The sequence below is a fragment of the Citrobacter sp. TBCS-15 genome (assembly GCF_005280815.1).
GTDB lineage: Bacteria > Pseudomonadota > Gammaproteobacteria > Enterobacterales > Enterobacteriaceae > Citrobacter > Citrobacter werkmanii.
This window is the reverse complement of record NZ_SZWK01000101.1, coordinates 287,429-402,278: the sequence shown is the minus strand read 5'-3', so window position 1 is coordinate 402,278 and position 114,850 is coordinate 287,429. Positions and strand designations below refer to the sequence as shown.

Below are 114,850 nucleotides of genomic sequence, written 5' to 3'. Positions count from 1 at the left end.
TATCGATGATATTTGTGAAGAGCCCCTTTGGACGATCGGCGACAATTTTTGCCGCGACGGATCCTTCAATCAGCGTTGCGGTCGAAATACCAATCGATCCGGTAATCGCCAGTGATTTATGGCATGTGTGCGGCATGAAATACCGTACCTGAATCGTTCCGCCGTTACGCGCCGGGCTGAGAAGAACCGGTTTCGGGATCACCTTGTTTGCTACATCCCCTAAGCCCATAGCTGCACCAGCCTGACGACGCAGACTCTCCAGCTTTTCTTTAAATGTCTTATCGCCATCTAATTCGGCAGGAGATTCCACTCCTGTTTTCCCCAGCGCTGAAGCGTCAATCAATACCATCGGCATCGCCATATCTATACAGGTGACTTCAATACCGTCGAAGACGTTTGTCGCACTGTCCGTCGGCAACAATTTCCCCGTTTTAGAACCCGCAGAGTTCAGGAAAGTTAAGCCAATGGGTGCGGCGGTCCCCGGGACACCATCAATTTGGGTATCGCCTTCATACACCACCCGATAATCAGGCGTTTGCACTTCTGCATCGACCAGCGTTCCGGTATTGAGATTGCGGATCCGCACCGTCGTTACCGGGCTTTGCGCCTTCACCAGCCCCTTTTCAATGGCAAAGGGACCAACCGCACAGAGCATGTTGCCGCAGTTAGGTGTGGTATCGACGCGACGTTCGTTCACCATCACCTGCGCGAACAGGTAATCCACATCCGCGTCAGGGCTTTCTGAAGTGCTGACTATCGCCACCTTACTGGTTTGCGGGCTTCCACCGCCAATACCGTCAATTTCGAGTTCATGGCCTGCCCCCATCAAACTGAGTAAAACTGCGTCGCGCGCTTCTGTTTCCACAGGCAGGTCGCTGGCCAGAATCACCGGCCCTTTTGACGTACCGCCACGCATTAATACGCAAGGGATCTTTAACATGTGTTTATCTCACTTCGCTTTTGTCTGGAACGCTATAAGGTTTTCACACTCCGGTTGATAACTCTAATGCCAAAAAAAGTAGGATTAATACGTTTTGCACATTAATAGCCCGTGCGTTATGGTGGTTATATAAAAGCGAGAATGGGATACAGCTATGCCGCATGAACTTCAGGGGATACAAGCGTTTGTAAAAATTGCAGAAATCGGCTGCTTTACAAAAGCATCTCAATTTTTTCACATTTCACAACCTGCTTTAACACGCAGAATTCAGAAACTTGAAGATAGCCTGGGAACCACGCTGTTTGAACGTTCTACGCGCAGCGTTAAGCTCACGGCAGTAGGAAGAGAATTTTTACCTAAAGCTAAGAATTTAATAGATTTTTATGAAAGTTCCATCCTCAGTATTAAAGAGATGGCGACACATCAGGCTGGTGTTATTACGGTTTCCTGTATCCCTACTGCCGCGTTCTATTTTCTGCCTTCAGTGATACGAGATTACAACAATGACTACCCAAACATCCGAATCCGCATACTGGAGCACAGCGCCAGCGATTGCCTGGAAGCAGTTTTAAATGGCGATGCAGATTTCGGTATAAATATGATAAACGTCACACATCCAAATATCGATTTTGCGCCGCTGGTGAACGAACCCTTCGTTCTGGCATGCCGACGCGACAATGAGCTGGCGAATAAATCGCTGGTAACATGGGACGATCTGGCAGGAATGAAGCTGATTGGGGTAAGACGCTCCAGCGGAAACCGATCGCTGATCGATCAGGCTTTCGAGAAAATGGCCTGGAAACCTAACTGGTTTTATGAAGTGCGTCATCTTTCAACGTCACTTGGGATGGTGGAAGCGGGTCTTGGTGTGTCTGTCGTTCCCAGTCTGGCGATGCCGGCCGATGAACATCACGTCCTTGTTAGTCGTCCACTGATAGAACCCGTCATACGCCGTACGCTTGGCCTTGTAAAACGCAGTGAAACAACCCTTAGTCCTGCGGCGGAAAAATTCCGCCAGCTGATATTACATCTGTGGTCGGGCGAAAATAGCAGCCCCTGGATCAACAAGTTTACTCAGTTGTGACTCACCGTTGGGCGACCAATGTATGACCGATGAGAACTCTCCCACAGCATCAGCAGAGGAAGTCAACGCATTGATTTTCGTTAAGAAAATGAATTGTCGAAGGTGGAAATCAGGCAGACCAAGTGGAAACATCAAGGGAAGTGACTTTGGAGCGGGCGAAGGGAATCGAACCCTCGTATAGAGCTTGGGAAGCTCTCGTTCTACCATTGAACTACGCCCGCATTGAAGTGCGTAAGGGATTATAAACCTTACGCTCTTCTTGGCAAGGGACTAGCCGACTGACTGGCGATTAATTCACCGTCAGCATTTTGGCTTACTGCCCTGCGGCGGTAAATAACGCAGCGGATCGATAGCCGTTGCGCGATAACGGATCTGGAAATGCAGACGCACCGTCGTCGCATCCGTGCTGCCCATCGTGGCGATCTTCTGCCCGGCTTTCACGTTTTGACCGTTGTTCACCAGCATGGTGTCATTATGCGCATAGGCAGTGATGTAGTCCTCACTGTGCTTAATCATGATGAGGTTGCCATAGCCCCGCAGTTGATTGCCGACATAGACCACCTTCCCCGCTCCGGCCGCATAAATCGGCGTACCGCGCGCAGCTGAGATATCAATGCCCTTGTTACCGCCGTCCGCCGTAGAATAAGGCAGAATCACCTTACCGCTGGCGGGCCACTGCCAGCAGCGTTGTCCTACCGGCGGCCAGGACGATTGCGGCACGGAAGAAGACGGTCTGACTGCCGCCGTTTTGGTAGAGGATTTCGAGCTTGTTTTACCAGAGGAAGAAGTGGATTTCGCACCGCCGCTGACCTTTAGCTTTTGCCCCACTTCAATGGTATAGGGTGGGGAAATGTTATTCAGGCGAGCGATCTCTTTCACGCTGGTGCCGGTGGCGCGTGAAATACGGTATAACGTATCTCCCCGCTTCACGGTATATACGGAGCCGGAATAACTTCCTGCGTCAGACGACTTACTCCCGGAACAGCCAGATAACAGCAGACCGACACACAGCAGCATCGCGACACTCAGGCCATTTTTCTTCAGGCGTCCTGCACTCAAAACAATACCTCGCAACATTTTCAGACGCTTTATCATAGCAGCCAGAAACCGGATGCCAAATCATATCGCGTAACGAACCCTCGGCGCTGGTATTTCACACCCACTGTTAATCAAACTGTCTTAATTAAGCATATAATGTGGGTGCTTAAGATTGATGGTGGACGCTATGCGACAGGAACATGTCATTTTATTAAATGAGCAGGGTCAGCCCTGCGGGACGCTGGAAAAGTATGCGGCGCATACCGCCACAACGCCTCTGCACGCTGCGTTTTCCTGCTGGATATTTAACGACCAGGGACAACTGCTGGTGACGCGCCGTTCACTGCACAAAAAAGCCTGGCCAGGCGTCTGGACCAACTCTGTCTGCGGTCATCCCCAATCGGGTGAATCCACCGAAGCCGCTATTGTCCGCCGCGCTCGGTTCGAACTGGGTACAGACATTGACTCGCTCAGCTCCGTATATGCTGATTTCCGTTATTGTGCCACGGACCCGAGCGGAATTATGGAAAACGAGGTGTGTCCGGTGTACGCCGCACATATCGTGAGTTCGCTCCAGCTAAACGCAGATGAAGTGATGGATTACCAGTGGAGCGATCTTGAGGATGTGTTGAGCGGGATTGACGCGACGCCGTGGGCGTTTAGCCCGTGGATGGTAATGCAGGTTTCAAACGATAAGGCGCGAGGATTACTGCGCAAGTTTGCCAACGGGAATTAATTGCCTGATGGCGCTATGCTTAGCTGGCCTACATAACGAATCGTAGGCCGGATAAGGCATCAGACGCCATCCGGCATTTCACATCTTACTTAACCGGGCGCATCGCCGGGAACAGGATCACGTCGCGGATGGTGTGGCTGTTGGTGAACAGCATAACCATACGGTCGATACCAATACCCAGACCCGCAGTCGGCGGCAGACCGTGTTCCAGAGCAGTAACGTAGTCTTCGTCGTAGAACATCGCTTCGTCATCACCTGCATCTTTGGCGTTAACCTGATCCTGGAAACGCTGCGCCTGATCTTCTGCATCGTTCAGCTCGCTGAAACCGTTACCGATTTCACGTCCGCCGATGAAGAATTCGAAGCGATCGGTGATTTCCGGGTTTACGTCATTACGGCGCGCCAGCGGAGAAACTTCTGCCGGGTACTCGGTAATGAAGGTCGGTTGAATCAGATGCGCTTCCGCGACTTCTTCGAAGATCTCGGTCACGATACGGCCCAGACCCCAGCTCTTCTCAACTTTGATGCCGATAGATTCAGCGATCGCTTTAGCAGAGTCGAAGTTATCCAGATCGGCCATGTTGGTTTCCGGACGATATTTCTGAATCGCTTCGCGCATGGTCAGTTTTTCGAACGGCTTACCGAAGTCGAAGACTTCTTCGCCGTAAGGCACTTCGGTGGTGCCCAGAACGTTCTGCGCCAGCGTACGGAACAGTGATTCGGTCAGTTCGATCAGATCTTTGTAGTCTGCATACGCCATGTAGAGTTCCATCATGGTGAACTCTGGGTTATGACGAACTGAGATGCCTTCGTTACGGAAGTTACGGTTAATTTCGAACACGCGTTCGAAGCCGCCAACCACCAGACGCTTGAGGTACAGTTCCGGCGCGATACGCAGGTACATATCCAGATCCAGCGCGTTATGATGGGTGATGAACGGACGCGCAGCGGCACCGCCAGGAATCACCTGCATCATCGGGGTTTCCACTTCCATAAAGCCGCGACCCACCATGAACTGACGGATGCCAGCCATAATTTGTGAACGCACTTTAAAGGTATTGCGGGATTCATCGTTAGAGATGAGATCCAGATAGCGCTGACGATAACGCGCTTCCTGGTCCTGCAGCCCGTGGAATTTATCCGGTAGCGGCCGCAGCGCTTTCGTCAGCAGACGCAGCTCGGTGCAATGAATGGACAGCTCACCGGTCTTGGTCTTGAACAACTTGCCTTTCGCGCCAAGGATATCGCCCAGATCCCATTTTTTGAACTGCTCGTTGTAAACGCCTTCCGGCAGATCGTCACGAGCAACGTACAGCTGAATACGGCCGCCAACATCTTGCAGCGTAACGAATGAGGCTTTACCCATAATACGGCGGGTCATCATACGACCAGCAACGGATACCTCAATGTTCAGCGCTTCCAGCTCTTCGTTTTCTTTCGCGTCGAAGTCAGCATGCAGTTGGTCTGAGGTGTGATCGCGACGGAAATCGTTCGGGAACGGGATCCCCTGCTCACGCAGGCTCGCCAGCTTCTCACGGCGCGTTTTCAGTTCATTGTTAAGGTCGGCTACCGCGTCAGCGCCCTGTACGTGTTGTTCAGACATGTTGGTTCCTCATAACCCTGCTTTCAAACTTGCTTCGATAAATTGATCCAGGCTGCCATCCAGCACCGCCTGCGTGTTACGGGTTTCAACCCCGGTACGCAGATCTTTAATGCGGGAGTCATCAAGGACATAAGAACGAATCTGGCTACCCCAGCCGATATCTGACTTATTGTCTTCCATCGCCTGTTTCTCGGCATTCTTCTTCTGCATTTCCAGTTCATAAAGCTTCGCTTTCATCTGCTTCATGGCCTGGTCTTTGTTCTTGTGCTGGGAACGGTCGTTCTGACACTGCGTCACAATCCCGGTCGGGATGTGGGTGATACGTACCGCCGATTCTGTACGGTTAACGTGCTGACCGCCCGCACCAGAGGCGCGATAAACGTCAATGCGCAGATCCGCCGGGTTGATGTCGATATCGATATCATCGTCAACTTCCGGATAGACAAACGCCGAGCTGAACGACGTATGGCGGCGACCGCCGGAGTCGAACGGGCTCTTACGTACCAGACGGTGTACGCCGGTTTCAGTCCGCAGCCAACCGTACGCATATTCGCCAGCAATTCTGATGGTCACGGATTTAATACCCGCCACTTCACCTTCAGATTCTTCAATAATTTCAGTCTTAAAGCCGCGTGCTTCAGCCCAACGCAGATACATACGCATCAGCATGCTTGCCCAGTCTTGCGCTTCCGTACCACCGGAGCCAGCCTGAATATCGAGATAGCAATCTGCGCTGTCATATTCGCCGGAGAACATACGACGGAATTCCAGCTGCGCCAGCTTATCTTCCAGGGTATCGAGTTCTGCTACGGCTTCGTTAAAGGTTTCTTCGTCGTCGGCTTCTACAGCCAGTTCCAACAGGCCGGAGACATCTTCCAGGCCCTGGCTCATTTGGTCGAGTGTATCGACGATAGCCTCGAGGGAGGAACGCTCTTTACCCAGCGCCTGCGCGCGTTCGGGTTCGTTCCATACGTCCGGCTGCTCCAGCTCGGCGTTTACTTCTTCCAGACGCTCTTTCTTGGCATCATAGTCAAAGATACCCCCTAAGAACGTCAGAGCGCTCCGTGAGGTCCTGAATGCGGTTATTTACCGGATTAATTTCAAACATTGTCTGATTTCTTTTATTGGACTAGTCAAAATGCGGTTATAAGAGCGGGATTGTAACTAATCCACGCCCTTTTTTATAGCGATTAGTGACGCTAAAGTGGCCAGATATTATCGATTATTAGCTGCAAACTGCGGTTGCCGCGAAACTCATTAATATCCAGTTTATAGGCCAACTGAACATCGCGCACGCCGTTGTCCGGCCAGCAACTGGTATCAACGTTGAACGCAATTCCGTCCAGCAGAGGTCCGCCGCCAACCGGCTCCACCATCACCTTCAGATGACGCTCCCCCACCAAACGCTGCTGAAGGAGACGGAAATGTCCATCAAACAGCGGTTCCGGGAACATTTGCCCCCACGGCCCGGCATCACGCAGCATTTGCGCGACCTCCATGGTCATCTCCGCGGCGCTTAGCGGGCCATCTGACACCACTTCGCCCTGCAGCAAGGCGGGATCCAGCCACTCAGTTACCAGTTCGCCGAAGCGCTGCTGGAAACGCTCAAACTGCGCCTCTTCCAGCGACAAGCCCGCCGCCATGGCGTGACCGCCAAACTTGAGGATCATGCCAGGATGAAGGGTGTCCAGGCGCTCCAGCGCATCACGCATGTGCAGCCCCTGAATCGAACGCCCGGAGCCTTTGAGCGTACCGTCGCCAGCAGGAGCAAACGCAATCACCGGACGATGAAAACGCTCTTTAATGCGCGATGCCAGAATGCCGACTACCCCCTGATGCCACTCAGGATGGTACATCGCAAGGCCGCCCGGTAGCGTCTCGCTGCTGCGCTCCAGCTTTTCACACAGGGTCAGCGCTTCCGCCTGCATGCCCTGCTCAATTTCTTTGCGTGTCTGATTGAGCGCGTCCAGTTCATTGGCCAGCACGCGTGCCTCGCCAATGTTGTCGCACAGCAACAGCGCCACACCGACGGACATATCATCCAGACGGCCAGCGGCATTCAGCCGTGGTCCCAGCGCAAAACCCAAATCGCTCGCCACCAGCTTAGCCGGTTCGCGGTTGGCGATTTCCAGAAGCGCCTTGATACCCGGACGGCAGACGCCCGCACGAATACGGGACAAGCCCTGCCAGGTCAGGATACGGTTGTTAGCATCCAGCGGAACAACGTCCGCCACGGTCCCCAGCGCGACCAGATCGAGATATTCCACAATCTTCGGTACCGCGATACCACGCGCGTCAAACCAGCCCTTACTCTTCAGATGATTACACAGCACCAGCATCAGGTAGAACGCCACCCCCACTCCCGCCAGCGATTTTGACGGGAAAGGACAGTCCGCAAGGTTTGGGTTCACAATGGCGTCGGCATTGGGCAGTATTTCCCCCGGCAGATGGTGATCGGTAACCAGAACGCGGATACCCAGCGCATGCGCATGATCGACCCCGGAGTGGGAGGAAATCCCATTATCCACCGTCATGATCATTTGTGCGCCGCGTGCATGGGCCTGATCGACCACTTCAGGACTTAAGCCGTAGCCGTCCTCAAAACGGTTGGGAACCAGGTATTCCACGGTATCACAGCCCATCGCCCGCAGCGAAAGAACGCTTAATGCGGTGCTGGTCGCGCCATCTGCATCAAAATCGCCGACCACCATAATGCGCAGGTTTTTCTCAAACGCGTCATGCAGCATCTCAACCGCTTTTTCCACACCCGTCAGCGTCTGCCAGTGCAGCATCCCTTTCAGGCTTCGCTCCAGATCGTTAGCCGTTCTCACGCCGCGGCTGGCGTATAAACGACGCAACAATGGCGGCAAGTCATCAGGCAGCTCGGTTGTCTCGTCGGCTTCACGCCGACGAAGTTGTATCTTTTGTTTCACGCGAATTATTTACCGCTGGTTTGTTTTGCATGTGCGTCGAGGAATTCTTTCATCTCTTTCGGGCCCTGATAGCCAGGCACAACATAGCCATTGCTCAGCACAATCGCCGGCGTGCCGGTAACGCCAAACTGCACGCCAAGCGCATAGTGGTTAGCGATATCCACATCACAGGTCGCTGGTTTCACGTCCTTGCCTGCCATCGCATCATCAAAGGCTTTGTTTTTATCTTTCGCACACCAGATCGACTTCATGTCCTGCTCAGCCTGGCTTTCCAGACCCTGACGTGGGAAGGCCAGATAACGAACGGTGATCCCCAACGCATTATAGTCTTTCATCTCTTCATGCAGCTTGTGGCAGTAGCCACAGGTGATATCGGTGAAAACGGTAATGACGTGTTTTTCCTGCGGCGCTTTGTAGACGATCATCTCTTTTTCCAGTGCGTTCAAATGCTTCATCAGCAGCTGGTTAGTGACATTCACCGGGCTTGCGCCGCTCACGTCATACATCGGTCCCTGAATAATATGTTTACCGTCTTCAGTTACGTACAGCACGCCGCTATTGGTCAGTACGGTTTTCATGCCCGCCACCGGAGCAGACTGAATCTCTGTGCTCTGGACGCCCAGCTTTGCCAATGACTGGCGAATCGCCGCATCGTCTGCATGTACCATGCCGGAAAACGCCGTTGCCAGCAGAGTGAACATCATAAAACGTTTTTTCATAACCTATCCTATCCTGTCAGCACTCACGCTCGCGGGTGATGCTGTTGATGTAGTTGACGCAAGCGCTCCGTTGCGACATGAGTATAAATTTGTGTTGTCGAGAGGTCGCTATGCCCCAGTAGCATCTGCACCACGCGCAGGTCAGCGCCATGATTGAGCAAATGCGTGGCAAAAGCATGCCGCAGGACGTGCGGTGACAGTTTTTCGCTGTCGATTCCCGCCAACACAGCATAGTGTTTAATACGATGCCAAAAGGTCTGACGGGTCATCTGTTGCGCCCGCTGGCTGGGAAACAGCACATCAATCGATACGCCGTTGAGCAACCATGGGCGGCCATGTTCCAGATACGTTTCCAGCCAGTACACCGCCTCTTCACCCAACGGCACCAGGCGCTCTTTATTACCTTTACCGATCACCCGAACCACGCCCTGACGCAGGCTGACGTCACTCATCGTCAGTCCCACCAGCTCAGACACGCGTAGGCCCGTTGCATACAATACTTCCAGCATGGCTTTGTCGCGTAGCTCCAGCGGTTGCTCAATAAGCGGCGCCTGCAACAACCGCTCTACCTGCGCTTCACTGAGATCCTTGGGCAGACGCTGCGGAAGCTTCGGTGATGCTAGCGAGGCGCTGGGATCGTCTTCGCGAAATTTTTCGCGGTACAGATGCTGAAAAAAGCGCCGCGTGGCACTGAGCAAGCGAGCGGAACTGGTGGCTTTATATCCCCCATCCATCCGCTCGGCCAGCAATGCCTGCAGATCATCGCTCTGCGCCGTCGCCAGTGAAACGCCGCGATGATGCAGCCATTCGACCAGCATGGTCAGATCGCGACGATACGCACTTAATGTGTTTTCCGCCAGATTTCGTTCCAGCCACAGGGCATCAAGAAACTGCTCGATGCGCGCCAGATCCTGTTCCACTCGCGCCCCTTATTCACTCTCATTTTTGATGCATTATGCCTCATTGTGCCGGGATTGCGGCGATTCTGTTACACTACCCGCAACGCTACAGCAGAATTGAGATGTTTACGTCATGAACATGGGTCTTTTTTACGGTTCCAGTACCTGCTACACCGAAATGGCAGCAGAAAAAATCCGCGATATCCTGGGTCCCGAACTGGTGACACTGCACAACCTCAAAGATGATTCCCCGACCTTAATGGAGCAGTATGATGTGCTCATTTTGGGCATCCCGACCTGGGATTTCGGTGAAATTCAGGAGGATTGGGAAGCGGTCTGGGAGCAACTGGACGACCTCAACCTGGAAGGCAAAATTGTCGCGCTTTACGGGATGGGCGATCAGTTAGGATATGGCGAATGGTTCCTGGATGCGCTGGGTATGCTGCACGATAAACTGGTCACCAAAGGCGTCAAGTTTGTCGGTTACTGGCCAACCGAAGGCTATGAATTTACCAGCGATAAACCCGTCATTGCCGATGGACAGCTGTTTGTTGGTTTGGCGCTGGATGAAACGAACCAGTACGATCTCAGCGATGAACGCATCCAGAACTGGTGCGAGCAAATTCTTGGGGAAATGGCCGAACACTGGTCCTGATAACCGTGTTGCCGGATGGCGCAGTGAACGCCTTATCCGGCTTACCTCACGCATCAAACCTAAGCCTTAAAGCTGCACGCCATCAGACATACGGTGGCATTACCCCTGCTTCGCCTGTTGCAGCATTAACCGCCGTAAGTCTCGCCACTCAGCCTCATCCATACTGTCTGCCGCCAGCCACAAATGCTGACGTTTCCCGGTATCTGAACGCAAACGCAGCATCATGCCTGTTTTGACCATCCAGGGCGCGCTCACGATAGTCCACTCCTGCCCTTGCCAGCGCAGACGACCATCCATCAACAGCCTAATCTCGCCCTGACAGGCGTTAATTCTACGTTGGCTGCGTACGCTATCGAACACCACCAGAGAGAGCAAAACCATCCATAAGGGGGTGTAGCTCAAAGGCCAGGGCATCAATAAAATAAATACCGCGACCAGCCCATGAACAAGCAACGAAAGCCACTGCGCGCGCCACGAAACGCGTAAATCAGATTGCCACTGGACCACGTTCCCGATTCCGTGTCTGGATAAGTCGCACCATCTGCTCCAACTGAGCATCAGCTGGTTTCCCATGATTCATCAACCAGTTAAATAAATCTGGATCGTCACATTCTAGCAGACGGATAAAGATACGTTTTTCTTCGTCACTTAAGCTGTCATATTCATGTTCGAAAAACGGCATGATAGAGATGTCCAGCTCACGCATACCGCGGCGGCATGCCCAATGAATACGTGCTTTGTTATTAATATCCATGTTCTTCTTCCTGTCTCGCGAAAACGAAGTATCCGGCTATTGTAACGTGTTTTTCACACGCTTTTGCGGGAATATCAGCTAATGGAAGCACGTTCGCTAAATAAAACCGCATTAAGTCAAAGGATTCATCATTTTTGGATGTCACCTCGCAAAGCTTACTATATGGCACAAATAGCCTGATTAAACCGCTTGCAATGGGCCATAGCTCTTTTACCATTAGTCATTATCACGGCGTTAAGCAAATCAGGACATTATTATGGCTTTTACATCTTTTCCTCCTCGCCAGCCTTTTGCGTCAACGCGTTTACCTCTGACGCTAATGACGCTCGATGACTGGGCGCTCGCCACCATTACCGGTGTCGACAGTGAGAAGTATATTCAGGGTCAGGTCACGGCTGATGTCAGCCAGATGACCGAGTATCAGCACGTGCTGGCAGCCCATTGTGATGCCAAAGGTAAAATGTGGAGCAATCTGCGCCTGTTCCGTAACAGTGACGGTTTTGCATGGCTTGAACGCCGCAGCTTGCGCGATGCGCAGCTTACAGAACTGAAGAAATATGCGGTCTTCTCGAAGGTAGTGATTGCGCCGGACGACGAGCGTGTTCTGTTGGGCGTAGCGGGATTCCAGGCACGAGCGGCGCTGGCCAATCTCTTTAGCGAATTACCGAACAGCGATAAACAGGTTATTACCGAAGGTGCTTCCACAATACTGTGGTTCGAACACCCTGCCGAGCGTTTCCTGCTGATCGTTGATGTTGCAACAGCGGAAAGCCTGGTTGAGAAACTGCGCGGCGAAGCGGAGTTAAATAACAGTCAACAGTGGCTGGCGCTGGATATCGAAGCGGGTATTCCGGTCATTGATACAGCCAACAGCGGACAGTTTATTCCCCAGGCGACCAATATGCAGGCTCTGGGCGGGATCAGCTTCAAAAAAGGCTGCTATACCGGCCAGGAAATGGTGGCGCGCGCCAAATTCCGCGGCGCCAACAAACGCGCCATGTGGACTCTGGCAGGTACGGCCAGCCGGGTGCCGGAAGCAGGCGAAGACCTGGAACTGAAAATGGGTGAGAACTGGCGTCGTACCGGTACCGTACTTGCCGCAGTACAGCTCGCTGATGGCCAGATACTGGTGCAGGTCGTGATGAATAACGACATGGAAGCCGACAGCGTGTTCCGTGTTCGCGATGACGCAAAAACGCTGCATATTGTGCCGCTGCCGTATTCGCTGGAAGAGTAAAAGCTTAACGCCGGATGGCGCTACGCTTATCCGGCCTACAGGCACATTTTGTAGGCCGGATAAGGCGTTAGCCGCCATCCGAAATCAAGGGTTACGCCTGTCCAACATACAAATAAATCGCCAGGAAGTGGCAAACGCTGCCGCCCAGTACAAAGCCGTGCCAGATCGCGTGGTTATATGGAATGCGCTTACAGACATAGAAAATAACGCCCAGCGAATAGACCACACCACCAACGGCCAGCAACGTCACGCCTCCCGCCGCCAGTTTAACCGCCAATTGATACACCACAATCAGCGATAGCCAGCCCATTGTCAGGTAGGTTACCAGCGACAGAACCTTAAAGCGGTGCGCAATGGTCAGTTTGAATAAAATACCGAGCAGCGCCAGGCTCCAGATAACAATCATCAGCCCACGAGCCAGCGGCGAATCAAGCCCCACCAGCAGAAATGGCGTATAGGTCCCGGCAATCAGCAGATAAATCGCGCAGTGGTCGAATTTTTTCAGCCAGACTTTCGCTCTCTGATGGGGGATCGCGTGATACAAAGTTGAGGCGAGGAACAGCAGGATCATGCTGCCGCCGTACAGGCTATAACTGGTAATCGCCATAGCGCTGGCGTTGGTATCCACTGCCTGAATCAGCAACAACACCAGCCCGACAATCCCAAACACCAACCCGATACCGTGACTGATGCTGTTGGCTATTTCCTCTGCCAGCGAATATCCCTGCGCGATTAATGGTTTCTGAACCATAGCTTACTCCCGAGAAACGAACACTTTCGTTATTGCCCCTCTAGCGTAACTGAGAATGGTTCCAGTGAACACATGTTAGCTGTAATATTTATCTTAAAATAAATAGTTCATAAAAATCATATAATTAATTTTACCTTTTCAGCTAACAAGCGTACACATAAAATCAAATACATTTAAAATCAATCACATAAAACTGCGTTTGATCCGGGTAAATCTCGGCGATCACATGTTTCAGTTCTTCAAGCGACATGTTTTCCTGCTGAGCATGTTTTTCAGTCAGCGTATCCAGCGTGACGGTTGAGGTGCCAACAACTTCAATCGTGCAGAAGTATCCCTCATCTTCAAAGCGCCCAACCCGTAGAATGTCACCGGTTTTGAAGTGTGATTCGGACTCGTCACGAATGGTGATGGTTTTGCGTCCGGCCAGTATGTCATCCTGGAAACGCTGAAAAAAAGTGATGTCATTTGGCTGCATGTTATTATTCCCTGTAGATGAAGTCTGATGAGTGAGTTTTGCTATTGTGAGTATGTTCTCCCACGCTGCCATCGCCAGTCTCAACAATCTTGAGATGCTGGTCTACAACTATGTCATCAAAAATCGTGACAAAGTCATGTACATGACCATTCGCGAACTGGCCGATGCCGTGGGCGTTTCCACTACCACCGTACTGCGCTTTTGCCGCAAGCTTAAGTGTGAAGGTTACTCAGAATTTCGCGTACGCTTCAAATTATATTTAGAGCAGAATGAACCGCAACAGGCTAATTTCGGCGCCAGCGAAATTATCAGCTTTTTTAAAAGCGTCAATAACGACGAATTCGATAAACTGCTCGATCAGGCTGTTGATATTATATTATCTTCCGAACGTATTATATTTGTTGGCGCAGGAACGTCAGGAGCGCTTGCGAAATACGGCGCGCGTTTTTTCTCCAACGTCGGTAAATTCAGTAATCATATTGACGACCCTTATTTTCCGGTAACCAATGACATGGCCAGAAACGCGCTGGCAATCGTGCTTTCCGTCTCCGGTGAAACTGAAGAGATCCTACGCTTTGCCAGCCAGTTCAGCCTGCACAACTGTAAAGTGCTGTCTGTAACCAGCCATGAACACTCGCGTCTGGCGAAACTCGCCGACTTTAATCTCTCCTGGCACGTTCCACAAACGCGCATTGCCGGGGTATACGATATAACCACGCAAATCCCCGTTATTTATATTCTGGAATCACTTGGCCGCAAACTGGCGAAAAGAATAGCGTAAAAAAACAATCTGTTTTTTTGATGTAACAAATCACATTAATGCTATTTTGTTATATCGTGACATTTAGGTTTCCTTTGTTAGACTCAAAATCAGATTGTATTAATTTGAGACTGAGCGCAGATGAAAAAACTTACCTTAGCAAAAGATTTTTTATGGGGCGGCGCGGTTGCGGCGCACCAGGTCGAAGGTGGCTGGAACAAAGGTGGCAAAGGCCCCAGCATTTGCGACGTACTGACCGGTGGGGCACACGGCGTTCCACGAGAAATCACTCAGGAAGTCGTGCCCGGTAAATACTACCCCAACCACGAAGCCGTCGATTTTTACGGTCATTACAAAGAAGACATTAAGCTGTTTGCCGAAATGGGCTTCAAATGTTTCCGTACCTCCATCGCATGGACCCGTATCTTCCCCAATGGGGACGAAACCCAGCCGAACGAAGAAGGTCTGAAGTTCTATGACGACATGTTCGATGAATTACTGAAATACAACATCGAACCGGTCATCACCCTTTCCCACTTCGAAATGCCGCTACATTTGGTTCAACAGTATGGGAGTTGGACCAATCGCAAAGTTGTTGATTTCTTTGTTCGATTTGCCGAAGTCGTCTTTGAGCGTTACAAACACAAAGTCAAATACTGGATGACCTTCAACGAGATCAATAACCAACGAAACTGGCGCGCACCGCTGTTTGGCTATTGCTGCTCCGGCGTGGTGTATACCGAGCATGAAAACCCGGAAGAGACCATGTACCAGGTGCTGCACCACCAGTTCGTGGCCAGCGCGCTCGCAGTGAAAGCCGCACGCCGCATCAATCCTGAAATGAAAGTGGGCTGCATGCTGGCAATGGTGCCGCTCTATCCGTTCTCCTGTAAGCCCGAAGATGTCATGTTCGCCCAGGAGTCAATGCGTGAGCGCTATGTCTTCACTGACGTCCAGCTACGCGGCTACTACCCAAGCTATGTGCTGAACGAGTGGGAACGTCGCGAATTTAACATCAGGATGGAAGACGGCGACAAGCAAATCCTGCATGAAGGCACCTGCGACTATCTCGGATTCAGCTACTACATGACCAACGCGGTGAAAGCGGAAGGTGGTAGCGGTGATGCTATTTCCGGTTTTGAGGGCAGCGTACCGAACCCGCACGTCAAAGCCTCCGACTGGGGCTGGCAGATTGACCCGGTTGGCCTGCGCTATGCTTTATGTGAGCTGTACGAGCGCTATCAGAAGCCGCTGTTTATCGTTGAAAACGGGTTTGGCGCCTACGATAAAGTGGAAACAGATGGCAGTATCAATGATGATTACCGCATCGATTATCTGCGCGCCCACATCGAAGAGATGATGAAGGCGGTCACCTATGATGGCGTAGATCTGATGGGCTACACGCCGTGGGGCTGCATCGACTGCGTTTCGTTCACCACCGGTCAGTACAGCAAGCGCTACGGCTTCATCTACGTGAATAAGCACGATGACGGCACGGGCGATATGTCACGTTCACGTAAGAAGAGTTTTGAGTGGTATAAAGCGGTAATCGCCAGCAACGGCGAGAATCTGTGATTTTAAGCCGGATGGCAGCGTAAACGCCTTATCCAGCCCACAGGTTATACACCCGTAGGCTGGATAAACGCAGCACTGTCCGGCAATTAAATCCCTACTTCCCGCCCGCCAGTTCAAGAAAACTGCCCGTGACGTAAGATGCTTTCTCGCTCAGTAGCCAGCAAATCGCCTGCGCAACTTCTTCCGGCTGCCCGCCACGCTGCATAGGCAACATGGATTTCACGCGATCAACTCTTCCCGGCTCTCCACCCGACGCATGCATCTCAGTGTAGATCAGGCCAGGACGTACGCAGTTTACGCGGATCCCCTGCGCCGCCACCTCCAGCGCCAGACCGGTGGTGAGCGTGTCCACCGCACCTTTTGAAGCGGCGTAATCGACATATTCGAATGGCGCACCGAGCCGTGATGCCGCCGAAGAGACATTCACAATCGCCCCACCCTGACCGCCGTGCTTAAACGACATGCGCTTAACCGCTTCCCGACAGCACAGAAAATAGCCGGTAACATTGGTTGCCAGTACGCGGTTAATTCGCTCTGCGGTTAAGCTTTCCACCGTGCTCTGTTCAAATAAAATCCCGGCATTATTCACCAGCGCAGTCAGCGATTCCCCTTCACGGTCGATCGATTCAAACATCGCCAGCACCTGACTTTCATCACTGATATCCGCACGCAGAGCAAATGCCTTACCATCTGCCGCGACGATGTTGTTCACCACCTCGGTGGCCGCACGAATATTGTGATGAAAATTAACCGCTACCGTGTACCCCTCCAGTGCCAGTTGCAGCGCGGTTGCTCGCCCGATACCACGACTGCCGCCAGTAACAAGTGCGATTCCCATGGATACCTCCAGATGTGAAAAAGCCGGGAGGCGCCATCGCCTTACCCGGCCTGGAAATTGTTTAACTACGCGGAAAAGTTACTGATATTCGCTCATCGGCACGCAGGAGCAGAACAGGTTACGGTCGCCGTAAACGTCATCAAGACGCTTCACGGTAGGCCAGTATTTGTTCGCCACGCCAGCCGGGAAGACTGCGATTTCGCGGCTATAACCGTGGTTCCACTCACTCACCAGCTCGTTCTGGGTGTGCGGCGAGTTTACCAACGGGTTATCTTCCAGTGACCACTCACCGGCTTTCACGCGCTCGATCTCAGCGCGGATTGCCAGCATCGCGTTAATAAAGCGATCCAGTTCCACTTTGCTTTCAGATTCGGTCGGTTCCACCATCAGCGTACCCGCTACCGGGAACGACATGGTTGGCGCATGGAAACCATAGTCGATCAGACGTTTGGCAATATCCAGTTCGCTGATGCCGGTCTCTTCTTTCAGTGGGCGAATGTCGAGAATACATTCATGCGCTACACGGCCATCGCGACCGGTATACAGCACCGGATAGGCATCTTTCAGACGGCTGGCAATGTAGTTAGCGTTAAGAATCGCGACCTGGCTTGCCTGCTTCAGACCTTCTGCGCCCATCATACGGATGTACATCCAGCTGATTGGCAGAATGGATGCGCTACCGAACGGTGCGGCAGACACCGCGCCCTGACGGGTCAGCATCCCTTCAATCTGAACGACGCTGTGGCCCGGTACGAACGGTGCCAGATGCGATTTAACGCCAATCGGTCCCATACCTGGGCCACCGCCGCCGTGCGGAATACAGAAGGTTTTATGCAGGTTGAGGTGCGAAACGTCCGCGCCGATAAAGCCCGGCGTGGTGATTCCAACCTGGGCGTTCATGTTCGCGCCGTCGAGGTACACCTGGCCGCCGAACTGATGCACAACTTCACACACTTCGCGGATCGTTTCTTCATATACGCCGTGGGTGGACGGATAGGTCACCATGATGCAAGAAAGGTTCGCGGCATGTTGTTCTGCTTTTGCCCGCAGATCGTCAAGGTCGATGTTGCCGTTCTTATCACAGGCGACTACCACCACCTGCATCCCCGCCATTTGTGCGGAAGCCGGGTTAGTACCGTGGGCGGACGCCGGGATCAGGCAGATATCGCGATGGCCTTCGTTACGGCTTTCGTGATAATGACGAATCGCCAGCAGACCCGCATACTCGCCCTGTGCGCCGGAGTTCGGCTGCATGCAGACTGCATCATAGCCGGTCAGTTTTACCAGCCACTCGGAAAGCTGACCAATCATCTGGTGATACCCTTCCGCCTGCTCTGGCGGGCAGAACGGATGCAGTTCAGCGAATTCCGGCCAGGTGATAGGAATCATCTCGGCGGCGGCGTTCAGCTTCATGGTGCAGGAACCCAGCGGGATCATCGCCTGGTTCAGCGCCAGATCTTTACGCTCCAGCGAGTGCATGTAGCGCATCATCTCGGTTTCGCTGTGGTAGCGGTTAAACACCGGGTGGCTGAGGATCGCGTCATCACGCAGCATGCTGCTCTGAATGGAACGGCTGTCGAGCGCCACGTCTTTATCCAGCGTGTCGATGTTCAGGCCGTGGCTGTCACCCAGCAGAACAGTGAACAACTGCACCACGTTTTCACGGGTGGTGGTTTCGTCGAGGGTAATACCTACCGCGTTATGAATATCGCTGCGCAGGTTGATCTCTGCCGCTTCCGCACGCGCCAGTACCGCAGCTTTATCAGCCACTTCAACACACAGCGTGTCAAAGTAATGCGCATGACGCAGCTTTAAGCCTTTTTGTTGCAGACCTGCCGCCAGAATATCGGTCAGGCGGTGGATTCGATTTGCGATGCGCTTCAGGCCGACCGGACCATGATAAACGGCATACAAACTGGCGATGTTAGCCAGCAGTACCTGCGAGGTACAAATGTTGGAGTTCGCTTTCTCACGACGGATATGCTGCTCGCGAGTCTGCATCGCCATGCGCAGTGCGGTATTGCCCGCCGCATCTTTTGATACGCCGATAATACGGCCTGGCATGGAGCGTTTGAATTCGTCTTTGGCGGCAAAGAATGCCGCGTGCGGGCCACCGTAACCCATTGGAACACCGAAGCGTTGCGCAGAGCCGAAAACGATATCCGCACCCTGTTTGCCAGGAGCCGTCAGCAGCACCAGCGCCATAAAGTCGGCAGCGACGCTGACCACAACTTTACGGGATTTCAGCTCAGCAATTAGTTTGCTGTAGTCGTGCACTTCACCAGTGGTACCAACCTGCTGCAACAGCACGCCGAACACATCCTGGTGATCCAGTGCTTTCGCTGCGTCATCCACAATGACATCAAAACCAAAGGTTTCGGCGCGAGTACGCACGACGTCCAGCGTTTGCGGATGAACATCAGCCGCCACAAAGAAACGGTTGGCATTTTTCAGTTTGCTGACGCGTTTGGCCATCGCCATGGCTTCGGCCGCCGCGGTGGCTTCATCCAGCAGAGAGGCGGAGGCCATGTCCAGCCCCGTCAGGTCCAGCGTGACCTGTTGGAAGTTCAGCAGCGCTTCCAGACGGCCCTGAGAGACTTCCGGCTGATACGGCGTATACGCGGTGTACCAACCCGGATTTTCCAGCATGTTACGCAGGATAACCGGTGGCAACTGCACGGCGGTGTAGCCCATGCCGATGTAGGACGTGAAGCGCTTGTTACGCCCGGCGATGGCTTTTAATTCGGCCAGCGCAGCGTATTCTGTCGCCGCCTCGCCTACCTGTGGCGGGGTTGCGAGCTGAATGTCTTTCGGCACAATCTGGCCGATCAGCGCGTTTAACGACTCGGCGCCAACCGCATTCAGCATCTCTTGCTGCTGCGCGGCGTCCGGTCCGATGTGGCGTTCAATGAAAGCGCCGCTGTTTTCAAGCTGGCTTAACGTCTGTGTCATGGGCGATGGTTCCTGAAACGTGCAGTGAATCGTGATTGTCTCTAACTCAATTGCCCGGTGGCGCTGACGCTTACCGGGCCTACGCGTGCGAAAACGAATACGCAAAATAATTCGCGTTGCAGTGAGTAGGCCGGATAAGCATTAGCGCCATCCGGCACAACATTATTCGTCTTCTAACAATGCTTCGTACGCAGTGGCATCCAGCAGCGATTCGATTTCGCTTTCATCGCTGGCTTTGATTTTGAAGATCCAGCCACCGGCATACGGTTCGCTGTTGACCAGTTCCGGGGAGTCGCTCAGCGCGTCGTTAACCGCAACAATCTCACCGCTTACCGGCGCATAAATATCAGAAGCCGCTTTTACGGATTCCGCAACGGCGCAGTCATCGCCCGCGCTGACGGTGGCACCAACTTCTGGCAGGTCTACGAAAACCATGTCACCCAACAGCTCCTGAGCATGTTCGGTGATACCAACGGTGTAAGAGCCGTCAGCTTCTTTGCGCAGCCATTCGTGTTCTTTGCTGTATTTCAGTTCTGCAGGTACGTTGCTCATCAATCAATCTCCAAAAAGGATGAATCACGCGACGGCTTTGCCGTTACGCACAAAAACAGGTTTAGTGACTTTTACTGGCATTTCGCGGTTACGGATCTGCACGATCGCGGTCTCACCAATACCCGCAGGGACACGCGCCAGCGCGATGCTGTAACCCAGGGTTGGGGAGAATGTTCCGCTGGTGATAATGCCTTCATGTTGGTTACCGGAAGCGTCAGTGAAACGGACTGGCAGTTCATTACGCAGCACGCCCTTCTCGGTCATCACCAGTCCGACCAGCTGTTCGTGGCCTTTTTCACGCTGCATTTCCAGCGCTTCACGACCAATAAAGTCGCGGTCGGCAGGTTCCCACGCAATGGTCCAGCCCATGTTGGCTTCCAGTGGAGAAATCCCTTCGTCCATCTCCTGACCGTACAGGTTCATACCTGCTTCCAGACGCAGCGTGTCACGCGCGCCCAGTCCGCAAGGTTTAACGCCTGCCTGTACCAGCGCACGCCAGAAATCAGCCGCTTTTTCATTCGGCATGGCAATTTCATAGCCTGCTTCGCCGGTATAACCGGTGGTTGCGATAAACAAATCACCCGCCTGAACGCCGAAGAACGGCTTCATACCTTCTACCGCATGGCGCTGTTCGTCAGTAAACAACGTTGCTGCTTTTTCCTGCGCGTTTGGCCCCTGCACCGCAATCAGCGACAGGTCGTCACGAACGGTGATGTCGATGGCGTAAGGTTCAGCGTGTTGGGTAATCCAGGAGAGGTCTTTTTCGCGGGTGGCGGAGTTTACAACGAGGCGGAAGAAATCTTCAGTGAAGTAATAGACAATCAGGTCATCTATCACACCGCCCGATGCGTTAAGCATACCGGAGTAGAGGGCTTTACCCGTCTTCGTTAGCTTCGCGACGTCGTTTGCCAGCAGATAACGCAAGAACTCCCGGGTGCGGCTGCCGCGCAGGTCGACGATGGTCATATGCGACACATCAAACATACCGGCATCGGTGCGAACAGCATGGTGTTCATCGAGCTGAGAACCGTAATGCAGTGGCATCATCCAGCCATGGAAATCTACCATGCGCGCGCCACATAGCGTGTGTTGTTCGTACAAAGGAGTCTGTTGAGCCATCTTTTCCTCGTTGAATAAGCGGGGCTACCAACTCTTTCGCGGTGAAATTTTCGCCACGAAACCCAGCACCGCAGCCGCTCCAGGGGCTACGACGCAAACGTTCTCTTTGTCCTGAACTTACCACCGAAACAGACGCTAAACCATAAGGCAAAATTAGCCATCACATTAGCTTATGGCAAAAAATGGCCAGATCGACGACAGAATAAAACCCCATAACCACACCAAAAAATCAGAATAATAAGCATAAATAAGGAAGATTAATCAGCAGCAAACAACATTAAATGTGGAAAAAATGTCAAAAATGGCGTTATGAAAAAAACGTGATATTAAAAAAACTAATGCGAAAAAAGGTGTGGAATTAGATTATTTCAAATGAGAGAAGCATCCCGGCGCGAGGGCCGGGAGAGGAAAATGTGACGGGTCTCAAACTCTTAAGATTGTCCTTACGGACGCTAACGTAGCCACTCGGGAAGATTGTTCAGTCCCATCGCCTGACGGATGAGCTGCGGTTTTACGCCCGGAAGGGTATCGGCCAGTTTCAGACCAATATCACGCAGCAGTTTCTTCGCCGGATTCTCACCGGCAAACAGTTCACGGAAGCCCTGCATACCGGCCAGCATCATTGCTGCGCTGTGCTTACGGCTGCGCTCATAGCGACGCAAATAGAGATACTGGCCAATATCTTTGCCCTGACGTTGTAGCCGCTTAAGCTCATCGATAAGCTCTGCCGCATCCATAAAGCCGAGGTTAACCCCCTGACCCGCCAGCGGATGGATAGTATGCGCCGCATCCCCCACCAGCGCCAGACGATGGGCGGCGAACTGACGCGCATAGCGTCCCGTCAGCGGAAACGTCTGCCGTTCGCTTTCAACGCTGCACAGTCCCAGACGGTTATCAAAAGCGATATTCAGCGCCTGATTAAACTCGTCAACGCTTGCCTGCTGCATGCGTTCGGCTTCCTGCGGAGAAAGTGACCAGACGATAGAGCACAGATGCGGGTCACTGAGCGGCAGGAATGCCAGGATACCCTCGCCGTGAAACGCCTGGCGCGCAACCGCGCCGTGGGCTTCCTGCGTACGGATCGTCGCCACCAGCGCATGATGACGGTAATCCCAGAAGGTGAGCGGAATGTCTGCTTTATTACGCAGCCAGGAGTTAGCGCCATCCGCGCCGATCACCAGGCGAGCCGTCAGCATTGCGCCCTCTTTCAGGGTCAGAAATGCCTCGTTCTCACCCCAGGCTACCTGCTGTATTTCAGCGGGTGCCAGCAGCGTAATATCCGGCGAACGCTGCGCCTTTTGCCACAGCGCGTAATGGATCTCTGAGTTTTCGACGATGTGGCCCAAATGGCTGTAGCCCATGCTCTGGTCGTCAAATTCAATGCGCCCGAAGCTGTCTTTGTCCCAGACTTCCATACCGTGATAGCAGCACGCGCGACGGGCAACGATATCTGACCAGACGCCTAAACGAGTAAGCAGTTTTTCACTGGCGGCATTGATTGCCGACACGCGAAGCTGAGGAGCTGCATCCGCCGCCAACGGCTGCGGAACATATTGTTCTAACACCGCAACGCGTAACCCGCTGCCCTGCAAGCCGCAGGCAACCGCCAGTCCCACCATGCCGCCACCGACAATTGCTACATCAACACTTTGCACTGTTTACTCCTGGAAACCGGAACAATCAAAACCGTAGACCGGATAAGGCGTTTACGCCGCCATCCGGCTTACAGGCCATATTTATCGCGCAACCCAACCCAGGGTCCGCTCCGCCAGCGCATCGCGCGCGGGTGTGAATAATTCCATCGCCATCAGCCCGACATTGCGGCCAACAACCAGCGGAGCCCAGCGATTGGCAAACAAATACACTAAATTATTGGTCACACCAATCGTCGTTTCGCGATCGCGCTCGCGGCGTTGCTGATAGCGTGCCAGCACTGCGTAATCACCAATATCTTCCGCGCAGTTTTGCGCCTGAGTTAACGTCTCAGCCAGGCTCATTACGTCGCGCAGACCAAGGTTGAAACCTTGTCCGGCAATGGGATGCAGCGTCTGGGCTGCATTCCCCACCAGCACGGTACGATGGGTCATCGCCTTCAGCGCAGTAGTTAATGACAACGGATAAGCGCTGCGTTTACCGGCCTGGGTAATACGCCCCAGCCGCCAGCCAAACGCAGTTTGCAATTCACGACAAAACCGTTCGTCGGACCAGGCCATGATCTCATCACGCTGCTCCAGCGGGTGGCACCATACCAGCGAGCAGCGACCATCAGACATCGGCAGCATTGCCAGCGGGCCATGCTGCGTGAAGCGTTCAAACGCTCGCCCATCGTGAGGAACGGAGGTCGTGACATTGGCGATTACCGCCAGTTGTTCATAAGGCTGCTGCTGCCAGTCCACGCCGCAGGCGGTAGCCAGCGCGGAACGCGTACCGTCAGCGGCGACCACCACGCGACCGGTAATAACCTCGCCATTTTCCAGCGTGACCTCAACATGTTCCTGCGCACGCGCCACGCTGGCTACGCGATCGGGACAATGTAGCGTGACGCCCGGCGCTTTACGCAGTAGCGCAAACAGACGCAGCCCAACATCGTGGAGTTCCACCACCTGACCCAGCGCCGGGAGACGATATTCCTGCGCATCCAGCGTAACAAATCCAGCATGGCCGCGATCGCTGACGTGGACCGTTTTGATTGCCGTTGCGCAATCGGCAATCGCCTGCCACACGCCAATTCGCGCCAGCTGCTGACAGGTTCCTGCCGCCAGCGCAATCGCCCGGGCGTCAAACCCAGGATGACGGTCAGTTTCAGGTTCGCTCGCTTCTATCAGATGAACTGGCAGCGTCCCATGACTGAGCTGGGAAATGGCCAGCGCCAGCGTCGCACCGACCATGCCACCACCGACGATAATTACGCTCATTGCAGTCGCGCCGCAGCCATTAAGGCTTCAATATCATCAGCTTTCTTCACCACGCTGGCGGTCAGGTTTTCGTTACCGTCTTCGGTGATGAGGATGTCATCTTCTATACGAATGCCAATGCCACGATAAGCAGCCGGTACATCGGCATCCGGTGCGATATATAACCCTGGCTCGACGGTAAGCACCATTCCTGGCTCAAGGATACGCGAACGATCCTGACCATAAACGCCAACGTCGTGCACATCCAGCCCCAGCCAATGGCTAAGACCATGCATAAAGTATGGGCGATGCGCATTCTCGGTAATTAACTGGTCGACGTCGCCGTGCAGGATGCCAAGCTTCACCAGACCGGTAATCATGATGCGCACAACTTCACCGGTGACGTCCTGAATGGAGGTTCCGGGGCGATACAGACGTAGGCTGGTCTCCAGGGATTCCAGTACGATATCGTAGATTTCACGCTGCGCGGGGGTAAATTTGCCATTAACCGGGAAGGTACGCGTAATGTCGCCCGCATAGCCTTTGTATTCACAGCCAGCGTCAATCAGCACCAGCTCGCCATCGCGCATTTCACTTTCATTTTCGGTGTAATGCAGGATACAGCCGTTTTCACCGCTTCCGACAATGGTGTTATAGGATGGATAACGCGCGCCGTGGCGGGTAAATTCGTGGTGAATCTCCCCTTCCAGTTGGTATTCAAACATCCCCGGACGGCATTTTTCCATCGCGCGGGTATGCGCCAGGGCGGTGATCTCTCCGGCACGGCGCATGATCGCAATCTCTTCCGGTGATTTGAACAGGCGCATCTCATGCACCATCGGACGCCAGTCGATGATCGCGGCGGGCGCGTGCAGATTTTGTCTGGAGCCTTTGCGTAGTTTATCCAGCGCCGTGCAGACAATTTCGTCGGCCCAGCCATATTCGCCCTGAGCGTGATACACCGCGTCCAGACCATTGAGCAGCAGATGCAACTGTTGATTGATTTCACTGAAGGCCAGCGCCCGATCAACGCCGAGTTTTGCCGGTGCGGCATCCTGGCCCAGACGGCGGCCAAACCAGATCTCAGCCGTCAGGTCGCGAACCCGGTTGAACAAAACGCTGTGGTTATGAGTGTCATCACTTTTAATCAGCACCAGCACGGCTTCAGGCTCGTTAAAGCCGGTGAAATACCAGAAATCACTGTTCTGGCGGTACGGGTATTCACTGTCCGCGCTGCGCGTCGCTTCCGGCGCGGCAAAAATCAGCGCGGCGCTGCCGGGCTGCATTTGTGCCAGCAAAGCCTGACGACGACGCTGGAATTCTTGCTGAGATATCTCACTCATAACACTCTCCTGGGCGTTGTTGTATTTAGTGCAGAGTCGGTTTGCGGACTTCCGGCGCCGTCGGCTGCTGACGCGTAAACGTGTCATGGCACAGCAAGGCGGCTACGCGCACGTATTCGATGATCTCTTCGAGCGACATTTCCAGCTCTTCCTGATCTTCGTCTTCGTCATATCCCAACTGAGCGATATTGCGCAGGTCGTCAATCGCTTCACCGGTTTCGCCGGTCACTTTGTCGAGCTTAGGCTGCGTAACGCCGAGACCCAGCAGAAAGTGGTTTACCCAGCCAGCCAGCGCATCGGCGCGATCGAACACGCTGACGTCATCACCTTCAGGCAGAAAAAGCTGAAAAAGGAAGCCGTCGTCCTCAAGGGCATCGCTGGTAGCAGAGTGCATTTTCAGCAGTGCCTGAGCCAGCTCGTGACCAAAGGCCAGACCTTCGTTCGTCAGGTCGTGCAACAGCGGCTGCCATGAGCTGTCGTTGTTGCCACCACAAATCATCCCGCTGATTAAGCCGTGCATTTCGGCCGGGGTTAATCCAGCCCCTTGTTGGTTCAAAAACTGGCTAACTTCGCTGTAGCCAGGCATTTCGTTCTGTATAGACATAAGCATTCGTCATCAAAGGGAGGAATATTCATGATATGCTACCACTTTGGACCCTGGTGGACCAGAAAAGGGCTTGTATCTTGATACCAGGGTAGCTATAGTGTCGCCCCTTCGCGGACCCAAGGTCTGGAGACGAAGGCAGCGCAGTCAATCAGCAGGAAGGTGGCATGTCTGCACAACCCGTCGATATCCAAATATTTGGCCGTTCACTGCGAGTGAATTGCCCGCCTGAACAAAGGGATGCGTTGAATCAGGCTGCGGACGATCTCAATCAGCGATTGCAAGATCTGAAAGTTCGCACTAGAGTCACAAATACTGAGCAGTTGGTTTTCATCGCCGCGTTGAACATCAGCTATGAATTAACTCAGGAAAAAGCTAAGACGCGTGAATACGCGGCGAGCATGGAACAACGTATTCGGATGCTGCAACAGACCATCGAACAAGCGTTGCTTGATCAGGGTCGCATAACCGAAAAAACGGGCCAAAACTTTGAATAACACTTTTCGGTTTACTGTGGTAGAGTGACCGTGAAGACAAAATTTCTCTGAGATGTTTGCAAGCGGGCCAGTCCCCTGAGCCGATATTTCATACCACAAGAATGTGGCGCTCCACGGTTGGTGAGCATGCTCGGCCCGTCCGAGAAGCCTTAAAACTGTGACGACGCATTCACCTTGAACCAAGGGTTCAAGGGTTACAGCCTGCGGCGGCATCTCGGAGATTCCCTTCTACCTGGCAACAGCCATGACACTACTTTCTGAACTCCCTTTATCCCGACAAGAAATACGCACACTGATTCGTCAGCGTCGCCGTGCGCTTACCAGCGATCAGCAACAACACTTTGGTCAGCAAGCCGCGACCAGAATGCTCAGTTTTCCCCCTGTTGTTCTTGCCCATACCGTAGCGGTGTTTCTCTCTTTCGATGGCGAACTCGACACCCAACCGCTGATCGAACAGCTGTGGCGAGCGGGTAAGCGCGTCTACCTTCCGGTTCTTCATCCCTTTAGCCCTGGCAACCTGCTGTTCCTGCACTATCATCCACAGAGTGCGCTGGTGACCAACCGCTTAAAGATCCAGGAGCCACGACTTGATGTCCGCGACGTATTGCCGTTGTCACAGCTGGATGTACTGGTTACGCCGTTAGTCGCGTTTGACGAGGATGGGCAGCGTCTGGGGATGGGCGGCGGATTTTATGACCGCACGTTGCAAAACTGGCAACAGCATAAGATCCAACCCGTGGGCTACGCGCATGATTGCCAGTTAGTGGAAAAGCTGCCTGTCGAAGAGTGGGATATCCCACTGCCTGCGGTGGTGACACCATCCAAAATTTGGCAGTGGTAGCCGTTTTTTGCCGATTGACAGCGCCGTTTTTTTGACCTAAATTCCTCGGTGAAGGGTGAGGGAGGCGAACCTCCCTCCTGCGTACTCTCTGTTAATATGCTGGCGTAGCGATGATTAACAGGATCAGCAGCATGATGACGTATCTCATCATCGTCCCTTTCCTTTTTAGAGCCCCTGCTTCGGTAGGGGCTTTCCCGTTTCAGCACTATACTGAGCCCCTATCGTAAATTTCTTTTAGTGCTGAACAACACGCAGCACTGCCTTTAGTTGCCAATTGCGGCAAGGCTCGAAAACAGAATGTATGCGTTACAGAAAGAAATTTTGAGGCCGGGAAATCAGAGGAAAGATGGGCAGGTCATCGCCTGCCCATATAGAGGAAATCAGTACAGCAGACGGGCGCGAATGGTTCCCGGAAGGGCTTTCATCGCCAGCAGCGCTTTTTCCGCCACATCTTCATCCGCTTCAATATCGATAACCACGTAACCTACCTGTGCGGAAGTCTGCAGGTACTGCGCGGCAATGTTGACGCCCTGCTCGGCAAAAATTTGGTTCAGCGCGGTCAGAACGCCAGGACGGTTTTCGTGAATGTGCATCAGACGACGACCACCGTGCAGCGGCAGCGAAACTTCCGGGAAGTTAACCGCAGACAGCGTGGAGCCGTTGTCGGAATACTTGATCAGTTTCCCCGCCACTTCCAGACCGATATTTTCCTGCGCTTCCAGCGTGGAACCACCAATATGCGGCGTCAGGATCACGTTGTCGAAATCACACAGCGGCGAAGTGAACGGATCGCTGTTCGTTGCCGGTTCGGTTGGGAAAACGTCAATTGCCGCCCCTGCCAGGTGCTTGGTCGCTAACGCGTCGCACAGGGCTGGAATATCAACCACCGTACCGCGCGCGGCGTTAATCAGCAGCGCGCCTGGTTTCATCAGCGAAATCTCACGCGCGCCCATCAGGTTTTTGGTGGAGGCATTTTCCGGCACGTGCAGGCTCACCACGTCGCTCATATTGAGCAGGTCGGAAAGATGCTGAACCTGCGTGGCGTTACCCAGCGGAAGTTTATTTTCAATATCATAAAAATAGACATGCATCCCCAGCGATTCCGCCAGAATGCCTAACTGAGTACCAATGTGCCCGTAGCCGATGATCCCCAGTTTTTTGCCGCGCGCTTCAAAAGAGCCAGTAGCCAGTTTATTCCACACGCCGCGGTGCGCTTTGGCGTTCGCTTCTGGTACGCCGCGTAACAGTAGCAGCAGTTCACCAATCACCAGTTCAGCAACGGAGCGAGTGTTAGAGAATGGCGCGTTAAACACCGGGATCCCGCGCTTTGCCGCAGCGCTAAGATCAACCTGGTTGGTGCCGATGCAGAAGCAACCAATCGCGACCAGTTTTTCTGCGGCGGCAATTACATCTTCAGTCAGATGGGTACGGGATCGCAGGCCAATGAAGTGGGCATCACGGATGGACTCTTTCAGTTGTTCGGTGTCCAGAGCGCCTTTGTGAAACTCGATGTTGGTATAACCTGCTGCACGAAGGCTTTCGAGTGCTTTTTGATGCACGCCTTCTACCAGCAGAAATTTAATCTTATCTTTCTCCAGTGATACCTTTGCCATTTCCCCGACCCTGTCTTTTTTGTTCAATCTGATGTGTTGTGTGTGGGATTTTCATCCGCCTCTTCAACATATCAAAAAATAATATTGCGGCAATATGAACGTTTGCGTCGTCATGCTGAGGAAATGTCATTCAGCGGGAAATGTCAGAGGAAAATACTGGCGATAACTTTTTCTTTGGAGAGATCGGCAGGGCAATATTGTAAACGTGACACAAGTCACCAAATTTGCCCTGCCAAATTTTTTTTAACGGGAGAAGACGCTCCCATCAGATCATTTTACGATAGTTTTCACGCCGTCTGGGGTACCGATCAGCGCGACATCCGCACCACGGTTAGCGAACAAACCTACGGTTACCACGCCCGGAATCGCATTGATGGCGTTTTCCAGCGCGATGGCGTCGAGGATTTCCAGACCGTGCACATCAAGGATCACGTTACCATTGTCAGTTACCACGCCCTGACGGTATTCAGGACGACCGCCCAGCTTCACCAACTGGCGAGCCACTGCGCTACGCGCCATTGGGATAACTTCTACCGGCAACGGGAAGTTACCGAGAATATCGACTTCTTTGGACGCGTCAGCGATGCAGATAAATTTCTTCGCCACGGAAGCAATGATTTTTTCACGGGTCAACGCTGCGCCACCGCCTTTAATCATCTGCATATGGCCGTTGATTTCATCTGCGCCGTCAACGTAGACGCCGAGGCTGTCCACTTCGTTAAGATCGAACACGTGGATGCCAAGGCTTTTGAGTTTTTCGGTCGAGGCGTCAGAACTGGACACCGCGCCTTCAATCTGACCTTTCATTGTGCCCAGCGCATCAATAAAGTGTGCGGCTGTTGAACCTGTACCTACGCCCACAATGGTACCGGGCTGTACATACTGAAGTGCCGCCCATCCTACTGCTTTTTTCAGTTCATCCTGCGTCATGATCGTTTCGCCTGTGGTGTGAATATGGTGGGAAAATTCACGCGCATTATAGAACATTGTGCAGAAAAATGTCCCCACACCCGCTACCAGGTGGCTGATTTCGTCTTTACCCAACCCAAATTTGTGTCATAGTGCAGAACAAGCAAAAATTTCAGGAGTGCGCCAAAGCAATGAAACGTCCGGACTACAGAACACTACAAGCACTGGATGCGGTTATTCGTGAACGAGGATTTGAGCGCGCGGCGCAAAAGCTGTGCATCACGCAATCCGCCGTTTCACAGCGCATAAAACAGCTTGAGAATATGTTCGGACAGCCGCTGCTGGTGCGTACCGTACCGCCTCGCCCTACTGAACAAGGGCAGAAACTCCTGGCGCTTTTACGCCAGGTTGAACTGCTGGAAGATGAGTGGCTGGGTGATGAGCAAACTGGCTCCACGCCGCTGCTGCTTTCGCTGGCGGTGAACGCCGACAGTCTGGCGACCTGGTTGCTTCCGGCGCTGGCCCCGGTACTGGCTAATTCGCCGATTCGCCTGAACCTGCAGGTTGAGGATGAAACGCGCACCCAGGAACGTCTGCGCCGTGGTGAAGTGGTCGGTGCGGTGAGTATTCAACATCAGGCGCTGCCAAGCTGTCTGGTGGATAAACTTGGCGCGCTGGATTACCTGTTTGTGGGTTCAAAAGCGTTCGCCGAGCGCTATTTCCCCAACGGCGTCACCCGCTCTGCACTACTGAAAGCTCCGGCGGTGGCGTTTGACCATCTTGATGATATGCATCAGGCGTTCCTGCAACAAAACTTCGATCTGCCGCCAGGCAGCGTGCCGTGCCATATCGTTAACTCATCAGAAGCCTTCGTCCAGTTGGCCCGTCAGGGCACGACCTGCTGCATGATCCCGCACTTACAGATAGAAAAAGAGCTGGAAAGCGGTGAGCTTATCGACTTGACGCCGGGCCTGTTCCAGCGTCGGATGTTGTACTGGCACCGTTTTGCGCCGGAAAGCCGCATGATGCGCAACGTTACCGACGCGCTGCTGGCTTACGGTCACAACGTACTGCGTCAGGATTAATTCCCCATATGAATGCCGGGTGGGCTTTGCCGATCCGGCATTTATGACTCTATCGCCTTTTCATGCTATTCCCGCCACGTCTTTGAAATACATCACAAAATAAAACATACCACGCGGCAAAAAACGACGCCCAGTTGGCTATTTTTTGCTGGCGACAAGCCAAATGAAAAAGCTCACCGTATCTCGTAAAGATTCAACTTATTGCGTAATACGGAGCAAAAAATGGCTAACGTGCAAGAGTGGCAAACACTTGCCAATAAAGAACTCAGTCGACGGGAAAAAACCGTTGAGTCGCTGGAAAGACAGACGGCGGAAGGGATTGTCATCAAGCCGCTGTACACCGAGGCTGACCTCGATAATCTGGAAGTCACAGGCACCCTGCCCGGCCTGCCACCTTACGTGCGCGGTCCACGCGCCACCATGTATACCGCGCAGCCGTGGACCATCCGCCAGTATGCCGGTTTCTCTACCGCCAAAGAATCCAACGCCTTTTACCGCCGCAACCTCGCCGCCGGACAAAAAGGGCTTTCCGTTGCCTTTGACCTTGCCACCCACCGCGGCTATGACTCTGACAACCCGCGCGTGGCGGGCGATGTCGGCAAAGCGGGCGTGGCGATCGATACCGTCGAAGATATGAAGGTGCTGTTTGATCAGATCCCGCTGGATAAGATGTCGGTGTCGATGACGATGAACGGCGCGGTGCTGCCGGTACTGGCGTTTTATATCGTCGCGGCTGAGGAACAAGGCGTAACGCCGGAACAGCTCACCGGGACCATTCAGAACGATATTCTGAAAGAGTACCTGTGCCGCAACACCTACATTTACCCACCAAAACCTTCGATGCGCATCATCGCCGACATCATCGCCTGGTGCTCCGCCAATATGCCACGCTATAACACCATCAGCATCAGCGGTTATCACATGGGGGAAGCCGGGGCGAACTGCGTCCAGCAGGTGGCGTTTACGCTGGCTGACGGCATTGAGTACATCAAAGCCGCACTGTCTGCCGGGCTGAAAATTGATGACTTCGCCCCGCGTCTGTCATTCTTCTTCGGTATCGGCATGGATCTGTTTATGAACGTCGCCATGCTGCGCGCGGCTCGCTATTTGTGGAGTGAAGCCGTCAGCGGTTTTGGCGCAACCAACCCGAAATCTCTCGCTCTGCGTACCCACTGCCAGACCTCCGGCTGGAGTCTGACCGAGCAGGATCCCTACAACAACGTGATCCGCACGACCATTGAAGCGCTCGGCGCCACGCTTGGCGGCACCCAGTCGCTGCATACCAACGCCTTTGATGAAGCGCTCGGGCTACCCACCGATTTCTCCGCCCGCATCGCGCGTAATACGCAGATCATCATTCAGGAAGAGTCAGAGATCTGCCGCACCGTCGATCCGCTGGCCGGATCGTACTACGTCGAGTCATTGACCGATCAAATCGTGAAGCAGGCGCGCACGATCATTAAACAAATTGATGAAGCGGGCGGCATGGCGAAGGCGATTGAAGCTGGACTCCCCAAACGGATGATCGAAGAAGCTTCGGCGCGCGAGCAGTCGCTGATCGACCAGGGCAAACGCGTCATCGTCGGCGTGAACAAGTACAAGCTGGATAAAGAAGACGAAACGTCGGTACTGGAAATCGACAACGTGAAGGTGCGCAACGAACAGATTGCCTCACTACAGCATATTCGCGCCACTCGCGACAATGATGCCGTCAACGCCGCGCTAACGGTGCTGACCCACGCCGCGCAGCATAATGAAAATCTGCTGGCCGCAGCCGTTAACGCCGCCCGCGTTCGCGCCACGCTCGGTGAGATCTCCGACGCGCTGGAAGCCGCTTTTGACCGCTATCTGGTGCCCAGCCAGTGCGTCACCGGCGTGATTGCGCAAAGCTATCACCAGTCCGACAAATCCGCCAATGAGTTCGACGCCATTGTTGCGCAAACCGAACAGTTCCTCGCGGAAAATGGTCGCCGACCTCGGATCCTGATCGCCAAGATGGGCCAGGATGGTCACGATCGCGGCGCGAAAGTGATCGCCAGCGCCTACTCCGATCTCGGCTTCGACGTCGATCTCAGTCCGATGTTCTCCACGCCAGAAGAGATCGCCCGTCTGGCGGTAGAAAACGATGTGCATGTCATAGGCGCATCGTCACTGGCTGCCGGGCATAAAACGTTGATCCCTGAACTGGTCACGGCGCTGAAAGGCTGGGGACGCGAAGATATCTGCGTGGTGGCAGGCGGTGTGATTCCCCCCCAGGACTACGCCTTCCTGTACGAGCATGGCGTGGCCGCCATTTATGGCCCCGGCACACCGATGCTCGACAGCGTCCGCGATGTGTTGACCCGGATCAGTCAGCATCATGATTAACGCCGCCACGCTTGACGATGCCGTCCGACGCTTGCGGCGCGGTGAACGGGCCACGCTTGCTCAGGCGATGACGCTGGTTGAGAGCAGCCACCCACGCCACCAGCCACTGAGTACTCAATTGCTGGACGCGATAATGCCGTTCACCGGTAACGCGCTGCGTCTGGGCATCACCGGCACGCCGGGCGCGGGCAAAAGCACCTTTCTGGAGGCGTTCGGTATGCTGTTGATCCGCCGGGGATTACGGGTGGCAGTGATCGCGGTCGATCCCAGTAGCCCCGTTAGCGGCGGCAGCATTCTTGGCGATAAAACCCGAATGACGGAACTGGCCCGTGCAGAATCGGCATTTATCCGCCCGGTGCCTTCCAGCGGTCATTTAGGCGGCGCCAGCCAGCGCGCCCGTGAATTAATGCTGTTGTGCGAGGCGGCGGGCTTTGACGTGGTGATTGTAGAAACCGTCGGCGTCGGGCAGTCAGAAACCGAAGTCGCCAGCATGGTGGATTGCTTTATCTCACTGCAAATTGCCGGCGGCGGTGACGATCTGCAGGGCATCAAAAAGGGCCTGATGGAGATGGCGGATCTGGTCATCATCAACAAGGACGACGGTGATAACCGTAACCAGGTTGCCATCGCCCGCCATATGTACGAATCCGCTCTGCATATTCTGCGCCGCAAATATGACGAGTGGCAGCCGCAGGTTCTGGCCTGTAGCGCCCTGGAAAAACGTGGCATTGAGGAGATTTGGCAGGCGATAACCGACTTTAAAACGTGCCTTACCGTCAGCGGTCGACTGGAAAAAGTCCGCCAGCAGCAAGCGGTGGACTGGTTACACAAGCAGGCTGAAGAAGAAGCTTTGCATCTGCTATTTACCCGGACTGATTTCGACCGTTATTTCCAGCAGACGCTGCAGGCCGTCAAAAATAACGACCTTTCGCCGCGTACCGGTCTGCGTCACATCAGTGAATTTATCCAGCATCATTACTTTGAATAAAGAGAACATTATGTCTTATCAATACGTCAACGTAGTCATCATCCAGAAAGTCGCGGTTATTGAGTTCAATTACACCCGCAAACTCAACGCGCTGAGCAAAGTGTTTATCGACGATCTGATGCGGGCGCTTAGCGATCTTAATCGTCCGGAAATTCGCTGTATCATTCTGCGCGCCCCGAGCGGGGCCAAAGTGTTCTCTGCCGGACATGATATTCATGAACTCCCCTCCGGACGTCGCGATCCGCTCTCCTATGACGATCCGCTGCGCCAGATCACCCGCATGATCCAAAAATATCCAAAACCGGTGATCTCCATGGTCGAAGGCAGCGTCTGGGGCGGCGCGTTTGAGATGATCATGAGTTCCGATCTGATCATCGCCGCTGAAACCTCTACCTTCTCGATGACGCCGGTCAACCTCGGGGTGCCATATAACCTGGTCGGCATCCACAACCTGACCCGCGATGCTGGGTTCCACATCGTGAAAGAGCTGATCTTTACCGCCTCGCCGATTACCGCTCAGCGAGCGATGGCCGTCGGGATCCTCAACCATGTGGTTCCTGTCGACGAACTGGAGGATTTCACTCTGCAAATGGCGCACCACATCTCGGAGAAAGCGCCGCTGGCCATCGCCGTCATCAAAGAAGAACTGCGCGTACTGGGCGAAGCGCACACCATGAACTCAGACGAATTTGAGCGTATTCAGGGCATGCGCCGCGCGGTGTACGACAGCGAGGATTATCAGGAAGGGATGAACGCGTTTATGGAAAAACGTAAACCCAATTTTGTCGGCCATTAATCACGCTCGAGGAAGGAGACGGCCATGAAACGGATGAGTGCCGAAGAAGCGGCAGAAATTATCCAGCACGACGATATGGTGGCATTCAGCGGCTTTACCCCTGCGGGTTCGCCAAAAGCATTACCTAACGCAATTGCTCAACTCGCTTGCGAGCGGCATCAGGTCGGGCAGCCTTTTCAAATCCGCCTGCTGACCGGGGCATCAATTGGCGCTGCCGCTGATGATGCGTTATCCGCGGCGGATGCTGTTTCCTGGCGGGCTCCCTATCAAACATCATCGGGCCTGCGCGAGAAAATTAATCAGGGTCAGGTGAGGTTTGTCGATCTCCATTTGAGCGAAGTGGCGCAAATGGTCAATTATGGCTTTTTTGGCGATATCGATGTTGCCGTCATTGAAGCCTCCGCCATTGCGCCAGATGGTCGGATTTGGCTTTCCAGCGGCATCGGCAACGCGCCGACCTGGCTGCTGCGGGCGAAAAAGGTGATTATCGAGCTGAATCATTACCATAACCCGCGCGTGGCGGAGTTTGCCGACATTGTGATACCCGGCGCACCGCCGCGGCGAAACAGCGTACCGATTTTTCACACCATGGATCGCGTGGGCAGCCAGTGTGTGCAGATAGACCCGAAAAAAATTATCGCGATCGTGGATACCGAACTTCCCGATGCCGGAAATGCCGCGGATAAAAGCAACCCGGTCAGCCAGCAAATTGCCGATAACGTGGTGACATTTCTGCTGGCGGAAATGGCGCACAAACGCATCCCAGCGGAATTCCTGCCCTTACAAAGCGGCGTGGGCAATATCAACAACGCGGTAATGGCGCGACTGGGCGAGAACCCGGATATTCCACCCTTTATGATGTATTCCGAGGTGTTGCAAGAATCTGTGGTGCATCTGCTGGAAACGGGCAAGATAACCGGCGCCAGTGCCTCCAGTCTGACTATTTCAGCCCCGTCGTTGCAGAAGATTTACGACAACATGGACTTCTTCGCCAGCCGGATTGTGCTGCGCCCGCAGGAGATTTCCAATAACCCGGAAATCATTCGTCGGCTGGGCGTCATTGCGCTCAATGTCGGTCTGGAGTTTGACATCTACGGTCATGCCAATTCCACACACGTAGCAGGTGTAAACCTGATGAACGGCATTGGCGGCAGCGGCGATTTCGAGCGCAACGCCTACCTGTCTATTTTTATGGCGCCGTCGATTGCCAAAGGCGGGAAAATCTCCACCATCGTGCCGATGTGTAGCCATGTCGATCACAGCGAACATAGCGTCAAAGTGATCGTCACCGAACAGGGGATTGCCGATCTGCGTGGGTTATCTCCGATGCAGCGGGCGCACACGATTATCGATAACTGTGCGCATCCCCTGTATCGGGACTACCTGCACCGCTATCTGGAGAAAGCGCCCGGCGGGCATATCCATCACGATCTCAGCCATGCGTTCGATCTGCATCGTAACCTGATCGAAACCGGATCGATGCTCGGTTAACTTGCCGTACCCTCACGATCTTCAGCAATATGCTGAAGCATCGTGGCGGTATAACGATGGTTTTTCAGCGAATAGAGAAACTCCTGCATATACATAGGACTGCCGGGCGCATCGAAATATTTCAACGTCGAGGGGTTAACCAGTCGCCAGGCAAAATGAGGGATCACCGTCAAAAACTGCCCGCGCTCCACCGCGCTAATCTTGGCCATAAAGCTGTACGGACGGTAGATAATCGTCGGATGAATTCCGCAGGGCCGCATGTAGGCATCGAGCATCGCCTCAAAGTTGGCGCGATTCTGGAAGCGCATTTGCAGCCAGGGCAACTCGCGCAGCAGCTCCTGCGGCTGTTTTTCCTCGTAGCGCCGGGAAACGAGAAACCCCAGACGCAGCGGAGACAGCTCGCTAATCGCCAGATTTTCCAGTTCCTGCACGCGAGGGGAAACGTGCTGCGGTGAGATAATAAAATCCAGTTTCCGGTCGAACAGGTTATCGATCACCCCATTCTCGCTGAATTCAACGGCCTGGGCCGTTACGCCATCGTACTTGTCGCCAAGGCTAATCAACTGGTCGAAAATAATCGTTGGATAGGTATTGTCGATGCCGATGACGATTTCTCGCGAGCGGCGAGAGGCGTTATGAATTTCGTTATCAATAGCGGAGAGACGCTGATAAACAGGGAACAGTTTCTGATACAACTCCTGCCCGGCTTTATTCAGACTGATGTTGTTATCTTTGCGGGTAAACAGCGTATAGCCGATTTGATCTTCCAGTGCGGCAATGCTTTTACCGAAAGGCGATGCGGTCATATGGATTTTTTCTGCCGCTCTGGCGATGTTATTGGTTTGCGCCAGCAGAATGAAATTACGCATCTTTTTCGAGATAAAAATATCCATAGCGTCCCCTTAAAAATCGCTATGGCCTATCCTCATTACGCCGAAAAAAAAGACTGGATGTAAGATCTCATTTTTACAGTTACACACAGAAAAAACCCGACTGGAAAGCCGGGTTTGAAAGATTACTGGGTTTTGGCAGGCGTTGCTGCCGGCTGCCCCGCCGTCGGTTCAATCTGGAAGACCACATCAACCTGATCGTCAAACTGAATAACCGGCTGTTCGTAGGTTTCCTGAGCGGATGCCGCAGGCGCTGCATCTGCTTTCATCATCCGTACCATCGGGCTCGGCTGATAATTGGACACGTGGTAGCGCACACTATAAACGGGTCCCAGTTTGCTGTTAAAGCCCGCCGCCAGCTGTTCAGCCTGATGAATTGCATCATCAATTGCCGCTTTACGCGCCTTATCTTTGTAGGCATCCGGTTGGGCGACGCCAAGCGATACCGAACGGATCTCATTCAGACCGGCCTTAAGTGCGCCATCAAGCAGAGCGTTGAGTTTGTCCAGCTGACGCAGCGTCACTTCAACGGTACGCACCGCACGATAGCCTTTGAGGATGCTTTTGCCGTTCTGGTAATCGTAGTCCGGCTGCGTGCGCAGGTTCGCCGCGCTAATGTCTTTCTTCGCTATCTGATTCTGCTCAAGGAAGGACAGATATTGCGCCACGCGCTCATCGGCCTGCTTCTTCGCTGAAGCCGCATCCTTTGCAGCAACGTTCACTTCAATCGCCAGGGTGGCGATATCAGGCGTCGCATCCACGCTTGCCGTTCCGGAAGTCACGATGTGCGGTCCATTTGGCAACTCATTTGCCTGTACCGATAGTGCGCTGAATCCGACTAATGCCGCCAGGGCCATTATTTTGAACTTCACGGTCGTTCCTCCATGTTTCATTAATTACCCCGAAACTCAGGGCACATGCAGGCAAGCTTAGCCGATCTCGCTGCATTGTCCATCAGACAACACTTAGTTGAACAGCGCATGAACATGCGTAACGCCTTCTTTTGCCAGTTGAAAAGCGATAAACCACATCACTAATCCGACTAACGTATTGATGATGCGCTGTGCTTTAGCCGTACGCAGACGCGGCGCCAGCCAGGCCGCCAGCAATGCCAGGCCAAAGAACCACAGGAACGAGGCGCTGACGGTACCCAGCGCAAACCAGCGCTTAGGCTCCACGTCCAGTTGACCCCCCAGACTCCCCAACACCACAAAGGTGTCCAGATAAACGTGTGGGTTGAGCCAGGTCACCGCCAGCATCGTGGCGATGATTTTCCAGCGTCCTTGCTTCATTACTTCAGCACTGGCCAGTTCCAGATTACTGCTCATGGCCGTTTTTAACGCGCCGAAACCGTACCAGAGTAAAAATGCGACCCCGCCCCAGGTGACCAGCGCCATCAGCCACGGCGACTGCATCAGCAAGGCGCTACCGCCGAAGATCCCCGCGCAAATCAGCACCAGATCGCTGATGGCGCAGAGTAATGCAATCATAATGTGATACTGGCGACGAATGCCCTGATTCATCACGAAGGCGTTTTGCGGACCAAGCGGAAGTATCATGGCCGCACCAAGTGCAAGCCCTTGAAAGTAATACGATAACACGTTTTTATCCCGTACTGTTTCTCTTAGGAGCAGACTATAGCGCGGGAGAATCATTAGCGGAAATGGATAATTTTAATCGCGTATTAGAGGAATTAATGAGAGGTTCTTTGCCGGATGTCAGCTAACGCCTTTCCGGCTTACAGTATAGAAATCTGACCAGGCCGGATAAGCGAAGCGCCATCCGGCACCGTGGTGCAGAAAAAGATTACTCTGCCACGTTCTCTTTCACACGCTTGAAGTTCACATCCATCTGCGGATACGGGAAGCTGATGCCGTTGGCGTCAAACTCGCGTTTAATACGCTCCAGTACGTCCCAGTAGACGCTTTGCAGATCGCTGCTGTTGCTCCAGACGCGTACAACAAAATTAATCGAAGAAGCACCCAGCTCATTCAGGCGCACCGTCATTTCACGATCTTTAAGGATGCGCTCGTCGGATTGGATGATATCGGTGAGGATTTTCTTTACCTGATCGATATCGGAATCGTAGGCCACGCCGATAATGAATTCGTTACGGCGAACCGGTTCGCGAGAGAAGTTAATGATGTTCCCGGCAATGATTTTACCGTTTGGGATCACCACAATCTTACCGTCTACGGTACGCATGGTGGTGGAGAAAATCTGCACGTTAAGTACGGTTCCCGCCACGCCGCCGAGGTCTACATACTCACCCGCCCGGAACGGACGGAACATTACCAACAGCACGCCTGCGGCAAGGTTGGACAGCGAACCTTGCAATGCCAGACCAACGGCTAAACCTGCGGCACCGAGAACGGCGATCACGGAGGCGGTTTGCACCCCAACGCGGCCCAGCGCGGCAATCAGCGTGAAAGCGATAATACCGTAGCGCACCAGTGCGGAGAGAAAATCGGCAACCGTTGCATCAATTTTCCGCGCCACCATCAGGCGGTTAACGGTATTTGATACGATACGCGCCACAATCATACCGATGATAACAATGGCGATGGCCGCAACGATGTTGACGGCATAGCTCAACAGCAGTTCCTGATTGCGGACCAGCCAGGTGCCCGCCCCGTTTATGCTGTCGACAACATTCAAATCTTCCATTTACTATTCCTTTTTTGCTTACCCAAATGGGAAAAATAAAGCCGCCCCGCCGGGACTGGCAATCTGACAAGAGTAAACAATAAACCTGATTTTTGCCAAACAGATCACAGAAATCTCTGCCAGCAGCCTGTTGAAATGGCAATAAAAAAGGCCCGCATTGGCGGGCCTCATGTCACATAGAACGGCGTAAATTACAGAACGTCAACCGCGTTCAGTTCTTTGAAAGCCTGTTCCAGACGGGTGATCATGCTTGTCTGACCAGCACGCAGCCAAACGCGCGGATCGTAGTATTTCTTGTTCGGCTGATCTTCGCCTTTCGGGTTACCCAACTGGCCCTGCAGGTAAGCTTCGTTTGCTTTGTAGTAGTTCAGAACACCTTCCCAGGTCGCCCATTGGGTATCGGTATCGATGTTCATTTTCACTACGCCGTAGCTTACGGAGTCTTTGATTTCCTGAGCAGTAGAACCGGAACCGCCGTGGAAGACGAAGTTCAGGCTGTTGTGCGGCAGGTTATGTTTCTTAGAAACATAGTCCTGAGAGTCGCGCAGGATGGTCGGGGTCAGAACCACGTTACCCGGCTTGTAAACGCCGTGTACGTTACCGAAGGAAGCTGCGATGGTGAAACGCGGGCTGATTTTGCTCAGCTCGGTGTATGCATAATCAACGTCTTCCGGCTGGGTGTACAGTGCAGAAGCGTCCATGTGGCTGTTGTCCACGCCGTCTTCTTCGCCACCGGTGCAACCCAGTTCGATTTCCAGAGTCATGCCCATTTTGGACATGCGCGCTAGGTATTTGGAGCAGATTTCGATGTTCTCTTCCAGAGACTCTTCAGACAGGTCGATCATGTGAGAAGAGAACAGCGGTTTGCCGGTTGCTGCGAAGTGTTTTTCACCCGCGTCCAGCAGACCGTCGATCCACGGCAGCAGTTTCTTCGCGCAGTGGTCAGTGTGCAGGATAACCGGAACACCGTAGTGTTCAGCCATCTGGTGAACGTGATGCGCGCCAGAGATAGCACCCAGGATTGCAGCGCCCTGAGGCACGTCGGACTTCACGCCTTTACCCGCGATGAAAGAAGCACCACCGTTGGAGAACTGTACGATTACCGGCGCTTTAACTTTTGCAGCGGTTTCCAGTACGGCGTTGATGGAGTCGGTACCAACGCAGTTAACAGCTGGCAGAGCAAAGTTGTTTTCTTTAGCTACCTGGAAAACTTTCTGTACGTCATCACCAGTGATTACGCCTGGTTTTACGAAATCAAAAATTTTAGACATGTTGCGAGTCCTGTATCTTCGGCCTTGGAAAGGGCGCGCGCTCTAAAGCGCGCTAATAATTGGGCAGGTTTCCCTGCCCATTAAATGCTTACTTTTTAGCGCGCTCTTCGAGCATCGCTACTGCTGGCAGAACTTTGCCTTCCACGAACTCGAGGAATGCGCCGCCGCCAGTGGAGATGTAGGAGATTTTGTCAGCAATGCCGAACAGGTCGATTGCTGCCAGGGTATCGCCGCCGCCCGCGATGGAGAACGCTTCGCTGTCTGCGATAGCGTTAGCAACGATTTCAGTACCTTTACGGAAGTTCGGGAATTCGAACACGCCAACCGGGCCGTTCCACAGAATGGTTTTCGCATTCTTCAGGATTTCAGCCAGCTGCTGTGCAGAAGCGTCGCCGATATCCAGGATCTGCTCGTCTTCTTTCACATCGCTAACGGATTTCAGTGTCGCCGGCGCAGTTTCAGAGAACTCAGTCGCTACGCGAACATCGGTCGGAACCGGGATGTCGCAAGTGGTCAGCAGACGTTTTGCTTCGTCAACCAGGTCAGCTTCATACAGGGATTTACCGACGTTGTGGCCTTGAGCGGCAACGAAGGTGTTCGCGATACCACCGCCAACGATCAGCTGGTCAGCAATTTTAGACAGGGAATCCAGAACGGTCAGTTTGGTAGAAACTTTAGAGCCACCAACGATAGCCACCATCGGACGAGCCGGTTCTTTCAGCGCTTTGCCCAGCGCGTCCAGCTCAGCAGCCAGCAGAGGACCTGCGCAAGCAACATCAGCGAATTTACCGATACCGTGGGTAGAAGCCTGTGCACGGTGAGCCGTACCGAAAGCGTCCATCACGAATACGTCGCACAGCGCCGCATATTTTTTGGACAGAGCTTCGTCATCTTTCTTCTCGCCTTTGTTGAAGCGAACGTTTTCCAGAACCACCAGCTCACCGGCAGCGACTTCAACGCCGTCCAGGTAATCTTTTACCAGGCGAACCGGAGCAGACAATTTGTCTTTCAGGTAGTTAACAACCGGCAGCAGAGAGAATTCTTCGTTGTACTCGCCTTCGGTAGGACGACCCAGGTGGGAAGTTACCATCACTTTAGCACCCTGCTTCAGGGCCAGTTCGATGGTCGGCAGGGAAGCACGGATACGCGCGTCGCTGGTTACTTTCCCTTCTTTAACTGGTACGTTCAGGTCGGCACGGATAAAAACGCGTTTACCAGCCAGATCCAGATCGGTCATCTTAATTACAGACATGGTGAATCCTCTCGTTGATACTTAAAGTTTTGTCGACGCTCAAGCGTCGAGCCTGAAACCAATAGCAGCCATCGCTAACGTTGTGTCGAGCATACGGTTAGCAAAGCCCCATTCATTATCACACCAGACCAGGGTCTTGATCAGGTGAGCACCACTCACACGCGTTTGCGTACCATCAACGATGGCGCTGTGCGGGTCATGGTTAAAATCTACAGAGACCAACGGTAATTCCGTATAGTCAACTATACCATGAAATGCACCTTGTGCTGCTTTTTGCAGCAACTGGTTGACTTCGCTGGCTTTTACCGGTTTTTTCACCGTCACGCTTAAGTCGATCGCCGTCACATTTATGGTCGGTACACGCACCGCGATCGCTTCAAAACGATCGTTAAATTGCGGAAAAATTCGCGTAATGCCCGCCGCCAGTTTGGTATCAACCGGAATAATTGACTGGCTGGCCGCTCGCGTACGACGCAGGTCAGGATGATAGGCATCAATCACCTGCTGATCGTGCATCGCAGAGTGGATCGTCGTGACGGTACCAGACTCAATGCCGTAAGCATCATCCAGCAATTTAATGACGGGAATTATACAATTCGTGGTGCAGGAGGCGTTGGATACAATTCGGTGCTCAGCGCGCAGCTGATCCTGATTAACGCCAAATACAACCGTTGCGTCGATGTCGGGACTACCAGGATGTGAAAAGAGCACTTTTTTTGCACCAGCGGCAATATGCGCCTCGCCGTGTTCGCGGTTACCGAAGACGCCCGTACAATCCAGCACAACGTCAACACCCAGTTCACGCCATGGCAGCGCGTCGAGCGTTCGCTCATGCAAAATGCGGATCGCGTCATCACCAACGATGAGTTGGTCACGTTCCTGACGAACATCCCAGGCAAAACGCCCATGGCTGGTGTCATATTTCAACAAATGCGCCATGCCTGCAGCATCCGCCAGTTCGTTGATTGCCACCACGGTGATTTCCGCCCGACGCCCGGATTCATACAAAGCACGAACCACGTTGCGTCCGATGCGACCGAAACCATTAATCGCTACGCGTACGGTCATAGGTCTCCTGCAAGGATTTCTCAGAAACGATGTGGCTGACAGAGTAATGCAGCAAATCGCTCAGGGAAACCTTACCTGTCGCAAACTGCGACTAATTGGTTAATTGTCGAACATTTAATCGACTGAAACGCTTCAGCTAGAATAAGCGAAACGCGGAATAAAAGGAATGATTGTCCAGCGACAGAACGCAGTTATCTGACTTACATCACACTTTAACGCCCTTCGTCGCTAAATTTATTCCATATTCCAGAATTGCGAATAACCGTAGCAAGATTATTTCGTTGCTATGTCACAAATCCTGATTTATATCAGAAAGCTCCCTAACCCGCGTCTATATTATCAGCGCTACGTCCGAGTCTCGGAGTCCCTCAACTATGGCTACATTCGCTCCCCAATCATCTGACGCGCGCTTTTTGGCGCTGCGATTATTACCCGGTCAGGAACTCTTTTCTGCGCTACACGCATTTGTCCAACAGCATCAGTTGCAGGCAGCCTGGATAGCGGGTTGCACTGGAAGCCTAACCAACGTTGCCCTGCGCTACGCAGGTCGTGAGGAAACCACATTACTCACCGGCACGTGGGAGATCATCTCTCTGAACGGCACGCTGGAGCTCACTGGTGAGCATCTCCATCTGGCGGTTGCCGACCCGCATGGCGCGATGCTGGGCGGCCACATGATGCCGGGCTGTACCGTGCGCACCACGCTGGAACTGGTGATTGGCGAGCTAACGTCGCTGGCATTTAGCCGACAACCCTGCGCCATCTCCGGTTATGACGAACTGGTTATTTCATCCCGCTAACGTTTCATTTGAATGAGGTCTTCTATGGCGCATCGCCAATTTTCCAGCCAGTCTCTGGTGCTGATTGTCATTGCTATCGCCATCAACATGGTCGGTGGACAGCTTATCAGCATGTTGAAATTACCTATTTTTCTCGACTCCATTGGCACCTTAATCAGCGCAGTGCTACTAGGTCCGGTGGTAGGAATGCTGACCGGATTGCTCACAAACCTGTTATGGGGATTATTGACCGATCCTATCGCCGCCGCCTTTGCTCCTGTGGCGATGGTCATCGGGCTGGTGGCCGGTTGGCTGGCGCGGGCGGGATGGTTTCGCACCTTACCCAAAGTCGTTGTCAGCGGCGTGATCATTACACTGGCCGTCACCCTCGTGGCCGTACCGATTCGTACCACCCTGTTTGGCGGCGTCACCGGCAGTGGTGCCGATCTTTTTGTCGCCTGGATGTACTCGGTCGGTCAGAACCTGGTGGAATCCGTTGCCATCACCGTCATTGGCGCGAATCTGGTCGATAAAATCCTCACGGCGATCATCGTCTGGGTACTGCTACGCCAGCTTCCGTTGCGTACCACGCGTCACTTCCCCACGATGTCTGCTGTGCGCTAAATGCATCCGTTTACCTCGTTAACCCTGTGGGCGCTCGCCGCCTGCTCCACGCTCCTGCTGCCAGTCGGAGCGCCGCTCAGCCTTTACAGCGCGGCGACGTTCATCGGTCTGTTGTGTATGAAGGCCACGCGCCCACGGGCAAAATACGTACTCTGGCTGATGATTCCTTTAGGTCTGGGGCTATGGCTGGTGCACGGCGGTTGGCTTACCGAATGGCTCAGCGGACAACCGCGCACGCCAGAACGTTGGGCCGATGCCGTCACGCTCTGGTCGCGGATCCTGGCCATTGTGTCGACATCACAGATGTGGATGCAGTACGTACCGGTTTCGCGCTTTATACGCGCGCTGTTTGCTTCACGCTTACCACCTGGCATTGCCTATCTGTTTGCAGGCCCGCTGCTGGTCGTCGAGCAGCTCAAACACCAGTTGGCGATTATTCATGAGGCCCAGCGGGCGCGCGGTGTACCGCTGGATGAGTCCTGGCATCAACGTTTACGCGCCATGCCTGCACTGATTGTGCCGCTCACCCATAATGCGCTCAACGATTTGGCCGTACGCGGCGCAGCGCTGGATATGCGCGGATTTCGCCTGCATCGCACTCGTACCACGCTGTGGGCGCCGCCGGACAGCACCTTACAGCGTCTGGCGCGCTACGGCATGGTGGTTCTGATAGTGATTGAGACTGGAGTCTGGATATGGTTACGTTAGAGCAGTTTCGCTATCACCCAACGCATGCTATGCGACCGCCAGCCTGTTTCGATTTCCACTATGCAAAGCCTGGCATGGTAGCCATTTTTGGCGATAACGGTAGTGGGAAAAGTACGCTGGCGCAGCTGATGGCAGGCTGGTACCCCGATTTCCTGCCCGGTGAAATTGAGGGTACAGGAACATTATTGGGTACCCCCATCGGACAGCTGTCGCTCGTCGAGCAATCAAGCACCATTCAGTTGGTGCAGCAATCACCTTACCTGCAGCTTTCCGGCTGTACTTTCAGCGTTGAGGAGGAAGTGGCGTTTGGTCCCGAGAATCTTTGCCTTACCGAGGCTGAAATTGTGCGCCGCATTGACACGGCGCTAACGCTAACGGAATGCCAGCCACTGCGTCATCGTCATCCAGGCACGCTTTCCGGCGGCGAAACCCAGCGGGTGGTGATTGCCAGCGCGCTCGCTATGCAGCCGAAAATATTGATTCTGGATGAAGCATTCAGCCGCCTCACCGCGCAGGCCACGACAATGCTGCTGGAGCGACTGCAACAATGGGCGCAGGAACAGCATGCTTTAGTGGTGCTTTTCGAACGCAATCATTCACCTTTTCTCAGCCACTGCCAGCAGGCGTGGCAACTGCGCGACGGAGTGCTGTCACCACTATGTTAACGCTAAACCAGGTAACCTGGCGCTGGCCAAATGCCGCCGATGACTGCTTGCGCAATATTTCACTTGAACTCCATGAAGGTGAATGGCTGGCGCTGACCGGCGATAATGGCGCCGGTAAATCCACGCTGCTGCGCATTATGGCCGGGCTGCTCTCCCCTTCTTCCGGCTCAGTAACGGTGCAAAACCGTGCGATTGCGCAACTGAAAAACCGGGAGCGCGCCAGGGCGATCGGCGTGCTGTTTCAGGAGGCGGAAAATCAGATCTTCCACAGTAAGGTACGAGATGAAGTGGCCTTTGGATTACGGTTACAAAAGCTTCCTGCAGTAGAAGTTGCGCAACGCACTGCGGCGGCACTGCAATTATGTCAGCTAGAAGAGGTTGCCGACGCACACCCACTGGATCTGCATACCGCGCAACGCCGAATGGTTGCCGTCGCCAGTCTGGAAGCCCTGGCACCTGCGATTCTGCTGCTGGATGAGCCCAGCCGGGATTTTGATGCGCACTGGCTGGGTGTTTTCGAGCACTGGCTGGCGGTGTGCCGTGCGCGTGGCGCAAGCGTTGTGGCGATCAGTCATGACGCTGCGTTTACGCAGCGCCATTTCTCGCGAGTGGTAAGGTTACACAACAAAAATCTCACGCAATCCGATATTCACCATCGACCGTCATCTCCAGCATAAAGTCGGCTGGTCGGCTCCCCTCCAGTACCCGACGAACATTCGGTCCGTCGGTACGCTCATAAAACGCTTCAGCGTCAGCTTGCGATAGTCCGCCAGCCAGTTTACGGCCTACCAGTCGTGTACGAAGCGCATTGGCGGGGGCGCGAATAAACAGCGAGTAATCACAAAATTCAGCTAAAGCCCGCCATCTTTGGTCATCGCGCAATAACCAGTTTCCTTCCACAATGACAATCGGTGCAGTCACTTGTATGGCTTCTTCGACCGGGTCGTGCTTTTGCCGGTCATACTGCGGCCAGGCACCTTCCCCGTCTCTTATTTGCTGCAAATTCCGTGCAAGCTTCTCCACATCAAAGGTTTCCGGCGCCCCTTTGTATGCCCGTAGATTATGGGTGTCCAGCCAGCTATTGTAGTGATGGAAGCCATCCATTGGCAGCGTCTGGATCTCCGGCAGACCGGGTTCCTGACGGGAAAGATATTCCCAGAAGGTGGTCAGCGTCGATTTTCCCGTTCCCGGCGGCGCGCTGAGAAAAACAATCGTTCGTCGCTGCGGATTCGTGGAATGTATTTTGGCCAGTTGCTGTAATATGGGTTTGTGAACGTTCTTTATCTCATCATCAAGGTAATGTGCTTCAACCTGTAGCCCATTCACCGTTAGTTCGATTTTCACGGCGTCAATTCCTTTAAAATCGCCGTCACTGCCAGCGTCATTGCCGTCTTGACCATTGCGCTAAAGCGCACTTCAGACCACGCAGCAAAGTCGGCAAATTTCATCGACTCCAGCGCACCATAGAGTGTCGCATTGCGGGTGATACTGTTCACGTTGCTGACAAAATCCCAGGTAATGTCATCGGCAAAACTGGGAATGTTATCCTGCTCGTTCAGATACTGATAAAACTGAGAAAAATGGGTAATGTCGGCATAAAGCCACTTATCCATTTTACCCAGCGCATAAATCAGACGTAACGCAACGTCGATATCGTCAAGCGGCCCACTCTGGGCGAGTAACGGCTTCACTGCATATTCCACGATCTCTTCATCGTTATTGACGAACAGCGACGGTAGAAAGCGCTTAATGCCCTGGAGCAAAATGTTATGTGCCGTCGTCATAAACGAGAGTAAATTATTTTGAGCATCCAGTTGCTCAAGCACATCGTCTTCTGTCAGCGTCGTCATTCGTTTCTCGATAAATCACCATGAATGCAGAGAGTCTATTATATTACACGTTCGATCCGCGCCGCCGATCAGTAAAGTTTGCGTGCGCACACCATTCGCAACCTGTTGGATCCCTTTAACAAGATCGCCGCCTGTGACCCCCGTCGCGCTGAAAAGGATCTTATTTCCCCCTACCAATTCGTCGAGCGCATAGATACGGTTGACCTCAACGCCCATCTCGGCACAGCGCTGACGTTCCTGTGTCGCAATCAGACGATTATCGGCGTTATCCCCTTTCGCTTCGCAGAAATCGATTAGCTCAGCCTGCATATCGCCCCCCAGCGCTTTAACCGCGCAGGCTGAAATAACGCCTTCAGGTGCCCCGCCGATGGTGTACATCAGGTCATAGGGATTCTCTTGCATACAGGCCAGCACGCTGGCGGCCACATCACCATCGGGCAGCGCAAAGACCTTGACGCCAAGTCGTGTCGCCTCGGCAATCGCCGGTTGAAGACGCGGTTTATCCAGCGTCACCATCCGCAGTCGTTCCAGCGGTTTGCCCAACGCCGCAGCCACATTACGCAGATTATCTGCCAACGGCAGCGCCAGATTAATCGCCCCTTTTGCAAACCGATTAACAACCAGTTTTTTCATATACATATCAGGAGCGTGTAACAAACTACCGCGGGGGGCAAACGCCATGACCGCCAGCGCATTGCTTTGCCCCATCGCCACCATTCGGGTTCCTTCAATGGGATCGACGGCAATATCCACCTCTGGTCCGGCGCCACTTCCCACTTCCTCACCAATCCACAGCATCGGGGCGCGATCAATTTCTCCTTCGCCAATAACGATTCGCCCACGAATGGCAACGCTGTTCAATGCTTCCCGCATTGCCGTCACGGCCAGACCATCAATCTTGTTTTTATCACCGCACCCGGTTTGCGGCCAGGCCGCCAGCGCGGCCTGCTCAGTAATACGAAACAGCGGCCATGCCAACGACATCATATTGCCGCCTCCCCAATATCCACGCCAAATTGCGCCAACAGGTATTTTTCCGCTTCTTCATTCCAGATACCGTGCGTTTTTTCCACCAGCCTTGCCAGCTCTTTGAAAAGTGGGTCCGTTTTCCCTTTCTCAGCAAAATCCGTTATGGCTGTAAGTGGCATCGTCACACCGTTATAAATCAGCTTTTTACCTCCAGGGATCGCAGGCAAATTCAATACCGTGTCCGGTACGGCATCCAGCCCCCCAATATGCGTTACCATAAACGAGGGCTGTAGTTGACCGGTTGCACTGAGCGCAATAGCCTCTTTCATATCATCCGTTGAACCACCGGACGTTCCGACAACGTGAGTGCTGTTATAGTGAACGTTATAAAAATTAAACGGCACTTTGAAGTTGCTGTCAGTCGGGCCGGCAAAGAAGTTCAGACAACCATCTTCCGCGAGGAGATCATCTGCCATTTCAATCACCGCTGGCACAGCCGCATACACAAAGACATCATCAAAACCTGCATCGTCAGTTAACGCGCGCAACATCGCTGTGGGGGAATCCATGCCGGTAGTGTTCACATAGATAAGCTCAATCCCCTTTTCTGCCGCTAACTCAACCGGCAACAGTTTTTTAGCCTGCGTCAGTCGCGCTTCGTCGATATCCACGACCACCACGCGTGACGGCTGAATATTGCCGTTAATGGCATAATCTATAGCGCCAATCCCCATCGGCCCGGCGCAGGCCAGCAACGCAATGCTGCCTCCCGGCTTAATCCCCATACGATGCTCATACACGTAAGGCGTGGTGTGATAGTTCGCGTTATAAGCGCCAATGATGCAACACATCGGCTCCGCCAGGGATGCTGCGGCAAAATAAGAACCGTGGTACGGTAAAACGCAGCCCAGATTAATTGCCACCTCAGGAATAATCATGTAGGTAGCATTGCCACCAAAATATTCATAGCTGTATCCCGCTGAATATCCGCTTGGCAAGCCCATCGCGGGTTGTAAAACAAAACGCTGGCCTTTTTTATATTTTTCCGTCAGGTTTTTCCCAACCTCAATGATGATACCTGCGCACTCATGGCCGGTAATAACCGGATGATTTTCCAGGTCATCCGGAACACGTTTATGATCGCTACCCAATGCAGCCGCTTTCCAGGTTGATAAACAAACGCTATCTGAGATTACACTTACTAGTAATTCATTATCTGTAATTGCAGGAAGTTCAAATTCACGGATACGAATATCCTGCTTGCCATATATGGCAGCGACTTTCGTTTTCATATTCACTCCAAAAAAAGAAGGTTAGTTCGCAGTCATGCGTTTAAATAAATCATCCAGTAGTGGGTCACCAATATAGTTCTTAATCAGCACTAATGGTTTTTCACTTACGCGTTTAACACGACCTTCAAGACTGGCATGGGTGACAATAATATCGGCATCTTGTGGAACGTTTTCGATGGCATAATGCGCCACATTAATATTCAATCCCGCTTTTTCCAGACGTTTACGGAATGTGGTGGCTCCCATAGCGCTGGAACCCATTCCAGCATCACAGACAAAAGCGACACGCTTTATATTTTTATAAGAGAATTTACCTTCCTGCTTCATTGCCTTGACGGTTCTGGCAGATTCAGCGAAGTCATCTTCATTTTCTGTTGCGACATTCTTTTCCATTTTCAGGATTAAAGAAGTGATAACAAAGGTGACAATCGTTCCCGCTGTGACGCCTGCAATAGTCGCGAGGAAAGAACCTTTTGGCGTTAATGCCAGGTAAGCGAATATTGATCCTGGGCTAGGTCCCGCAACCAACCCACCGTCCAGCAGATGGAATATCCACGTCCCGGTCATTCCCCCAGCGATCATGGCAATCAAGGTCAGGGGTTTCATCAGAACATAGGGGAAATACAGTTCATGAATACCCCCCAGGAAGTGGATAATCATGGCCCCTGGCGCAGATTTCTTACTCATCCCTTTACCAAAGATGGCAAAGCCAAGTAGCAAACCCAATCCCGGCCCTGGGTTGGAGGCCACCATGAAAAATATCGATTTTCCCGTTTCTGAAGCTTGTTGCATTCCGAGCGGATAATACACGCCCTGATCGATGGCATTGTTCAGAAAGAGGATTTTCGCAGGCTCGTTAATCACGGATAGCAGCGGCAAATACCCCGCATGAACCAACGCTTCAATACACTCCTTCACAAAATTGTTAGCCACGAGAACCGCCGGGCCAATGACTTCAAACCCCAGCAAGCATAAGAGCATTCCCGCAATACCAAGGGAGAAGTTATTGATAACCATCTCGAAACCTGCAGGAATGCGTTTTTCCAGCAGACGATCGATATGCTTAATCACCCAGCCGCCAAGCGGCCCCATCACCATAGCGCCAAGGAACATCGGGATATCCGCGCCCACAATCACGCCGATAGAACCAATCCCACCCATTACTGCGCCACGTTTCCCTCCCACCAAATGTCCCCCAGTGGAGCCAATCATGACGGGTAGTAAATAGGTAATCATCGGACCGACAATTTTGGCGAAATGCTCGTTCGGCATCCAACCGGTAGGAATAAACAATGCAGTTATAAAACCCCAGGCAATAAAAGCGCCGATGTTGGGAATGACCATCGCAGTCAAAAACCCACCAAAAGCCTGGACTTTGGCACGAGCAGACTTGTTTTCCATAATAATGTCCTGAAAGGAGGCTGTGGATTATGCGTGGGCGATAATATCCGCCAGTTGTTTTTCTGATTTAGCCGTTAATAAAGCGGTTAATGCTTCCTCTTCACATAATAATTCGCTTAAGGCCTGGATAGCGCCAATGTGTGAATCGGCATTCGCTGCCGATAACCCGATTAATAATTTTATACCGTCGTCATCATCGGCAAACTTTACTTCCTGTTTGAGAAGCGTTAACGACATCCCAGTTTTTAACGCCCCACATTCTGGTCGAGCGTGCGGCATCGCAACGCCAGGAGCCAAAATATAATAAGGGCCATTGCTGATTGTTGAATCCTTAATGGCCTGAACATAATCTGAATTAACATAATGGTTAGCCAGCAAGGATAACATAGAAAAATCTATTGCCTCCTGCCAGTTCCTTGCTGAATTTTTTATTGAGATAGATGACTCTGGAAAGTAATCAATTAGCCGCATACATTTTCCTTATTTTATTTTTAGGGTACGAGTTAGCGTTAAAAATAAAATACTCGTGCGGCAAAGCGAAATCAATCGAGGGAGAAAAGCCATGCAGTGCAAACCGCATTTTCATAAACCCTTTAAAAACAAAAAGTTATTTATAGATAAATAAAAAGCAATAGCAATTATGTGACCTGAATTGCATATCCACAACATCACTAAATGTCATCTTTGTGATAAAGATCTACAATTAATCATTGCGAATAAATAAACATATTATTGCTAAAAAAACGGGCCGCCTAAGCGACCCGTTTTCATCTGTAACCGTAATTACAGCAGTTCTTTTGCTTTCGCGACAACGTTGTCGACGGTGAAGCCGAACTCTTCGAACAGCAGCTCTGCCGGAGCAGATTCACCGAAGGTAGTCATACCAACGATAGCGCCGTTCAGACCCACGTATTTGAACCAGTAGTCAGCGATACCCGCTTCCACAGCAACACGTGCAGAGACAGCTTTTGGCAGTACGGACTCACGGTAAGCGGCATCCTGCTTGTCGAATGCGTCGGTGGACGGCATGGAAACCACGCGCGCCTTCACGCCTTCAGCAGTCAGTTTGTCCCACGCAGCCACAGCCAGCTCAACTTCAGAACCAGTCGCGATGAAGATCAGTTCTGGCTGACCAGCGCAATCTTTCAGCACGTAGCCGCCGCGAGCGATGTTCGCCAGCTGCTCTTCGGTACGTTCCTGCTGTGCCAGGTTCTGACGGGAGAGGATCAGGGCGGTCGGGCCATCCTGACGCTCAACACCGTATTTCCACGCCACGGCGGATTCAACCTGGTCACACGGACGCCATGTGCTCATGTTCGGCGTCACGCGCAAAGAAGCCACCTGCTCTACCGGCTGGTGAGTCGGGCCGTCTTCGCCCAGACCGATGGAGTCGTGGGTGTAGACCATCACCTGACGCTGTTTCATCAGCGCAGCCATACGCACCGCGTTACGGGCATATTCTACGAACATCAGGAAGGTAGAGGTGTACGGCAGGAAACCACCGTGCAGGGAGATACCGTTAGCGATAGCGGTCATACCGAATTCACGCACACCGTAATGGATGTAGTTACCAGCGGTATCTTCGTTGATCGCTTTAGAACCAGACCACAGAGTCAGGTTAGAAGGTGCCAGGTCAGCAGAGCCGCCAAGGAATTCCGGCAGCAGAGGACCGAATGCTTCAATCGCGTTCTGAGACGCTTTACGGCTGGCGATCTTGGATGGGTTCGCCTGCAGCTTAGCAATGAACTCGTTCGCTTTCGCGTCGAAATCAGCTGGCATGTCACCTTTCATACGACGGGTGAATTCAGCCGCTTCCTGCGGGAAGGCTTTCGCATATGCTGCGAACTTCTCGTTCCACGCAGCTTCTTTTGCCTGGCCTGCTTCTTTCGCATCCCACTGAGCATAGATTTCAGACGGGATTTCGAACGGCGCGTATTTCCAGCCCAGCTGTTCACGGGTCAGTGCGATTTCAGCATCGCCCAACGGCGCACCGTGAGAGTCGTGAGTACCCGCTTTGTTCGGAGAACCGAAACCGATAATAGTTTTGCACATCAGCAGAGACGGTTTGTCGGTCACTGCGCGCGCTTCTTCAACTGCGCGTTTAATGGCGTCAGCATCGTGACCATCAACGCCACGAACCACGTGCCAGCCGTAAGCTTCGAAACGCTTAGCGGTGTCATCGGTGAACCAGCCTTCAACGTGACCATCGATAGAGATGCCGTTGTCATCGTAGAACGCAACCAGTTTGCCCAGCTTCAGCGTACCGGCCAGAGAACATACCTCGTGAGAGATACCTTCCATCATGCAGCCGTCGCCCATGAAAGCGTAGGTGAAATGGTCAACGATGTCGTGACCTGGGCGGTTAAACTGCGCCGCCAGCGTTTTTTCAGCGATAGCCATACCGACTGCGTTCGCAATACCCTGACCCAGAGGACCGGTCGTGGTTTCAACACCCGCGGTGTAACCCACTTCCGGGTGACCCGGGGTTTTGGAATGCAACTGACGGAAGTTCTGCAGCTCGGACATCGGCAGGTCATAACCGGTGAGGTGCAGCAGGCTATAAATCAGCATGGAGCCGTGGCCGTTAGACAGCACGAAGCGGTCACGGTCAGCCCAGGACGGGTTAGTCGGGTTGTGGTTCAGGAAATCACGCCACAGGACTTCGGCAATGTCAGCCATACCCATCGGGGCACCCGGGTGACCGGATTTGGCTTTCTGTACTGCGTCCATGCTCAGCGCACGAATAGCATTGGCAAGCTCTTTACGTGAGGACATTTTGACTCCAGATCGGATAATGAAGGCCACGCCCTAAACGACTTGACGACAGCGCGTTTTGGGCTACGCCGGAAAAAAGTGCCAACAATGTAACCCAAGCCGCGTGTCATGTACATGGAGCATCCTTTTACCGCTTCAGAAATCTCTGGATCATGCACGCATGTTGCGCAATCTTCTCGCCCGCTTATTGTTCTTTTCTTTATACTTATGCCGAGCGTCGGTTTACCTGCAAACGACGCATTTTTTAGAATAATCCTGACTTTGTGCGGAAGAGAAAAAATGAAAATTCGCGCTTTACTGCTTGCTACGAGCATGGCGACGGCATTGACCGGCTGCCAGAACATGGACTCAAACGGACTGCTTTCCTCTGGCGCAGAGGCTTTTCAGGCCTACAGCCTGAGCGATGCTCAGGTGAAAGCGCTGAGCGATCAGGCCTGTAAGGATATGGACAGCAAAGCTACCATCGCCTCGGCTGGCAGCGAGTATGCAACGCGTCTTGGCAAAATTGCCTCCGCGCTTGGCGATAACATTAACGGCCAGCCGGTGAACTACAAAGTCTATATGGCGAAAGACGTGAATGCCTTTGCCATGGCGAACGGCTGTATCCGCGTATACAGCGGCCTGATGGATATGATGACGGATAACGAAGTCGAAGCGGTGATCGGCCACGAAATGGGCCACGTCGCGTTGGGTCACGTGAAAAAAGGCATGCAGGTTGCGCTGGGCACGAACGCCGTGCGTGCAGCGGCGGCCTCCGCTGGCGGCATTGTCGGCAGCCTGTCGCAGTCGCAATTGGGCGATCTTGGCGAGAAACTGGTGAACTCGCAGTTCTCCCAGCGTCAGGAATCCGAAGCGGATGATTACTCGTATGATTTGTTGCGCAAACGCGGGATCAATCCGTCAGGTTTGGCAACCAGCTTTGAGAAACTGGCAAAACTGGAAGCCGGACGTCAAAGCTCCATGTTTGACGATCACCCAGCATCTGCAGAACGTGCGCAGCATATTCGCGATCGCATGAGCGCAGACGGAATTAAGTAATCTTCAAACAGTGCCGGATGGCGGCGTGAATGCCTTATCCGGCCTACAGATTTCATCCCATTATCGGACGTAATAGGCGAAGTCAGTTTGGGCCCGGCCAGCGCACAGCCACCGGAGCGTACACGTAGTACGTGAGGATGGCGAGCACTGCCCGGACCCAAAATGACGAGTAAAATAGTCCGACTATTATTCGCCTTTCTTCGCCGCCTGGATATACAGCATTTCTAACGCTAACGTCGCCGCCGCCAGTGCGGTGATCTCAGACTGATCGTAAGCCGGCGCCACTTCCACCACGTCCATCCCGACGATGTTCAGATCTTTCAGACCCCGTACCAGCTTGATCGCGCGATCGGAGGTCAGGCCGCCGATCACCGGCGTGCCGGTCCCTGGCGCAAACGCAGGATCCAGGCAGTCGATATCAAAGGTCAGGTACACCGGCATATCGCCGACGATCTGCTTAACCTGGGCGATGATGTCGTCCACGCTGCGATCGTTCACCTGGCAGGCGTCCAGCACGGTGAAACCATTGTCTTTGTCGAACTCGGTACGGATACCAATCTGCACCGAGTGGTTCGGGTCGATCAGCCCTTCGCTCGGCGCAGTATAGAACATGGTGCCGTGGTCGAATTCGCAACCGTTAGCGTAGGTATCAGTGTGGGCATCGAAATGCACCAACGCCATTTTACCAAAGTGCTTAGCGTGCGCGCGCAGCAGCGGCAACGTGACGAAGTGGTCGCCACCAAAGGAGAGCATGCGCTTACCCGCAGAAAGGAGTTTCTCTGCGTGTGCCTGCAGTTTCTCACTCATTTCACGGGCATCACCGAAAGCATAGACCAGATCGCCGCAGTCCACGACGTTCAGGCGCTCGCGCATATCGAAGTTCCACGGGAAGCGGTTATGCTCCCACGCCAGGTTAGTGGATACCTGACGGATCGCCGCCGGACCATGACGGCCGCCAGCACGACCGGAAGTCGCCATATCAAACGGCACGCCAGTAATCACCCAATCGGCGTCGCTGTCGTATGGCATGAAATTCATCGGCAGACGCAAAAAACCAAAGGCGTTAGAAACCAGGGAGTTGTCGTATTGATGACCTAAGGTGCTCATGTACTGACCTCTTTAAAAATCGATGAAAAAAAATCCCCTCCGCGTCGTTAAGCCCGACGAGGAAGGGATTGATTTACGTGACTACTTGTTTTGGCGAATTATCGCCGTTAATTTGTACGGATTCAAGCGAACCCGCACAGCTTTACTCGTCTTCCAGATAGGTGTATCCGTACAGACCCGCTTCAAATTCTTCGAGGAACTGTTGTTGCAGCTCGGCGTCCAGATCGGTGTTTTTCACCTGATCACGGAACTGCGTCAGCAGCGTTTTCGGATCCAACTGCACGTACTGCAGCATATCCGCCACAGTATCACCTTCGTCAGACAGCTCAACTTCCACGCTGCCGTCAGGGAAAACAAACACGTCGACTGCTTCGGTATCGCCGAACAGGTTGTGCATGTTGCCGAGGATCTCCTGATACGCGCCAACCATAAAGAAGCCCAGCATCGGCGGGTTCTCCGGGTCGTATTCCGGCATCGGCATAGTGGTGGCAATACCATCCCCGTCAACGTAATGGTCGATAGCGCCATCAGAGTCACAGGTAATATCCAGCAGCACCGCGCGGCGCTCAGGCGCCTGGTTCAGCCCTTCCAGCGGCAGCACCGGGAACAGTTGATCGATCCCCCACGCATCCGGCATTGACTGGAACAGTGAGAAGTTGACGTAAATCTTATCCGCCATCCGCTCCTGCAGCTCGTCGATAATCGGGCGGTGCGCGCGGTTGCTCGGATCGAGTTGTTTTTGCACATTATGGCACATGTTCAGATAGAGCTGCTCCGCCCACGCGCGTTCCTGCAGACTAAAGGTGCCAGAGGAGTATCCAACGTGAATATCGTGCAGGTCCATCTGGCTGTCGTGCAGCCATTCACGCAGCGAACGGCGCGTGCCCGGCTCGTGCATCTCTTGCCAGGTTTCCCACATGCTTTGCAGGGAGCGCGGCGCGTTGTCTGCCGGAGGCGTCGCTTCGGTAATTTCGCTACGCTCAACGCCAATGATATTGGAAACCAGCACGGTATGGTGCGCGGTAACGGCACGACCCGATTCAGTGATCACCGTTGGGTGCGGCAGACCATGTTCTTCACAAGCGTCGCCAATCGCCCAGATAATGTTGTTGGCGTATTCGTTCAGGCCGTAGTTTACGGAGCAGTCGGATTGCGAACGGGTACCTTCATAGTCCACGCCCAGGCCGCCGCCCACGTCGAAGCACTGAATATTCACGCCCAGCTTGTGCAGCTCGACGTAGAAACGGGCCGACTCACGCACACCGGTGGCGATATCGCGAATGTTCGCCATCTGCGAGCCGAGGTGAAAGTGCAGCAGTTGAATGCTGTCCAGACGGCCGCGCTCGCGCAGAATTTCTACCAGTTGCAGTACCTGGTTTGCCGCCAGGCCGAATTTGGATTTTTCACCACCGGAGGACTGCCACTTGCCGGAACCCTGCGACGCCAGACGCGCACGCACGCCCAGACGCGGAACGACATTCAGGCGTTCAGCTTCATCCAGCACAATGGCGATTTCAGACATCTTCTCGATAACCAGATAGACCTTATGGCCCATCTTCTCGCCAATCAGCGCCAGACGGATGTATTCACGGTCTTTATAGCCGTTACAGACGATCACGCTACGGGTCATTCCGGCATGGGCCAGAACGGCCATCAGTTCAGCCTTGGAACCCGCTTCCAGTCCCAGCGGTTCGCCGGAGTGAATCAGTGATTCAATCACGCGACGGTGTTGGTTAACCTTGATCGGGTAAACGAGGAAATAATCACCGTTGTAGCCGTAGGATTCGCGGGCGCGTTTGAACGCGGCGTTAATCGAACGCAGTCGGTGTTGCAGGATCTGCGGGAAGCAGAACAATGCAGGCAGACGCTGGCCCTGCGCTTCACGGGCTTTCACCAACTCAGCAAGGTCAACGCGCGCTTCTGGCACGTCCGGATCCGGGCACACGCTGATATGACCCAGTTCATTGACGTCATAGTAGTTATTACCCCACCAGGCAATATTGTAAGTACGCAGCATCTTGCTGGCTTCCTCGGAACTCATTGCAACCTCCTGCATGGAGCGTAGTACACCGTGTTCGCCTGCTGACGAAGGCGAACCCAAAGAAATGTCGTCAGACATAGCGAACCTCAAATTTTATTAACAAGTGTAAAACAGTTGACTACTATCGCAATCCAAAGACGCGATAACAACCCAAATACAGGCAGAATTTCCAGCAGATAGTGCTGACGCTCCGACTGTGCGACCGGTTTCTTTTTCATATCATTGTAAACACGTAACCGAACGTACTGCTGACGGTTCGGCGAAACCACGAGAAAACTCTTGTTTACCAAGAGCGCCCTTGTTCAGTTCTTAGTGACCGTTACCGGCTCTTGAGTCCTGAGATACGCCGAGATGGGTATACACTTCATCCTTCATGCAGCCTCTTTGTTGGCTACGCTCATTCGCCCCAGTCACGTACTACTCGTACGTTCAGGGGACTCATTCACTTGCCGCCTCGACGCAACATGAATGATTTTGTGTATATAACATCGACAGGTATGCAAAGCAGAGATGCAGATTGCGGGGGACATATGTACACCAGAACGGTGCGACAGATTCAGCAGAATACAACGGTTCATTATCTCGTATCACCTCCACGGTTGCTCCTTACGGAACGAACCCACAAGCCAAAGCTAAAGTTTTAACCCGGCTGGAAGTGGCAACACGATGAAAATGTCGTGTGCTTTTTGTATGAGCCGCGCGCCGCGTTTTATACCGATAAGAAAGTCAAAAAGCAAAAGATAAATACGCACATTGCCAGCACCGTCAGGAAAAATTTCCAGTTACATTTTCAGTACAATGAGACCTTACTCAAAAAAAGCTGGAAATCAGGCGAAGAACTGTCCTAAAATAGCCGTCCAGATGTTAATCCATCTATACCGATTAACACTCAGACTGCCAGTGTCCGTCATCTGCAGACTCATGGTAGAATCTTCTACACATGGCTATCCCACTCGACAGTTTGAGCTAACCAAATTCTCCTTAGGTGAAATTAAATATGGCAAAACACCTTTTTACGTCCGAGTCCGTATCAGAAGGGCATCCTGACAAAATCGCTGACCAAATCTCTGATGCCGTGCTGGATGCAATCCTGGAACAGGATCCGAAAGCACGCGTTGCCTGCGAAACCTACGTCAAAACCGGTATGGTTTTAGTTGGCGGTGAGATCACCACCAGCGCATGGGTCGATATCGAAGAGATCACCCGTAACACGGTGCGCGAAATTGGCTATGTGCATTCCGACATGGGTTTTGACGCCAACTCTTGTGCGGTACTGAGCGCAATTGGTAAACAGTCTCCGGACATCAACCAGGGCGTTGACCGTGCCGATCCGCTGGAACAGGGCGCGGGCGACCAGGGCCTGATGTTTGGCTACGCCACCAACGAAACCGACGTGCTGATGCCAGCGCCAATTACCTATGCTCACCGTCTGGTGCAGCGTCAGGCTGAAGTGCGTAAAAACGGCACCTTATCCTGGCTGCGTCCGGATGCAAAAAGCCAGGTCACCTTCCAGTATGACGACGGCAAAATCGTCGGTATTGATGCGGTTGTTCTGTCAACTCAGCACTCTGAAGATATCGACCAGAAATCGCTGCAAGAAGCCGTTATGGAAGAAATCATCAAACCGGTGCTGCCGACTGAATGGCTGAATGCTTCTACCAAATTCTTCATCAACCCAACCGGTCGTTTCGTTATCGGCGGCCCAATGGGCGATTGCGGTCTGACGGGTCGTAAGATTATCGTTGATACCTACGGCGGCATGGCTCGTCACGGTGGCGGCGCATTCTCTGGTAAGGATCCGTCTAAAGTTGACCGTTCCGCAGCCTATGCGGCGCGCTACGTCGCGAAAAACATCGTTGCCGCTGGTCTGGCCGACCGTTGTGAGATTCAGGTTTCCTACGCCATCGGCGTGGCTGAACCGACCTCTATCATGGTTGAAACGTTCGGTACCGAAAAAGTGCCTTCAGAACAGCTGACCCTGCTGGTGCGTGAGTTCTTTGACCTGCGCCCATATGGTCTGATTCAGATGCTGGATCTGTTGCACCCAATCTACAAAGAAACCGCAGCCTATGGTCACTTTGGTCGCGAGCATTTCCCTTGGGAAAAAACCGACAAAGCGCAACTGCTGCGTGACGCTGCCGGGCTGAAGTAATTCACCCACGACTGAACGCGTATACTTCCTAAGACCAGCCCCGGCTGGTCTTTTTTTATGCACATTTTCTTTCTACCTACCATTACCAGAACAGCCTCGCAATCCTCTTTTCGAACGAAAATGAAAGCGATTACATCAAGCAGTGTTTCCACCCACTTTGAATTAACATATCCAGGCCATCTCTTGTGCATCATTGTTACATTATCTTTCAGCATTGTCTTAATTTCAGGCAACCAGCTTTATCGCACCCTTATAAAAAACGTTATTTTTCAATTAAATAAATGATAAACGCAATGAATGCCAGTGTAAGCGATTACACTAATGTGATGTAATTCGCATTTTTTTACCCCGTACTCACCTACCCTTAACATCAACAAAACTAGCTACCCAACCGGAGGGCATCATGCCTGACAATAAAAAAACGGGGCGTTCCAACAAAGCCATGACATTTTTTGTCTGCTTTCTTGCAGCCCTGGCTGGATTACTTTTTGGCCTGGATATCGGTGTTATTGCCGGTGCTTTACCGTTCATCACCGACGAGTTTCAAATTACCCCGCACACTCAGGAATGGGTGGTGAGCTCAATGATGTTTGGCGCGGCTGTAGGCGCTGTTGGCAGCGGCTGGCTCTCCTTCAAACTGGGGCGTAAAAAGAGCCTGATGATTGGCGCAATCCTGTTTGTTGCCGGTTCATTGTTCTCCGCCGCCGCGCCAAACGTTGAAGTGCTGCTGGTTTCCCGCGTGCTGCTGGGCCTGGCCGTTGGTGTTGCGTCTTATACTGCGCCGCTGTACCTGTCCGAAATAGCACCGGAAAAAATTCGCGGCAGCATGATCTCGATGTATCAGTTGATGATCACCATCGGGATCCTCGGCGCTTACCTCTCCGATACCGCATTCAGTTATAGCGGCGCATGGCGCTGGATGCTGGGCGTAATCATTATCCCTGCTCTGTTACTGCTGGTTGGCGTTATCTTCCTGCCGGACAGCCCACGTTGGTTTGCAGCTAAACGTCGTTTTGTCGATGCCGAGCGCGTTCTGTTGCGTCTGCGTGATACCAGCGCCGAGGCCAAACGCGAGCTGGATGAAATTCGTGAGAGTCTGCAGGTTAAACAAAGTGGCTGGGCGCTGTTTAAAGAAAACAGCAACTTCCGTCGCGCAGTGTTCCTTGGCGTGCTGTTACAGGTGATGCAGCAGTTCACCGGGATGAACGTCATTATGTATTACGCGCCAAAAATCTTTGAACTGGCGGGTTATACCAACACCACCGAGCAGATGTGGGGAACGGTTATCGTTGGCCTGACCAACGTACTGGCAACCTTTATCGCCATTGGCCTGGTTGACCGCTGGGGCCGTAAACCTACGCTGATTCTTGGCTTTATCGTCATGGCGGTGGGTATGGGCGTGCTGGGCACTATGATGCATGTGGGTATCCACTCCGCTGCCGCCCAGTACTTTGCCGTGCTGATGCTGCTGATGTTTATCGTTGGCTTCGCGATGAGCGCCGGTCCGCTGATTTGGGTACTGTGTTCTGAAATTCAGCCGCTGAAAGGCCGCGATTTCGGCATCACCTGCTCTACCGCAACCAACTGGATTGCTAACATGATCGTTGGCGCAACCTTCCTGACGATGCTGAACTCGCTGGGCAGCGCTAACACCTTCTGGGTCTACGGCGGTCTGAACGTACTGTTCATCTTCCTGACTCTGTGGCTAATCCCGGAAACGAAAAACGTCTCTCTGGAACACATTGAACGTAACCTGATGAAAGGTCGTAAACTGCGCGAAATTGGCGCACACGACTAATCACTCAAGGCTTCCTCCCCGGGCGGGAGGGAGCCTTCCTCTTGCAGTCCCTTCCCTGTCGCACTATCCTCTGGCGTTATGAAAACCTCCCGACTTCCCATCGCCATCCAGCAAGCCGTTATGCGCAGCCTGCGGGAAAAACTCGCCCAGGCCAATCTCAAGCTCGAACGTCATTACCCGGAGCCAAAGCTTGTTTACCAACAGCGCGGAACCGCCGCGGGCACGGCGTGGCTACAAACTTACGAAATCCGCCTCAACCCGGTGTTGCTGATGGAAAACGTCGATGCGTTTGTTAACGAAGTGGTCCCCCATGAACTAGCACATTTGCTGGTGTGGAAGCACTTTGGCCGCGTCCCGCCGCACGGAAAAGAGTGGAAATGGATGATGGAGAGTGTGCTGGGCGTCCCGGCCCGACGCACGCATCAGTTTGAACTGCAATCCGTGCAGCGTAAAACCTTTGCTTACCGCTGTAAGTGCCAGGAACATCACTTGACCGTTCGCCGCCATAACCGTGTTGTTCGCGGTGAAGCCACCTACCGCTGCGTCCATTGCGGCGAACCACTGATTGCAGAATAATATTCAGAATTATCAGGAACCTTTCTGATCTAGCTGATTGCATACAAGAACAACTTTCGCTACGTTGCGGGCTCGTTTTGACACGGAGTTCGTGATGTACCGTAATCTTTCTTTTGCCGCGGCCATGTTAGCCGCTGCGTTTTCTGGCCCGGTGTTAGCCGAAGGTATCAACAGTTTTTCTCAGGCGAAAGCAGCAGGCGTCAAAGTTAACGCCGATGCGCCGGGAGATTTCTACTGTGGTTGCAAAATTAACTGGCAAGGTAAAAAAGGGGTCGTTGACCTTGAATCCTGCGGCTATAAAGTGCGAAAAAACGAAAACCGCGCCAGTCGTATCGAATGGGAACACGTTGTTCCCGCCTGGCAGTTTGGTCATCAGCGCCAGTGCTGGCAGGACGGAGGGCGTAAAAACTGCGCCAAAGATCCGGTCTATCGCCAGATGGAAAGCGATATGCATAACCTGCAACCTGCGGTGGGTGAGGTAAATGGCGATCGCGCTAACTTCATGTACAGCCAGTGGAACGGTGGCGAGGGTCAGTATGGGCAATGCGCCATGAAGGTCGACTTCAAAGAGAAAGTTGCCGAGCCGCCAGCCCGCGCCCGCGGTGCCATTGCTCGTACCTATTTTTACATGCGTGACCAGTACGACCTGACGCTCTCCCGCCAACAAACCCAGCTTTTTAATGCCTGGAACAAGCAATATCCGGTCACCGACTGGGAGTGTGAGCGTGACGAACGCATTGCGAAGGTACAGGGGAACCATAACCCCTATGTGCAACGCGCTTGCCAGGCGCAAAAGAGCTAACCTACACTAGCGGCAATATTTTTAACCATGCCCTGGCCTTTCGCAGTCCAGGGCCATGACGCGGATGTTTAACTATGCGCATTCCTCGCATTTATCACCCTGAGCCACTCGTTTCCGGCAGCCAAATTTCACTGTGTGAAGATGCCGCCAACCATATCGGCCGTGTGCTGCGTATGGGACCTGGCCAGGCGCTACAGCTGTTTGACGGTAGCAACCAGGTGTTTGACGCCGAAATCACTCACGCAAGCAAGAAAAGCGTGGACGTGAAAGTGCTTAACGCCGAACTCGACGATCGTGAATCGCCGTTGCACATCCACCTGGGCCAGGTGATGTCGCGCGGCGAAAAAATGGAATTTACTATCCAGAAATCGATCGAACTGGGTGTAAGCCTCATTACGCCACTTTTTTCTGAGCGCTGCGGCGTTAAACTGGATAGTGAACGCCTGAACAAAAAGCTCCAGCAGTGGCAGAAAATCGCCATTGCCGCCTGCGAACAGTGCGGTCGTAACCGGGTGCCTGAAATTCGCCCGGCAATGGATCTGGAAGCATGGTGCGCGGAACAGGACGAAGGGTTGAAACTGAACCTGCATCCTCGCGCCAGCGCCAGCATCAATACGCTGCCGCTGCCGGTAGAGCGCATCCGCTTGCTGATTGGCCCGGAGGGTGGACTGTCGGCAGATGAAATTGCCATGACCGCACGTTATCAGTTTACTGATATTCTGTTAGGACCTCGCGTTCTGCGTACTGAGACAACTGCGCTCACCGCCATTACCGCGCTACAGGTGCGTTTTGGCGATCTGGGCTAACGGAGAAGAACAATGATCAAGCTCGGCATCGTGATGGATCCCATCGCAAGCATCAACATCAAGAAGGATTCCAGCTTCGCTATGCTGCTGGAAGCACAACGTCGTGGTTACGAAATTCACTATATGGAGATGGCCGATCTTTATCTGATCAACGGTGAAGCCCGCGCCCGTACGCGGACCCTGAGCGTAGAGCAGAACTACGACAAATGGTATGAGTTCAAGGGTGAGCAGGATCTCCCGTTGGCCGATCTGGATGTGATTCTGATGCGTAAGGATCCGCCATTTGATACTGAGTTCATTTACGCGACCTATATTCTGGAACGTGCAGAAGAAAAAGGGACGTTAATCGTCAACAAACCGCAGAGCCTGCGCGATTGCAACGAAAAACTGTTCACCGCATGGTTTGCCGACCTGACGCCAGAAACGCTGGTCACACGTAACAAAGCGCAGCTGAAAGCCTTCTGGCAAAAACATAGCGACATCATTCTCAAGCCGCTGGACGGCATGGGCGGCGCATCTATTTTCCGCGTGAAAGAAGGTGACCCGAACCTCGGAGTCATTGCCGAAACGCTGACCGAACATGGTACCCGCTACTGCATGGCGCAGAACTATTTGCCAGCGATTAAAGACGGCGACAAACGCGTACTGGTTGTGGATGGCGAACCCGTTCCGTACTGCCTGGCGCGTATTCCGCAGGGTGGTGAAACCCGTGGCAACCTGGCCGCCGGTGGCCGTGGCGAGCCGCGTCCATTAACCGACAGCGACTGGGAAATTGCCCGCCGCATTGGGCCAACGCTGAAAGCGAAGGGATTAATTTTTGTCGGTCTGGATATCATTGGCGATCGCCTGACGGAAATTAACGTCACCAGTCCAACCTGTATTCGTGAGATTGAAGCAGAATTCCCGGTTTCGATTACCGGTATGTTGATGGATGCCATTGAGGCACGTTTGCAAAAATAAAAGAACTCGCCGGTAGAAGGGATCCTACCAATACTCATAGTGACAGCGCTCGTATTTGTACGCATACTGGGCGCTGTTGCTTTTTTGAACCAGGAAACAGAACCTCTGACAATGAATTTACAGCATCACTTTCTTATTGCCATGCCTGCTCTCCAGGATCCGATTTTCCGCCGTTCCGTGGTGTATATCTGTGAACACAATGAGAACGGAGCAATGGGGATTATCATCAATAAGCCTCTGGAAAACTTACAAATTGAAGGGATTCTGGAAAAGCTGAAAATTACCCCTGAAGCGCGCGATCCGGCTATTCGTCTGGATAAACCGGTGATGCTCGGCGGACCGCTGGCGGAAGACCGTGGATTTATTCTGCATACCCCGCCGTCACGCTTTGCATCCAGTATCCGCATTTCAGATAACACCATCATCACCACCTCCCGCGATGTATTAGAAACCTTAGGTACGCAGGAGCAACCCTCTGAGGTGCTGGTTGCGTTAGGCTATTCATCATGGGAAAAAGGCCAGCTGGAACAAGAACTGCTGGATAACGCCTGGCTTACGGCCCCCGCCGATCTCAACATCTTGTTTAAAACGCCGATTGCCGACCGCTGGCGTGATGCGGCAAAACTTATCGGGATAGATATTCTTACCATGCCTGGCGTGGCGGGACATGCCTGATGAGCGGAACATTACTCTCTTTCGACTTTGGTACAAAAAGCATTGGCGTCGCAATTGGTCAGCGCATTACCGGTACCGCGAGACCCTTGCCCGCGATCAAAGCACAGGACGGTACGCCGGACTGGAATCTGATTGAACGTCTGCTGAAAGAATGGCAGCCGGACGAAATCATTGTCGGCTTACCGCTCAATATGGATGGCACCGAACAACCCCTTACCGCACGCGCACGCAAGTTTGCTAACCGTATTCATGGTCGTTTTGGCGTTACCGTGACGTTGCATGATGAGCGTTTGAGTACCGTCGAAGCCCGCTCCGGCCTGTTTGAGCAAGGCGGGTACCGGGCACTGAATAAAGGTAAAGTGGACTCCGCTTCTGCCGTTATTATTCTCGAAAGCTATTTCGAGCAGGGCTACTAAAGCCGTCCCTGCGCCTGGCGCTGCTGCTGGCTCTGCGTAAACGTCTGCATGCCTGTCTGTTGCCCGGTTTGCATTATGCCGGGTAGCTGATGCGTTTTCCCTTCACGGATCAGGTTACCGACAGCCGGCGTGTTGACGAGCAGTTCGAATAGCGCCACGCGTCCTCCCTGCTTATCTTGTTCCAGCTTTTGCGCAAGCACTGCCCGCAGGCTGTCTGCCAGCTGATTACGCACCGGATCTTTCTCCTGTGCGGGAAAGGTATCCACCAGCCGTGCAATGGCCTGCGCCGCCCCTCGCGTGTGTAACGTTGCCAGCACCAGATGCCCGGTTTCCGCAGCCGTTAACGCCAGACGAATGGTTTCCACATCGCGCAGCTCTCCCAGCAGAATGACGTCAGGATCTTCGCGCAGCGCGCCGCGCAAACCGGCGGCGAAAGAAGCGCAGTGTACGCCCACCTCCCGTTGTTGAATGAGACAACGCTGGCTGGTGTAACGATATTCAATGGGATCTTCCAGCGTCAAAATATGTCCCGCAACGTGCTGGTTAAGATATGACACCATCGCCGCCAGGGTCGTTGATTTACCGCTGCCGGTGGCGCCTGTCACCAGAATTAATCCATTTTCGCTATGCAGCAGCTCAGCTAAGGCGGCGGGAGTCTGGAGATCATCTAAACATGGGCAATCAAGCGGCAACAGCCTTAGCGCCAGAGAGATTCCCTGCTGATGAACAAATGCGCTCGCGCGCAGACGCCGTGAGTTCGTCAGCGTAATGGCAAAATCCAGCTGCCCCTGTTTCTGCCACTGTACCTGTTGTTGCTCGCTGAGCCAGCACATCAGCAACGTCTCTACGTCAGGCGTGGTAAACGGCGCGATTTCGACATTTCCATGTATGCGCCAACGCGCAGGCCATGCATTGCACAGGTGTAGATCCGACACGTTATGCTTTACACTAAGGGCCACTATTTCTTCCATATTCATATGAACATCCTCGGAAAATGAACGATATCGCGCATAACCTGGCACATGTCCGGGACAAAATCTCAGCCGCCGCGACGCGTTGCGGGCGGTCTTCAGAAGAAGTTACATTGCTTGCAGTCAGTAAAACCAAACCTGCGAGCGCCATCGAAGAAGCCATTACCGCAGGGCAGCGTGCCTTCGGTGAAAATTATGTGCAGGAAGGGGTGGATAAAATCCGCTATTTCCAGGAACAAGGCGTCAACGATCTGCAGTGGCACTTTATCGGCCCGCTGCAGTCCAACAAAAGCCGTCTGGTCGCTGAACATTTTGACTGGTGTCATACCATTGATCGTCTGCGCATCGCCACCCGTCTGAGCGAGCAGCGCCCGGCAGAACTGCCGCCGCTGAATGTGCTGATCCAAATAAATATCAGCGATGAGAACAGTAAGTCAGGAATTCTGCTTTCAGAGCTTGATGCACTGGCCGCTGAAGTCGTCGCATTGCCGCGTATTAACCTGCGTGGTCTGATGGCAATTCCGGCGCCTGAGTCAGATTATGTAAGGCAGTTTGAAGTTGCACAGCAAATGGCTGTAGCATTTACCGGGTTGAAAACACGCTACCCAGGCATCGACACCCTCTCACTGGGGATGTCTGATGATATGGATGCCGCAATTGCGGCGGGTAGCACGATGGTGCGCATCGGCACCGCCATTTTTGGTGCTCGTGATTACACTAAAAAATAAGGAAAACTAAGGAACACCATGAATACGTTGACCTTCCTGCTCTCAACGGTAATTGAGCTGTATACCATGGCGCTGCTGCTACGCGTGTGGATGCAATGGTATCGCTGCGATTTTTACAACCCGTTCTCGCAGTTTATAGTGAAAATCACTCAGCCTGTTATTGGGCCGTTACGCCGTGTGATCCCCCCGATGGGGCCGATTGACAGCGCCTCGGCATTAGTTGCGCTCGTTCTCAGCTTTATCAAGGCAATCGTGCTGTTTAAGGTGGTCACGTTCCAGCCGATTATCTGGATTGCCGCCGTACTGATTGTCCTCAAGACCATCGGGCTGCTGATTTTCTGGGTACTGCTGGTGATGGCAATTATGAGCTGGGTCAGCCAGGGCCGTAGCCCTGTGGAATATGTACTGATCCAACTGGCAGACCCGCTGCTGCGTCCTATCCGTCGTATACTCCCGGGCATGGGCGGCATCGATTTCTCGCCGATGATTCTGGTTCTGCTGCTCTATGTGATTAACATGGGTATCGCGGAAGTGTTACAGGCGACAGGCAATATGCTGCTGCCGGGGCTGTGGATGGCGCTATGAGTGCCGTTACACCCTGCGACGACGGTCTGGTTTTACGGCTCTACATTCAGCCTAAAGCCAGCCGTGACAGTATTGTGGGTTTACATGGCGACGAAGTTAAAGTCGCCATTACCGCCCCGCCGGTGGATGGGCAAGCGAATAGCCATCTGGTGAAGTTTCTCGGCAAACAGTTCCGTGTGGCAAAGAGCCAGGTCATCATTGAGAAGGGCGAGCTTGGCCGTCACAAACAGGTTAAAATCATTCATCCGCAACAGATCCCGCCCGAAATTGCGGCGCTAACTGATTAGGTATCCCATGCAAAAAGTTGTCCTCGCGACCGGCAATGCCGGTAAAGTGCGTGAACTCGCCTCTCTTCTGAGTGATTTCGGTCTTGATGTCGTTGCCCAAACGGATCTGGGTGTTGATTCTGCAGAAGAGACCGGGCTGACGTTTATTGAGAATGCCATTCTGAAGGCGCGTCATGCAGCGCAAATTACCGGACTGCCGGCCATTGCTGATGACTCTGGTCTGGCGGTGAACGCCCTTGGCGGCGCGCCAGGCATCTATTCGGCCCGCTATTCCGGCGAAGATGCGACCGACAGGCAGAACCTGGAAAAACTGCTTCATACCCTGCAGGATGTTCCTGATGACAAGCGCCAGGCACAGTTCCACTGCGTGCTGGTCTATATGCGCCACGCAGACGATCCAACGCCGGTAGTTTGCCACGGAAGCTGGCCGGGTATTATTACCCGTGAACCTGCCGGAAACGGTGGCTTTGGCTACGACCCGATATTCTTTGTGCCGACTGAAGGGAAAACGGCGGCTGAACTGACCCGTGAAGAGAAAAGTGCGATTTCTCACCGCGGACAGGCGCTGAAGTTGCTGCTGGATGCCCTGCGTAATGGTTAAGCTTCCGCCGCTAAGTCTTTATATTCACATCCCGTGGTGCGTGCAAAAATGCCCGTACTGCGACTTCAACTCGCATGCGCTGAAGGGCGACGTTCCTCATGACGACTATGTGCAGCATCTGCTGAGCGATCTGGATACTGAGGTGGCCCACGCCCAGGGACGTGAAGTAAAGACCATTTTTATCGGTGGTGGTACGCCGAGCCTGCTTTCTGGCCCGGCAATGCAAACGCTGCTCGACGGCGTGCGCGCACGTCTGAAGCTGGCCGCGGATGCAGAAATCACGATGGAGGCGAATCCTGGTACGGTGGAAGCCGATCGCTTCGTTGATTATCAACGCGCAGGCGTAAACCGAATCTCCATTGGCGTACAGAGCTTTAGCGCCGCCAAACTTAAGCGTCTGGGACGTATTCACGGGCCGGAAGAAGCCAAACGTGCAGCACACCTGGCGAGCGGTCTGGGGCTACGTAGCTTTAATCTCGATCTGATGCACGGCCTGCCGGATCAGTCGCTGGAAGAAGCATTGAATGATTTGCAGCAGGCCATCGCGCTCAACCCGCCGCATCTTTCCTGGTATCAGTTGACCATCGAACCCAACACGCTATTTAGTTCGCGTCCGCCGGTTCTACCGGACGATGACGCACTGTGGGATATTTTTGAGCAAGGCCACCAGTTGCTGACTGCAGCGGGGTATCAGCAGTACGAAACCTCAGCCTATGCGAAGCCGGGCTATCAGTGTCAGCACAATCTCAATTACTGGCGTTTTGGCGACTATCTTGGCATTGGCTGTGGCGCGCACGGCAAAATCACTTTCCCGGACGGACGCATTTTGCGCACCACCAAAACGCGGCATCCACGCGGATACATGCAAGGACGTTACCTGGAAAGCCAGCGTGATGTTGCCGAAGCCGACAAGCCGTTCGAGTTCTTTATGAATCGTTTCCGGTTACTGGAGGCCGCGCCGCGTGCAGAATTCACGCAATACACCGGGCTTGCCGAAGACATTATTCGTGGACAGATTAATGCAGCTATCGCCCAGGGTTACCTGAGTGAATGCGATGAATACTGGCAGATTACCCAACACGGTAAGCTGTTTTTGAATTCGCTGCTGGAGCTGTTTCTGGCGGAGTAATACGGTAACGATGTAGGCCGGATAAGGCCTTGAGCCGCCATCCGGCAAATTGCCTGATGGCGCTGCGCTTATCAGGCCTACAGGGTTAGGGCGATAAGCGCAGCCACCTGCATCGATTAATACTGATTAAACATTTCCTGGATCTGCTTAGGATCCTTGGTTTGCGTCAGCGCAAGCTGCAGCAGAACACGCGCTTTTTGCGGGTTCAGAGAACCTGAAGCCACAAAGCCGTATTTCGCATCATCAACTTCAGCATCCTGCGTGGTGGAGCCGGTTGGTACACGGGAGGAACGCACCACGACGGTACCTTTATGCGCGGCAGTGGCCAGCGTATCGAATACCGTTTTATACAAGTTGCCGTTACCTACACCCGCACTGACGATACCCGCATAACCCGCGTCGACCAGCGCTTTGGCTGGCAGATCCGAGGCGTTAGCGTAGTTGTAAACAATCCCCACTTTCGGCAGTTCGGTCAGCTTAGACACATCGAACGGAGTAGACGTGGTGTGCTTACGCGCAGGCGTACGCTGGTAGTCAATCTTGCCGTTATGGATGTAGCCCAGCGGGCCATAGTTAACGGATTTGAAGGTGGCTACATCGGTAGTGTTGGTTTTGGTCACGTCGCGACCATCCATCACGGTGTCGTTCATCACCACCAGCACGCCACGGTTGGCAGAGGCTTTGTCTGCAGCCGTCACCACTGCGTTATACAGGTTGAACGGGCCATCGGCGCTCATCCCTGTAGACGGACGCATTGCGCCAACCAGCACTACCGGCTTGTTGCACTTGACGGTCAGGTCGAGGAAATAGGCGGTTTCTTCCATGGTATCCGTACCATGCGTCACCACGAAACCGTCGGTTTTATCACACTCGGTGTTAATCTTTTTCGCCAACGTTAACCAGACGTCGTCATTCATATCCTGAGAGCCGATGTTCACCACCTGCTCGCCTTTAACAACCGCGATGTCTTTCAACTGAGGTACGGCTTCAACCAGATTCTCTACGCCTACCTTGCCTGCCGTGTAGTTAGATTTTGTCGCGGAATCACCACCGCCGGCAATGGTTCCGCCGGTTGCTAAAATAGTGATGTTTGGCAGTGCAAGCGCCGCGCCGCTGAAACCCATAACCAGTGCGGCAAGTGCCGTTTTCTTGAAAAACTCCATGTTATTTCTCCAGTTACTTGAATTTGCAGCATTATGTCTATCTTACAGATGAATAATGTGACGAGTTCCAATTAACCAGATTTATATCTCCATCAAATTGCCATTCTTAGAGATGGATATCAAAAAAACAGAAAGATACAAAATAAAACGGCACAGAATGTTTCTGTGCCGTTAAAAAGAGGTGAAAATTATTTCAGCGTGCTAACCAGCGTTTTACGATCGTTTTCCAGCGTCACGACGCGGGCACAAACATCTTTGCCAAACTGCTGGAAGTCTTGTTCCTGATTCTTCCATTCGTTCTGAATTGAGGTTTGCAAACCACCGAGGCTCCCGAGCACGCCCTGCAGCGGGTTACCACCGCCTTTGAGCACAGCTTTGGCGCCCATCTCGTTGATGCTGTCCTGCAAAATGCCGCCCATCGCCTGATTCACTAATTGCTGCCCGTCGGCGCGGACCTGGTCAATCGCCTTATAGTGGAAGGTCAGCCCATCAGTACGATGTTCGATGATGCGGTTCATCTGCGCTTTCAATTGCGCATCCAGCTTGGTTAAGCGGCCACGCATGTTGCTGCTTTCACCGACCTCTTTGGCGATGATTTTGTCCAGCGCCACGCGACCTTTCTCTACGCGCGCTCTGGCACCTTCGTCAATCCACGGCAGGCTGCTACGCAACGCCGCCTGATAATCTTTAGCCTGCTCACGCTGTGCGGCGTTGAGGTTGTACAGCTTACCGTTAAAGGTGACATCACCGGCCTGGGTAATGACCAGATCGCCGTTTTCGCCTTTTACCTGCACCGTTTGTGGGCTCAAAATCACATCGTCACGTGGGGTGACGCTGCACTTGTAATCGGCATGTGCGGCCATCGCCGTGAACGTGAGGACTGCCGCCAGCAGCGTTTTGCGCATCATATCTTTCCCTCAATACAAATCGGGCCGGCATTTGCCGACCCTGTGCTACTTAGTCCCACCAAATATCGAAAAGTTCGCTGGTGCGCACTTCTTCAAGTTTATGCTCTTCCAGCCACTTACGGACGATTGCCTGATGTTCTTCGGTGCATTTGCCGATTTCCTGCAGACAGATCAGACCTTCCCAGGCCAGATAGCCGCTGCCGTCAAAGGCCAGTTTGTTCGGTTCGATAACCTCATCGATAAAGTCATCAACGATTTTATCGACCTGCTCTCCAGATGTACCTTCCGGGAAACGCCATGCAACCGAAAATCCTATTTCCTGGAATTCGTCGATGTGCATTTTTTTACGCAAACGACGGCTACGGTTCTTTGCCATTATTTCACCCTCTCGAACATTAAGTCCCATACGCCGTGGCCAAGACGATGACCACGTTGTTCAAATTTGGTTACCGGGCGCGATTGTGGGCGCGGTACATAATCGTTACTCTCTGACTGGTTTTTATACCCGTCGATAGAGGACATCACTTCCAGCATGTGCTCCGCATACGCTTCCCAGTCAGTTGCCATATGGAACACGCCGCCCAGCTTCAACTTACTTAAGATATGCTCAGCAAACGGTACCTGAACGATACGGCGTTTATTATGACGTGCTTTATGCCACGGGTCAGGGAAAAACAGCTGAACCATAGATAAAGAATTGTCAGGAATCATTTTATGCAGGACTTCAACGGCATCATGGCACATGACACGCAAGTTCTCGACGCCCTCTTCATGGGCTGAAGCCAGACACGCGCCAACGCCCGGCGAGTGAACCTCGATGCCGAGGAAATTCTGTTCCGGACGCGCTTTCGCCATCGCCACCAGCGAAGCCCCCATCCCAAAACCAATTTCAAGCGTGACTGGCGCATCGCGACCAAACAGCGCAGCGAAATCTACAGGCTCTTCGCTGAACTCAACGCCCATCACCGGCCAGTAGTTTTCCAGCGCGTGTTCCTGCCCTTTCGTCAGTCGCCCCTGGCGACGAACAAAACTACGAATCCGGCGCAGAGGGCGGCCGTTTTCATCAAATTCCGGTGAAATGACGTCGTTCTTCATAAAAGTTTAGTCTGCTGTGTTTGAGTTCTGAAAACGGGCATTATCCAAAGTTAGTTGCCGGATGCAAGTAAAGGAAGAAAGTGAGCAGCGGAAAGTTCCGGTTTACACCCCGTTGCCGCTGTGCTGCAATCTTGCCCCCGGCAATAATGAAACGGTAATCATGCAAGCCTCTCAATTTTCAGCTCAGGTTTTGAGCTGGTACGACAAATACGGGCGCAAGACGCTGCCCTGGCAAATTGACAAGACGCCTTACAAAGTATGGCTCTCTGAGGTGATGCTGCAACAAACTCAGGTTGCCACCGTTATCCCCTATTTTGAGCGCTTTATGACGCGCTTCCCGACGGTAACGGATTTGGCCCATGCGCCGCTGGATGAAGTCCTGCATTTATGGACCGGGCTGGGCTATTACGCCCGTGCGCGTAATTTGCATAAAGCCGCGCAGCAGGTTGTGTCGCTGCATGGCGGTACTTTTCCGCAAACCTTTGATGAGGTAGCCGCCCTGCCAGGCGTTGGACGCTCAACCGCAGGCGCGATCCTTTCACTCTCTCTGGGTCAGCATTTTCCGATTCTCGACGGTAACGTCAAACGCGTGCTGGCTCGCTGTTATGCTGTAAGCGGCTGGCCGGGGAAAAAAGAGATCGAAAAAAGACTGTGGGAGCTGAGCGAGCAGGTTACGCCTGCCCACGGCGTTGAGCGGTTTAACCAGGCGATGATGGATTTAGGCGCTATGGTTTGTACACGTTCAAAGCCTAAATGTTCGCTATGTCCGCTAGAGAATGGCTGTGTAGCGGCCGCCAATGCAAGCTGGGCGCTGTATCCTGGTAAAAAACCCAAACAGACGTTACCGGAACGTACGGCCTATTTTTTACTGCTACAGCATGATGACGAAGTGCTGCTCGCGCAGCGACCGCCCAGCGGCTTATGGGGTGGTTTATACTGTTTTCCGCAGTTTGACGACGAAGATGGACTGCGCAACTGGCTGGCGCAACGACAAATTAACGCAGATAATCTGACCCAACTTAATGCGTTTCGCCATACCTTTAGCCATTTCCACTTAGATATTGTGCCTATGTGGCTTCCCGTGTCTTCATTCAGTTCATGCATGGATGAAGGCAATGCGCTCTGGTATAACTTAGCGCAACCGCCATCTGTTGGACTGGCGGCTCCCGTGGAGCGTTTGTTACAGCAATTACATGCCGGTACACAGGTTTAACGTAGCGGTCGATAGAGAGGATTTTTTATGAGCAGAACGATTTTTTGCACTTTCCTGCAACGCGAAGCAGAAGGCCAGGATTTTCAGCTGTACCCGGGCGATCTGGGAAAACGCATTTATAACGAGATTTCTAAAGAAGCATGGGCGCAATGGCAGCATAAACAGACCATGCTGATTAACGAGAAAAAACTCAATATGATGAACGTCGAACACCGTAAGTTACTGGAACAGGAGATGATTAACTTCCTGTTTGAAGGTAAGGATGTGCATATTGAAGGCTATACGCCAGAGTCATAAAATCCGTTGCCGGATAGCGCTGCGCTGATCCGGCCGACGATTTAATCTGGTCCTTGCAAATAACAAACACAACACGCACTCCCGGAATGATGAAAAAATTTCTCGCGCTTGCCGTTATTGCGCCGTTGCTCATCTCCTGTTCCAGCTCGACCAAAAAAGGCGATTCCTATAACGAAGCCTGGGTCAAGGATACCAACGGTTTTGACATTCTGATGGGGCAATTTGCCCATAACATTGAGAATCTGTGGGGGTTTAAGGAAGTGCTGATTGCGGGTCCGAAGGACTACGTAAAGTATACCGATCAGTACCAAACCCGCAGCCACATCAACTTTGATGACGGTACGATAACCGTCGAGACCATTGCCGGGACAGATCCTGCCGGGCATCTGCGTCGGGCAATTATCAAGACGTTGCTGATGGGCGATGATCCGGGTTCTATCGATCTCTATTCTGATGTCGACGACATTAAGATTTCCAAAGAGCCGTTCCTGTACGGACAGGTGGTCGATAATACCGGCCAGCCAATTCGTTGGGAGGGACGTGCAACCAACTTTGCCAACTACCTGCTGCAAACGCGACTTAAAAGCCGCAGCAATGGTCTGCGTATCATTTATAGCGTAACGATCAATCTGGTACCAAACCACCTTGATAAGCGCGCACATAAATACATCGGCATGGTGCGTCAGGCATCGCGTAAGTATGGCGTCGACGAGTCGCTGATTCTGGCCATCATGCAAACCGAATCCTCGTTTAACCCGTATGCGGTCAGCCATGCCGATGCGCTGGGACTGATGCAGGTGGTACAGCACAGTGCCGGTAAAGATGTGTTCCGCTCGCAAGGGCGCTCAGGCACACCTAGCCGCAGTTTCCTGTTTGACCCGGCCAGCAACATTGATACCGGCACGGCTTATCTGGCCATGCTCAACAATGTCTATTTGGGCGGCATTGATAATCCAACCTCGCGTCGCTATGCGGTGATCACCGCGTATAACGGCGGTGCTGGCAGCGTGCTGCGCGTGTTCTCGAATGATAAAATTCAGGCCGCGAATATCATTAACAGCATGTCCCCGGGAGACGTTTATCAAACTCTGACCACCCGACACCCATCAGCTGAATCACGCCGATACCTTTACAAGGTCAATTCCGCACAAAAATCATATCGACGTCGCTAATGTATCCCTCTTCTGCCCCCTAAAACGGGGGCCAGAAGAGCCAAAAGTGTTAACCACATCACTCTTTTGCCTTGCAATTAGAAATTGTTTGCAAATATTTGTCACAGGTAACAAAAAAAGAGTGCTGCTCATTGATAGAATCACATCATATAGCCACGGCAAATGTGCCTTTTAAAACATTCATCCGCATTACGGTGTGAGGAAATTAACATGAATCTTAAGCTGCAGCTGAAAGTTCTCTCGTTTCTGCAGTTCTGCTTATGGGGTAGTTGGCTGACTACTCTCGGCTCCTATATGTTTGTCACCCTTAAATTCGATGGTGCATCCATTGGCGCGGTGTATAGCTCGCTGGGGATCGCCGCCGTGTTTATGCCGACGCTGTTAGGGATCGTGGCCGACAAATGGATCAGTGCGAAGTGGGTTTACGCCCTTTGCCATCTGGTCGGCGCAGGGACGCTGTTCGCCGCAGCCGAAGTCACCACGCCAGGCGCCATGTTCTTTGTGATCTTGCTTAACTCTCTGGCCTATATGCCAACGCTGGGGTTAATCAACACCATCTCCTACTATCGCCTGCAATCAGCCGGAATGGATATCGTAACTGACTTCCCGCCAATCCGTATCTGGGGCACCATCGGCTTTATTCTGGCGATGTGGGCAGTAAGCTTCTCCGGCTTTGAACTGAGCCATATGCAGTTGTATATCGGTGCGACATTGTCCCTGATATTGGTACTGTTCACCCTGACGCTGCCGCATATTCCGGTCGCCAATCAGCAGAAAAACCAGAGCTGGTCGTCTATGCTGGGTCTGGATGCCTTTGCGCTGTTTAAAAACAAGCGTATGGCGATTTTCTTCATCTTCTCTATGATGCTGGGCGCGGAGCTGCAAATTACCAATATGTTCGGTAATACCTTCCTGCACAGCTTCGATAACAACCCGCTGTTCTCTGGTAGCTTTATCGTTGAACACGCATCGGTGATGATGTCGATTTCACAGATTTCCGAGACGCTGTTTATCCTGACCATCCCGTTCTTCTTAAGCCGTTACGGTATTAAGAACGTGATGCTGATCAGTATCGTCGCGTGGATGCTGCGCTTCGGCCTGTTTGCCTACGGCGATCCTACGCCGTTCGGTACCGTACTGCTGGTTCTGTCGATGATTGTTTACGGCTGCGCCTTCGACTTCTTCAACATCTCTGGCTCCGTGTTCGTGGAGAAAGAGGTTCGCCCTGAAATTCGTGCCAGCGCACAGGGTATGTTCCTGATGATGACCAACGGCTTCGGTTGTATTCTGGGCGGTCTGGTGAGCGGCAAAGTGGTTGAACACTATACGCTGAACGGTATTACCGACTGGCAGACCGTGTGGCTGATCTTCGCAGGTTACTCGCTGGTTCTGGCTTTTGCCTTCGTTGCGCTGTTTAAATACAAACACGTACGCACTCCGGCAGGCACGCAGACCATCGCACACTAATCTTTATTGATGAAAGAAGGTCACCATCAGGTGACCTTCTTTTTGACCAGTTCGTAAGCCGGATAAGCGTTTAGTGCCATCCGGCTTTTACTTCAGAACATATCCATACAGACGCTTAATGCCGTCTGCATCCGTCTCACTGTAAACGCCTTGCAGCTCCGGCGAGAAACCAGGCAGCAGGTTTACCCCCTCTTCCAACGCCAGGAAGTATTGTTGCACCGCCCCGCCCCAGACTTCACCCGGTACCACGCACAGCACGCCCGGAGGATAAGGCAGCGCACCTTCCGCCGCAATGCGGCCAGCGGCATCACAAATACGCACCAGTTCAACATCACCACGAATAAAAGCGCTGTTCGCATCCTGCGGATTCATCGCCACGGCAGGCAGACTCTCCTGACGGAACATCGCTTTTTGCAGATCTTTCACATCAAAGCTGACGTACAGTGAGTGCATCTCCTGACACAGTTCACGCAGCGTGTAATCCCGGTAGCGCACCGGATACTTGTTGAAGATAGTGGGCAGCACTTCAGCCAGCGGCGTGTCGTTCTCAATGTGTTGCTCAAACTGCGCCAGCATCGCCACCAGTTGCGCCATTTTCTCTGCGCTTTCAGCCGGGGTCAGCAGGAACAGAATCGAGTTGAGGTCGCATTTCTCCGGCACAATGCCGTTTTCACGCAGGTAATGCGCCAGAATCGTCGCCGGAATACCAAACTCAGTATATTGCCCGGTTTGCGCATCAATGCCCGGAGTGGTTAACAACAGCTTGCAGGGATCGACAAAATACTGGTCGCGCGCGTAACCGGAAAAACCATGCCATTTTGCGCCAGGCTCAAAGCTAAAGAAGCGACGCTCGCTGGCAATCACCGCCGTCGGATAGGTTTCCCATGGTTTGCCATCAACCACCGGGGGAATAAACGGCTGAATCATCTTACAGCGGGCAATAATCGCTTTGCGGGCCTCGATTCCCAACGCCACGCATTCCGCCCATAGCCGACGACCGCTCTCGCCTTCATGAATTTTGGCGTTAACATCCAGCGCCGCAAACAGCGGGTAAAACGGACTGGTGGAAGCATGCAGCATAAAAGCGTTGTTCAGCCGCTTATGCGGACAGAACCGCGCCTGGCCGCGAATGTGGTTATCCTTTTTGTGGATCTGCGAGGTTTGCGAGAACCCGGCCTGTTGTTTGTGTACTGACTGAGTGACAAAGATCCCCGGATCGTTAGCATTAAGCTCCAACAGCAGTGGTGAGCCATCGGCCATCATCGGGATAAATTGCTCGTATCCAACCCATGCGGAATCAAACAGGATGTAATCGCACAGGTGACCGATCTTGTCGATCACCTGCCGGGCGTTGTAGATCGTCCCGTCATAAGTGCCGAGCTGAATGATCGCCAGACGGAACGGACGCGGCTGGTCAGCCTTTTGTGGCGCAACTTCACGGATCTGCTGACGCAGGTACTGCTCATCAAAGCAGTGCTCATCAATGCCGCCGATAAAGCCAAACGGATTACGCGCCGCTTCCAGATAAACCGGCGTGGCGCCCGCCTGGATCAGCGCGCCGTGGTGGTTCGACTTATGGTTGTTACGGTCAAAAAGCACCAGATCCCCACGCGTCAGCAGCGCATTGGTCACCACTTTATTGGCCGCAGAGGTCCCGTTCAGTACAAAGTAGGTTTTATCCGCGTGGAAAACTTTAGCGGCAAATTTCTGCGCATGTTTCGCTGACCCTTCATGAATCAGCAGATCGCCAAGCTTAACGTCAGCGTTGCACATGTCCGCACGAAACAGATTCTCACCAAAGAATTCGTAGAAATGCCGCCCCGCAGGATGCTTCTTAAAAAATTCACCGTGTTGGTGCCCCGGACAGGCAAACGTGCTGTTCCCCATTTCGACATACTGGGTCAGTGTGTCGTAGAACGGCGGCAGCAAATCTTCTTCATACTGACAGGCAGCAGATTCCAGCTCCAGCCACTCCTGAGCCTGACCGCGAATGACCGCATTTACGCCCGCTGGCACATCCACATTAGACTCCGCGAACAGAAACACGGGTAAATGAAAACCTGTGCGTTTAAGCAAAGCAAGGATCCCGCAGCGGCTGTCCGCAACGGTAATGACGACTGCCGCAACGTCAGTAAAATCGGTACTGTCCAGCGAGACCACCTGACGATGACTGGACAGACGAGAGACCAGTTCACCACTGGCGGCAATTTTCATTGATTTCATAAGCGCAATAACCCGTTTCGGGAAAATCAAAAGTCCCGGCAAAGCTGCATTGCTTTGCCCACGAAATGACAGGTCAAACTGGTTACCAGCCCCGACCGCCAGACATCAGTAAAAGCAGATAGCCTCTGATCTTACTGTTATCCTGCAGTGAGCGTGCGCTGCCTTCACCGCATGGTGGGAGTGGTAAGATATGTTGCAGGAAGGGACAAGCGTCGCGCAAAAAGGCGATATTGAAGGCGATGTAGGGGGAGTAATTTCATCCCAGGCAGCCCCATTCAGACAGGAGAAAATTCGCGCAATCATGGCACCTTTCACTTACAGGCGCAAGATAAAATCCAGAGCTAAAACCTCACAGATAAACAAACATTTTGTCTGAAATTAGCGGCATAATAATGCAATCTGAAACATAATTTCACCCAGCCAATTGTCTTTAGTATCAAGATGATAATGGGTATGCAGGAGCAAACGTGGTAATCGGACCGTTTATTAATAGCGGCGCCATTTTATTTGGCGGCGTTCTCGGCGCACTACTCAGCCAGCATTTACCGGAGCGCATTCGGGTCTCGATGACCTCCATATTCGGGCTGTGCTCTTTGGGAATTGGTATCTTGCTGGTTATCAAATGCGCCAACCTGCCGGTAATGGTTCTGGCAACGCTGGTTGGTGCATTAATTGGCGAGTTCTGTTATCTGGAAAAAGGGATCAATACCGCGGTTGCCAAAGCGCAGCAGCTTTTCACCCGGTCGGATGCCAACACCACGCACGAATCCTTCATCCAGAGCTATGTGGCCATCATCGTGCTATTTTGCGCCAGTGGTACTGGGATCTTCGGGGCGATACATGAAGGCATGACCGGCGATCCAAATATTTTAATCGCGAAGTCGTTTCTTGATTTCTTCACGGCCATCATCTTCGCCTGTTCGCTGGGGATTGCGGTATCTGCCATTTGCGTGCCGATGCTGGCAATTCAGTTAACGCTTGCCACCTGTGCGGCACTGATTTTACCCCTGACGACGCCAGCTATGATGGCCGATTTCAGCGCCGTAGGTGGACTGCTGTTGTTGGCAACCGGTTTACGTATTTGTGGAATCAAAATGTTTGCGGTTGTGAATATGCTTCCTGCCCTTCTGCTGGCAATGCCGCTTTCCGCCGCGTGGACGGCGTTTTTTGCCTGAGAATGCGTGCAATAGCAGCAATGTGATGATAGATTGTGCAGTCTGCATTGATTTGAAGAAATTTCGTTGACGAAGCGAAGCGAATCAGGTTTAATGCGCCTCGTTGCCCGGATAGCTCAGTCGGTAGAGCAGGGGATTGAAAATCCCCGTGTCCTTGGTTCGATTCCGAGTCCGGGCACCACTATTTAAAGAACCCGCCCAAAAGGCGGGTTTTTGCTTTGGGGTATTTCTAAAATTATCCCCATCAAATAACCCCGTGATAGCAACATCACCACCACAGGGGTTCGCAATTATTCTTTCACCACAATCAGCGGTTCGATATCGCTCTCTTTTTTAATTACCAGCGACTCATCACCGCGCAGGCAGGTACCGCCATAGTTACCGCCTACGGTGAAGGTACAAACCTGAATATATTTACCAGCAACCTTCGGCAGACACCAAAGCTGCTGATAAATGTTCTTCTGTTCAGCAAACTTACCGCTGGTTTTATCCAGGAGCTCTTCCTGGTGGCTCACCAGATCGATGTTGCTGCCACAACGTCCTGCAATAGGTTTCACTGCATAACCGGTTCGCGCCAGCTCTTCATTAACAGTGAAATCAGTATCAAGCAGATAACGGTGGTGCGGGAACAATTGCCACAGGATCGGCAGAATCGCTTTGTTGCCAGGGATCACCGTCCACAGAGGCTCGAAGACCAGCACTTCCGGGCGTAGCAGCACGTCTATCAAACGCACTTCCTGATTGGTATGCCCGGTACGGATGGGCACTGCGGCATACTCCGTTTCGCTGACCTCTCGCACCTGCTCTATCGCGGTTTCCCACGCCCAGGTTTTCCAGACGCAGTTCACCAGGCGACCATCACCGTCAATCAACTGACCGGCGTCATCCCAACGTAGCTCATCGAGGCCACGCAGAATTTTGCTGTCAAACCCGGCCTGACGCAGCGCCTGCTGCATAAACTGCGCGTGGTAGTTTTCCTCAATATCCTTATCCTGCATGATGTGGACAAAAGGACGCGCGCGGCTATGTTTCCAGGCACCAGCCAGTTCGTTGATCAATCCTTCAGCCGGATTATGTCCCTGCCCTGTGAAGCCCCGCTCGGCCCATCTTTCGAGGATCAAACCGGCTTCGGTATGACAGGATGCGGAATCGGCGTTGTACTCATACACCTTCAGTCCGCGTTCATCCATACAGAAATCCATACGCCCGGTGATCATATGATGCCGACGACGCTGCCAGGAAAGACGAAGGCGCGGCCAGAGGATTTTCGGGATGTCGAACAGCGCCAGCAGGTTGTCGTCTTTCAGCACTTTGTCGGTCGCGTGCAGATACATCAGGTGCAGTTCGTTGGTGGCTTTAATCAGCTCCTGCTCCGCACTCTCGGTAATGGTGAAGTACTGATGCGGATCCTGATTAATGACGTGGCCGTTCGCCAGCACGTACGCTTTTTGCAGCGGATCCTGTTCATCCAGCCATTTACCGTCAAACTGCCCGTTATCTTCCAGTCGCGCGCCGCCAATTTTTAGTGAGTCATTGGCGATCCCCGGCTGCGGCAGGCTGTAACGGGTATCATCGGTCTGGATCATCCAACCAAGAATGGTGGTGTCGTCAAAGGTATCACGCAGGGTGTAACAACCGTTTTCAACCACCATTTCCAGTTCGCGGGTCCACTGCTGTCCGGGAGGCAGCGGCGTGTGGATCACGTTCTGTTCGGCAATGCGGATTTTGTTTTCCAGCAATTGGGTGACTACCGCCACATGGCCGGTGTCTTTAAATTCGCCGCCTTTCTGCCAGATCAGCAGAGCACCTGCAACTGGCGCACGGGGTGAACCATTCGGAAATGCCTGTAACGGCAGGATATTGTCATTCACCACTTCGCGCAGGAAGCGTAAGGAGAAGATCTCCCATGCCATGCCCACATCGGTGAAGACCATGCCATAGTTCAGGAAGAGAAAACGACGTGCAAACTCTACGCACTGCCATTTGTGGCCCATATATTCGTCGTCGATATAGCTGCGAAATGCCGCATCATCGTCGTAGTCCCGTGGGTCGAGGGAGCTGTAATCTGAAGAGTAGATTGCTACGCCGCCTGGGGCGTAGCCCAATAATGTCCCGAATGGGGCATCCTGACTGGTCGTTCCTTTGCTCATGCACCTTACCTCAAAACAATACAGCCTGAGCAGGTTGGCGTGAATTTTTCGCTCTGATTGCCTGCTCTGCGACACTAACCGGACAGAGGTCGACATCATCATACACCTCAACGCAGCGGCTGGCGCTCAGAGGCGAAAAATTCACAGCAGGAACTACGCTTTTGTCAGGGTGACCGGTACGCTTTTATACGCCGGAGTCAAACTTTGTGTGTCTACCGCATCCAGCGAAAGCAGGACATTCGCTTCAGGCAGATAAGCGCCAACAGAGCCTGCCGCCATGTTGTAAATCACCACCGTTAAACCGTGCATAACACGTTCCGCACAGGGCTGGCCGTTGTCGTCCAGCGCCTGAACGTTGACCACATCTCCCTGGCTCAGACCGCGAGCCGCCGCTTCTTCGGCGCTTAAAAACACCACATCACGCCGACCGGTAATGCCACGATAGCGATCGTTCATACCATAGATAGTGGTGTTGTACTGATCGTGGCTGCGCAGCGTCGCCAAAACTAACGCATCCGCAGGTTGGTTTTCCCGCTCCACCGCTTGCTGATGACTGACGATAAAGTTGGCTTTACCATTCGCCGTTCGCCACTCACGGCGCGAAGCAGGCGTATCCATGCGAAATCCGCCCGGCTCGGCAATACGTGCGTTGTAATCGTGGAATGCCGGGATCACGGCTTCAATGGCGTCACGAATCAACGCGTAGTCCCCGGTTAACGCTTCCCAGTTGATCGGCGAAAGCGGTAGCGTGGCACGAGCCATGCCCGCCACAATCGCGGGTTCCGATTTTAGCCAGCGGGAAGCCGGTTTCAGCGCGCCGCAGGAGGCGTGAACCATCGACATCGAGTCTTCGACGGTCACCGACTGAATCCCCGTCGCCTGCATGTCGCGCTCCGTTCGCCCTAATGTAGGTAGCAGGTAGTTATGCTTTGCCAGCAGCAGATGCGATCTGTTCAGTTTGGTCGCCACATGGACCTGCAGATCCAGACTTTTCATCGCCGCAAAAGTACGCTGCGGCTGCGGCATCGCCACCGCCAGATTACCGCCCATGCAAATGAGCGCTTTTGCCTCTCCCCGTTCGATGGCACGAATGCTCTCCACGCTGGAGCGGCCATGCTTACGCGGCACGCTGATAGCGAAATACGACTCAAGGCGTTGCAGGAACTCTTCGGGCGCCGCTTCGTTGATCCCCACAGAACGATCGCCCTGCACGTTAGAATGACCGCGCAACGGGCAGATCCCCGCGCCGGGCTTACCCATATTGCCTTTCAGCAACAGCAGGTTTACCAGTTGCTGAACGTTCTCAGTGCCGTTTTTATGCTGGGTGATCCCCAACCCGTAACAAATAATGGTGGCGCGGGATTTGTTGTAGCTGTGTGCGAGGTCCTCCATCTGGCTGCGCGTCAGTCCGGAATCCTGTTCCAGTTTTGCCCAGCTACACTGGCGTAAATCGTCATACAGCGTCGAATAGCCCTCGGTATGCTCATGAATAAAAGCATGATCGAGGCAGGGCTGTTGATCCAGTAAGATCCGCGCTTCGTCCATTTCGATCAGCGCTTTCATTATGCCTTTGAGCAGCGAGCCGTCACCGCCTATTTTAACCTGATAGTAATCGCTGCTTAGCTCCGTGGCCTGGCCGCCGAACATCTCTTTTGGGCTTTGCGGGAAGCTAAAGCGCTCAAGCCCCCTTTCGTTCAGCGGGTTGATGGAGATAATTTTGGCCCCACGTTTGGCAACGTCGCGTAAGGTGGTCAGCATGCGTGGATGGTTAGTGCCCGGGTTATGCCCGATACAAATCACCAGATCGCAGTGGTCAAAGTCGTCCAGTTCAACGGTCCCTTTCCCAAGGCCAATGGCTGGTGTTAACCCTGCGCTGGTCGGCCCGTGGCACATGTTAGAGCAATCAGGGAAGTTACTGCTGCCGTATTCGCGGGCAAACAGTTGATACAGAAATGCCGCCTCATTTGAGGTTCTGCCGGAGGTGTAAAACTCAACTTGTTCCGCAGAATCATAGCTGCGCAAGCGCTCACCGATCTCGTGGAAGGCGATATCCCAATCCACCGCCTGCCAGGTGTCTGACGCTGCATCGTATTTCATTGGATGCGTCAAACGACCAATGTTTTCCAGTTCATAATCGCTATAGTGCCAGAGCGTAGAAACCGGATGACGGCTGAAAAATTCCGGTGACGCTTTCTTGCTGGTTGTCTCCCAGGAGACCGCCTTCACGCCATTCTCGCACAACTCCATTGGCGCACGATGCACTGGGTCCGGCCACGCACAGCCCGGACAATCGAACCCTTTCACCTGGTTCATTTTGAACATCGCGATAATGTCGCGTGCGACAGCCTTTTGCGAAAATACCGAAGCAGTGACGGCTTTTACCGCGCCCCACCCACCCGCCGGGCCCTGATAATCGCTTACTCCTGGAACACCATTTTTCATTATTACTGCTTATTCACCGCCAATTTTTGATGGTGAATACGGTAGCAATTTCCGTCCAACATTGATTTCCTCTTCATGGAGTACGGCCCGGCTACAATGAACGGGTTAGATTTATCTTCCCCTTTCAGCACAAAGCGACATAAAGTCCCAATCTGTTAAATTGAGTTCTACCTAACTGCTACACTGCATCAACACAACCACTCAGAAGGCAGGTCAACATGTCAGACAATACCTATCAGCCCGCGAAAGTCTGGACGTGGGAAAAATCGAACGGCGGCGCATTCGCCAATATCAACCGCCCGGTTTCCGGTGCCACCCATGAGAAAACGCTGCCAGTCGGCAAACATCCGCTGCAGCTCTATTCGCTGGGTACGCCAAACGGGCAGAAAGTAACGATTATGCTGGAGGAGCTACTGGCGCAGGGCGTCAAGGGCGCGGAATACGATGCCTGGATTATCAGTATTGGCGATGGCGATCAGTTTTCCAGCGGCTTTGTTGAGGTGAATCCGAACTCGAAGATCCCTGCGCTGCGCGATCATTCGCAAAACCCGCCGGTTCGCGTTTTCGAATCTGGCGCAATCCTGCTCTATCTGGCGGAAAAATATGGTTACTTCCTGCCGCAGGATTTGGCGAAGCGCACTGAAACGCTGAACTGGTTGTTCTGGCTACAGGGCGCAGCCCCCTTCCTCGGCGGTGGTTTTGGTCACTTCTATAACTATGCGCCGGTAAAAATTGAGTACGCTATTAATCGCTTCACAATGGAAGCCAAGCGCCTACTCGACGTGCTGGATAAGCAATTAGCACAGCATCAGTTTGTGGCCGGAGATGAATACACTATTGCCGATATGGCGGTATGGCCGTGGTTTGGCAATGTGGTTCTGGGCAACGTGTACGACGCGGCAGAGTTCCTTGATGCAGGAAGCTACAAGCACGTGCAGCGCTGGGCAAAAGAGATTGCAGCGCGTCCGGCGGTTAAGCGTGGTCGTATTGTAAACCGTACCAACGGGCCGCTGAACGAGCAGCTTCATGAACGCCATGACGCCAGCGACTTCGATACCAATACCGAAGATAAGCGCCAGGGTTAACGTAAGATGCCGGATGGCGGCGCAAACGCCTTATCCGGCCTATATATAAGGCGCGGGCCTGATAAGCGCTGCGCCATCCGGCATAAAATCACGCGCTGGTGACGTCGTACTCCATGCGGCGAAGTGCGTCCAACGTGGCTTTAGCTTCATCTTCATCGATGATGCTCATGGCGAACCCTACGTGCACCAGCACCCATTGCCCGACCAGCTCAGCCGTATCACCTTCACAAATCAGGGCAATATTGACATCACGTTTGATGCCGCACACTTCAACCTGCGCAAGCTGGTGAATATCTTCACCAACGGCCAGAACCTGACCAGGGACTCCAATACACATATCTGACTCCGCCCCATAGCAACCTATGGGTTATTCGACTTCAATACTTTTCACTTTCAGTGAATCGCCAGCATCAACCCGCAGACGATCGCCCTGACATAGCGGACACTGCGCATCATGCTGGGTGATTTCCACAACCTGACTGCAATCCCAGCACCACGCCTGAGCTGGCTTATAATCAATATGCAGCTCACAACCTTGCGCCAGCGTACCCTGACAGACAATGTCGAAACTGAAACGGACGGCACTCTCCTCAACGCAGGAGAGTGCGCCAATTTCCAGCCAAACGCCGGTTACGCGTTTGACACCGTGCTGCTCTGCCTGCTGTTGAACAATCTCAACCGCGCTCTGACAAAGGGACAGCTCATGCATTTTCGCAGTTCCGACGACCCAGCAGCAGCGCGCGGCGATTTAGCTGCGGCGCATTCGGATCGCTCACCGGCAGCGATAACAGCATGCGCGCGCAATCATCAGTCAGACGGACACCTTCTTGTGCCGACATGCTGTGCGAAAGCGGCGACATCAGCGAACAGGAGAGGTATTGCGATACGCCCTCCAGTTCACCCACGGTAAAGGTCATTTCGCCATACGGCAGACGCAACCCGATTTTTTCGCTGACTTTACGCACCGGCCAGATCTGATCCGGTCCGGGGAAAATCAGTGCGCTGAGCATCCAGGGTGTGATAACACACCCCGTCCACTGACCTTCAAACAGCGTAAAATCAGAGACATACACCGGCATATTCGGATGCAGGAAGGAAAGATCGTGCATCGAACGCCGGGCAATCTCTTCAAACGCCGCCTGAATTTGCGTCTTCGGGGCCGTCTGAAAACCGACAAACTCCTCAGACATGAGCCGCCTCCCGAGGGATCGCTTCAACGCCTGATTCGCGAAGCGCGGCAAGAACCTGCTCAAGCGCAGGTTCAATCATGGCTTCAACCGTCGGCGTTAGCCCAATATGCGGTTCCAGCGATTCCGGAATAACACCGACTAACGTCAGCTTTTTCGGAAACTCGCCGGTGAAACGCAGGGCCGACAATACGTCGGCCAGGCCAAGCTGATGCGGTGAGATTTTGTTGGTAAACAGCGCCGGAATCTCTTCATCCCGCAGGACCATCATCGTTCCCGGCGTGTTTTTCTTCGACACGATGGCGTCAGCAATGATCAGATGATCCCTGTTCGCCATATCGCCGAGAAGCTCCATCCCAGCCGTACCACCGTCCAGAATATCAACAAAGTCTGGCAGGATGTACCGTTGCTCTAACGCCTCAACGATACGCACCCCGATGGCTTCGTCGGTCAGCAAAATATTGCCGACCCCTAAGACTAATATCCGCATTACAGAACCTTAACTGAGACCACTTCGTTCCCGTCAACGTCCACCACATGCACCGCACATGACATACAAGGGTCGAAGGAGTGAATGGTACGAACCACTTCCAGCGGTTTGTTTGGATCGGCGATTGGCGTGCCTACCAACGAGCGCTCGTACGGTCCGACTTCATCGTTGAAGTTACGTGGGCCTGAGTTCCAGGTTGACGGAACAACCGCCTGGTAGTTGCTGATAATACCGTCTTTAATCACCATCCAGTGAGACAGCATACCGCGCGGCGCTTCGAGGAAACCAACGCCTTTAAATTCGCCCGTTGCCGGAATATCCGGTTTCACGAAGGTGGTGTGGTCGCCTTTGCCGATGTTCACAATCAGCGCGTTGTACTGTTCCTGCAGAACGTTCTGCAGTTCACAGCAGTGAACGGTACGGCCAATGATACGGCCCAGCGTTGAGTGCAGTTGCGACACTTCGATGGTTTTACCGGTCAGCTTGGTGTAAATCGCGATGATTTCATTCAGCTTGGCATGAGTAGACTCGCGTTTAGCCGCCAGTTTACACAGCATGTTGGCCAGCGGACCCACTTCAACCGTTTTACCGTAGAAGGTCGGCGCTTTAACCCAGGAGTATTTGCCGTCATCAGACCAGCCGGTGTAATCCGGAACCGTTGTGCCTTCCCACGGAGCCTGCGGCGCTTCGTCTTTGTACCACGCGTGTTTCGCACTCTCCTGAATCCCTTTGATCAGGTACTCATCGGAGTGAGAGGTGATCGGACGATAGGTCGACAGATCTTCATTGGTGATGTAACCACCCGGGAACAGGAAGCTGCCGTTTTTACCGTCAGTCGGGAATTCCGGCGCGCTCAGATAGTTAACCGCACCCTGACCACGTTCCAGCCACTCAGGGTAGAACGCAGCAATAACCGCGGTATCAACTTTGTAAACCTGCTCAACAAAGTCGCTCAGCTTGTCGATGAAGGACTTGATGTACATCAGACGCTCAAGGTTCAGCACGCCGAGGCCGTCGAGGTTAATTGGGTTAGCAACTCCACCTACCGCCAGGTTCTGGATGTGCGGCGTTTTACCGCCCAACAGCGCTACAACGCGGTTGGCATCACGCTGGCATTCCAGCGCCTGCAGATAGTGAGCAACAGCAATCAGGTTCACTTCCGGCGGCAGCTGCATTGCCGGGTGACCCCAGCAACCGTTGGCAAAAATACCTAACTGACCGCTTGCGACAAGATCTTTGATCTTATTCTGAACCTTGGTGAACTCTTCCGTGCTGTTCAGGTGCCAGGAGGACACACCATTCAGCATCGCGGACGCTTTCGCTGGATCGGCTTTCAACGCGGAGGTGATGTCCACCCAGTCCAGCGCAGACAGCTGATAGAAGTGAACAATATGGTCATGCGTGGTGTGCGCGGCCAGAATGATGTTACGGATGTACTGTGCGTTCACCGGAACATCAATATTCAGCGCGCTTTCTGCTGCACGAACGGAAGAGATAGCGTGAGTGGTAGTACAAACGCCACAGATACGCTGAACAATCATCCAGGCATCGCGCGGATCGCGGTTTTTCACGATCTCTTCCATGCCGCGCCACATGGTACCGGAAGCCCATGCTTTAGATACCACGCCATTTTCGATTTCGCAGTCGATGCGTAAATGACCCTCAATACGGGTTACCGGATCAATAGTAATTCTCTGGCTCATGCTTTGCTCGCCTCATGACGATTTTGATCGTTTTGTTTTAAAGGAGGAAGTATCGGCAGTAGACGAATGAGTACGATGTATGCACAAATCTCAATAGCCACAAAACCAATAGAAATCAACAGTTCTTCCCAGGTTGGGAAGTAGTGGTAGCCACCACCAGGATTGAACGCCACCAGCGAATAGGACAGACGCCATGTCGCACAACCCAGCAATGCACTCAGCGCAGACAGATACAGCATGCGTGAGTCATTACGCAGCTTAGTGACGCGCAGCACCACCAGCGGGAAGACCATCAGTACGACTTCAATCCAGAACATTACGGAGTAAAGATCGCCTGCAAACGCATAGGACAGTTTGTCGCGATAGATTAACTCGCCAAAGCGCAGAACCACGAAAATCGCCAGCAATATGCTGATGGTATTCGTCAGCTTGATGAACAAGCTTTTCTCGTCCGGACCGTTACCTTTCAGACCGGCTTGTACCAGTGAGCCTTCAAAGATGACGATCGAGAAACCCATAATAAAAGCGGTTAATACGGAGAAAAGCGGCAACATTTCATACGCTTGCCATAGCGGATGCACCTTATACCCCGCAGAAATCATCAATGAACCCATTGAAGACTGGTGCATGGTTGGCAGCAGCGCGCCGAGAGCGATAATAAAGAACATCACTTTATTCAAACGCTTGAGGGAGACTTTCCAACCCAGACGTTCAAACAGAGCCGGAGCAAATTCCAGCGCCATGATGCCGATATAGATGGTCATACAGACCGCCGTTTCGAACAATACCGAGTTCACGTTGAAGTGACCTGGAATGTAGAAATACGGCAGGTTCCAGTAACGACCGACGTCAATGGTGATCGACAGACCACCCAGCGAGTAGCCAAACAGGCTTGCCAGCAGCGCCGGACGCACCAACGGATGGTATTGCCCTCTGTTGAAAACATACACCGCCCATGCCAGCGCCCAACCGCCGCACGCGAAGCCGGTACCAATCAACAGGTCAAACGCGATCCAAACACCCCATGGGAAACCGCCGTTCAGATCGGAGACTGAACCCAATCCGAAGACCAGACGTTTCACGATCAGGAGCATACACAGGACGATTAACGGCCCAAAAATAATGACCGGTTTGCTGATTATTTTCCCGCCCAGCGGTTTAGGATCATGACTCATGATCGTCTCCTCCGTCGTGATGGTCGTTTTTCGTGTTACGACGAACCAACACGGTTAAGCCCGCCAGCGCAGCCAGGGGTAATATCATGCCCTTATACAGGGAATGTTGAACATGTTCAGAACGCGCACCGGTTGAAAGATCATCCAGTTTCGGCAGATCCAAATCTTCGTAAGGAACCCCCGTCAGCACCATAACCTGCGTACCACCACCTTCCTTCTCACCGTACAGGTGTGGGTAGTACTTCGGTACCGTATGCAGATAGGTATCGCCCGCTTTCACCGTCTGACGCGGATAGTGGTATTCGCTGCCAGGCTTCAGCGCGAGACGTTTTTTCGCCTCAGCCATCAGCTCTTCACGCGTACCAAAAATCACCGCCCCGGCAGGACACACTTCAACACAACCCGGTAAACCGCCTTTATCCAGACGCTCAACACCTTTCTGGTTACACAGTTCACATTTGTGAAGCGCGCCAAACGGGTTGTTGTAGTCGTACTTAGGCACGTTGTACGGACAGGCGACCATGCAATAGCGGCAACCTGTGCAGACATCTTTGTCATAGTGGACGATGCCGGTTTTCGGATCTTTCTTCAGTGCGGAGACCGGGCAAACGGAGACACAGTTCGGATCGACACAGTGCATGCACTGTTTCTTAATGTATGCGTAGCCATTTTCTTCCTGGTCTTTGTTAACGCCTGTTCCGCTACGCCACACCTGGATGATGTTATTGGTATACGGCGACAGCTTGTCGTTGTTTGACCAGGTCTGCTCGCCTTCCGGGTTACGCGCCGGAAAGTTGATGTCCTGACACTTGGTGACACAGGCCTGGCAGCCCACGCATAGCGTCGAGTCATAGAGCATCCCAAGAGACCCAGGGATTGGCGGACGGTTTTCTGCAGCCGCATGGCTGATGGACGGCGCAGCGCCCAACAGCAATGCCCCGCTGGAGGCTGCTTTAATAAAGTTACGTCTGTTCACGGTTATTCTCCCCGTGAGTCAGCGTTATCTTTCTTCTGCTGACGACCCAGTTCACGAACCGCCATCACGCTGACGCCGGCGACCAGCCCTACCACGCCACCAAGCAGCCCAATCGCGCCGGCAGAGACATTGCCACCTTCTTTCATGTTGACATCAGGTTTCTCGGAGCGCGGGGTTTGGTTTTCCACATGAGCAAGCTGGTGAATACCTTTATGGAAACCGACGCCTTCTTCGTTACAGCCGTAGCAAGGGTGACCGATAGCCACCGGCCACACGCCGCCAACATCGCAGAATTGCAGCGTTGAGCAGTTGCCGTAGGTTTCTGGTCCTTTACAGCCCAGATGGTAGAGACACCAGCCTTCACGGTGGCCTTCATCGCCAAACTCTTTCGCAAAGCGGCCAGCATCGAAGTGCGGGCGACGCTCGCAATGTTCGTGAATCAAACGGCCATAGGCGAATGTTGGACGGTTTTTGGTATCCAGCTTCGGCGGCTTACCGTAAGTGATGATATGCGCGACCGTTGCCAGGAAGTTATGCGGGTTCGGCGGACAGCCCGGAATGTTGATGATGGTTTTGCCTGGCAGAACTTCCTGCAAGCCGACTGCACCCGTTGGGTTAACGCCAGCGGCAGCAACACCACCCCACGCGGCGCAAGAGCCAATGGCAATGATAGCGGCTGCGCCTTCAGCGGCCCGGCGGATATGATCCACGATCGGCTCACCGGCAACCATGCAGTAAATACCATTATCTTTCAGTGGGATAGAACCATCTACAACCAGAACATATTGCCCTTTGTACTTCTCCAGAGCGTTATGTTTATTCTCTTCAACCTGATGGCCGAAGGCGGCAGAGAGTACCTCATGGTATTCCAGAGAGATTGTCTCCAGGACGAGGTTTTCCACTGTAGGGTGTGTCGCGCGAAGCAGCGATTCAGTACAACCCGTACACTCCTGAGCACCAATCCAGATAACCGGTGGGCGCTGAGGGCGGGAAACTGATTCGGCCATTTCTGCGGCGGCTTTGCTACTGAGCCCCATGGTGGCGGCCAGTGCTGCACAAAGCTTCATGAAATCGCGGCGATTGATGCCGCTCGAATTGATGAGAGAGTTATCTCCAGTCATTTTATAGTTATTCCGTTGCGAAGACCTGGCTTTTTATTTTGCACCATTCGCATGTTGCATATTGCGATCGGCGCGCCATTTACCACACTTTTTATATGGTTATGTGCGATATAATACTTCGACGGAGCAACAAAACGAAGGCGTAGGTCAATAGTGTAATTAATTAAAGCAAGATAATACCCCTTTCGGATCAAGCTTCGAGCCGATAGCCGGCCATGAAAAAGCGAATTGTTGTACTGGACTGGTTCTCTTTAAAGAAATCCATCACCATCTCCTTATCCAGTCCATAGCGACGCGTCAGGATGCCCGCTTCCCACGCGCTGAGCTGTCGATCGCCTGTTTTTTCAAACATTCGATGTGAAAACCCCAGTACAAAACCGCGTTTATAATCCGCGCAAAAATGCGCCACCGAGCGTGCGCTATCCGCATTTTCCGCGTTTAATCCGGCCATCAGGCCTTTACCAAAATGGTTGTCCATGCATAACCCCCAATCGCTATATAATAAATTATATAGCGATTTTTTAAGCAAAGACCAGAGGTATCAGGGACTTTTTTGTGCCAGCTTAAAACGACACCCAGTCATCCGTTTTAGCTGTTGCAGAGGTTTTGCGTTCTGCTGAAGGGGAAGCGGTCGCAGTGGCAGTGTATTGCACGTCGTTAGCTGATAGACGGAACTGTTGCACCGAACGTTGCAGATCTTCCGTTTGCCGTTCCAGCGCGACTGCCGCGGCGGAAACCTGTTCGACAAGCGCGGCGTTCTGTTGCGTAACGCTGTCCATCTGCGTGATCGCCACGCTTACCTGTGAGATGCCTTTGTTCTGTTCTTCCGAAGCAGAGGCGATTTGTTTCATGATGGTGGTGACTTCTGTCGCGCCGCGCAGAATCGCCTCCATCGTTAATCCGGTCTCTTTAACCAGACGAGCACCCTGATCGACACGACGCGACGATTCGCCGATCAGCGTCTCAATCTCTTTGGCCGCTCCGGCGCTACGGCTGGCAAGATTACGCACCTCACCGGCAACCACGGCAAAACCACGCCCCTGCTCGCCCGCTCTGGCCGCTTCAACCGCCGCGTTAAGCGCCAGAATATTGGTCTGGAAAGCAATGCTGTTAATCACAGAGGTAATTTCCGCGATCTGTTTAGAACTGGCGGCAATGCCGTCCATGGTCTCAACCACTTCTGAAACCAGCGAGCTGCCTTTACCAGCCGTTTCTGTCGCCGTATCGGCCAGTTGGCTGGCCTCACGCGCATTTTCGGCGTTCAGTTTTACCGTTGCGGTCAGCTGCTCCATGCTGGCTGCGGTCTCTTCCAGCGCCGCAGCTTGCTCTTCTGTACGTGAGGAGAGGTCGTTATTACCGGTGGAAATTTCCGTCGCTCCTCGCCAGATATTGTCACTACCAGAACGAATGGTACTCACGGCTTCGCGCAGGCTGTCCTGCATCGCGCATAGTAACGGCACCAGTTGGCCCACGCAGTTACGACCAAAATCTTCAATAGAATGGCTGAGATCGCCCTGCGCAATTTGTTGAAATTGTTGGCGAATACGTCCCAGAGGTTTCACCATCATGGCGACGAGGTAGCGGTCGGTAAAGAACAGGAGAGCAATACCGAGGATTACGGCGGTGATAATCAGGGTCCGGATGATAGACGTTTTGCCATCGACCATAACGCGGGTGGTATCGAGCCTTTCACCCGCAGTGGTGTTAAAACGCTCAGCGCTGGCGCCAAATTCACGGCTCAGGGCTGGCGTAACGGTGCTGGCATGCTCCGCAAAGGCCGTGAGCGTGCCCTGCTGCGCCAGTTGCATTTGTGGGATCACGCCGTTATCCAGCAGCGCCTGCCACTTGGTCAGCACCGCCGCGGCGACTTCCGGATCCATGGGGCCAGGAGACAATGTTTTCATCTCCTGGAGTTTTTTACTCATATTGTCCAGGGACTGTTGCGCTGGCGCAAAATCCGGCGTTCCGCCGCTAATTTTGACATCCATTGCGCGACTTAACCGCGTCACAAAACGAAAATACTGATCGTTACCCTGGCTGAGAACAGTCATCTGATGGACGAGATGACGGTCAATATCATTCCCTTCTGATATTTTTGATAAAGAATGAAGACTGAATAAACCCACGCCCGACCACAGCAGGCAAAAAAGTCCCAGTATTGCCAACATGACAATACGAATAGTGAAGTTTTTCAGCAAACCCATAATAATTTCCTTGCCGTTGATGAGGAATTCGCCACCAGGCGATACTTATCCTTGTTATCGGCAGCCGATAGAGAAGATATAATGCGTTCTTTATTTTTTTACTTTCTTAAGTCCAACCCATATCTCTCCAGACGATATCAACATGAATGCTAATGAAATTAGCTAGCATTATTATTCAGATAACTCACCTAAATTATTTAATAATGCTTTGTTTTCTATCACAAAGATTTATAAAACCCAGCAAGAGTGTACTCCCAGGCTAAATCAGCGGCAGCTTTCTCATAACGACAGGTTGGGGCATTATGGAAGCCGTGATTAACGCAAGGAAAGATATAGTCTTCCCAGGCCAGCTCCTTCAATAACTGGCGGTTCGAATACTGCTCAGTTTTTTATCCCAGTGTGACCTGTGAACGGAATATTCACCGAGAACCCGCTAGAATAGAAACGCTGTTTTGAAATTCACCTGCACTAAGGAGATCTCATGGCCTGGTTTGCCAATCCTGAACGTTACGAACAAATGCTCTATCGCTACTGTGGACGCAGCGGTTTACGCTTACCCGCACTGTCGCTGGGTTTGTGGCACAGTTTTGGGCACGTTCAGGCGCTGGAGTCACAGCGCGCCCTGCTGCGTAAAGCCTTTGATTTAGGCATCACCCATTTTGATTTGGCCAATAACTATGGGCCGCCTCCAGGCAGCGCAGAAGAGAATTTTGGCCGTTTACTGCGCGAGGATTTTGCACAATACCGAGATGAGCTGATCATCTCCACCAAGGCGGGCTACGACATGTGGCCAGGGCCATACGGTTCTGGTGGTTCGCGTAAATACCTGCTTGCCAGCCTCGACCAGAGCCTGCAACGCTTGGGGCTCGACTATGTCGATATCTTCTACTCACACCGCGTTGACGAAAATACGCCAATGGAAGAGACCGCCTCAGCGCTGGCCCATGCGGTGCAAAGCGGTAAAGCGCTGTATGTCGGCATCTCGTCCTATTCTCCGGAACGAACGCAAAAGATGGCCGAGCTGCTACGGGAATGGAAAATTCCGCTTCTTATCCACCAACCCTCTTACAACCTGCTTAATCGCTGGGTAGACAGCAGTGGCTTGCTGGATACGCTGGAAGCTAATGGCATGGGCTGCATTGCCTTTACGCCGCTGGCCCAGGGGCTGCTGACGGGGAAATACCTCAACGGCATCCCGGAAGGTTCACGTATGCAGCGTGAAGGGAAAAAAGTCCGTGGGCTGACAGAAAATATGCTGACGGAAGAAAACCTTAGTAGCCTGCGTTTGCTCAATGAGATGGCGCAACAGCGCGGACAGTCGATGGCGCAAATGGCCTTAAGCTGGTTGCTGAAAGACAACCGGGTCACTTCGGTATTAATTGGCGCCAGCCGACCGGAGCAGCTGGAAGAAAACGTTCAGGCATTGGCTAATCTGACGTTCAGCGCCGAAGAACTGGCGCAGATCGATAAACACGTCGCTGATGGTGAGCTGAACCTGTGGCAAGCCTCATCTGACAAATAGCCGTTCGTCACTCCGTGCCGGGTAGCCATGTAGATCTACCCGGCCATGGTAACGCGCCATGACCTTATACTTCTTCTGCTTTGAGCTGTGGACGCTGGTATTCCGGCCACACCAGCGCGACGAGCGCAGGGTAAGCCTCCAGGCTGAACTCCCTGAAGCACTGACGTAAGTTGAGCACATCCAGATCGGCATGCGGGACCTTCTCCCCACTGAGACAGCGTTTTTTTATATTGTCGTAATATTTATACACCGCAGAGTTAAGGTCGCTACAACGCCGCTGCGCATCAAATAGGCCAGGCGTCTCATTCAGCTCCACCATCGTCATCCGTTTGATCGTCGAGTGGATAAAATCGATATATTCGTGATTAACCCGCCAATACCATACCGGGGTAATCGAATTCATCAATACAGAAAAATGATCTTCACCCTCTTCTTTACTCAAGATTTCCGGCTGGTGTCCAGCGTTACCATTTTCTGCATAGCGGTTTTTATTTGCGCTGCGCATCAACAAAAGCACCCCGCAGGTAAGCAATAGCAGGGTAATAACAGAATAAAATATACTGTTCATATACTGGCTCCATTTTTTTTGATTTTAAAATTACACCATGCTATTGTCAACGCAGCCTGACATATTAAAAACAATACAGTATTGGCATCAAAGGATATTTCAACATGCTTCCCGAGCATCTTGTTCCCGCGCATTATCATTTATCTCAAACATCGACTAATACCTTCCCCACAGAAAACAGTGAAAATTTGACTCAGGGAAAGAAAACATTAAGTGATTATGAAGCTGATATTTTGATCAGCGCTACAGCGACCGGCCAGGCGCGCAATATGTTGTTTGAAGAGTGCGACCGTCATTTAAAAGAACGTTTGTTTTGCGCGGCAAAGATTGAGTCATTCACGCGCTTGCTCAATTCATTGCAAGCGGAGGGCGACATTAACGCACAAGAATTAAGTAAAATCTTGACCGAAAAAACAGCCACCATCAATGAGCAAGGTAATAAAATTTGGCTTAATTTAATTACCCGCGAAACCAGCGACCCTATTTTTTATTCTCTGGAAGAGAAATAAAATGAAAGATGTTGAGGATAATAATGTTTATTTGGCTTTAGATGACCATAAAAGTGATGAGTTTGTCTTAAAGCAGAATTTAGCTATCCTGATTACCAATAAAAACGCGACGCTGGAAAGCGTTGCCCAGGAAATGGTTTCTATACCCGCCGCACTGGTGCGGATGAAATGGCAAAATCGTCGCGAAATTTATGCGCTACAGGCGAAAGAAGAGATCTATGGCGCCGCGATTGAGGCCATCATAGCCCAACACCCCGAACTGCGGGATAAAATCATGGCCCGGCTGGAGAGCACCTACCAGCATATACTCGCGCGAGAAACGGCCACCTTACGCCTGACGCGCAAGCTGTCCGAAGGCAGCTACGAACCGACCAGGATAACCACGGTCGCGTTGGATGAAAACAGATAAGAACAGGTTTGTAAGGCGTGGAATCAGGATAAGCAGGCCGGGTAGGTGAAAACCACTACCCGGCGAGAAAGTTACTTCGCTTTCACGGTCTCTTCACCGACCAGACCAATCTTCAGGAAACCGGCCTGATGCAGCGTGTCCATTACCTTCATCATGGTTTCATAATCGACGGTCTTATCTGCGCGGAAGAAAATCGTGGTGTCTTTCTTCCCTTCTGTCAGCGTAGTTAGCTCGCTAATCATGGTTTCATCCGTCACCTGATTGTTGCCAATAAACATACTCTTATCGGCTTTGACTGACAGATAAACCGGTTTTTCCGGACGCGGCTGCGGCGTGCTGGTGGAAGCAGGGAGATTCACCTTCACATCCACTGTTGCCAACGGCGCGGCTACCATAAAGATGATCAATAAAACCAACATAACGTCGATAAACGGCGTCACGTTGATTTCATGCATTTCACCGTTATCGTCCAGGTTCTCATTAAAGCTCATTGCCATGGAACATTACCCTACACGTAATTTCTGCGCGGCACGTACCGGATGCGCGGAGGCGCTGGCGTTCAGGTCCAGATCACGACTTTGCAGCAACAGCACCTGCGCCGCAACATCGCCCAGCATCGCTTTATAGCTGCCAATCTGACGTGCGAAAATATTGTAGATGACGACCGCTGGAATCGCCGCAACCAGACCAATCGCGGTCGCTAACAGCGCTTCTGCAATGCCCGGCGCAACAACGGCCAGGTTGGTGGTTTGGGTTTGTGCAATCCCGATGAAGCTGTTCATGATGCCCCATACCGTACCGAACAGACCCACAAAAGGCGAGATAGCCCCGATGGTGGCCAGGTATCCGTTACCGCGTCCCATATGACGTCCAACTGCCGCCACACGACGCTCCAGACGAAAACCGGTGCGCTCTTTAATACCTTCGTTGTCGTCACTGCCTTCAGACAGTTCCAGCTCGTTCTGCGCTTCGTAAATCAACTGTGCGCCAAGGCTTTTAGCATCGAATCCTGCGGCAATCTCGTTTGCCTGGTCTAAAGAGCGGGCATCCGCCAGCAGTTGCTGTTCACGCTTAAGACGGCGTTTCTGAGTAAAGAACTCAAGGCTCTTACTAAAGAAGATAGCCCAGGTGACCACTGACGCTAAAATCAGCCCAATCATCACGCACTTAACCACGATATCGGCGTGCTGATACATACCCCAGACGGAAAGGTCCGTCTGCATCAAATTATTACCCACTCTGTATCTCCAGGACGCAAATCACAAAATCTAAGCGTAATCATATCAAAACAATGTCGAATTGATAGTCGTTCTCATTACTATTTACATATTGCCGCACCTTTGGTTTCTTTTCTTTGCGCTTACGCAGTAAAAAAGTCACCAGAGGCATTTTGAGATTATTTTCTACTGTATGACCGTTCTGCAGGATGCGTCATCTTTGATTCATGGTAGTTTAGACATCCAGACGTATAAAAACAGGTAATACACCATGGCAGATAAGCAACTTGAAACCAAACTCGTTCACGCAGGACGCAGTAAAAAGTACACGCAGGGCTCGGTAAATAGCGTGATCCAGCGCGCTTCTTCGCTGGTGTTTGACAGCGTTGAGGCCAAAAAACAGGCCACGCGCAACCGCGCTAACGGTGCGCTTTTCTACGGACGTCGCGGAACCCTGACGCATTTTTCGCTGCAGGAAGCCATGTGCGAACTGGAAGGTGGCGCGGGTTGCGCGTTGTTCCCTTGCGGCGCGGCAGCTGTTGCCAACACCATCCTTGCTTTTGTTGAACAAGGCGATCATGTGTTGATGACCAATACCGCCTATGAGCCCAGCCAGGACTTCTGCACCAAAATTCTCGGTAAACTTGGCGTCTCAACGGGCTGGTTTGATCCGTTGATTGGCGCCGATATAGTGAAGCATATTCAGCCGAACACCAAAGTTGTCTTTCTGGAATCACCCGGCTCCGTCACCATGGAGGTACATGATGTACCGGCAATTGTTGCCGCCGTCAGAAGCGTTGCGCCTGAGGCTGTCATCATGATTGATAACACCTGGGCTGCCGGCGTGCTGTTCAACGCGCTGGATTTCGGTATTGATATCTCGATTCAGGCAGGTACGAAATACCTGATTGGTCATTCCGACGGCATGGTCGGCACAGCGGTATCCAATGCCCGCTGCTGGGACCAACTGCGCGAAAATGCCTATCTGATGGGACAAATGCTGGACGCCGACACCGCCTATATGACCAGCCGTGGATTACGCACACTGAGCGTACGCTTACGTCAGCATCATGAAAGCAGCTTAAAGGTCGCCGAGTGGCTGGCCAACCACCCACAGGTCGCTCGTGTTAATCACCCGGCGCTACCCGGCAGTAAAGGCCATGAATTCTGGAAACGTGATTTTACCGGCAGCAGCGGGCTATTCTCCTTTGTATTGAATAAGAAGCTTAATAATGAAGAGCTGGCCGCGTATCTGGATCACTTCAGCCTGTTCAGCATGGCCTACTCCTGGGGCGGTTTTGAGTCGCTAATTCTCGCCAACCAGCCGGAACACATTGCGGCAATCCGTCCGCAAGGTGAAGTGGACTTCAGCGGAACGCTTATCCGTTTGCATATCGGTTTAGAGAATGTTGACGATCTGATTGCCGATTTAGCCGCAGGATTTGCCCGAATCGAGTAACATTGCCATAGACGGACATATATGCAGACACTTCTGGTGGAAAAGTCTGCAATTGTTGCGTCCGGGATCAAGGCATCCCGGACAATTCAGGAGTACAATCCACACATAAACGCTGTTCCACAGGAAAGTCCATGGTAGTTATTCAAGATATTGTCTCCGCGCTCTGGCAACACGACTTTGCCGCGCTGGCGGATCCACACGTTGTGAGCGTGGTTTACTTCGTCATGTTCGCCACACTGTTTTTAGAAAATGGCCTGCTGCCCGCCTCCTTTTTACCCGGAGACAGCCTGTTATTGCTGGCTGGGGCGTTGATCGCTCAGGACGTGATGAGTTTTTTACCTACCATAGCTATTCTGACCGCCGCCGCCAGCCTGGGCTGCTGGCTGAGTTACATTCAGGGACGCTGGCTGGGCAACACGAGAACGGTAAAAGGCTGGCTGGCGCAATTACCTGAAAAATATCATCAGCGCGCCACCTGCATGTTTGACCAACACGGCCTGATGGCGCTGCTGGCCGGGCGCTTCCTGGCGTTCGTACGCACCTTGCTGCCGACCATGGCGGGAATTTCAGGGCTGCCTAACCGTCGATTCCAGTTTTTTAACTGGCTGAGCGGCCTGCTGTGGGTCACCGTTGTCACCAGCTTTGGCTACGCGCTGAGCATGATCCCGTTCGTTAAACGCCATGAAGATCAGGTGATGACCTTTTTAATGATCCTACCGATTGCCCTGTTAACCGCAGGTCTGTTGGGAACCCTGTTCGTGGTGATTAAAAAAAAATACTGTAGCGCCTGAGTCGCATCCGTAGGCCGGATAATCTCCGGCATTTTGCCTTATGGCGCGTAGCTTTAAGGCCTACGGTGTACCGTTCAGACGGACAAGCAATCAACTCCCCTGCATCATCCGAATTCTGGCCGCATCTTCCCCCGGCGTCACGCCAAAGAAACGTTTGAATTCCCGACTGAACTGCGATGCACTCTCATAGCCGACACGCATGGCTGCCGCACTGGCCTTCATCCCGTCATGAATCATCATCATCCGCGCTTTATGCAGACGATAGCTTTTAAGATATTGCAGCGGCGACGTGCTGGTCACCGCTTTAAAGTTATGATGAAACGCCGACACGCTCATGTTCGCCTCTGCCGCCAGCTGTTCTACATTGAGGTTCTCGGTGTATTTGGTTTCAATCCGCTTCAGCACCCGGCTTATCAAGCTGAAATGCGTCTGACGACTGACCAGCGCAAGTAACGCGCCGCCGCGCGGCCCGGTCAGCACATGGTAGAGGATCTCGCGAATGATCTGTTTGCCGAGAATACGCGCATCCAGCGGGCGTTCCATCACATCCAACAGGCGCTCAGCGGCGCAGAGAATTTCGTCTGAAAGCGTCGCGGAGTTAATCCCACTGGCCGCCATAGCAGGCTGAAACAGCTCGTCTTCCCCAATGTCCATCAACAGCTCCTGCAATTGCAGGATATCGACATTCAGGTAGATTCCGGCCAACGGAACCTCCGGTGTCGCATACGTTTCACATTCAAAGGGTAAAGGTACGGTTAGCAGCAGGTATTCATTGGCGTCATAACGAAATACGCGTTCATTAATATAACCAATTTTATGGCCCGAAAAGAGAAATATGATACCTGGCTGATACATGACTGGTGTCCGTGCAGCTGGCACCGTACCGTGCATCAGGCGGACATCTGGCAGCAATGCACTGAGGTTATTTTCATTATTTTTCAGCTGCTTAATTTTATCTGTCAGCAGAAGGCAGATCTCTTCACGGTTCATAAAGCACCATTTCATCATCGGTTTTCGACCCTAACATCATGCGCAGATTTATCCGTTTTCTCCAGTAGTCTGTAGAAATGGGCAAGACATCGGCAGAAATGTGCATTGAGAGCAGCGCGGCTGGCGACCACAATGTTCATCATCCGGCAGACACTCTCCTGCCCTCTTTTTATTACCCACACAAGGGAACGAGCAATGAACAATTTTAATCTCCATACCCCAACCCGTATTCTGTTCGGTAAAGGCGCTATTGCCGAATTGCGCGATCAAATCCCTCAGGATGCTCGCGTATTGATTACCTACGGCGGCGGCAGTGTGAAAAAAACCGGCGTTCTGGCACAGGTTCTGGATGCACTGAAAGGCCTGGACGTGCTGGAGTTTGGCGGTATTGAGCCGAACCCGTCTTATGAAACGCTGATGAATGCGGTAAAGATCGTGCATGATGAGAAAGTAACGTTCCTGCTGGCTGTGGGCGGCGGTTCGGTACTGGATGGCACCAAATTCATCGCAGCTGCGGCACAGTACGCTGACGGCATCGATCCATGGCGTATTCTGGAAACTCACGGCAACGACGTAAAAAGCGCCATCCCGATGGGCTCCGTATTAACCCTGCCCGCTACCGGTTCTGAATCTAACTCCGGCGCGGTCATCTCGCGGAAAACCACCGGCGACAAACTGGCCTTTATGACCCCGTTTGTGCAACCGGTATTTGCCGTACTGGATCCGGTTTACACCTATACCCTGCCGCCACGTCAGGTTGCAAACGGCGTCGTGGATGCCTTCGTGCATACCGTTGAGCAGTATGTAACTTATCCGGTCGACGGGAAAATTCAGGATCGCTTTGCCGAAGGCATTCTGCTTACGCTGATAGAAGAAGGTCCGAAAGCCTTGCAGGAGCCGGAAAACTACAACGTGCGTGCGAACGTCATGTGGGCGGCAACCCAGGCGCTGAACGGCCTGATTGGCGCAGGCGTACCGCAGGACTGGGCAACCCATATGCTGGGCCACGAACTGACCGCGATGCATGGTCTGGATCATGCGCAAACGCTGGCCATCGTTCTGCCTGCGCTGTGGAATGAAAAACGCGATACCAAGCGTGCCAAGCTACTGCAATACGCAGAACGTATCTGGAATATCACCGAGGGTTCCGAAGACCAGCGTATCGATGCCGCCATTGCCGCTACCCGTGCTTTCTTCGAACAAATGGGCGTACCAACTCGCTTGTCTGACTACGGTCTGGACGGTAGCTCCATCCCGGCGCTGCTGGAAAAACTGCAAGCGCACGGCGGTACGAAACTGGGTGAGCACCAGGACATTACGCTCGACGTCAGCCGTCGGATTTACGAAGCTGCCCGTTAAGGTTTTTTAAGCTCCGCCTTTCGTTTTTGGCTATTTATACTCTAAATAATTCGAGTTGCATAAAGACGGCAAAGGAGAGAATCCCCAGGAGCTTACATAAGTAAGTGACTGGGGTGAACGAGTGCAGCCAACGCATATGCAGCTTGAAGTATGACGAGTATAGGCCAGACTTAAGTCACACCTAACTCACCGGAGCTTGCTCCGGTGACTGTAATCCAGGGGGGAATTATGACCGGTCCAACCATTATCAAACTACAGGATGGTAACGTCATGCCGCAACTGGGCCTGGGGGTCTGGAAGGCAAGCAACGAAGAAGTCATTACCGCTATCCATAAAGCACTGGAAGTGGGTTATCGTTCGATTGATACCGCCGCCGCGTACAAAAACGAAGAAGGTGTCGGCAAAGCGATACGTAATGCGGGCGTGCCGCGGGAAGAGTTATTCATCACCACCAAGCTGTGGAATGATGATCAGAAACGCGCCCGGGAAGCCTTACTCGAAAGCATGGAGAAACTCCAGCTCGATTACCTCGATCTTTACCTGATGCACTGGCCTGTTCCGGCGATCGATCACTACGTTGAAGCGTGGGAAAACATGATCGATCTGCAAAAAGAAGGGCTAATTAAGAGCATCGGCGTGTGCAACTTTCAGATCAATCATCTCCAGCGCCTGATCGATGAAACTGGCGTTCATCCCGTGATCAACCAGATAGAACTGCACCCACTTATGCAGCAGCGCCAGCTTCATGCCTGGAACGCTACGCATAAGATCCAGACCGAATCCTGGAGTCCATTGGCGCAGGGCGGGAAAGACGTCTTCGACCAAAAGATCATCCGTGACCTCGCAGAGAAATATGGTAAATCACCAGCGCAGATTGTCATCCGCTGGCATCTGGATAACGGGCTGGTGGTTATTCCGAAATCGGTGACGCCTGCCCGTATCGCAGAAAACTTTAACGTCTGGGACTTCCGCCTGGATAAAGAAGAATTAGGCGAAATTGCGAAACTCGATCAAGGCAGACGGCTGGGACCAGACCCGGACCAGTTCGGCGGTTAATCTCTTCTCTCCGGCCCGACACTCCCGTCGGGCCTTTCTGGCAATGAAATATCAGGAAACAATTAACATACATATATTGATGTATTTCTTGCAGTCGCTGGAGCAGCATTACGCAACATAACCTGTTAATTATTCGATAAATATATTCATATCGTGAATGTATTTACCACACCTATAGGTGCGTAACCGTGGCTGATAAAAAAAGTAATGGCGTCAAATGGCTCCCATTAATTCTTATAGTACTCATTTCTGCCGGACTCTGGCAGCTTACGCCCCCCACCGGGTTAAGTGCGCCAGCCTGGCATTCGGCAATTATCTTCGTCGCCACCATCGCTTCTATTGTGGCTAAAGTATTACCCATCGGCGCGGTCGGCATTATTGGTATTACGGTATTCGCGCTCGCCTATGCTGCCGGGGATAAAACCGCCAGCGGCGCCATCACCACGGCATTGAGTGAACTGAACAGTTCGCTTATCTGGCTTATCGTCGTGGCTTTTATGATTGCCCGTGGGTTTATCAAAACCGGTCTCGGGCGACGTATTGCGTTGCAGATGATCCGCCTGCTCGGCAAGCGAACGTTGGGACTCGCCTACGGTCTGGCTTTTGCCGATCTAATCCTCTCTCCCGCTATGCCGAGTAATACAGCTCGCTGCGGCGGCGTCATCTATCCGATTGCCGACTCTCTGGCGCGTAGTTTCCATTCGAACCCGGAAGATGAGTCCCGCAGTAAAATCGGCACCTTTCTTATCACCTGTATTGGCAACGTCAACGACGTGACGGCAGCACTGTTTATGACCGGCTATACCGGCAACCTGCTGGCAGTAAAACTGGCGGCCAACGCCGGGGTTACGCTGACCTGGGGCGGCTGGTTTATGGCGGCGCTGCTACCTTGTCTGGTCTCTTTGCTGCTCGTTCCGCTACTGGTCTACTGGCTGGTGCGTCCGGAAATCAAACACACGCCGGATGCCCCGAACCTCGCCCGCAAAGAGCTGGCGGAAATGGGCCGTATGTCACGCGGGGAATGGCTGATGTTGGCAACTGTCGGCGTACTGCTGGTGCTGTGGATTTTTGGCGATACGCTGGGCGTTGACGCCACTACCGCTTCGTTTGTAGGGCTGTCGATTTTATTGCTGAGCGGCGTGCTGAGCTGGGAAGACGTCAAAAGTGAGAAAGGGGCATGGGATACGCTGATTTGGTTCGCCGCGCTACTGATGATGGCGAATCAGTTGAAAAAACTGGGCTTCACCACCTGGTTCGGCAATCTGATTGGCGACAGCCTGAGCAGTACTATGCACGGGACCAGTTGGGTGATCGTCCTGCTGCTGCTGAACGCCGCCTATTTCTATACCCACTACTTTTTTGCCAGCGGCAATGCGCAGATTGCCGCGCTGTATGCTGTTTTCCTCGGCGTCGGGCTGCATCTGAATATTCCCGCTGCTCCCACGGCGTTAATGCTGGCCTTCACCAGCAGTTTGTACTGCTCGCTCACCCAGTACACACATGCTCGCGGCCCTATTCTGTTTGGCGCCGGGTATGTTCCAACAGGCGTCTGGTGGCGCACAGGATTTATCATCAGCCTGTTTAACCAGGCGGTCTTTATTACCGTGGGTCTGATGTGGTGGAAGGTGTTGGGTCTGTACTAAACTGACTGCGTCCTGACGAAGACCTTACCTGCGGAGAAAAGGAATGACCTGTATTTTCTGTCAAATTGTTGAAGGCAAAGCGCCCTGCCATAAGGTATGGGAAGACGAACACCACCTGGCTTTTCTGTCGATTTTCCCGAACACCGACGGTTTTACCGTGGTGATCCCGAAAAAGCATTACCCCAGCTATGCCTTCGACATGCCGCCGCAGGCGTTAGCGGACCTGATGCTGGCGACCCAAAAAGTGGCTAAGAAACTGGATAAGGCGTTCCCGGATGTCAGTCGTACAGGAATGTTCTTTGAAGGTTTCGGCGTGGACCATGTGCACAGTAAATTAAGCCCCATGCACGGTACTGGCGATTTAACCCACTGGAAACCGATTGAATCGCGGCAGAACAAATTTTTCGAGCAATATGAAGGGTATCTGTCGTCACACGATCATGAACGGGCTGATGACGAAAAACTGGCCGCATTAGCGGCCAGAATACGTGAAGCATAAATACTGAGCACTTCTGCCGGATGGCGATGCAAGCACCTTATCCGGCCTACAACAAAGTGCTATTCGTAGGCCCGATAAGCATTTCACCACCTGGCAAGACAGATTAACGTCCCGCCACTTTCCCGCGTTTTTTGTTTGCGGCAGGCGTCTGACGCTGGTGCGCCACTGGCGTGTGTTTGGTCAGCGCCGGACGAGTATGACGGTTCTGGCGACGCGCTTCGCGCATCTCTTCAAGCGTAGGCGCCGGAACCAGACATTCGCGACGCCCGCCGATCAGATGCTTTTTACCCATATCTTCCAGCGCCTGGCGGATTAACGGCCAGTTGGCTGGATCGTGGTAGCGCAGCAGGGCTTTATGCAGACGACGCTGCTTATCACCTTTCGGCACCACCACATCTTCACTCTTATAACCAATTTTACCCAACGGGTTTTTCCCGGTGTAATACATGGTTGTGGAGTTCGCCAACGGCGATGGATAGAAGTTCTGCACCTGATCCAGACGGAAACGACGTTGTTTCAGCCACAGCGCCAGATTCACCATATCTTCGTCACGCGTACCCGGGTGCGCGGAAATAAAGTACGGGATCAGGTACTGCTCTTTACCAGCCTGTTTAGAGTAGGTATCGAACAATTCCTTGAAGCGATCGTAGCTGCCCATCCCCGGCTTCATCATCTTCGACAGCGGGCCTTCTTCGGTATGCTCTGGCGCAATCTTCAGATAGCCGCCTACGTGATGGGTTGCCAGCTCTTTGATATAGCGTGGGTCTTCAACCGCGATGTCGTAACGCACTCCGGATGCGATAAGGATCTTTTTAATGCCTTTGAGATCACGCGCCCGGCGATAGAGGTTAATTGTCGGCTCATGATTGGTATCCATGTGCGGACAAATATCCGGGTAGACGCATGACAGACGACGGCAGGTTTGCTCCGCACGCGGTGACTTACAGCGCAGCATATACATGTTCGCCGTTGGGCCGCCGAGATCGGAAATCACGCCGGTGAAGCCCGGAACGGTGTCGCGAATGGCTTCGATTTCATTGATGATCGAGTCTTCAGAGCGGCTCTGGATGATGCGGCCTTCGTGCTCGGTTATCGAACAGAACGAGCAGCCACCAAAGCAACCACGCATGATGTTGATCGAGAAACGGATCATCTCATAGGCCGGAATACGGCTGTCGCCATACGCCGGATGCGGCACACGCTTGTACGGTAACGCAAAGACGCTATCCATCTCTTCGGTAGACAGCGGAATAGCTGGTGGGTTGATCCAGATGTAGCGATCGCCATGCTTTTGCATTAGCGCACGCGCACAGCCTGGATTGGTTTCGTGGTGCAGGATACGCGACGCATGCGCGTACAGCACTTTATCGCCCTTCACTTTTTCGAAGGACGGCAGCAGCACGTAGGTTTTTTCCCACGGTTTCGGACGTGGCGGCTGTACGGTTACCGCTTTCGCTTCCTGTTTTTTCGGGGCGACAGGTTTGTTGTCGGCACACGGCAGATCTTCACCGTAAGGATGCGGGATCGGGTCAATCTTGCCTGGCGTGTCGAGACGCGTAGAATCCACCCCACTCCAGCCCGGCAGCGCTTCTTTAACCATAATCGCGGTGTTACGCACGTCGCGGATCTGATCGATAGTTTCCCCCATCGCCAGACGATGCGCCACTTCCACCAGCGGACGTTCGCCGTTGCCGAACATCAGCATATCGGCTTTCGAATCCACCAAAACGGAGCGGCGAACGGTATCAGACCAGTAATCGTAGTGCGCGGTGCGGCGCAGGCTGGCCTCAATGCCGCCAAGAATAACCGGCACATCTTTCCATGCTTCTTTACAGCGCTGGGTATAGACCAGCGTGGCGCGGTCCGGACGTTTACCCGCCACGTTGTCCGGCGTGTAGGCATCATCATGGCGCAGTCGGCGATCGGCGGTATAACGGTTGATCATCGAGTCCATGTTGCCAGCGGTCACACCAAAGAACAGGTTCGGTTTACCCAAACGCATAAAATCGTCTTTGTTGTTCCACTCCGGCTGGGCGATAATTCCGACGCGAAAGCCCTGAGCTTCCAGCATACGGCCACAAATCGCCATACCAAAGCTTGGGTGGTCGACGTAGGCATCGCCGGTCACCAGAATGATGTCGCAGCTATCCCAGCCAAGTTGGTCCATTTCGTCACGTGACATCGGCAAAAACGGTGCCGGGCCAAAACAGGCAGCCCAGTACTGCGGCCAGGAGAAAAGGTCTCTGTCCGGTTGGAGCAGGGATATTGCGCTCATATTGCTTCCAAAAATGGTAAAAAAATAATCAAAGGCCGGGGATTATACGCTGTATGTCGGCAAGAAATGAAGTGGAGTCTGAACCAGACCAGTAGAAAGTTGTATAAATTGTTAAATTTTACGACAGCCATTTTTATCAATCATAATTAACACCATGCCGGCCAGCTGAGATCACTCTTTTCGGCGGGGGATTTTTCATTGCGACTCAACGATTCACTGCATATTTCCCAGTTACGGGTTGTTGTTCACCTGTGCGGATTTCTGGTTCTTCTCTACAGCTTCTCCATGCTGCCGCCGATGACCATCGCTCTGTTAAATAAAGAGCGGAGCTTTTTCGCATTTTTCAGCACATTTATGACTTTCTTTACCCTTGGCGGCGGGGCGTGGCTGGCAACCAAACATGCGGGAATTCAACTGAGAACCCGGGATGGATTCGTCATTATCGTTTTGTTCTGGCTACTGTTTTCGTTTATTAGCGCAATGCCGATGTGGATGGACGATGGCTTAAATCTCTCCTTTGCCGATGCCCTGTTCGAAGGGGTTTCCGGGATTACCACCACTGGCGCAACGGTGATTGACGACGTCAGCGCCTTACCGAAATCGTATCTTTACTATCGTGCTCAGCTCAATTTTATTGGCGGCCTGGGCGTTATTGTCCTCGCCGTGGCGGTATTACCGCTGCTGGGTATTGGCGGCATGAAACTGTATCAGTCTGAAATGCCAGGCCCCTTCAAAGAAGAACGCCTCACGCCAAGGCTTGCCGATACCGCACGTACGCTGTGGTTGACCTACGTCATTCTGGGTCTTATTTGTACTCTAGCCTACTGGGCTGCCGGGATGTCGTTTTTCGACGCCTTATGCCACGGGCTGTCGACGGTCTCTCTTGGCGGATTTTCCACTCGCAGCGAGAGCATCGGCTTTTATAACAGCCACGCTATAGAACTCGTCGCCGGACTGTTTTCACTGTTATCCGCGTTTAACTTCACCCTCTGGTACGTTGCTATTGTAAAACGTACCTTCAAGCCCTTTCGTCGTAATGCCGAGCTGCGTTTCTTTCTGCTAATTGCGCTGGTGGTCACGCTGATCGCCACCTGGCAGGTCTGGCGGGCAGGTATGTACGGGCTAACGGACAGCCTGGTGCATGCCTTTTTTCTGGCCAGCTCCATGCTGACGGATAATGGCCTGTCAACGGCGGATTACGCGCAGTGGCCCTCGCACACGATCTTCATGCTGCTTAGCGCCAGCTTTTTCGGCGGTTGTGTGGGATCGACGTGCGGGGGAATTAAAGTGCTGCGCTTTTTGATTATGTTCAAGCAGTGCCGCCAGGAATTACACCAGCTCGCGCATCCTCGCGCCCTGCTGAACATCAAAGTGGGTAACAGCGTGGTAAGCGACAGGGTGGTGCGTTCGGTATGGAGCTTTTTCTTTCTCTACGTTTTGTTCACCAGCTTTTTTATCTGGGCGCTCAATCTGATGGGCTACGATCTCTTCTCCTCTTTCGCCACCGTCGCCGCCTGCATCAACAATATGGGGCTGGGATTTGGCGTTACCGCCACGACGTTTGGCACGTTAAATGAGGAGGCAAAGCTGCTGATGTTCGCAGCCATGATCATGGGGCGTCTGGAGATTTACCCCATACTGATCCTGTTTTCGCGCATGTTCTGGCGGGCGTAACGCAAACCCCGGCGCGTTACGGCGCCGGGTTCACCAGGATCTGACCGATCGAGCCACGATCCGCCATTTCCAGCGTCTGGCTGTTAAAGTAGAACGGGAAATGCGCCCAGGAAGGCTGACCGTAATAAACCAGTAACTCGACCTGACCATCTACCCAGACGGTATCTTTCCAGCCTCTGTCTTCCGGGAATGGCATCGCGCCGTTTACATTACGGATCAGGAACGAGACACCCTCAATATGGAAAGACTGCGGCATATCCGCCCGTACCGTCCAACGCTCCCAGGTACCCTGCTGCGCGGTAATATCCATGCGGTTGACGTCCCACAGTTGACCGTTGATCCCCGGATCGTCATCCAGGCTGATATCACGGCTGCGAATCGGCGAACCGCTGAGGATCTCCGTAGGCAGCAGGCGCATTGGCAGGCTGTCAGTCACCAGCGGCAGAAGGCCAGTTGGTCGCAGAGTCAGCACCAGCGTGGAGATAAGAATACTCGATGGTTCAAAGAATCCGCGGATCCTGTCGACAATGCTGGCCGCCTCGCCACAGGTAATAGAGACCTCATTACCGTTAGTCATATCCACCAGGATCTCACGACGTTCGCCTGGCGCCAGCGAGAGCTGTTTCAATGAAACAGGCGCAGGTAAAAAGCCCTGATCGCTGGAGATCACATGCAGTGCACGGCCATCACTCATTTGCAGTTGGTAACGACGCGAGTTTGACGCGTTCAGCAAACGCAAGCGTACCCAGCCGCGGGAGACTTCGACATACGGGCTTTGCGCCCCGTTGACCAGCAGCGTATCCCCAACAAAACCGCCGCTGCCAGGTTCGCTGTATTCCGGCGTACCAAAGTTGTCCAGACGCTTGTCCTGGATAATGATCGGAAAATCATCTACGCCGTAATGGTTGGGAATAGACAGGGATTTACTGACCTCATCTTCAACCAGCCACATCCCGGCAAGACCATTATAGACCTGCTGGGCAGTACGATTTGGCGTATTGGCGTGATACCACAGCGTGGCGGCATTCTGGCGGATCGGCAGCACTGGCGCCCAATCCGCATTAGGTGACATCATGCGCGCCGGGCCCCCCATCAGCGGACCAGGTACCTGTAATCCGGCGACGGTCATCGAGACATTTTCTGTCAGACGGTTGCTGTAGATAAGCTTGACGTCATCCCCTTTCCAGACGCGGATTGTCGGCCCCAGGTAGCGGCCGTTAATCCCCCAGACAGGCGCGCGTGTGCCTTGTGTAAATGACCAATGCGCGCGTTGCAGCGTCATAAATAACGGCTGCCCCCGACGAGACTCCAGCAGTGGAGGCACAGGTAACGGTTGTTGCTGACCGGCAGCATTAGCCTTCAGCGGAACAGCACCTGCACACAGTGCGATCCCCGATGCCTGAATGAACTGACGCCGACTGAATGACATATAAACTCCATGAAAAACTGGCGATTAACACGCAGGAAATCTTTTCCTGTAAAAAAACCGAATTGCGCGGATTAAACCTTACCGGCGGCTTCCCGCTCTGCAACTTCTTTATCGAGCTCTGCGATTTTTTGTTCCATCAGCGTGCGGCAATGCGCTGCCAGTTCACGAACCTGATCTTTACCAAAATGGCTAATATCCACCGGCGGCAACATCTCTACAATCGCCAAACCGTTATTGAGCCGGTTGAGTTTTATTTTGTTTGAAGTTGTTGAA

Annotated in this window: 111 protein-coding genes, 2 tRNA genes, 1 other RNA gene and 1 pseudogene (2 of these 115 cut by a window edge); 50 read left to right on the top strand and 65 right to left on the bottom strand. The window is 52.9% G+C overall.

The window, feature by feature from the left end; all coding sequences use genetic code 11:
• On the bottom strand, nt 1–940 hold the 5' portion of the coding sequence (locus tag FDW96_RS05060; protein WP_137349434.1) for a 4-oxalomesaconate tautomerase. It extends 149 nt beyond the left edge of the window; the window shows 940 of its 1,089 coding nt (coding positions 1–940); its start codon is at nt 938–940; its stop codon lies beyond the left edge, outside the window.
• A 154-nt stretch (nt 941–1,094) separates the two neighbouring features.
• Here FDW96_RS05060 and FDW96_RS05055 point away from each other — a divergent pair, with 154 nt between their 5' ends.
• Complete coding sequence (locus tag FDW96_RS05055; RefSeq protein WP_061382413.1) at nt 1,095–2,024, top strand: LysR family transcriptional regulator; 930 nt, start codon at nt 1,095–1,097, stop codon at nt 2,022–2,024.
• 147 nt (nt 2,025–2,171) lie between these two features.
• On the opposite strand, the gene FDW96_RS05050 is transcribed toward FDW96_RS05055, so the two are convergent.
• Both FDW96_RS05050 and actS read right to left on the bottom strand, forming a co-directional pair.
• Nucleotides 2,172–2,245: transfer RNA gene (locus FDW96_RS05050), tRNA-Gly, on the bottom strand.
• Between the two features lie 79 nt (nt 2,246–2,324).
• The gene (gene actS, locus FDW96_RS05045) at nt 2,325–3,083 is read right to left on the bottom strand and encodes an amidase activator ActS (RefSeq protein WP_061382552.1); all 759 of its coding nucleotides are present in this window, start codon (nt 3,081–3,083) and stop codon (nt 2,325–2,327) included.
• Nucleotides 3,084–3,249: 166 nt separating this feature from the next.
• On the opposite strand from actS, the gene idi reads away from it, so the two are divergent.
• Complete coding sequence (gene idi, locus FDW96_RS05040; protein WP_137365294.1) at nt 3,250–3,798, top strand: isopentenyl-diphosphate Delta-isomerase; 549 nt, start codon at nt 3,250–3,252, stop codon at nt 3,796–3,798.
• Nucleotides 3,799–3,883: 85 nt separating this feature from the next.
• Here idi and lysS read toward each other — a convergent pair whose 3' ends face one another.
• The 5 genes from lysS to xerD all read right to left on the bottom strand — a co-directional run bounded on the left by lysS (nt 3,884) and on the right by xerD (nt 9,973).
• On the bottom strand, nt 3,884–5,401 hold the full coding sequence (gene lysS, locus FDW96_RS05035) for a lysine--tRNA ligase (RefSeq protein ID WP_006686909.1): 1,518 nt from the start codon (nt 5,399–5,401) through the stop codon (nt 3,884–3,886).
• A gap of 9 nt (nt 5,402–5,410) precedes the next feature.
• Nucleotides 5,411–6,509 (bottom strand): peptide chain release factor 2 gene (gene prfB, locus FDW96_RS05030; protein ID WP_100194817.1). Its coding sequence is split into 2 segments (ribosomal slippage): nt 5,411–6,433 and nt 6,435–6,509, totalling 1,098 coding nucleotides; the frame shifts between segments, so codons are not numbered across the junction.
• A 91-nt stretch (nt 6,510–6,600) separates the two neighbouring features.
• The gene (gene recJ, locus FDW96_RS05025) at nt 6,601–8,334 is read right to left on the bottom strand and encodes a single-stranded-DNA-specific exonuclease RecJ (protein WP_137365293.1); all 1,734 of its coding nucleotides are present in this window, start codon (nt 8,332–8,334) and stop codon (nt 6,601–6,603) included.
• A gap of 5 nt (nt 8,335–8,339) precedes the next feature.
• Entirely contained in the window at nt 8,340–9,053 is a 714-nt protein-coding gene (gene dsbC / locus FDW96_RS05020; protein ID WP_137365292.1) for a bifunctional protein-disulfide isomerase/oxidoreductase DsbC, read from the bottom strand.
• 23 nt (nt 9,054–9,076) lie between these two features.
• The gene (xerD, locus tag FDW96_RS05015) at nt 9,077–9,973 is read right to left on the bottom strand and encodes a site-specific tyrosine recombinase XerD (protein ID WP_038633475.1); all 897 of its coding nucleotides are present in this window, start codon (nt 9,971–9,973) and stop codon (nt 9,077–9,079) included.
• A 112-nt stretch (nt 9,974–10,085) separates the two neighbouring features.
• On the opposite strand from xerD, the gene fldB reads away from it, so the two are divergent.
• Nucleotides 10,086–10,607: a flavodoxin FldB gene (gene fldB, locus FDW96_RS05010; protein WP_038633478.1), complete on the top strand. Its 522-nt coding sequence runs from the start codon at nt 10,086–10,088 to the stop codon at nt 10,605–10,607.
• A 99-nt stretch (nt 10,608–10,706) separates the two neighbouring features.
• Here the strand turns inward: fldB and FDW96_RS05005 are convergent, their stop codons facing one another.
• Nucleotides 10,707–11,114: a protein YgfX gene (locus FDW96_RS05005; protein WP_038633481.1), complete on the bottom strand. Its 408-nt coding sequence runs from the start codon at nt 11,112–11,114 to the stop codon at nt 10,707–10,709.
• Entirely contained in the window at nt 11,095–11,361 is a 267-nt protein-coding gene (gene sdhE, locus FDW96_RS05000) for an FAD assembly factor SdhE (protein ID WP_016154349.1), read from the bottom strand. Before sdhE ends, FDW96_RS05005 begins: the two co-directional genes overlap by 20 nt.
• Nucleotides 11,362–11,617: 256 nt before the next feature.
• Between sdhE and ygfZ the strand changes: the two genes are divergently transcribed.
• Nucleotides 11,618–12,598: a tRNA-modifying protein YgfZ gene (ygfZ, locus tag FDW96_RS04995; RefSeq protein WP_061382415.1), complete on the top strand. Its 981-nt coding sequence runs from the start codon at nt 11,618–11,620 to the stop codon at nt 12,596–12,598.
• Nucleotides 12,599–12,689: 91 nt separating this feature from the next.
• Here ygfZ and FDW96_RS04990 read toward each other — a convergent pair whose 3' ends face one another.
• Together FDW96_RS04990 and yqfB are read right to left on the bottom strand one after the other, a co-directional pair.
• Nucleotides 12,690–13,349, bottom strand: coding sequence for a hemolysin III family protein (locus FDW96_RS04990; RefSeq protein ID WP_137365291.1), 660 nt, complete (start codon nt 13,347–13,349; stop codon nt 12,690–12,692).
• A 163-nt stretch (nt 13,350–13,512) separates the two neighbouring features.
• On the bottom strand, nt 13,513–13,824 hold the full coding sequence (yqfB, locus tag FDW96_RS04985) for a N(4)-acetylcytidine aminohydrolase (protein WP_042310876.1): 312 nt from the start codon (nt 13,822–13,824) through the stop codon (nt 13,513–13,515).
• A gap of 52 nt (nt 13,825–13,876) precedes the next feature.
• Here yqfB and FDW96_RS04980 point away from each other — a divergent pair, with 52 nt between their 5' ends.
• Nucleotides 13,877–14,605: a MurR/RpiR family transcriptional regulator gene (locus FDW96_RS04980; protein ID WP_061382417.1), complete on the top strand. Its 729-nt coding sequence runs from the start codon at nt 13,877–13,879 to the stop codon at nt 14,603–14,605.
• Nucleotides 14,606–14,725: 120 nt separating this feature from the next.
• Nucleotides 14,726–16,159: a 6-phospho-beta-glucosidase BglA gene (gene bglA / locus FDW96_RS04975; protein ID WP_137365290.1), complete on the top strand. Its 1,434-nt coding sequence runs from the start codon at nt 14,726–14,728 to the stop codon at nt 16,157–16,159.
• Between the two features lie 94 nt (nt 16,160–16,253).
• Here bglA and FDW96_RS04970 read toward each other — a convergent pair whose 3' ends face one another.
• The 8 genes from FDW96_RS04970 to FDW96_RS04935 form a co-directional block, all read right to left on the bottom strand.
• Nucleotides 16,254–16,997 (bottom strand): SDR family oxidoreductase, encoded by a 744-nt coding sequence (locus FDW96_RS04970; protein ID WP_137365289.1) that lies wholly within the window; start codon nt 16,995–16,997, stop codon nt 16,254–16,256.
• A gap of 78 nt (nt 16,998–17,075) precedes the next feature.
• Nucleotides 17,076–19,949 carry an aminomethyl-transferring glycine dehydrogenase gene (gene gcvP / locus FDW96_RS04965; protein ID WP_079226018.1) on the bottom strand — a complete coding sequence of 958 codons (2,874 nt, stop codon included), beginning with the start codon at nt 19,947–19,949 and terminating at the stop codon, nt 17,076–17,078.
• A 162-nt stretch (nt 19,950–20,111) separates the two neighbouring features.
• Nucleotides 20,112–20,501, bottom strand: coding sequence for a glycine cleavage system protein GcvH (gene gcvH, locus FDW96_RS04960; protein ID WP_006686886.1), 390 nt, complete (start codon nt 20,499–20,501; stop codon nt 20,112–20,114).
• A 24-nt stretch (nt 20,502–20,525) separates the two neighbouring features.
• Nucleotides 20,526–21,620 carry a glycine cleavage system aminomethyltransferase GcvT gene (gcvT, locus tag FDW96_RS04955; protein WP_048215585.1) on the bottom strand — a complete coding sequence of 365 codons (1,095 nt, stop codon included), beginning with the start codon at nt 21,618–21,620 and terminating at the stop codon, nt 20,526–20,528.
• Between the two features lie 452 nt (nt 21,621–22,072).
• Nucleotides 22,073–23,275 (bottom strand): FAD-dependent 2-octaprenylphenol hydroxylase, encoded by a 1,203-nt coding sequence (ubiI, locus tag FDW96_RS04950; RefSeq protein WP_137365288.1) that lies wholly within the window; start codon nt 23,273–23,275, stop codon nt 22,073–22,075.
• 81 nt (nt 23,276–23,356) lie between these two features.
• On the bottom strand, nt 23,357–24,535 hold the full coding sequence (gene ubiH, locus FDW96_RS04945; protein WP_137365287.1) for a 2-octaprenyl-6-methoxyphenyl hydroxylase: 1,179 nt from the start codon (nt 24,533–24,535) through the stop codon (nt 23,357–23,359).
• A complete protein-coding gene (gene pepP / locus FDW96_RS04940) occupies nt 24,532–25,857 on the bottom strand; it encodes a Xaa-Pro aminopeptidase (protein WP_137365286.1) in 1,326 nt (441 codons plus the stop codon). Before pepP ends, ubiH begins: the two co-directional genes overlap by 4 nt.
• A gap of 25 nt (nt 25,858–25,882) precedes the next feature.
• Complete coding sequence (locus FDW96_RS04935) at nt 25,883–26,461, bottom strand: YecA family protein (RefSeq protein ID WP_137349424.1); 579 nt, start codon at nt 26,459–26,461, stop codon at nt 25,883–25,885.
• 167 nt (nt 26,462–26,628) lie between these two features.
• Between FDW96_RS04935 and zapA the strand changes: the two genes are divergently transcribed.
• From zapA to FDW96_RS04920, 3 genes are all read left to right on the top strand, one after another.
• Nucleotides 26,629–26,958: a cell division protein ZapA gene (zapA, locus tag FDW96_RS04930; protein WP_003026980.1), complete on the top strand. Its 330-nt coding sequence runs from the start codon at nt 26,629–26,631 to the stop codon at nt 26,956–26,958.
• Between the two features lie 41 nt (nt 26,959–26,999).
• Nucleotides 27,000–27,183, top strand: a non-coding RNA gene (gene ssrS, locus FDW96_RS04925) — 6S RNA.
• 19 nt (nt 27,184–27,202) lie between these two features.
• Entirely contained in the window at nt 27,203–27,799 is a 597-nt protein-coding gene (locus tag FDW96_RS04920) for a 5-formyltetrahydrofolate cyclo-ligase (protein WP_137365285.1), read from the top strand.
• 380 nt (nt 27,800–28,179) lie between these two features.
• On the opposite strand, the gene serA is transcribed toward FDW96_RS04920, so the two are convergent.
• Entirely contained in the window at nt 28,180–29,412 is a 1,233-nt protein-coding gene (serA, locus tag FDW96_RS04915; RefSeq protein WP_006686878.1) for a phosphoglycerate dehydrogenase, read from the bottom strand.
• Nucleotides 29,413–29,682: 270 nt separating this feature from the next.
• Nucleotides 29,683–30,342 carry a ribose-5-phosphate isomerase RpiA gene (gene rpiA / locus FDW96_RS04910; RefSeq protein WP_016154364.1) on the bottom strand — a complete coding sequence of 220 codons (660 nt, stop codon included), beginning with the start codon at nt 30,340–30,342 and terminating at the stop codon, nt 29,683–29,685.
• A 170-nt stretch (nt 30,343–30,512) separates the two neighbouring features.
• Between rpiA and argP the strand changes: the two genes are divergently transcribed.
• The 5 genes from argP to FDW96_RS04885 all read left to right on the top strand — a co-directional run bounded on the left by argP (nt 30,513) and on the right by FDW96_RS04885 (nt 37,048).
• On the top strand, nt 30,513–31,406 hold the full coding sequence (gene argP / locus FDW96_RS04905; RefSeq protein WP_032940465.1) for a DNA-binding transcriptional regulator ArgP: 894 nt from the start codon (nt 30,513–30,515) through the stop codon (nt 31,404–31,406).
• Between the two features lie 222 nt (nt 31,407–31,628).
• On the top strand, nt 31,629–33,773 hold the full coding sequence (scpA, locus tag FDW96_RS04900) for a methylmalonyl-CoA mutase (protein ID WP_137365284.1): 2,145 nt from the start codon (nt 31,629–31,631) through the stop codon (nt 33,771–33,773).
• Nucleotides 33,766–34,761 carry a methylmalonyl Co-A mutase-associated GTPase MeaB gene (gene meaB, locus FDW96_RS04895; RefSeq protein WP_137365283.1) on the top strand — a complete coding sequence of 332 codons (996 nt, stop codon included), beginning with the start codon at nt 33,766–33,768 and terminating at the stop codon, nt 34,759–34,761. Before scpA ends, meaB begins: the two co-directional genes overlap by 8 nt.
• 10 nt (nt 34,762–34,771) lie before the next feature.
• Nucleotides 34,772–35,557, top strand: coding sequence for a methylmalonyl-CoA decarboxylase (gene scpB / locus FDW96_RS04890; protein ID WP_061382429.1), 786 nt, complete (start codon nt 34,772–34,774; stop codon nt 35,555–35,557).
• A 24-nt stretch (nt 35,558–35,581) separates the two neighbouring features.
• Nucleotides 35,582–37,048, top strand: a complete 1,467-nt coding sequence (locus FDW96_RS04885) for an acetyl-CoA hydrolase/transferase family protein (RefSeq protein ID WP_137365282.1) — start codon at nt 35,582–35,584, stop codon at nt 37,046–37,048.
• Here the strand turns inward: FDW96_RS04885 and FDW96_RS04880 are convergent.
• The 7 genes from FDW96_RS04880 to epd all read right to left on the bottom strand — a co-directional run bounded on the left by FDW96_RS04880 (nt 37,045) and on the right by epd (nt 44,196).
• Complete coding sequence (locus tag FDW96_RS04880; protein WP_042310905.1) at nt 37,045–37,941, bottom strand: LysR family transcriptional regulator; 897 nt, start codon at nt 37,939–37,941, stop codon at nt 37,045–37,047. The two genes, FDW96_RS04885 and FDW96_RS04880, sit on opposite strands and share 4 nt — an antisense overlap.
• 122 nt (nt 37,942–38,063) lie before the next feature.
• Nucleotides 38,064–38,810: an oxidative stress defense protein gene (locus tag FDW96_RS04875; protein WP_003027002.1), complete on the bottom strand. Its 747-nt coding sequence runs from the start codon at nt 38,808–38,810 to the stop codon at nt 38,064–38,066.
• Between the two features lie 93 nt (nt 38,811–38,903).
• A complete protein-coding gene (gene argO, locus FDW96_RS04870; RefSeq protein ID WP_079226012.1) occupies nt 38,904–39,539 on the bottom strand; it encodes an arginine exporter ArgO in 636 nt (211 codons plus the stop codon).
• A 205-nt stretch (nt 39,540–39,744) separates the two neighbouring features.
• The gene (locus tag FDW96_RS04865) at nt 39,745–40,605 is read right to left on the bottom strand and encodes a small-conductance mechanosensitive channel MscS (protein WP_042310907.1); all 861 of its coding nucleotides are present in this window, start codon (nt 40,603–40,605) and stop codon (nt 39,745–39,747) included.
• 191 nt (nt 40,606–40,796) lie between these two features.
• A complete protein-coding gene (fbaA, locus tag FDW96_RS04860) occupies nt 40,797–41,876 on the bottom strand; it encodes a class II fructose-bisphosphate aldolase (RefSeq protein WP_038633542.1) in 1,080 nt (359 codons plus the stop codon).
• An 88-nt stretch (nt 41,877–41,964) separates the two neighbouring features.
• Complete coding sequence (gene pgk, locus FDW96_RS04855) at nt 41,965–43,128, bottom strand: phosphoglycerate kinase (protein WP_006686863.1); 1,164 nt, start codon at nt 43,126–43,128, stop codon at nt 41,965–41,967.
• Between the two features lie 39 nt (nt 43,129–43,167).
• The gene (gene epd / locus FDW96_RS04850) at nt 43,168–44,196 is read right to left on the bottom strand and encodes an erythrose-4-phosphate dehydrogenase (protein WP_038633548.1); all 1,029 of its coding nucleotides are present in this window, start codon (nt 44,194–44,196) and stop codon (nt 43,168–43,170) included.
• A gap of 374 nt (nt 44,197–44,570) precedes the next feature.
• On the opposite strand from epd, the gene FDW96_RS04845 reads away from it, so the two are divergent.
• Genes FDW96_RS04845 through FDW96_RS04825 form a run of 5 tightly spaced genes read left to right on the top strand, consistent with a single transcriptional unit; the run spans nt 44,571 to nt 47,649 of the window.
• Nucleotides 44,571–44,996, top strand: coding sequence for a PPC domain-containing DNA-binding protein (locus FDW96_RS04845; RefSeq protein ID WP_042310910.1), 426 nt, complete (start codon nt 44,571–44,573; stop codon nt 44,994–44,996).
• Nucleotides 44,997–45,020: 24 nt separating this feature from the next.
• Complete coding sequence (locus FDW96_RS04840; RefSeq protein ID WP_042310912.1) at nt 45,021–45,599, top strand: ECF transporter S component; 579 nt, start codon at nt 45,021–45,023, stop codon at nt 45,597–45,599.
• Complete coding sequence (locus tag FDW96_RS04835) at nt 45,600–46,307, top strand: energy-coupling factor transporter transmembrane component T (protein WP_042310914.1); 708 nt, start codon at nt 45,600–45,602, stop codon at nt 46,305–46,307. It begins immediately after the preceding gene.
• Nucleotides 46,295–46,972, top strand: a complete 678-nt coding sequence (locus tag FDW96_RS04830; RefSeq protein WP_137365281.1) for an ABC transporter ATP-binding protein — start codon at nt 46,295–46,297, stop codon at nt 46,970–46,972. The genes FDW96_RS04835 and FDW96_RS04830 overlap by 13 nt, the downstream gene beginning before the upstream one ends.
• Nucleotides 46,966–47,649: an ABC transporter ATP-binding protein gene (locus FDW96_RS04825; RefSeq protein WP_061382431.1), complete on the top strand. Its 684-nt coding sequence runs from the start codon at nt 46,966–46,968 to the stop codon at nt 47,647–47,649. The genes FDW96_RS04830 and FDW96_RS04825 overlap by 7 nt, the downstream gene beginning before the upstream one ends.
• On the opposite strand, the gene FDW96_RS04820 is transcribed toward FDW96_RS04825, so the two are convergent.
• The 7 genes from FDW96_RS04820 to tkt form a co-directional block, all read right to left on the bottom strand.
• The gene (locus FDW96_RS04820; protein WP_061382432.1) at nt 47,606–48,316 is read right to left on the bottom strand and encodes a nucleoside/nucleotide kinase family protein; all 711 of its coding nucleotides are present in this window, start codon (nt 48,314–48,316) and stop codon (nt 47,606–47,608) included. The two genes, FDW96_RS04825 and FDW96_RS04820, sit on opposite strands and share 44 nt — an antisense overlap.
• Nucleotides 48,313–48,822 carry an MltR family transcriptional regulator gene (locus tag FDW96_RS04815; RefSeq protein WP_038633553.1) on the bottom strand — a complete coding sequence of 170 codons (510 nt, stop codon included), beginning with the start codon at nt 48,820–48,822 and terminating at the stop codon, nt 48,313–48,315. The genes FDW96_RS04820 and FDW96_RS04815 overlap by 4 nt, the downstream gene beginning before the upstream one ends.
• Nucleotides 48,823–48,837: 15 nt before the next feature.
• Entirely contained in the window at nt 48,838–49,809 is a 972-nt protein-coding gene (gene glpX / locus FDW96_RS04810) for a class II fructose-bisphosphatase (RefSeq protein WP_042310921.1), read from the bottom strand.
• A complete protein-coding gene (locus FDW96_RS04805) occupies nt 49,806–51,083 on the bottom strand; it encodes a zinc-binding dehydrogenase (protein WP_137349419.1) in 1,278 nt (425 codons plus the stop codon). The genes glpX and FDW96_RS04805 overlap by 4 nt, the downstream gene beginning before the upstream one ends.
• A gap of 21 nt (nt 51,084–51,104) precedes the next feature.
• Nucleotides 51,105–52,484, bottom strand: a complete 1,380-nt coding sequence (locus FDW96_RS04800; protein ID WP_042310926.1) for a PTS mannitol transporter subunit IICB — start codon at nt 52,482–52,484, stop codon at nt 51,105–51,107.
• Nucleotides 52,485–52,511: 27 nt separating this feature from the next.
• Entirely contained in the window at nt 52,512–52,955 is a 444-nt protein-coding gene (gene cmtB / locus FDW96_RS04795; protein WP_137365280.1) for a PTS mannitol transporter subunit IIA, read from the bottom strand.
• A gap of 312 nt (nt 52,956–53,267) precedes the next feature.
• Nucleotides 53,268–55,259: a transketolase gene (gene tkt / locus FDW96_RS04790; RefSeq protein WP_137360718.1), complete on the bottom strand. Its 1,992-nt coding sequence runs from the start codon at nt 55,257–55,259 to the stop codon at nt 53,268–53,270.
• 279 nt (nt 55,260–55,538) lie between these two features.
• Here tkt and FDW96_RS04780 point away from each other — a divergent pair, with 279 nt between their 5' ends.
• Entirely contained in the window at nt 55,539–56,297 is a 759-nt protein-coding gene (locus tag FDW96_RS04780) for a M48 family metallopeptidase (RefSeq protein ID WP_137365279.1), read from the top strand.
• A 186-nt stretch (nt 56,298–56,483) separates the two neighbouring features.
• Here FDW96_RS04780 and speB read toward each other — a convergent pair whose 3' ends face one another.
• The 4 genes and pseudogenes from speB to FDW96_RS25550 form a co-directional block, all read right to left on the bottom strand.
• Nucleotides 56,484–57,404, bottom strand: coding sequence for an agmatinase (gene speB / locus FDW96_RS04775; protein WP_137365278.1), 921 nt, complete (start codon nt 57,402–57,404; stop codon nt 56,484–56,486).
• A gap of 142 nt (nt 57,405–57,546) precedes the next feature.
• A complete protein-coding gene (speA, locus tag FDW96_RS04770) occupies nt 57,547–59,523 on the bottom strand; it encodes a biosynthetic arginine decarboxylase (protein WP_072014782.1) in 1,977 nt (658 codons plus the stop codon).
• Between the two features lie 8 nt (nt 59,524–59,531).
• Nucleotides 59,532–59,663 (bottom strand): acid stress response protein YqgB, encoded by a 132-nt coding sequence (yqgB, locus tag FDW96_RS04765; protein ID WP_064507034.1) that lies wholly within the window; start codon nt 59,661–59,663, stop codon nt 59,532–59,534.
• Nucleotides 59,664–59,921: 258 nt separating this feature from the next.
• Nucleotides 59,922–60,023: pseudogene (locus FDW96_RS25550) on the bottom strand (hypothetical protein); the annotation flags it as partial.
• 419 nt (nt 60,024–60,442) lie between these two features.
• Between FDW96_RS25550 and metK the strand changes: the two are divergent.
• The 8 genes from metK to ruvX all read left to right on the top strand — a co-directional run bounded on the left by metK (nt 60,443) and on the right by ruvX (nt 67,630).
• Nucleotides 60,443–61,597 carry a methionine adenosyltransferase gene (gene metK / locus FDW96_RS04760; RefSeq protein WP_006686850.1) on the top strand — a complete coding sequence of 385 codons (1,155 nt, stop codon included), beginning with the start codon at nt 60,443–60,445 and terminating at the stop codon, nt 61,595–61,597.
• Between the two features lie 403 nt (nt 61,598–62,000).
• Complete coding sequence (gene galP / locus FDW96_RS04755) at nt 62,001–63,395, top strand: galactose/proton symporter (protein WP_003027074.1); 1,395 nt, start codon at nt 62,001–62,003, stop codon at nt 63,393–63,395.
• 78 nt (nt 63,396–63,473) lie between these two features.
• The gene (locus FDW96_RS04750; protein ID WP_042310936.1) at nt 63,474–63,971 is read left to right on the top strand and encodes a SprT family zinc-dependent metalloprotease; all 498 of its coding nucleotides are present in this window, start codon (nt 63,474–63,476) and stop codon (nt 63,969–63,971) included.
• A 94-nt stretch (nt 63,972–64,065) separates the two neighbouring features.
• Nucleotides 64,066–64,773, top strand: a complete 708-nt coding sequence (endA, locus tag FDW96_RS04745) for a deoxyribonuclease I (protein ID WP_042310937.1) — start codon at nt 64,066–64,068, stop codon at nt 64,771–64,773.
• 74 nt (nt 64,774–64,847) lie between these two features.
• Nucleotides 64,848–65,579: a 16S rRNA (uracil(1498)-N(3))-methyltransferase gene (rsmE, locus tag FDW96_RS04740; RefSeq protein WP_042310938.1), complete on the top strand. Its 732-nt coding sequence runs from the start codon at nt 64,848–64,850 to the stop codon at nt 65,577–65,579.
• A 12-nt stretch (nt 65,580–65,591) separates the two neighbouring features.
• Nucleotides 65,592–66,539: a glutathione synthase gene (gshB, locus tag FDW96_RS04735; RefSeq protein ID WP_038633598.1), complete on the top strand. Its 948-nt coding sequence runs from the start codon at nt 65,592–65,594 to the stop codon at nt 66,537–66,539.
• Between the two features lie 111 nt (nt 66,540–66,650).
• On the top strand, nt 66,651–67,214 hold the full coding sequence (locus FDW96_RS04730) for a YqgE/AlgH family protein (RefSeq protein WP_032940453.1): 564 nt from the start codon (nt 66,651–66,653) through the stop codon (nt 67,212–67,214).
• The gene (gene ruvX / locus FDW96_RS04725) at nt 67,214–67,630 is read left to right on the top strand and encodes a Holliday junction resolvase RuvX (RefSeq protein ID WP_038633601.1); all 417 of its coding nucleotides are present in this window, start codon (nt 67,214–67,216) and stop codon (nt 67,628–67,630) included. The genes FDW96_RS04730 and ruvX overlap by 1 nt, the downstream gene beginning before the upstream one ends.
• Here ruvX and FDW96_RS04720 read toward each other — a convergent pair.
• Nucleotides 67,627–68,607 (bottom strand): type IV pilus twitching motility protein PilT, encoded by a 981-nt coding sequence (locus FDW96_RS04720; protein WP_079226003.1) that lies wholly within the window; start codon nt 68,605–68,607, stop codon nt 67,627–67,629. The genes ruvX and FDW96_RS04720 overlap by 4 nt on opposite strands.
• 17 nt (nt 68,608–68,624) lie before the next feature.
• On the opposite strand from FDW96_RS04720, the gene FDW96_RS04715 reads away from it, so the two are divergent.
• From FDW96_RS04715 to hemW, 5 genes are read left to right on the top strand one after another with little or no spacing between them, the layout of a single operon-like run.
• Nucleotides 68,625–69,329 (top strand): YggS family pyridoxal phosphate-dependent enzyme, encoded by a 705-nt coding sequence (locus tag FDW96_RS04715; protein WP_137365277.1) that lies wholly within the window; start codon nt 68,625–68,627, stop codon nt 69,327–69,329.
• Between the two features lie 18 nt (nt 69,330–69,347).
• Nucleotides 69,348–69,914, top strand: coding sequence for a YggT family protein (locus tag FDW96_RS04710; protein WP_137365276.1), 567 nt, complete (start codon nt 69,348–69,350; stop codon nt 69,912–69,914).
• Complete coding sequence (gene yggU / locus FDW96_RS04705) at nt 69,911–70,201, top strand: DUF167 family protein YggU (RefSeq protein ID WP_042310947.1); 291 nt, start codon at nt 69,911–69,913, stop codon at nt 70,199–70,201. The genes FDW96_RS04710 and yggU overlap by 4 nt, the downstream gene beginning before the upstream one ends.
• A 7-nt stretch (nt 70,202–70,208) precedes the next feature.
• Nucleotides 70,209–70,802, top strand: coding sequence for an XTP/dITP diphosphatase (locus tag FDW96_RS04700; protein ID WP_038633614.1), 594 nt, complete (start codon nt 70,209–70,211; stop codon nt 70,800–70,802).
• On the top strand, nt 70,795–71,931 hold the full coding sequence (gene hemW, locus FDW96_RS04695) for a radical SAM family heme chaperone HemW (protein ID WP_137365275.1): 1,137 nt from the start codon (nt 70,795–70,797) through the stop codon (nt 71,929–71,931). The genes FDW96_RS04700 and hemW overlap by 8 nt, the downstream gene beginning before the upstream one ends.
• Nucleotides 71,932–72,047: 116 nt before the next feature.
• Here hemW and ansB read toward each other — a convergent pair whose 3' ends face one another.
• From ansB to trmB, 4 genes are all read right to left on the bottom strand, one after another.
• The gene (gene ansB, locus FDW96_RS04690) at nt 72,048–73,094 is read right to left on the bottom strand and encodes an L-asparaginase 2 (protein WP_038633619.1); all 1,047 of its coding nucleotides are present in this window, start codon (nt 73,092–73,094) and stop codon (nt 72,048–72,050) included.
• A 188-nt stretch (nt 73,095–73,282) separates the two neighbouring features.
• A complete protein-coding gene (locus FDW96_RS04685; RefSeq protein ID WP_137365274.1) occupies nt 73,283–74,002 on the bottom strand; it encodes a DUF2884 domain-containing protein in 720 nt (239 codons plus the stop codon).
• Between the two features lie 49 nt (nt 74,003–74,051).
• On the bottom strand, nt 74,052–74,378 hold the full coding sequence (locus tag FDW96_RS04680) for a YggL family protein (protein ID WP_038633626.1): 327 nt from the start codon (nt 74,376–74,378) through the stop codon (nt 74,052–74,054).
• Nucleotides 74,378–75,097, bottom strand: coding sequence for a tRNA (guanosine(46)-N7)-methyltransferase TrmB (trmB, locus tag FDW96_RS04675; protein ID WP_038633629.1), 720 nt, complete (start codon nt 75,095–75,097; stop codon nt 74,378–74,380). Before trmB ends, FDW96_RS04680 begins: the two co-directional genes overlap by 1 nt.
• A gap of 160 nt (nt 75,098–75,257) precedes the next feature.
• On the opposite strand from trmB, the gene mutY reads away from it, so the two are divergent.
• From mutY to FDW96_RS04655, 4 genes are all read left to right on the top strand, one after another.
• Nucleotides 75,258–76,310 carry an A/G-specific adenine glycosylase gene (mutY, locus tag FDW96_RS04670; RefSeq protein ID WP_061382553.1) on the top strand — a complete coding sequence of 351 codons (1,053 nt, stop codon included), beginning with the start codon at nt 75,258–75,260 and terminating at the stop codon, nt 76,308–76,310.
• 27 nt (nt 76,311–76,337) lie between these two features.
• A complete protein-coding gene (locus FDW96_RS04665) occupies nt 76,338–76,607 on the top strand; it encodes an oxidative damage protection protein (RefSeq protein ID WP_003027126.1) in 270 nt (89 codons plus the stop codon).
• Nucleotides 76,608–76,693: 86 nt separating this feature from the next.
• Complete coding sequence (gene mltC / locus FDW96_RS04660) at nt 76,694–77,779, top strand: membrane-bound lytic murein transglycosylase MltC (RefSeq protein ID WP_094301040.1); 1,086 nt, start codon at nt 76,694–76,696, stop codon at nt 77,777–77,779.
• A gap of 210 nt (nt 77,780–77,989) precedes the next feature.
• Nucleotides 77,990–79,246 (top strand): nucleoside permease, encoded by a 1,257-nt coding sequence (locus FDW96_RS04655; protein ID WP_042310954.1) that lies wholly within the window; start codon nt 77,990–77,992, stop codon nt 79,244–79,246.
• Nucleotides 79,247–79,333: 87 nt separating this feature from the next.
• Here FDW96_RS04655 and FDW96_RS04650 read toward each other — a convergent pair whose 3' ends face one another.
• Nucleotides 79,334–81,469, bottom strand: a complete 2,136-nt coding sequence (locus tag FDW96_RS04650) for an ornithine decarboxylase (protein WP_137365273.1) — start codon at nt 81,467–81,469, stop codon at nt 79,334–79,336.
• Between the two features lie 467 nt (nt 81,470–81,936).
• Between FDW96_RS04650 and FDW96_RS04640 the strand changes: the two genes are divergently transcribed.
• Together FDW96_RS04640 and FDW96_RS04635 are read left to right on the top strand one after the other, a co-directional pair.
• The gene (locus tag FDW96_RS04640) at nt 81,937–82,644 is read left to right on the top strand and encodes a DUF554 domain-containing protein (RefSeq protein WP_042310961.1); all 708 of its coding nucleotides are present in this window, start codon (nt 81,937–81,939) and stop codon (nt 82,642–82,644) included.
• A 105-nt stretch (nt 82,645–82,749) separates the two neighbouring features.
• Nucleotides 82,750–82,825 (top strand) — tRNA-Phe (locus FDW96_RS04635).
• A 109-nt stretch (nt 82,826–82,934) separates the two neighbouring features.
• Here FDW96_RS04635 and gss read toward each other — a convergent pair.
• Both gss and FDW96_RS04625 read right to left on the bottom strand, forming a co-directional pair.
• Nucleotides 82,935–84,794: a bifunctional glutathionylspermidine amidase/synthase gene (gss, locus tag FDW96_RS04630; protein WP_061382441.1), complete on the bottom strand. Its 1,860-nt coding sequence runs from the start codon at nt 84,792–84,794 to the stop codon at nt 82,935–82,937.
• A 153-nt stretch (nt 84,795–84,947) separates the two neighbouring features.
• Nucleotides 84,948–87,236 carry an FdhF/YdeP family oxidoreductase gene (locus FDW96_RS04625; protein ID WP_137365272.1) on the bottom strand — a complete coding sequence of 763 codons (2,289 nt, stop codon included), beginning with the start codon at nt 87,234–87,236 and terminating at the stop codon, nt 84,948–84,950.
• A 218-nt stretch (nt 87,237–87,454) separates the two neighbouring features.
• On the opposite strand from FDW96_RS04625, the gene yghU reads away from it, so the two are divergent.
• Nucleotides 87,455–88,321 carry a glutathione-dependent disulfide-bond oxidoreductase gene (yghU, locus tag FDW96_RS04620; RefSeq protein WP_079225996.1) on the top strand — a complete coding sequence of 289 codons (867 nt, stop codon included), beginning with the start codon at nt 87,455–87,457 and terminating at the stop codon, nt 88,319–88,321.
• Nucleotides 88,322–88,409: 88 nt separating this feature from the next.
• Here the strand turns inward: yghU and hybG are convergent, their stop codons facing one another.
• The 10 genes from hybG to FDW96_RS04570 form a co-directional block, all read right to left on the bottom strand.
• Entirely contained in the window at nt 88,410–88,658 is a 249-nt protein-coding gene (gene hybG, locus FDW96_RS04615; protein ID WP_003024459.1) for a hydrogenase maturation factor HybG, read from the bottom strand.
• A gap of 30 nt (nt 88,659–88,688) precedes the next feature.
• Nucleotides 88,689–89,030 carry a hydrogenase maturation nickel metallochaperone HypA gene (gene hypA / locus FDW96_RS04610; protein WP_003828349.1) on the bottom strand — a complete coding sequence of 114 codons (342 nt, stop codon included), beginning with the start codon at nt 89,028–89,030 and terminating at the stop codon, nt 88,689–88,691.
• Nucleotides 89,023–89,511 (bottom strand): hydrogenase-2 assembly chaperone, encoded by a 489-nt coding sequence (gene hybE / locus FDW96_RS04605; RefSeq protein WP_079225995.1) that lies wholly within the window; start codon nt 89,509–89,511, stop codon nt 89,023–89,025. The genes hypA and hybE overlap by 8 nt, the downstream gene beginning before the upstream one ends.
• Nucleotides 89,504–89,998, bottom strand: coding sequence for a HyaD/HybD family hydrogenase maturation endopeptidase (locus FDW96_RS04600; RefSeq protein ID WP_079225994.1), 495 nt, complete (start codon nt 89,996–89,998; stop codon nt 89,504–89,506). The genes hybE and FDW96_RS04600 overlap by 8 nt, the downstream gene beginning before the upstream one ends.
• The gene (hybC, locus tag FDW96_RS04595; protein ID WP_137365271.1) at nt 89,998–91,701 is read right to left on the bottom strand and encodes a hydrogenase 2 large subunit; all 1,704 of its coding nucleotides are present in this window, start codon (nt 91,699–91,701) and stop codon (nt 89,998–90,000) included. The genes FDW96_RS04600 and hybC overlap by 1 nt, the downstream gene beginning before the upstream one ends.
• Nucleotides 91,698–92,876 carry a Ni/Fe-hydrogenase cytochrome b subunit gene (gene hybB, locus FDW96_RS04590; protein ID WP_042310972.1) on the bottom strand — a complete coding sequence of 393 codons (1,179 nt, stop codon included), beginning with the start codon at nt 92,874–92,876 and terminating at the stop codon, nt 91,698–91,700. The genes hybC and hybB overlap by 4 nt, the downstream gene beginning before the upstream one ends.
• The gene (hybA, locus tag FDW96_RS04585; protein ID WP_003828357.1) at nt 92,866–93,852 is read right to left on the bottom strand and encodes a hydrogenase 2 operon protein HybA; all 987 of its coding nucleotides are present in this window, start codon (nt 93,850–93,852) and stop codon (nt 92,866–92,868) included. Before hybA ends, hybB begins: the two co-directional genes overlap by 11 nt.
• A 2-nt stretch (nt 93,853–93,854) precedes the next feature.
• Nucleotides 93,855–94,973, bottom strand: a complete 1,119-nt coding sequence (hybO, locus tag FDW96_RS04580) for a hydrogenase 2 small subunit (protein ID WP_003024486.1) — start codon at nt 94,971–94,973, stop codon at nt 93,855–93,857.
• Between the two features lie 190 nt (nt 94,974–95,163).
• Complete coding sequence (locus FDW96_RS04575) at nt 95,164–95,451, bottom strand: DUF2623 family protein (RefSeq protein WP_038633845.1); 288 nt, start codon at nt 95,449–95,451, stop codon at nt 95,164–95,166.
• Between the two features lie 85 nt (nt 95,452–95,536).
• Nucleotides 95,537–97,177 carry a methyl-accepting chemotaxis protein gene (locus tag FDW96_RS04570; protein ID WP_079225993.1) on the bottom strand — a complete coding sequence of 547 codons (1,641 nt, stop codon included), beginning with the start codon at nt 97,175–97,177 and terminating at the stop codon, nt 95,537–95,539.
• A gap of 481 nt (nt 97,178–97,658) precedes the next feature.
• Here FDW96_RS04570 and FDW96_RS04560 point away from each other — a divergent pair, with 481 nt between their 5' ends.
• Nucleotides 97,659–98,699: an aldo/keto reductase gene (locus FDW96_RS04560; RefSeq protein WP_137365270.1), complete on the top strand. Its 1,041-nt coding sequence runs from the start codon at nt 97,659–97,661 to the stop codon at nt 98,697–98,699.
• Between the two features lie 64 nt (nt 98,700–98,763).
• Here the strand turns inward: FDW96_RS04560 and FDW96_RS04555 are convergent, their stop codons facing one another.
• Nucleotides 98,764–99,267 (bottom strand): ESA_00282 family adhesion-associated protein, encoded by a 504-nt coding sequence (locus tag FDW96_RS04555; RefSeq protein WP_042310977.1) that lies wholly within the window; start codon nt 99,265–99,267, stop codon nt 98,764–98,766.
• A gap of 104 nt (nt 99,268–99,371) precedes the next feature.
• Here FDW96_RS04555 and FDW96_RS04550 point away from each other — a divergent pair, with 104 nt between their 5' ends.
• Together FDW96_RS04550 and FDW96_RS04545 are read left to right on the top strand one after the other, a co-directional pair.
• Nucleotides 99,372–99,776, top strand: coding sequence for a hypothetical protein (locus tag FDW96_RS04550; protein WP_042310979.1), 405 nt, complete (start codon nt 99,372–99,374; stop codon nt 99,774–99,776).
• Between the two features lies 1 nt (nt 99,777).
• Nucleotides 99,778–100,185: a cytoplasmic protein gene (locus FDW96_RS04545; protein WP_137365269.1), complete on the top strand. Its 408-nt coding sequence runs from the start codon at nt 99,778–99,780 to the stop codon at nt 100,183–100,185.
• 71 nt (nt 100,186–100,256) lie between these two features.
• Here FDW96_RS04545 and exbD read toward each other — a convergent pair whose 3' ends face one another.
• Both exbD and exbB read right to left on the bottom strand, forming a co-directional pair.
• Nucleotides 100,257–100,682 carry a TonB system transport protein ExbD gene (gene exbD / locus FDW96_RS04540; RefSeq protein ID WP_042310983.1) on the bottom strand — a complete coding sequence of 142 codons (426 nt, stop codon included), beginning with the start codon at nt 100,680–100,682 and terminating at the stop codon, nt 100,257–100,259.
• 6 nt (nt 100,683–100,688) lie between these two features.
• Nucleotides 100,689–101,423 (bottom strand): tol-pal system-associated acyl-CoA thioesterase, encoded by a 735-nt coding sequence (gene exbB / locus FDW96_RS04535; RefSeq protein ID WP_061382446.1) that lies wholly within the window; start codon nt 101,421–101,423, stop codon nt 100,689–100,691.
• A 250-nt stretch (nt 101,424–101,673) separates the two neighbouring features.
• On the opposite strand from exbB, the gene metC reads away from it, so the two are divergent.
• The gene (metC, locus tag FDW96_RS04530) at nt 101,674–102,861 is read left to right on the top strand and encodes a cystathionine beta-lyase (RefSeq protein WP_061382447.1); all 1,188 of its coding nucleotides are present in this window, start codon (nt 101,674–101,676) and stop codon (nt 102,859–102,861) included.
• Between the two features lie 131 nt (nt 102,862–102,992).
• Nucleotides 102,993–103,652 (top strand): DedA family general envelope maintenance protein YghB, encoded by a 660-nt coding sequence (yghB, locus tag FDW96_RS04525; protein ID WP_003024510.1) that lies wholly within the window; start codon nt 102,993–102,995, stop codon nt 103,650–103,652.
• 90 nt (nt 103,653–103,742) lie between these two features.
• Here the strand turns inward: yghB and FDW96_RS04520 are convergent, their stop codons facing one another.
• Nucleotides 103,743–104,642: an AraC family transcriptional regulator gene (locus FDW96_RS04520; protein WP_137365268.1), complete on the bottom strand. Its 900-nt coding sequence runs from the start codon at nt 104,640–104,642 to the stop codon at nt 103,743–103,745.
• 195 nt (nt 104,643–104,837) lie between these two features.
• On the opposite strand from FDW96_RS04520, the gene yqhD reads away from it, so the two are divergent.
• The 4 genes from yqhD to FDW96_RS04500 all read left to right on the top strand — a co-directional run bounded on the left by yqhD (nt 104,838) and on the right by FDW96_RS04500 (nt 109,199).
• Nucleotides 104,838–106,001, top strand: coding sequence for an alcohol dehydrogenase (gene yqhD, locus FDW96_RS04515; RefSeq protein ID WP_079225991.1), 1,164 nt, complete (start codon nt 104,838–104,840; stop codon nt 105,999–106,001).
• A 228-nt stretch (nt 106,002–106,229) separates the two neighbouring features.
• Nucleotides 106,230–107,057, top strand: a complete 828-nt coding sequence (gene dkgA, locus FDW96_RS04510; RefSeq protein ID WP_038633879.1) for a 2,5-didehydrogluconate reductase DkgA — start codon at nt 106,230–106,232, stop codon at nt 107,055–107,057.
• Nucleotides 107,058–107,245: 188 nt separating this feature from the next.
• Entirely contained in the window at nt 107,246–108,700 is a 1,455-nt protein-coding gene (locus FDW96_RS04505; RefSeq protein ID WP_038633882.1) for a DASS family sodium-coupled anion symporter, read from the top strand.
• Nucleotides 108,701–108,743: 43 nt separating this feature from the next.
• Nucleotides 108,744–109,199: an HIT family protein gene (locus FDW96_RS04500; protein WP_042310999.1), complete on the top strand. Its 456-nt coding sequence runs from the start codon at nt 108,744–108,746 to the stop codon at nt 109,197–109,199.
• Between the two features lie 103 nt (nt 109,200–109,302).
• Here the strand turns inward: FDW96_RS04500 and FDW96_RS04495 are convergent, their stop codons facing one another.
• Entirely contained in the window at nt 109,303–111,474 is a 2,172-nt protein-coding gene (locus FDW96_RS04495; RefSeq protein ID WP_137365267.1) for a YgiQ family radical SAM protein, read from the bottom strand.
• Nucleotides 111,475–111,672: 198 nt separating this feature from the next.
• On the opposite strand from FDW96_RS04495, the gene FDW96_RS04490 reads away from it, so the two are divergent.
• Nucleotides 111,673–113,148 carry a TrkH family potassium uptake protein gene (locus tag FDW96_RS04490; protein WP_137365266.1) on the top strand — a complete coding sequence of 492 codons (1,476 nt, stop codon included), beginning with the start codon at nt 111,673–111,675 and terminating at the stop codon, nt 113,146–113,148.
• 16 nt (nt 113,149–113,164) lie between these two features.
• Here FDW96_RS04490 and ftsP read toward each other — a convergent pair whose 3' ends face one another.
• Entirely contained in the window at nt 113,165–114,577 is a 1,413-nt protein-coding gene (gene ftsP, locus FDW96_RS04485) for a cell division protein FtsP (protein ID WP_038633892.1), read from the bottom strand.
• Nucleotides 114,578–114,648: 71 nt separating this feature from the next.
• Nucleotides 114,649–114,850: the end of a 1-acylglycerol-3-phosphate O-acyltransferase gene (plsC, locus tag FDW96_RS04480; protein WP_032940773.1), read on the bottom strand. 536 nt of this gene lie beyond the right edge of the window; 202 of the gene's 738 nt are visible here — the last part of the coding sequence; its start codon lies off the right edge, out of view; the stop codon is at nt 114,649–114,651.

What these genes read in the sequence shown, in the direction of transcription:
- FDW96_RS05055 (WP_061382413.1), top strand. Translation starts at nt 1,095, where the DNA reads ATGCCGCATGAACTTCAGGGGATACAAGCGTTTGTAAAAATTGCAGAA.
- idi (WP_137365294.1), top strand. Translation starts at nt 3,250, where the DNA reads ATGCGACAGGAACATGTCATTTTATTAAATGAGCAGGGTCAGCCCTGC.
- lysS (WP_006686909.1), bottom strand. Translation starts at nt 5,401, where the DNA reads ATGTCTGAACAACACGTACAGGGCGCTGACGCGGTAGCCGACCTTAAC.
- dsbC (WP_137365292.1), bottom strand. Translation starts at nt 9,053, where the DNA reads ATGAAAAAACGTTTTATGATGTTCACTCTGCTGGCAACGGCGTTTTCC.
- fldB (WP_038633478.1), top strand. Translation starts at nt 10,086, where the DNA reads ATGAACATGGGTCTTTTTTACGGTTCCAGTACCTGCTACACCGAAATG.
- sdhE (WP_016154349.1), bottom strand. Translation starts at nt 11,361, where the DNA reads ATGGATATTAATAACAAAGCACGTATTCATTGGGCATGCCGCCGCGGT.
- ygfZ (WP_061382415.1), top strand. Translation starts at nt 11,618, where the DNA reads ATGGCTTTTACATCTTTTCCTCCTCGCCAGCCTTTTGCGTCAACGCGT.
- FDW96_RS04990 (WP_137365291.1), bottom strand. Translation starts at nt 13,349, where the DNA reads ATGGTTCAGAAACCATTAATCGCGCAGGGATATTCGCTGGCAGAGGAA.
- yqfB (WP_042310876.1), bottom strand. Translation starts at nt 13,824, where the DNA reads ATGCAGCCAAATGACATCACTTTTTTTCAGCGTTTCCAGGATGACATA.
- FDW96_RS04980 (WP_061382417.1), top strand. Translation starts at nt 13,877, where the DNA reads ATGTTCTCCCACGCTGCCATCGCCAGTCTCAACAATCTTGAGATGCTG.
- bglA (WP_137365290.1), top strand. Translation starts at nt 14,726, where the DNA reads ATGAAAAAACTTACCTTAGCAAAAGATTTTTTATGGGGCGGCGCGGTT.
- FDW96_RS04970 (WP_137365289.1), bottom strand. Translation starts at nt 16,997, where the DNA reads ATGGGAATCGCACTTGTTACTGGCGGCAGTCGTGGTATCGGGCGAGCA.
- gcvP (WP_079226018.1), bottom strand. Translation starts at nt 19,949, where the DNA reads ATGACACAGACGTTAAGCCAGCTTGAAAACAGCGGCGCTTTCATTGAA.
- gcvH (WP_006686886.1), bottom strand. Translation starts at nt 20,501, where the DNA reads ATGAGCAACGTACCTGCAGAACTGAAATACAGCAAAGAACACGAATGG.
- gcvT (WP_048215585.1), bottom strand. Translation starts at nt 21,620, where the DNA reads ATGGCTCAACAGACTCCTTTGTACGAACAACACACGCTATGTGGCGCG.
- ubiH (WP_137365287.1), bottom strand. Translation starts at nt 24,535, where the DNA reads ATGAGCGTAATTATCGTCGGTGGTGGCATGGTCGGTGCGACGCTGGCG.
- pepP (WP_137365286.1), bottom strand. Translation starts at nt 25,857, where the DNA reads ATGAGTGAGATATCTCAGCAAGAATTCCAGCGTCGTCGTCAGGCTTTG.
- FDW96_RS04935 (WP_137349424.1), bottom strand. Translation starts at nt 26,461, where the DNA reads ATGTCTATACAGAACGAAATGCCTGGCTACAGCGAAGTTAGCCAGTTT.
- zapA (WP_003026980.1), top strand. Translation starts at nt 26,629, where the DNA reads ATGTCTGCACAACCCGTCGATATCCAAATATTTGGCCGTTCACTGCGA.
- FDW96_RS04920 (WP_137365285.1), top strand. Translation starts at nt 27,203, where the DNA reads ATGACACTACTTTCTGAACTCCCTTTATCCCGACAAGAAATACGCACA.
- serA (WP_006686878.1), bottom strand. Translation starts at nt 29,412, where the DNA reads ATGGCAAAGGTATCACTGGAGAAAGATAAGATTAAATTTCTGCTGGTA.
- rpiA (WP_016154364.1), bottom strand. Translation starts at nt 30,342, where the DNA reads ATGACGCAGGATGAACTGAAAAAAGCAGTAGGATGGGCGGCACTTCAG.
- argP (WP_032940465.1), top strand. Translation starts at nt 30,513, where the DNA reads ATGAAACGTCCGGACTACAGAACACTACAAGCACTGGATGCGGTTATT.
- scpA (WP_137365284.1), top strand. Translation starts at nt 31,629, where the DNA reads ATGGCTAACGTGCAAGAGTGGCAAACACTTGCCAATAAAGAACTCAGT.
- meaB (WP_137365283.1), top strand. Translation starts at nt 33,766, where the DNA reads ATGATTAACGCCGCCACGCTTGACGATGCCGTCCGACGCTTGCGGCGC.
- scpB (WP_061382429.1), top strand. Translation starts at nt 34,772, where the DNA reads ATGTCTTATCAATACGTCAACGTAGTCATCATCCAGAAAGTCGCGGTT.
- FDW96_RS04885 (WP_137365282.1), top strand. Translation starts at nt 35,582, where the DNA reads ATGAAACGGATGAGTGCCGAAGAAGCGGCAGAAATTATCCAGCACGAC.
- FDW96_RS04880 (WP_042310905.1), bottom strand. Translation starts at nt 37,941, where the DNA reads ATGGATATTTTTATCTCGAAAAAGATGCGTAATTTCATTCTGCTGGCG.
- FDW96_RS04865 (WP_042310907.1), bottom strand. Translation starts at nt 40,605, where the DNA reads ATGGAAGATTTGAATGTTGTCGACAGCATAAACGGGGCGGGCACCTGG.
- fbaA (WP_038633542.1), bottom strand. Translation starts at nt 41,876, where the DNA reads ATGTCTAAAATTTTTGATTTCGTAAAACCAGGCGTAATCACTGGTGAT.
- pgk (WP_006686863.1), bottom strand. Translation starts at nt 43,128, where the DNA reads ATGTCTGTAATTAAGATGACCGATCTGGATCTGGCTGGTAAACGCGTT.
- epd (WP_038633548.1), bottom strand. Translation starts at nt 44,196, where the DNA reads ATGACCGTACGCGTAGCGATTAATGGTTTCGGTCGCATCGGACGCAAC.
- FDW96_RS04845 (WP_042310910.1), top strand. Translation starts at nt 44,571, where the DNA reads ATGGCTACATTCGCTCCCCAATCATCTGACGCGCGCTTTTTGGCGCTG.
- FDW96_RS04840 (WP_042310912.1), top strand. Translation starts at nt 45,021, where the DNA reads ATGGCGCATCGCCAATTTTCCAGCCAGTCTCTGGTGCTGATTGTCATT.
- FDW96_RS04835 (WP_042310914.1), top strand. Translation starts at nt 45,600, where the DNA reads ATGCATCCGTTTACCTCGTTAACCCTGTGGGCGCTCGCCGCCTGCTCC.
- FDW96_RS04830 (WP_137365281.1), top strand. Translation starts at nt 46,295, where the DNA reads ATGGTTACGTTAGAGCAGTTTCGCTATCACCCAACGCATGCTATGCGA.
- FDW96_RS04825 (WP_061382431.1), top strand. Translation starts at nt 46,966, where the DNA reads ATGTTAACGCTAAACCAGGTAACCTGGCGCTGGCCAAATGCCGCCGAT.
- FDW96_RS04815 (WP_038633553.1), bottom strand. Translation starts at nt 48,822, where the DNA reads ATGACGACGCTGACAGAAGACGATGTGCTTGAGCAACTGGATGCTCAA.
- glpX (WP_042310921.1), bottom strand. Translation starts at nt 49,809, where the DNA reads ATGATGTCGTTGGCATGGCCGCTGTTTCGTATTACTGAGCAGGCCGCG.
- FDW96_RS04805 (WP_137349419.1), bottom strand. Translation starts at nt 51,083, where the DNA reads ATGAAAACGAAAGTCGCTGCCATATATGGCAAGCAGGATATTCGTATC.
- FDW96_RS04800 (WP_042310926.1), bottom strand. Translation starts at nt 52,484, where the DNA reads ATGGAAAACAAGTCTGCTCGTGCCAAAGTCCAGGCTTTTGGTGGGTTT.
- cmtB (WP_137365280.1), bottom strand. Translation starts at nt 52,955, where the DNA reads ATGCGGCTAATTGATTACTTTCCAGAGTCATCTATCTCAATAAAAAAT.
- tkt (WP_137360718.1), bottom strand. Translation starts at nt 55,259, where the DNA reads ATGTCCTCACGTAAAGAGCTTGCCAATGCTATTCGTGCGCTGAGCATG.
- FDW96_RS04780 (WP_137365279.1), top strand. Translation starts at nt 55,539, where the DNA reads ATGAAAATTCGCGCTTTACTGCTTGCTACGAGCATGGCGACGGCATTG.
- speB (WP_137365278.1), bottom strand. Translation starts at nt 57,404, where the DNA reads ATGAGCACCTTAGGTCATCAATACGACAACTCCCTGGTTTCTAACGCC.
- speA (WP_072014782.1), bottom strand. Translation starts at nt 59,523, where the DNA reads ATGTCTGACGACATTTCTTTGGGTTCGCCTTCGTCAGCAGGCGAACAC.
- yqgB (WP_064507034.1), bottom strand. Translation starts at nt 59,663, where the DNA reads ATGAAAAAGAAACCGGTCGCACAGTCGGAGCGTCAGCACTATCTGCTG.
- metK (WP_006686850.1), top strand. Translation starts at nt 60,443, where the DNA reads ATGGCAAAACACCTTTTTACGTCCGAGTCCGTATCAGAAGGGCATCCT.
- galP (WP_003027074.1), top strand. Translation starts at nt 62,001, where the DNA reads ATGCCTGACAATAAAAAAACGGGGCGTTCCAACAAAGCCATGACATTT.
- FDW96_RS04750 (WP_042310936.1), top strand. Translation starts at nt 63,474, where the DNA reads ATGAAAACCTCCCGACTTCCCATCGCCATCCAGCAAGCCGTTATGCGC.
- endA (WP_042310937.1), top strand. Translation starts at nt 64,066, where the DNA reads ATGTACCGTAATCTTTCTTTTGCCGCGGCCATGTTAGCCGCTGCGTTT.
- rsmE (WP_042310938.1), top strand. Translation starts at nt 64,848, where the DNA reads ATGCGCATTCCTCGCATTTATCACCCTGAGCCACTCGTTTCCGGCAGC.
- gshB (WP_038633598.1), top strand. Translation starts at nt 65,592, where the DNA reads ATGATCAAGCTCGGCATCGTGATGGATCCCATCGCAAGCATCAACATC.
- FDW96_RS04730 (WP_032940453.1), top strand. Translation starts at nt 66,651, where the DNA reads ATGAATTTACAGCATCACTTTCTTATTGCCATGCCTGCTCTCCAGGAT.
- ruvX (WP_038633601.1), top strand. Translation starts at nt 67,214, where the DNA reads ATGAGCGGAACATTACTCTCTTTCGACTTTGGTACAAAAAGCATTGGC.
- FDW96_RS04720 (WP_079226003.1), bottom strand. Translation starts at nt 68,607, where the DNA reads ATGAATATGGAAGAAATAGTGGCCCTTAGTGTAAAGCATAACGTGTCG.
- FDW96_RS04715 (WP_137365277.1), top strand. Translation starts at nt 68,625, where the DNA reads ATGAACGATATCGCGCATAACCTGGCACATGTCCGGGACAAAATCTCA.
- FDW96_RS04710 (WP_137365276.1), top strand. Translation starts at nt 69,348, where the DNA reads ATGAATACGTTGACCTTCCTGCTCTCAACGGTAATTGAGCTGTATACC.
- yggU (WP_042310947.1), top strand. Translation starts at nt 69,911, where the DNA reads ATGAGTGCCGTTACACCCTGCGACGACGGTCTGGTTTTACGGCTCTAC.
- FDW96_RS04700 (WP_038633614.1), top strand. Translation starts at nt 70,209, where the DNA reads ATGCAAAAAGTTGTCCTCGCGACCGGCAATGCCGGTAAAGTGCGTGAA.
- hemW (WP_137365275.1), top strand. Translation starts at nt 70,795, where the DNA reads ATGGTTAAGCTTCCGCCGCTAAGTCTTTATATTCACATCCCGTGGTGC.
- ansB (WP_038633619.1), bottom strand. Translation starts at nt 73,094, where the DNA reads ATGGAGTTTTTCAAGAAAACGGCACTTGCCGCACTGGTTATGGGTTTC.
- FDW96_RS04685 (WP_137365274.1), bottom strand. Translation starts at nt 74,002, where the DNA reads ATGATGCGCAAAACGCTGCTGGCGGCAGTCCTCACGTTCACGGCGATG.
- FDW96_RS04680 (WP_038633626.1), bottom strand. Translation starts at nt 74,378, where the DNA reads ATGGCAAAGAACCGTAGCCGTCGTTTGCGTAAAAAAATGCACATCGAC.
- trmB (WP_038633629.1), bottom strand. Translation starts at nt 75,097, where the DNA reads ATGAAGAACGACGTCATTTCACCGGAATTTGATGAAAACGGCCGCCCT.
- mutY (WP_061382553.1), top strand. Translation starts at nt 75,258, where the DNA reads ATGCAAGCCTCTCAATTTTCAGCTCAGGTTTTGAGCTGGTACGACAAA.
- FDW96_RS04665 (WP_003027126.1), top strand. Translation starts at nt 76,338, where the DNA reads ATGAGCAGAACGATTTTTTGCACTTTCCTGCAACGCGAAGCAGAAGGC.
- mltC (WP_094301040.1), top strand. Translation starts at nt 76,694, where the DNA reads ATGATGAAAAAATTTCTCGCGCTTGCCGTTATTGCGCCGTTGCTCATC.
- FDW96_RS04655 (WP_042310954.1), top strand. Translation starts at nt 77,990, where the DNA reads ATGAATCTTAAGCTGCAGCTGAAAGTTCTCTCGTTTCTGCAGTTCTGC.
- FDW96_RS04650 (WP_137365273.1), bottom strand. Translation starts at nt 81,469, where the DNA reads ATGAAATCAATGAAAATTGCCGCCAGTGGTGAACTGGTCTCTCGTCTG.
- gss (WP_061382441.1), bottom strand. Translation starts at nt 84,794, where the DNA reads ATGAGCAAAGGAACGACCAGTCAGGATGCCCCATTCGGGACATTATTG.
- FDW96_RS04625 (WP_137365272.1), bottom strand. Translation starts at nt 87,236, where the DNA reads ATGAAAAATGGTGTTCCAGGAGTAAGCGATTATCAGGGCCCGGCGGGT.
- yghU (WP_079225996.1), top strand. Translation starts at nt 87,455, where the DNA reads ATGTCAGACAATACCTATCAGCCCGCGAAAGTCTGGACGTGGGAAAAA.
- hybG (WP_003024459.1), bottom strand. Translation starts at nt 88,658, where the DNA reads ATGTGTATTGGAGTCCCTGGTCAGGTTCTGGCCGTTGGTGAAGATATT.
- hypA (WP_003828349.1), bottom strand. Translation starts at nt 89,030, where the DNA reads ATGCATGAGCTGTCCCTTTGTCAGAGCGCGGTTGAGATTGTTCAACAG.
- hybE (WP_079225995.1), bottom strand. Translation starts at nt 89,511, where the DNA reads ATGTCTGAGGAGTTTGTCGGTTTTCAGACGGCCCCGAAGACGCAAATT.
- FDW96_RS04600 (WP_079225994.1), bottom strand. Translation starts at nt 89,998, where the DNA reads ATGCGGATATTAGTCTTAGGGGTCGGCAATATTTTGCTGACCGACGAA.
- hybC (WP_137365271.1), bottom strand. Translation starts at nt 91,701, where the DNA reads ATGAGCCAGAGAATTACTATTGATCCGGTAACCCGTATTGAGGGTCAT.
- hybB (WP_042310972.1), bottom strand. Translation starts at nt 92,876, where the DNA reads ATGAGTCATGATCCTAAACCGCTGGGCGGGAAAATAATCAGCAAACCG.
- hybO (WP_003024486.1), bottom strand. Translation starts at nt 94,973, where the DNA reads ATGACTGGAGATAACTCTCTCATCAATTCGAGCGGCATCAATCGCCGC.
- FDW96_RS04575 (WP_038633845.1), bottom strand. Translation starts at nt 95,451, where the DNA reads ATGGACAACCATTTTGGTAAAGGCCTGATGGCCGGATTAAACGCGGAA.
- FDW96_RS04570 (WP_079225993.1), bottom strand. Translation starts at nt 97,177, where the DNA reads ATGGGTTTGCTGAAAAACTTCACTATTCGTATTGTCATGTTGGCAATA.
- FDW96_RS04560 (WP_137365270.1), top strand. Translation starts at nt 97,659, where the DNA reads ATGGCCTGGTTTGCCAATCCTGAACGTTACGAACAAATGCTCTATCGC.
- FDW96_RS04555 (WP_042310977.1), bottom strand. Translation starts at nt 99,267, where the DNA reads ATGAACAGTATATTTTATTCTGTTATTACCCTGCTATTGCTTACCTGC.
- FDW96_RS04550 (WP_042310979.1), top strand. Translation starts at nt 99,372, where the DNA reads ATGCTTCCCGAGCATCTTGTTCCCGCGCATTATCATTTATCTCAAACA.
- FDW96_RS04545 (WP_137365269.1), top strand. Translation starts at nt 99,778, where the DNA reads ATGAAAGATGTTGAGGATAATAATGTTTATTTGGCTTTAGATGACCAT.
- exbD (WP_042310983.1), bottom strand. Translation starts at nt 100,682, where the DNA reads ATGGCAATGAGCTTTAATGAGAACCTGGACGATAACGGTGAAATGCAT.
- metC (WP_061382447.1), top strand. Translation starts at nt 101,674, where the DNA reads ATGGCAGATAAGCAACTTGAAACCAAACTCGTTCACGCAGGACGCAGT.
- yghB (WP_003024510.1), top strand. Translation starts at nt 102,993, where the DNA reads ATGGTAGTTATTCAAGATATTGTCTCCGCGCTCTGGCAACACGACTTT.
- FDW96_RS04520 (WP_137365268.1), bottom strand. Translation starts at nt 104,642, where the DNA reads ATGAACCGTGAAGAGATCTGCCTTCTGCTGACAGATAAAATTAAGCAG.
- yqhD (WP_079225991.1), top strand. Translation starts at nt 104,838, where the DNA reads ATGAACAATTTTAATCTCCATACCCCAACCCGTATTCTGTTCGGTAAA.
- dkgA (WP_038633879.1), top strand. Translation starts at nt 106,230, where the DNA reads ATGACCGGTCCAACCATTATCAAACTACAGGATGGTAACGTCATGCCG.
- FDW96_RS04500 (WP_042310999.1), top strand. Translation starts at nt 108,744, where the DNA reads ATGACCTGTATTTTCTGTCAAATTGTTGAAGGCAAAGCGCCCTGCCAT.
- FDW96_RS04495 (WP_137365267.1), bottom strand. Translation starts at nt 111,474, where the DNA reads ATGAGCGCAATATCCCTGCTCCAACCGGACAGAGACCTTTTCTCCTGG.
- ftsP (WP_038633892.1), bottom strand. Translation starts at nt 114,577, where the DNA reads ATGTCATTCAGTCGGCGTCAGTTCATTCAGGCATCGGGGATCGCACTG.